This is a genomic window from Mesorhizobium sp. P2_D5, assembly GCF_056404355.1.
In genome coordinates this window covers 389,418-501,578 of sequence record NZ_JBFUEE010000005.1, presented here as the reverse complement: position 1 = coordinate 501,578, position 112,161 = coordinate 389,418, and the positions used below count along the sequence as shown (strand labels likewise).

At 62.8% G+C, this 112,161-nt stretch carries 106 protein-coding genes, 1 tRNA gene and 1 pseudogene (1 of these 108 cut by a window edge); 44 read left to right on the top strand and 64 right to left on the bottom strand.

Features of this window, described 5'->3' with window-relative positions:
• Window positions 1-294: 294 nt before the first annotated feature.
• Window positions 295-462, bottom strand: a complete 168-nt coding sequence (locus AC1DYW_RS23795) for a hypothetical protein (RefSeq protein ID WP_167392245.1) — start codon at window positions 460-462, stop codon at window positions 295-297.
• A gap of 496 nt (window positions 463-958) precedes the next feature.
• Between AC1DYW_RS23795 and AC1DYW_RS23790 the strand changes: the two genes are divergently transcribed.
• Window positions 959-1,162 (top strand): hypothetical protein, encoded by a 204-nt coding sequence (locus AC1DYW_RS23790; protein ID WP_095089588.1) that lies wholly within the window; start codon window positions 959-961, stop codon window positions 1,160-1,162.
• Between the two features lie 611 nt (window positions 1,163-1,773).
• Window positions 1,774-3,333, top strand: a complete 1,560-nt coding sequence (locus AC1DYW_RS23785) for a polysaccharide biosynthesis/export family protein (protein ID WP_477227809.1) — start codon at window positions 1,774-1,776, stop codon at window positions 3,331-3,333.
• Between the two features lie 1,097 nt (window positions 3,334-4,430).
• Here AC1DYW_RS23785 and AC1DYW_RS23780 read toward each other — a convergent pair.
• On the bottom strand, window positions 4,431-4,646 hold the full coding sequence (locus AC1DYW_RS23780) for a cysteine rich repeat-containing protein (protein ID WP_095089594.1): 216 nt from the start codon (window positions 4,644-4,646) through the stop codon (window positions 4,431-4,433).
• 63 nt (window positions 4,647-4,709) lie between these two features.
• Between AC1DYW_RS23780 and AC1DYW_RS23775 the strand changes: the two genes are divergently transcribed.
• Window positions 4,710-5,873 carry an efflux RND transporter periplasmic adaptor subunit gene (locus AC1DYW_RS23775; RefSeq protein ID WP_477227808.1) on the top strand — a complete coding sequence of 388 codons (1,164 nt, stop codon included), beginning with the start codon at window positions 4,710-4,712 and terminating at the stop codon, window positions 5,871-5,873.
• Entirely contained in the window at window positions 5,870-9,019 is a 3,150-nt protein-coding gene (locus tag AC1DYW_RS23770; RefSeq protein WP_477227807.1) for an efflux RND transporter permease subunit, read from the top strand. The genes AC1DYW_RS23775 and AC1DYW_RS23770 overlap by 4 nt, the downstream gene beginning before the upstream one ends.
• 97 nt (window positions 9,020-9,116) lie before the next feature.
• Here AC1DYW_RS23770 and AC1DYW_RS23765 read toward each other — a convergent pair whose 3' ends face one another.
• Window positions 9,117-9,470 carry a cupin domain-containing protein gene (locus AC1DYW_RS23765; protein ID WP_184875962.1) on the bottom strand — a complete coding sequence of 118 codons (354 nt, stop codon included), beginning with the start codon at window positions 9,468-9,470 and terminating at the stop codon, window positions 9,117-9,119.
• A gap of 89 nt (window positions 9,471-9,559) precedes the next feature.
• Window positions 9,560-10,582 carry a sugar-binding transcriptional regulator gene (locus tag AC1DYW_RS23760; protein ID WP_477227806.1) on the bottom strand — a complete coding sequence of 341 codons (1,023 nt, stop codon included), beginning with the start codon at window positions 10,580-10,582 and terminating at the stop codon, window positions 9,560-9,562.
• A 156-nt stretch (window positions 10,583-10,738) separates the two neighbouring features.
• Here AC1DYW_RS23760 and AC1DYW_RS23755 point away from each other — a divergent pair, with 156 nt between their 5' ends.
• A complete protein-coding gene (locus AC1DYW_RS23755; RefSeq protein WP_477227805.1) occupies window positions 10,739-11,536 on the top strand; it encodes a hypothetical protein in 798 nt (265 codons plus the stop codon).
• Between the two features lie 15 nt (window positions 11,537-11,551).
• On the opposite strand, the gene ptsP is transcribed toward AC1DYW_RS23755, so the two are convergent.
• From ptsP to AC1DYW_RS23730, 5 genes are all read right to left on the bottom strand, one after another.
• The gene (ptsP, locus tag AC1DYW_RS23750; RefSeq protein WP_477227804.1) at window positions 11,552-13,531 is read right to left on the bottom strand and encodes a phosphoenolpyruvate--protein phosphotransferase; all 1,980 of its coding nucleotides are present in this window, start codon (window positions 13,529-13,531) and stop codon (window positions 11,552-11,554) included.
• Between the two features lie 49 nt (window positions 13,532-13,580).
• A complete protein-coding gene (locus AC1DYW_RS23745) occupies window positions 13,581-13,961 on the bottom strand; it encodes a PTS glucitol/sorbitol transporter subunit IIA (protein ID WP_477227803.1) in 381 nt (126 codons plus the stop codon).
• Window positions 13,962-14,089: 128 nt separating this feature from the next.
• Window positions 14,090-15,094: a PTS glucitol/sorbitol transporter subunit IIB gene (gene srlE, locus AC1DYW_RS23740; RefSeq protein WP_477227802.1), complete on the bottom strand. Its 1,005-nt coding sequence runs from the start codon at window positions 15,092-15,094 to the stop codon at window positions 14,090-14,092.
• Window positions 15,095-15,110: 16 nt separating this feature from the next.
• Window positions 15,111-15,872 (bottom strand): PTS glucitol/sorbitol transporter subunit IIC, encoded by a 762-nt coding sequence (gene srlA / locus AC1DYW_RS23735; RefSeq protein ID WP_013892733.1) that lies wholly within the window; start codon window positions 15,870-15,872, stop codon window positions 15,111-15,113.
• 56 nt (window positions 15,873-15,928) lie between these two features.
• On the bottom strand, window positions 15,929-16,366 hold the full coding sequence (locus AC1DYW_RS23730) for a transcriptional regulator GutM (protein WP_184875950.1): 438 nt from the start codon (window positions 16,364-16,366) through the stop codon (window positions 15,929-15,931).
• A gap of 193 nt (window positions 16,367-16,559) precedes the next feature.
• Between AC1DYW_RS23730 and AC1DYW_RS23725 the strand changes: the two genes are divergently transcribed.
• Both AC1DYW_RS23725 and AC1DYW_RS23720 read left to right on the top strand, forming a co-directional pair.
• The gene (locus AC1DYW_RS23725; protein WP_477227801.1) at window positions 16,560-17,201 is read left to right on the top strand and encodes a hypothetical protein; all 642 of its coding nucleotides are present in this window, start codon (window positions 16,560-16,562) and stop codon (window positions 17,199-17,201) included.
• 111 nt (window positions 17,202-17,312) lie between these two features.
• Window positions 17,313-17,987: an HAD family hydrolase gene (locus AC1DYW_RS23720; protein ID WP_477227800.1), complete on the top strand. Its 675-nt coding sequence runs from the start codon at window positions 17,313-17,315 to the stop codon at window positions 17,985-17,987.
• Between the two features lie 4 nt (window positions 17,988-17,991).
• Here AC1DYW_RS23720 and AC1DYW_RS23715 read toward each other — a convergent pair whose 3' ends face one another.
• Window positions 17,992-19,155, bottom strand: coding sequence for a DUF930 domain-containing protein (locus AC1DYW_RS23715; RefSeq protein WP_477227799.1), 1,164 nt, complete (start codon window positions 19,153-19,155; stop codon window positions 17,992-17,994).
• A gap of 132 nt (window positions 19,156-19,287) precedes the next feature.
• Between AC1DYW_RS23715 and AC1DYW_RS23710 the strand changes: the two genes are divergently transcribed.
• Entirely contained in the window at window positions 19,288-19,566 is a 279-nt protein-coding gene (locus tag AC1DYW_RS23710) for an HAD-IA family hydrolase (RefSeq protein WP_477227798.1), read from the top strand.
• Here AC1DYW_RS23710 and AC1DYW_RS23705 read toward each other — a convergent pair.
• The 10 genes from AC1DYW_RS23705 to AC1DYW_RS23660 form a co-directional block, all read right to left on the bottom strand.
• On the bottom strand, window positions 19,563-20,765 hold the full coding sequence (locus AC1DYW_RS23705) for a DUF930 domain-containing protein (RefSeq protein WP_477227797.1): 1,203 nt from the start codon (window positions 20,763-20,765) through the stop codon (window positions 19,563-19,565). The genes AC1DYW_RS23710 and AC1DYW_RS23705 overlap by 4 nt on opposite strands.
• Before the next feature lie 162 nt (window positions 20,766-20,927).
• The gene (locus AC1DYW_RS23700) at window positions 20,928-22,004 is read right to left on the bottom strand and encodes an ABC transporter ATP-binding protein (RefSeq protein ID WP_477227796.1); all 1,077 of its coding nucleotides are present in this window, start codon (window positions 22,002-22,004) and stop codon (window positions 20,928-20,930) included.
• Window positions 21,992-23,695: an ABC transporter permease gene (locus AC1DYW_RS23695; RefSeq protein ID WP_477227795.1), complete on the bottom strand. Its 1,704-nt coding sequence runs from the start codon at window positions 23,693-23,695 to the stop codon at window positions 21,992-21,994. The genes AC1DYW_RS23700 and AC1DYW_RS23695 overlap by 13 nt, the downstream gene beginning before the upstream one ends.
• Before the next feature lie 72 nt (window positions 23,696-23,767).
• Window positions 23,768-24,754, bottom strand: a complete 987-nt coding sequence (locus tag AC1DYW_RS23690) for an ABC transporter substrate-binding protein (protein WP_477227794.1) — start codon at window positions 24,752-24,754, stop codon at window positions 23,768-23,770.
• A 250-nt stretch (window positions 24,755-25,004) separates the two neighbouring features.
• Window positions 25,005-26,378, bottom strand: coding sequence for a pyruvate dehydrogenase complex dihydrolipoamide acetyltransferase (locus AC1DYW_RS23685; protein ID WP_477227793.1), 1,374 nt, complete (start codon window positions 26,376-26,378; stop codon window positions 25,005-25,007).
• 3 nt (window positions 26,379-26,381) lie between these two features.
• Window positions 26,382-27,380 (bottom strand): alpha-ketoacid dehydrogenase subunit beta, encoded by a 999-nt coding sequence (locus tag AC1DYW_RS23680; protein ID WP_477227792.1) that lies wholly within the window; start codon window positions 27,378-27,380, stop codon window positions 26,382-26,384.
• On the bottom strand, window positions 27,380-28,408 hold the full coding sequence (locus AC1DYW_RS23675; protein ID WP_477227791.1) for a thiamine pyrophosphate-dependent dehydrogenase E1 component subunit alpha: 1,029 nt from the start codon (window positions 28,406-28,408) through the stop codon (window positions 27,380-27,382). The genes AC1DYW_RS23680 and AC1DYW_RS23675 overlap by 1 nt, the downstream gene beginning before the upstream one ends.
• A 2-nt stretch (window positions 28,409-28,410) precedes the next feature.
• Window positions 28,411-29,739, bottom strand: coding sequence for an NAD(P)H-dependent oxidoreductase (locus AC1DYW_RS23670; protein WP_477227790.1), 1,329 nt, complete (start codon window positions 29,737-29,739; stop codon window positions 28,411-28,413).
• A gap of 272 nt (window positions 29,740-30,011) precedes the next feature.
• A complete protein-coding gene (locus AC1DYW_RS23665) occupies window positions 30,012-30,776 on the bottom strand; it encodes a phosphodiesterase (RefSeq protein WP_477227789.1) in 765 nt (254 codons plus the stop codon).
• Window positions 30,777-30,861: 85 nt separating this feature from the next.
• Window positions 30,862-31,650, bottom strand: a complete 789-nt coding sequence (locus AC1DYW_RS23660; protein WP_477227788.1) for a 3-hydroxybutyrate dehydrogenase — start codon at window positions 31,648-31,650, stop codon at window positions 30,862-30,864.
• A gap of 246 nt (window positions 31,651-31,896) precedes the next feature.
• On the opposite strand from AC1DYW_RS23660, the gene AC1DYW_RS23655 reads away from it, so the two are divergent.
• Complete coding sequence (locus tag AC1DYW_RS23655) at window positions 31,897-32,685, top strand: acetoacetate decarboxylase (RefSeq protein ID WP_477227787.1); 789 nt, start codon at window positions 31,897-31,899, stop codon at window positions 32,683-32,685.
• Window positions 32,678-33,837: pseudogene (locus tag AC1DYW_RS23650) on the top strand (patatin-like phospholipase family protein). Before AC1DYW_RS23655 ends, AC1DYW_RS23650 begins: the two are co-directional and overlap by 8 nt.
• 153 nt (window positions 33,838-33,990) lie before the next feature.
• Here AC1DYW_RS23650 and AC1DYW_RS23645 read toward each other — a convergent pair.
• Together AC1DYW_RS23645 and AC1DYW_RS23640 are read right to left on the bottom strand one after the other, a co-directional pair.
• Window positions 33,991-35,592, bottom strand: a complete 1,602-nt coding sequence (locus tag AC1DYW_RS23645) for an inorganic phosphate transporter (protein WP_477227786.1) — start codon at window positions 35,590-35,592, stop codon at window positions 33,991-33,993.
• A gap of 128 nt (window positions 35,593-35,720) precedes the next feature.
• Window positions 35,721-36,935, bottom strand: coding sequence for an ROK family protein (locus tag AC1DYW_RS23640; RefSeq protein WP_477227785.1), 1,215 nt, complete (start codon window positions 36,933-36,935; stop codon window positions 35,721-35,723).
• Between the two features lie 208 nt (window positions 36,936-37,143).
• On the opposite strand from AC1DYW_RS23640, the gene AC1DYW_RS23635 reads away from it, so the two are divergent.
• From AC1DYW_RS23635 to AC1DYW_RS23610, 6 genes are all read left to right on the top strand, one after another.
• Entirely contained in the window at window positions 37,144-38,382 is a 1,239-nt protein-coding gene (locus AC1DYW_RS23635) for an extracellular solute-binding protein (protein WP_095089244.1), read from the top strand.
• Window positions 38,383-38,464: 82 nt separating this feature from the next.
• Entirely contained in the window at window positions 38,465-39,349 is an 885-nt protein-coding gene (locus AC1DYW_RS23630; protein WP_095089246.1) for a carbohydrate ABC transporter permease, read from the top strand.
• Entirely contained in the window at window positions 39,349-40,194 is an 846-nt protein-coding gene (locus AC1DYW_RS23625) for a carbohydrate ABC transporter permease (protein WP_095089248.1), read from the top strand. Before AC1DYW_RS23630 ends, AC1DYW_RS23625 begins: the two co-directional genes overlap by 1 nt.
• Window positions 40,191-41,213 carry an SIS domain-containing protein gene (locus AC1DYW_RS23620; protein ID WP_457151564.1) on the top strand — a complete coding sequence of 341 codons (1,023 nt, stop codon included), beginning with the start codon at window positions 40,191-40,193 and terminating at the stop codon, window positions 41,211-41,213. The genes AC1DYW_RS23625 and AC1DYW_RS23620 overlap by 4 nt, the downstream gene beginning before the upstream one ends.
• Window positions 41,213-42,151, top strand: a complete 939-nt coding sequence (locus AC1DYW_RS23615) for a PfkB family carbohydrate kinase (RefSeq protein WP_457151565.1) — start codon at window positions 41,213-41,215, stop codon at window positions 42,149-42,151. The genes AC1DYW_RS23620 and AC1DYW_RS23615 overlap by 1 nt, the downstream gene beginning before the upstream one ends.
• Entirely contained in the window at window positions 42,138-43,226 is a 1,089-nt protein-coding gene (locus tag AC1DYW_RS23610; RefSeq protein WP_457151566.1) for an ABC transporter ATP-binding protein, read from the top strand. The genes AC1DYW_RS23615 and AC1DYW_RS23610 overlap by 14 nt, the downstream gene beginning before the upstream one ends.
• Here AC1DYW_RS23610 and AC1DYW_RS23605 read toward each other — a convergent pair.
• The gene (locus tag AC1DYW_RS23605) at window positions 43,217-43,783 is read right to left on the bottom strand and encodes a TetR/AcrR family transcriptional regulator (RefSeq protein ID WP_095089256.1); all 567 of its coding nucleotides are present in this window, start codon (window positions 43,781-43,783) and stop codon (window positions 43,217-43,219) included. The genes AC1DYW_RS23610 and AC1DYW_RS23605 overlap by 10 nt on opposite strands.
• A gap of 145 nt (window positions 43,784-43,928) precedes the next feature.
• On the opposite strand from AC1DYW_RS23605, the gene AC1DYW_RS23600 reads away from it, so the two are divergent.
• Window positions 43,929-45,281, top strand: a complete 1,353-nt coding sequence (locus AC1DYW_RS23600; protein ID WP_477227784.1) for an efflux RND transporter periplasmic adaptor subunit — start codon at window positions 43,929-43,931, stop codon at window positions 45,279-45,281.
• Entirely contained in the window at window positions 45,278-48,361 is a 3,084-nt protein-coding gene (locus AC1DYW_RS23595; protein ID WP_477227783.1) for an efflux RND transporter permease subunit, read from the top strand. Before AC1DYW_RS23600 ends, AC1DYW_RS23595 begins: the two co-directional genes overlap by 4 nt.
• Window positions 48,362-48,649: 288 nt before the next feature.
• Here the strand turns inward: AC1DYW_RS23595 and AC1DYW_RS23590 are convergent, their stop codons facing one another.
• Window positions 48,650-49,111 carry a L,D-transpeptidase gene (locus tag AC1DYW_RS23590; protein WP_095089260.1) on the bottom strand — a complete coding sequence of 154 codons (462 nt, stop codon included), beginning with the start codon at window positions 49,109-49,111 and terminating at the stop codon, window positions 48,650-48,652.
• Window positions 49,112-49,276: 165 nt separating this feature from the next.
• On the opposite strand from AC1DYW_RS23590, the gene AC1DYW_RS23585 reads away from it, so the two are divergent.
• Both AC1DYW_RS23585 and AC1DYW_RS23580 read left to right on the top strand, forming a co-directional pair.
• Complete coding sequence (locus AC1DYW_RS23585) at window positions 49,277-49,798, top strand: hypothetical protein (protein ID WP_457151569.1); 522 nt, start codon at window positions 49,277-49,279, stop codon at window positions 49,796-49,798.
• A gap of 35 nt (window positions 49,799-49,833) precedes the next feature.
• On the top strand, window positions 49,834-50,001 hold the full coding sequence (locus AC1DYW_RS23580; protein ID WP_457151570.1) for a hypothetical protein: 168 nt from the start codon (window positions 49,834-49,836) through the stop codon (window positions 49,999-50,001).
• A gap of 70 nt (window positions 50,002-50,071) precedes the next feature.
• Here AC1DYW_RS23580 and AC1DYW_RS23575 read toward each other — a convergent pair whose 3' ends face one another.
• Complete coding sequence (locus AC1DYW_RS23575; RefSeq protein ID WP_457151571.1) at window positions 50,072-50,758, bottom strand: winged helix-turn-helix domain-containing protein; 687 nt, start codon at window positions 50,756-50,758, stop codon at window positions 50,072-50,074.
• A 45-nt stretch (window positions 50,759-50,803) separates the two neighbouring features.
• Between AC1DYW_RS23575 and AC1DYW_RS23570 the strand changes: the two genes are divergently transcribed.
• Both AC1DYW_RS23570 and AC1DYW_RS23565 read left to right on the top strand, forming a co-directional pair.
• Window positions 50,804-51,577, top strand: coding sequence for a response regulator (locus AC1DYW_RS23570; protein WP_477227782.1), 774 nt, complete (start codon window positions 50,804-50,806; stop codon window positions 51,575-51,577).
• A 74-nt stretch (window positions 51,578-51,651) separates the two neighbouring features.
• A complete protein-coding gene (locus AC1DYW_RS23565) occupies window positions 51,652-53,739 on the top strand; it encodes a PAS domain S-box protein (protein ID WP_477227781.1) in 2,088 nt (695 codons plus the stop codon).
• Window positions 53,740-53,864: 125 nt separating this feature from the next.
• On the opposite strand, the gene AC1DYW_RS23560 is transcribed toward AC1DYW_RS23565, so the two are convergent.
• Window positions 53,865-54,275: a hypothetical protein gene (locus AC1DYW_RS23560; RefSeq protein ID WP_457151574.1), complete on the bottom strand. Its 411-nt coding sequence runs from the start codon at window positions 54,273-54,275 to the stop codon at window positions 53,865-53,867.
• 498 nt (window positions 54,276-54,773) lie between these two features.
• Between AC1DYW_RS23560 and AC1DYW_RS23555 the strand changes: the two genes are divergently transcribed.
• Window positions 54,774-55,976 (top strand): aromatic ring-hydroxylating oxygenase subunit alpha, encoded by a 1,203-nt coding sequence (locus AC1DYW_RS23555; RefSeq protein ID WP_477227780.1) that lies wholly within the window; start codon window positions 54,774-54,776, stop codon window positions 55,974-55,976.
• 53 nt (window positions 55,977-56,029) lie between these two features.
• Here AC1DYW_RS23555 and AC1DYW_RS23550 read toward each other — a convergent pair whose 3' ends face one another.
• Window positions 56,030-57,448 carry an aminotransferase gene (locus tag AC1DYW_RS23550; RefSeq protein ID WP_477227779.1) on the bottom strand — a complete coding sequence of 473 codons (1,419 nt, stop codon included), beginning with the start codon at window positions 57,446-57,448 and terminating at the stop codon, window positions 56,030-56,032.
• A 271-nt stretch (window positions 57,449-57,719) separates the two neighbouring features.
• Here AC1DYW_RS23550 and AC1DYW_RS23545 point away from each other — a divergent pair, with 271 nt between their 5' ends.
• From AC1DYW_RS23545 to AC1DYW_RS23535, 3 genes are read left to right on the top strand one after another with little or no spacing between them, the layout of a single operon-like run.
• Window positions 57,720-58,637, top strand: coding sequence for an ABC transporter permease (locus AC1DYW_RS23545; protein WP_477227778.1), 918 nt, complete (start codon window positions 57,720-57,722; stop codon window positions 58,635-58,637).
• A complete protein-coding gene (locus tag AC1DYW_RS23540) occupies window positions 58,634-59,458 on the top strand; it encodes an ABC transporter permease (protein WP_477227777.1) in 825 nt (274 codons plus the stop codon). The genes AC1DYW_RS23545 and AC1DYW_RS23540 overlap by 4 nt, the downstream gene beginning before the upstream one ends.
• Before the next feature lie 37 nt (window positions 59,459-59,495).
• A complete protein-coding gene (locus tag AC1DYW_RS23535) occupies window positions 59,496-60,569 on the top strand; it encodes an ABC transporter ATP-binding protein (protein ID WP_477227839.1) in 1,074 nt (357 codons plus the stop codon).
• On the opposite strand, the gene AC1DYW_RS23530 is transcribed toward AC1DYW_RS23535, so the two are convergent.
• The 5 genes from AC1DYW_RS23530 to AC1DYW_RS23510 all read right to left on the bottom strand — a co-directional run bounded on the left by AC1DYW_RS23530 (window position 60,533) and on the right by AC1DYW_RS23510 (window position 65,651).
• Window positions 60,533-61,843, bottom strand: coding sequence for a flavin monoamine oxidase family protein (locus AC1DYW_RS23530; protein WP_477227776.1), 1,311 nt, complete (start codon window positions 61,841-61,843; stop codon window positions 60,533-60,535). The two genes, AC1DYW_RS23535 and AC1DYW_RS23530, sit on opposite strands and share 37 nt — an antisense overlap.
• Window positions 61,840-62,916 carry an extracellular solute-binding protein gene (locus AC1DYW_RS23525; protein ID WP_477227775.1) on the bottom strand — a complete coding sequence of 359 codons (1,077 nt, stop codon included), beginning with the start codon at window positions 62,914-62,916 and terminating at the stop codon, window positions 61,840-61,842. Before AC1DYW_RS23525 ends, AC1DYW_RS23530 begins: the two co-directional genes overlap by 4 nt.
• 115 nt (window positions 62,917-63,031) lie before the next feature.
• The gene (locus AC1DYW_RS23520) at window positions 63,032-64,114 is read right to left on the bottom strand and encodes an ABC transporter substrate-binding protein (protein WP_477227774.1); all 1,083 of its coding nucleotides are present in this window, start codon (window positions 64,112-64,114) and stop codon (window positions 63,032-63,034) included.
• 22 nt (window positions 64,115-64,136) lie between these two features.
• Window positions 64,137-64,850 (bottom strand): transcriptional regulator BetI, encoded by a 714-nt coding sequence (betI, locus tag AC1DYW_RS23515; RefSeq protein WP_477227773.1) that lies wholly within the window; start codon window positions 64,848-64,850, stop codon window positions 64,137-64,139.
• A gap of 6 nt (window positions 64,851-64,856) precedes the next feature.
• A complete protein-coding gene (locus AC1DYW_RS23510) occupies window positions 64,857-65,651 on the bottom strand; it encodes a class I SAM-dependent methyltransferase (RefSeq protein WP_477227772.1) in 795 nt (264 codons plus the stop codon).
• A gap of 201 nt (window positions 65,652-65,852) precedes the next feature.
• Between AC1DYW_RS23510 and AC1DYW_RS23505 the strand changes: the two genes are divergently transcribed.
• Genes AC1DYW_RS23505 through AC1DYW_RS23490 form a run of 4 tightly spaced genes read left to right on the top strand, consistent with a single transcriptional unit; the run spans window position 65,853 to window position 70,535 of the window.
• A complete protein-coding gene (locus tag AC1DYW_RS23505; protein WP_477227771.1) occupies window positions 65,853-67,472 on the top strand; it encodes a phytoene desaturase family protein in 1,620 nt (539 codons plus the stop codon).
• Complete coding sequence (locus tag AC1DYW_RS23500) at window positions 67,459-69,024, top strand: phytoene desaturase family protein (protein ID WP_477227770.1); 1,566 nt, start codon at window positions 67,459-67,461, stop codon at window positions 69,022-69,024. The genes AC1DYW_RS23505 and AC1DYW_RS23500 overlap by 14 nt, the downstream gene beginning before the upstream one ends.
• Window positions 69,025-69,027: 3 nt before the next feature.
• Complete coding sequence (locus AC1DYW_RS23495) at window positions 69,028-70,287, top strand: aminomethyl transferase family protein (RefSeq protein ID WP_477227769.1); 1,260 nt, start codon at window positions 69,028-69,030, stop codon at window positions 70,285-70,287.
• Between the two features lie 2 nt (window positions 70,288-70,289).
• Window positions 70,290-70,535 carry a hypothetical protein gene (locus tag AC1DYW_RS23490; RefSeq protein WP_477227768.1) on the top strand — a complete coding sequence of 82 codons (246 nt, stop codon included), beginning with the start codon at window positions 70,290-70,292 and terminating at the stop codon, window positions 70,533-70,535.
• 6 nt (window positions 70,536-70,541) lie between these two features.
• On the opposite strand, the gene AC1DYW_RS23485 is transcribed toward AC1DYW_RS23490, so the two are convergent.
• The 4 genes from AC1DYW_RS23485 to AC1DYW_RS23470 form a co-directional block, all read right to left on the bottom strand.
• Window positions 70,542-71,600, bottom strand: a complete 1,059-nt coding sequence (locus AC1DYW_RS23485; RefSeq protein ID WP_477227767.1) for a dipeptidase — start codon at window positions 71,598-71,600, stop codon at window positions 70,542-70,544.
• A 153-nt stretch (window positions 71,601-71,753) separates the two neighbouring features.
• The gene (locus tag AC1DYW_RS23480; RefSeq protein ID WP_095089283.1) at window positions 71,754-72,053 is read right to left on the bottom strand and encodes a GNAT family N-acetyltransferase; all 300 of its coding nucleotides are present in this window, start codon (window positions 72,051-72,053) and stop codon (window positions 71,754-71,756) included.
• A 2-nt stretch (window positions 72,054-72,055) separates the two neighbouring features.
• The gene (locus tag AC1DYW_RS23475; RefSeq protein WP_477227766.1) at window positions 72,056-72,676 is read right to left on the bottom strand and encodes an alpha/beta hydrolase; all 621 of its coding nucleotides are present in this window, start codon (window positions 72,674-72,676) and stop codon (window positions 72,056-72,058) included.
• A gap of 4 nt (window positions 72,677-72,680) precedes the next feature.
• The gene (locus AC1DYW_RS23470; protein WP_477227765.1) at window positions 72,681-73,613 is read right to left on the bottom strand and encodes a VOC family protein; all 933 of its coding nucleotides are present in this window, start codon (window positions 73,611-73,613) and stop codon (window positions 72,681-72,683) included.
• A gap of 226 nt (window positions 73,614-73,839) precedes the next feature.
• On the opposite strand from AC1DYW_RS23470, the gene AC1DYW_RS23465 reads away from it, so the two are divergent.
• Window positions 73,840-75,399 (top strand): alkaline phosphatase family protein, encoded by a 1,560-nt coding sequence (locus AC1DYW_RS23465; RefSeq protein WP_477227764.1) that lies wholly within the window; start codon window positions 73,840-73,842, stop codon window positions 75,397-75,399.
• 75 nt (window positions 75,400-75,474) lie between these two features.
• Here the strand turns inward: AC1DYW_RS23465 and AC1DYW_RS23460 are convergent, their stop codons facing one another.
• Window positions 75,475-76,812 (bottom strand): PRC-barrel domain-containing protein, encoded by a 1,338-nt coding sequence (locus tag AC1DYW_RS23460; protein WP_477227763.1) that lies wholly within the window; start codon window positions 76,810-76,812, stop codon window positions 75,475-75,477.
• Window positions 76,813-77,067: 255 nt separating this feature from the next.
• On the opposite strand from AC1DYW_RS23460, the gene AC1DYW_RS23455 reads away from it, so the two are divergent.
• Complete coding sequence (locus AC1DYW_RS23455; RefSeq protein ID WP_477227762.1) at window positions 77,068-77,988, top strand: diacylglycerol/lipid kinase family protein; 921 nt, start codon at window positions 77,068-77,070, stop codon at window positions 77,986-77,988.
• A 29-nt stretch (window positions 77,989-78,017) separates the two neighbouring features.
• On the opposite strand, the gene AC1DYW_RS23450 is transcribed toward AC1DYW_RS23455, so the two are convergent.
• Entirely contained in the window at window positions 78,018-78,191 is a 174-nt protein-coding gene (locus AC1DYW_RS23450) for a hypothetical protein (RefSeq protein ID WP_457153024.1), read from the bottom strand.
• A 155-nt stretch (window positions 78,192-78,346) separates the two neighbouring features.
• On the opposite strand from AC1DYW_RS23450, the gene AC1DYW_RS23445 reads away from it, so the two are divergent.
• Entirely contained in the window at window positions 78,347-79,888 is a 1,542-nt protein-coding gene (locus AC1DYW_RS23445; protein ID WP_477227761.1) for a sensor histidine kinase, read from the top strand.
• A gap of 75 nt (window positions 79,889-79,963) precedes the next feature.
• On the opposite strand, the gene AC1DYW_RS23440 is transcribed toward AC1DYW_RS23445, so the two are convergent.
• From AC1DYW_RS23440 to AC1DYW_RS23430, 3 genes are all read right to left on the bottom strand, one after another.
• A complete protein-coding gene (locus tag AC1DYW_RS23440; protein ID WP_477227760.1) occupies window positions 79,964-80,422 on the bottom strand; it encodes a hypothetical protein in 459 nt (152 codons plus the stop codon).
• 11 nt (window positions 80,423-80,433) lie between these two features.
• The gene (locus tag AC1DYW_RS23435; protein ID WP_095089295.1) at window positions 80,434-80,760 is read right to left on the bottom strand and encodes an ElaB/YgaM/YqjD family protein; all 327 of its coding nucleotides are present in this window, start codon (window positions 80,758-80,760) and stop codon (window positions 80,434-80,436) included.
• A gap of 129 nt (window positions 80,761-80,889) precedes the next feature.
• Window positions 80,890-81,651: a Crp/Fnr family transcriptional regulator gene (locus AC1DYW_RS23430; protein WP_095089297.1), complete on the bottom strand. Its 762-nt coding sequence runs from the start codon at window positions 81,649-81,651 to the stop codon at window positions 80,890-80,892.
• Between AC1DYW_RS23430 and AC1DYW_RS23425 the strand changes: the two genes are divergently transcribed.
• Complete coding sequence (locus AC1DYW_RS23425) at window positions 81,621-82,175, top strand: response regulator (protein WP_477227759.1); 555 nt, start codon at window positions 81,621-81,623, stop codon at window positions 82,173-82,175. The genes AC1DYW_RS23430 and AC1DYW_RS23425 overlap by 31 nt on opposite strands.
• 42 nt (window positions 82,176-82,217) lie before the next feature.
• Here AC1DYW_RS23425 and AC1DYW_RS23420 read toward each other — a convergent pair whose 3' ends face one another.
• Together AC1DYW_RS23420 and AC1DYW_RS23415 are read right to left on the bottom strand one after the other, a co-directional pair.
• A complete protein-coding gene (locus AC1DYW_RS23420; RefSeq protein WP_095089299.1) occupies window positions 82,218-82,769 on the bottom strand; it encodes a sigma-70 family RNA polymerase sigma factor in 552 nt (183 codons plus the stop codon).
• A gap of 3 nt (window positions 82,770-82,772) precedes the next feature.
• Window positions 82,773-82,976 carry a NepR family anti-sigma factor gene (locus tag AC1DYW_RS23415; protein ID WP_095089301.1) on the bottom strand — a complete coding sequence of 68 codons (204 nt, stop codon included), beginning with the start codon at window positions 82,974-82,976 and terminating at the stop codon, window positions 82,773-82,775.
• 224 nt (window positions 82,977-83,200) lie between these two features.
• Here AC1DYW_RS23415 and AC1DYW_RS23410 point away from each other — a divergent pair, with 224 nt between their 5' ends.
• The 5 genes from AC1DYW_RS23410 to AC1DYW_RS23390 all read left to right on the top strand — a co-directional run bounded on the left by AC1DYW_RS23410 (window position 83,201) and on the right by AC1DYW_RS23390 (window position 86,501).
• Complete coding sequence (locus AC1DYW_RS23410) at window positions 83,201-83,995, top strand: response regulator (protein WP_457154515.1); 795 nt, start codon at window positions 83,201-83,203, stop codon at window positions 83,993-83,995.
• Between the two features lie 204 nt (window positions 83,996-84,199).
• Window positions 84,200-84,364: a DUF1328 domain-containing protein gene (locus AC1DYW_RS23405; protein WP_027031438.1), complete on the top strand. Its 165-nt coding sequence runs from the start codon at window positions 84,200-84,202 to the stop codon at window positions 84,362-84,364.
• Between the two features lie 186 nt (window positions 84,365-84,550).
• A complete protein-coding gene (locus AC1DYW_RS23400) occupies window positions 84,551-85,582 on the top strand; it encodes a sensor histidine kinase (protein WP_477227758.1) in 1,032 nt (343 codons plus the stop codon).
• Window positions 85,583-85,845: 263 nt separating this feature from the next.
• Window positions 85,846-86,172 (top strand): hypothetical protein, encoded by a 327-nt coding sequence (locus AC1DYW_RS23395; protein WP_477227757.1) that lies wholly within the window; start codon window positions 85,846-85,848, stop codon window positions 86,170-86,172.
• Window positions 86,173-86,255: 83 nt separating this feature from the next.
• A complete protein-coding gene (locus tag AC1DYW_RS23390) occupies window positions 86,256-86,501 on the top strand; it encodes a YMGG-like glycine zipper-containing protein (RefSeq protein ID WP_457151623.1) in 246 nt (81 codons plus the stop codon).
• 162 nt (window positions 86,502-86,663) lie between these two features.
• Here AC1DYW_RS23390 and AC1DYW_RS23385 read toward each other — a convergent pair whose 3' ends face one another.
• The 7 genes from AC1DYW_RS23385 to xylF all read right to left on the bottom strand — a co-directional run bounded on the left by AC1DYW_RS23385 (window position 86,664) and on the right by xylF (window position 93,478).
• A complete protein-coding gene (locus tag AC1DYW_RS23385) occupies window positions 86,664-88,304 on the bottom strand; it encodes a CHASE domain-containing protein (protein ID WP_477227756.1) in 1,641 nt (546 codons plus the stop codon).
• 155 nt (window positions 88,305-88,459) lie between these two features.
• Window positions 88,460-89,317, bottom strand: coding sequence for a sigma-70 family RNA polymerase sigma factor (locus tag AC1DYW_RS23380; RefSeq protein WP_477227755.1), 858 nt, complete (start codon window positions 89,315-89,317; stop codon window positions 88,460-88,462).
• A gap of 69 nt (window positions 89,318-89,386) precedes the next feature.
• A complete protein-coding gene (locus AC1DYW_RS23375) occupies window positions 89,387-89,701 on the bottom strand; it encodes an EthD family reductase (RefSeq protein WP_457151626.1) in 315 nt (104 codons plus the stop codon).
• A gap of 34 nt (window positions 89,702-89,735) precedes the next feature.
• Window positions 89,736-90,044, bottom strand: coding sequence for a putative quinol monooxygenase (locus tag AC1DYW_RS23370; RefSeq protein WP_477227754.1), 309 nt, complete (start codon window positions 90,042-90,044; stop codon window positions 89,736-89,738).
• A gap of 96 nt (window positions 90,045-90,140) precedes the next feature.
• Window positions 90,141-90,941: an ATP-binding cassette domain-containing protein gene (locus AC1DYW_RS23365; RefSeq protein ID WP_457151628.1), complete on the bottom strand. Its 801-nt coding sequence runs from the start codon at window positions 90,939-90,941 to the stop codon at window positions 90,141-90,143.
• 15 nt (window positions 90,942-90,956) lie between these two features.
• Window positions 90,957-92,288 (bottom strand): sugar ABC transporter permease, encoded by a 1,332-nt coding sequence (locus AC1DYW_RS23360; RefSeq protein WP_477227753.1) that lies wholly within the window; start codon window positions 92,286-92,288, stop codon window positions 90,957-90,959.
• Window positions 92,289-92,437: 149 nt separating this feature from the next.
• Window positions 92,438-93,478: a D-xylose ABC transporter substrate-binding protein gene (xylF, locus tag AC1DYW_RS23355; protein WP_477227752.1), complete on the bottom strand. Its 1,041-nt coding sequence runs from the start codon at window positions 93,476-93,478 to the stop codon at window positions 92,438-92,440.
• A 355-nt stretch (window positions 93,479-93,833) separates the two neighbouring features.
• Between xylF and AC1DYW_RS23350 the strand changes: the two genes are divergently transcribed.
• Entirely contained in the window at window positions 93,834-95,081 is a 1,248-nt protein-coding gene (locus AC1DYW_RS23350) for an ROK family protein (RefSeq protein ID WP_477227751.1), read from the top strand.
• A 154-nt stretch (window positions 95,082-95,235) separates the two neighbouring features.
• On the opposite strand, the gene phoB is transcribed toward AC1DYW_RS23350, so the two are convergent.
• From phoB to AC1DYW_RS23315, 7 genes are all read right to left on the bottom strand, one after another.
• Window positions 95,236-95,925 (bottom strand): phosphate regulon transcriptional regulator PhoB, encoded by a 690-nt coding sequence (gene phoB / locus AC1DYW_RS23345; protein WP_010911896.1) that lies wholly within the window; start codon window positions 95,923-95,925, stop codon window positions 95,236-95,238.
• A gap of 19 nt (window positions 95,926-95,944) precedes the next feature.
• Window positions 95,945-96,652, bottom strand: coding sequence for a phosphate signaling complex protein PhoU (gene phoU, locus AC1DYW_RS23340; protein ID WP_095089319.1), 708 nt, complete (start codon window positions 96,650-96,652; stop codon window positions 95,945-95,947).
• 25 nt (window positions 96,653-96,677) lie between these two features.
• The gene (pstB, locus tag AC1DYW_RS23335) at window positions 96,678-97,484 is read right to left on the bottom strand and encodes a phosphate ABC transporter ATP-binding protein PstB (protein WP_095089320.1); all 807 of its coding nucleotides are present in this window, start codon (window positions 97,482-97,484) and stop codon (window positions 96,678-96,680) included.
• The gene (gene pstA / locus AC1DYW_RS23330; protein ID WP_477227750.1) at window positions 97,481-98,332 is read right to left on the bottom strand and encodes a phosphate ABC transporter permease PstA; all 852 of its coding nucleotides are present in this window, start codon (window positions 98,330-98,332) and stop codon (window positions 97,481-97,483) included. Before pstA ends, pstB begins: the two co-directional genes overlap by 4 nt.
• A 3-nt stretch (window positions 98,333-98,335) precedes the next feature.
• Window positions 98,336-99,319 carry a phosphate ABC transporter permease subunit PstC gene (pstC, locus tag AC1DYW_RS23325; RefSeq protein ID WP_477227749.1) on the bottom strand — a complete coding sequence of 328 codons (984 nt, stop codon included), beginning with the start codon at window positions 99,317-99,319 and terminating at the stop codon, window positions 98,336-98,338.
• Between the two features lie 67 nt (window positions 99,320-99,386).
• On the bottom strand, window positions 99,387-100,442 hold the full coding sequence (gene pstS, locus AC1DYW_RS23320) for a phosphate ABC transporter substrate-binding protein PstS (protein ID WP_095089324.1): 1,056 nt from the start codon (window positions 100,440-100,442) through the stop codon (window positions 99,387-99,389).
• Window positions 100,443-100,953: 511 nt separating this feature from the next.
• Entirely contained in the window at window positions 100,954-105,507 is a 4,554-nt protein-coding gene (locus AC1DYW_RS23315) for a PAS domain-containing hybrid sensor histidine kinase/response regulator (protein ID WP_477227748.1), read from the bottom strand.
• Window positions 105,508-105,693: 186 nt separating this feature from the next.
• Here AC1DYW_RS23315 and AC1DYW_RS23310 point away from each other — a divergent pair, with 186 nt between their 5' ends.
• Window positions 105,694-106,044 carry a hypothetical protein gene (locus tag AC1DYW_RS23310; protein ID WP_477227747.1) on the top strand — a complete coding sequence of 117 codons (351 nt, stop codon included), beginning with the start codon at window positions 105,694-105,696 and terminating at the stop codon, window positions 106,042-106,044.
• 37 nt (window positions 106,045-106,081) lie between these two features.
• On the opposite strand, the gene AC1DYW_RS23305 is transcribed toward AC1DYW_RS23310, so the two are convergent.
• A complete protein-coding gene (locus AC1DYW_RS23305; protein ID WP_095089328.1) occupies window positions 106,082-106,318 on the bottom strand; it encodes a hypothetical protein in 237 nt (78 codons plus the stop codon).
• A gap of 151 nt (window positions 106,319-106,469) precedes the next feature.
• On the opposite strand from AC1DYW_RS23305, the gene AC1DYW_RS23300 reads away from it, so the two are divergent.
• A complete protein-coding gene (locus tag AC1DYW_RS23300; RefSeq protein WP_111544419.1) occupies window positions 106,470-106,685 on the top strand; it encodes a hypothetical protein in 216 nt (71 codons plus the stop codon).
• A 64-nt stretch (window positions 106,686-106,749) separates the two neighbouring features.
• Here the strand turns inward: AC1DYW_RS23300 and AC1DYW_RS23295 are convergent, their stop codons facing one another.
• From AC1DYW_RS23295 to AC1DYW_RS23270, 6 genes are all read right to left on the bottom strand, one after another.
• On the bottom strand, window positions 106,750-107,118 hold the full coding sequence (locus AC1DYW_RS23295) for a hypothetical protein (RefSeq protein ID WP_457153492.1): 369 nt from the start codon (window positions 107,116-107,118) through the stop codon (window positions 106,750-106,752).
• A 340-nt stretch (window positions 107,119-107,458) separates the two neighbouring features.
• On the bottom strand, window positions 107,459-108,292 hold the full coding sequence (locus AC1DYW_RS23290; RefSeq protein ID WP_477227746.1) for a glutathione S-transferase family protein: 834 nt from the start codon (window positions 108,290-108,292) through the stop codon (window positions 107,459-107,461).
• A 21-nt stretch (window positions 108,293-108,313) separates the two neighbouring features.
• On the bottom strand, window positions 108,314-108,895 hold the full coding sequence (locus AC1DYW_RS23285) for a VOC family protein (RefSeq protein WP_477227745.1): 582 nt from the start codon (window positions 108,893-108,895) through the stop codon (window positions 108,314-108,316).
• Between the two features lie 170 nt (window positions 108,896-109,065).
• A tRNA-Glu gene (locus tag AC1DYW_RS23280) sits at window positions 109,066-109,140 on the bottom strand.
• Window positions 109,141-109,229: 89 nt separating this feature from the next.
• Entirely contained in the window at window positions 109,230-109,637 is a 408-nt protein-coding gene (locus AC1DYW_RS23275; RefSeq protein WP_477227744.1) for a VOC family protein, read from the bottom strand.
• On the bottom strand, window positions 109,634-110,017 hold the full coding sequence (locus AC1DYW_RS23270) for a fimbrial protein (protein ID WP_477227743.1): 384 nt from the start codon (window positions 110,015-110,017) through the stop codon (window positions 109,634-109,636). Before AC1DYW_RS23270 ends, AC1DYW_RS23275 begins: the two co-directional genes overlap by 4 nt.
• A gap of 26 nt (window positions 110,018-110,043) precedes the next feature.
• On the opposite strand from AC1DYW_RS23270, the gene AC1DYW_RS23265 reads away from it, so the two are divergent.
• Together AC1DYW_RS23265 and rpoH are read left to right on the top strand one after the other, a co-directional pair.
• Window positions 110,044-111,099 carry an RluA family pseudouridine synthase gene (locus AC1DYW_RS23265; protein ID WP_477227742.1) on the top strand — a complete coding sequence of 352 codons (1,056 nt, stop codon included), beginning with the start codon at window positions 110,044-110,046 and terminating at the stop codon, window positions 111,097-111,099.
• Between the two features lie 211 nt (window positions 111,100-111,310).
• A protein-coding gene (gene rpoH / locus AC1DYW_RS23260) for an RNA polymerase sigma factor RpoH (RefSeq protein ID WP_095089340.1) crosses the window boundary here: on the top strand, window positions 111,311-112,161 show its 5' portion. 61 nt of this gene lie beyond the right edge of the window; 851 of the gene's 912 nt are visible here — the first part of the coding sequence; it begins with the start codon at window positions 111,311-111,313; its stop codon lies beyond the right edge, outside the window.

Below are 112,161 nucleotides of genomic sequence, written 5' to 3'. Positions count from 1 at the left end.
GTAGCTTCACGTAGGAGGCACTGTTTTTCCTAGCGGGACGCCAGGCGCGGTCCAGAGCAAGGGTTTCCAACCGCTATCGGCAGATCCGCGCGACATCCGACGCGGCAACGCTTAAGCCCAAGGCTTCCGCGATCACACCATAGGCTAACGCGATCATGCAGTTCACAATACAACTACAAGCGGTCGATTCCTTAGGGATGTAGCCACTCCGAAAGCCCGCCGCGGGTCGCTCCCGTGGCGGGCTTTTCATCGATCGGGTTTCGGGCTTCCATCAGGATGGCCTTGGGTAGACCGTCAGCGCCCCTTCTTGACCTTCGGCGCAATCTCTTCAATTCGCACCTTGTCCCCGATTTCCTTGGCCAAAGCGAAGGCCTTCTCCTTGTCCTTCGTTGACAAGACTGTGCGCCAGTGAGGTTTCTCGAACACGCTCACAACATAGGTCGGCACCGGCTTGTCGGTCATCCTTCCGGCCTTCGGAAATGGCCGGTGCGGTGGATGCTTGGGTGAAGCGCGCCGCACCGGCCACTGCAATAGCGGGAAAATCCCCCGCGCTGATAAGTCTATATTATATTAGATGTCGCGCAATTAAGACTGAAGTCCTTGTTTCGCCGGCCCTAAAGGCCCGCTCTCGCGGTGTGCGGGCTTCGCGCAAAAAAACGACCGGCTTTCCGCCTGATGACGGCGAAAATGCAGCCACGACATCGTCACGGAGCGGGTGTTCGAGCGCAATGATCCCGGTGCTGGCGCACCCTGATCTCGATTGCGCTGGCAAGCCGGGAAGACTGCGAACGGAGCGAAAGCGGGAGTGGCCGGCGGACGGCCACAACGAGATGTTGGCGCGACCGCAAAATGTATCGTTTTACACAATTTCCAATTGCTGGACTCGCGCGATGCATCGGTAGTTTAATTTTTGCATCCAGCCAAGGAGTGGAAGGTCGCGAACTGGGAGGAAGTAGGCATGGGTTTCGAATTCGACATCCGCCATCCATCTGACGATCAGCCGTACGAAATCACCTCTTTCGCCCAAAAGTACGGCCTGACGATCCCAATCGCGGATGCCATGCTTTTCGCCAAAGGGCCGTCGCGGACGGCATGCGACGCTGCCGCATTGGCCTTCCTCTGCGCTATCGCCGCACAAGCCAAGAAACAGAGGGCTCAATAGGCCTGCCAGCACTGCGACACTACCGCCTCGGGCCGAAAGCGGGGTTGGCGTCCACCAGGGCGCGAATTGGCCAGACGTCCCGTCCATCACCAAGGCGACGCCGCGAGTCGCAGCTATCTCTGCGACAAGAACCTACATATCCGCATAAGGCCAACCAACCGGTAGACTGATTGGCGCTCTCAAGGAGCCGAGACAGAGCGTGCGTATTCGGGCGCAACTCACAGGGAGTGGCTCGCGCAGCAGCTGAGTTCATTCGTGGGTTTCGCGCGAGCCATTTCAGTGCCGTCTCGATGATGGCAACATCCTCGGGCCGCGCCTACGCCGACGGTATCGGCCGCCGAAATACCGTGACGAGCAAATAGAGGGGGCTTTCTCTGGTGTCTTTTGCGAATGCAACGGTCGTTTAACGCGATATCGAAGGTCGGAGCGCAGAGCAGCTGGCTGCCGAACCTGGTACAGATGCGCCCCTTACTCAATTGGGCGATGCAGCTTACGCTCTATTTGGTACTCACCACTGCTGATCGACTTTGGTAGGCTCACGCCGTGAGCTTTGTCTGCGCGTCGCGAGCTTTGCGCAGCGCGTGGTCGGTGAGAGTCATGGAGGTCCAGTCATGGATCATGTCCAGACATCCAACGCGGATTGCCACAGCCCTGCACTCTCCGGTGGTATCCGACGATTCTCGGCCGTGGCGGCGTTGTTTCATGACTCCCGGAAGAGGTCACGCGGCGCTGCGATAAGCCTTATCCCGTTCTGCCTGATCCTGCTATTTGGCGCCCCAGCAAAGAGTCAATCGGAGACTGACGACAGGCTCGCCCCTCAAGACACTGTCGAGCTAAAGGTCTCGGGGTGGGATGCCTTGCGTGGCGGCATCACGGAGGGCGTGGAGCTCAACGGTGCTTTTACGATCGGTGCAACCGGGACGCTGGATCTTCCGGGGATTGGGCACGTTCCGGCTGCGGGTCTGCGTGAGAGTGAATTGGCAAGGCTGATTACCGATCGCTTACAGGCCAGAAGTGGTTTCGACACCCGTCCCGTCATGACCGTGCAGCGCACGCAGTCGGCAGCGTCTTCGGGCGGCGCCAAAGCCGAGGGGCACCCGGCTGGGGCGCCGCCAGACGTGAGCGGTTCTCGCCCATTGGTGGAGGCTGCCGCGACCGGGCTAGGAGGGGAACGATCCAAGACGGATGCGTCACTGCATGAACTATCGGCCGTTCGCGAGGAGCTTGAGGCGGCTCGCCAGCAGGCGTCTGCGGATCGTCAGTCTGCAGACAGGGTCGAGCGGGTTCTTCGCAGCGAACTGGAAGCGGCGCGAGACGAACTTGATGAGATGCGGCGCGTCACAGCCGACGCAGGCGTGCGTGCGCGTGCGGTCGCAGAGGCGACAACTCTTCAAGGACAAGCCCTTGAAGACCAGAAGCAAAGAGCCGAACGGCTCGCGCAGGGTCTGGCGATGGCGCAGCGCGAAGTCGAAAGCTTGCGAGTCAAAGCCGCTCTCGCGATCCGCGAAAAGGCCGCAGCACTCGGCGCGCACCAGGCGGCGGAAGCTTCCCTGTCTGGAGCGAGACGCGCGCTTGACGAAGGGCGGCAGACGATTGAACGCCTCGAACGTGATCTTGCCGCGACGCACCAATCTCTCGATGCTCTTGAGGCGAGCGGAAAACTGGCTGCGGCTGCGCAAATGGCAGCTGTTCAGGACCGCCAGATCGCTGAGGCCGCTGCAAAGCGGGCCGGCGAAGCGCTGGCATTGGAACGTGGGAGAGCAGATGCTCTCGAGCGCGATCTCGATGCCACTCGCCAGGATCGCGACGCGGCAAAAGAGGAAGTCGCCCGGCTCTCTGCTGCTTTGGGGCAACAGCGCGAAAGGGCCATTGGCCTGACCCGCGACCTCGTTGCGGCGCGCAACGAAACCGACATCCTGAAAGCTCGCACTACGCCTCGCGATCAGCGCATCGAGCCTGCTCCCAAAGCGCCTGCCGGTGATCGCGCAGGCCCCCGTACCAGTGCACTTACAGGGAAACGGGCTAGATCAGCCCATGAGCCCGAGGGGCGAGAAATCCGCAAAGTGGCGGTCCGCAAGTCGCCGCAACCTGTTCGGCTGACGACGATTGGCCTTCCCGCCGCGTTGCTCCCGACGCGGGCGCCATTGCGCACGGCACAAGGATTATGGTGATGCGCAAGTATCCAGCTGCCGTATTGGCGATCGCAGTTGCGATCGGGCCTGCTTCGGCTCTTGCTGATGGCCTTGGAGGCAAAGTCGGTGGTATCGGGGTCGGCGCCCGTGTGGGCGGCGGCTCGAACGGCGCCTCCGTCGGTGTTGGCGCGAGCGTCGACGGTGTCGGAGGAGCAAACGTTGGAGGGTCGGTCGGCGCGAGCGAGGGATCGGCGGGCCTTGGAGGCAACGTCGGTGGTATTGGGGTCGGCGCCGGTGTAGGCGTCGGTTCGAACGGCGCCTCCGTCGGTGTCGGCGCGAGCGTCGACGGAATCGGGGGAGCCAATGTTGTAGGCTCGGTCGGCACGAGCAACGGATCGCTTGGCGCCAACGTTGGAGGCGGTACCAACGTCGGCGGCGTAGGCGGCCTTTCGGCAAGCCCCAGTGCTGGAGACGAATCCGCCGGTGCTGGCGCCGCTCCGGGCAGTACGGCAAATAGTCGAGCGAGCGCGGCGTCGGGGGCTGCCACAGGGCCAGCGAGTGTCAGCGCCGGCAAGAAGAAGGCCGCCATAGTCGTGACCAAGGGCGTGCGACACGCAGTAGCCCTGCCGCGCAGCCTCCGGCCTTCCAAAGGTGGTCGCGACAGGCAAAGCACCACAGGTTATCCCTTACGGCCTCAGGCGCCGTTAAAGGTGATACCTGGCACCCCGCCCGCCGTGGTTCGCGTCTGCCGTCAGGCGATCATGTCGGCTGCGAAGCCACTTGGTGCCGTGAGTGTGCACGCAGCCAGCGCAGGTACCCTGCGCCGGCACCGTCGCGGTGCCCTCACCGCACCAATCGAGGTGCGCATAGACTATGCAAGACAAGGCGGCATCGAAGTTCGACAGGCGCGGGTTGGATGTCGCCTCGACGCGGCGGGACAGGTCGTCGCGGTGACATAGGTTTGACGAACCTGGCGGGTGTCCGACGTCTCACTACCAGACGATAGGGCCGCGTCCATTCGCCAAAGCGTCCGAACATCCGGCTTGCCTGCTCGTAGCGCTCAGGAGTGGCATTGACACATGCGCGGCTCCGGTCCCAGCCGGCCCTGACGGCTCGGCGGAGCGCACTGCGCGATCCTAACCAGGTGTGTTCGCCTTGACGACCTTTTGGCATTCCGGCGTCAGCTCGCTGAAATGTTCCGTCAGACATTGAATGACGCGGCCGCCGCCTGGCTCCACGCCTTTGCAGAATTTTTCGAAGTTCGCTTGGCAAGCCTCACGTTCGGCCGCTGTCTGCGCCTGAGCCGCAAGCATCTGAACGGCTAGGAAAACCACGCTCAAGGCAATTCGCATGACAAACCCCTCCAAAATGGCTAACATTCAATCAAAATACCGTGAAGTGTTGAGGGGGGTCAAATGCTTTTGGTATCGCGCATTGCGCTGGCCGTAACTTTGCTTGCGGCGACGGCACTGCTTTCAGCATGCAACAAGCAAAATGCCTATGTCCCGCCGCCGCCGCCCAAGGTCGACGTGGCGCTGCCGCTCAAGCAGACGGTAACGCCCTATCTCAACGAGACGGGGAATACGGCCGCCATCAATTCGACGCCATTGATTGCCCGGGTGGCGGGCTTCATCCAGGAAATAGACTACAAGGACGGCGACCGCGTCAAAGCGGGCACCCGACTGTTCCTTATCGAGCCTGAACCTTACCAGTTGGCGCTTGAACAGGCCCAGGCTGGCCAGACGTCGGCCGATGCCTCCGTCAAACAGTCCAGCGCCGACCTGAAGCGGCAACAGGATTTGCTCGCGCAGAAGGTAATTTCGGCGTCCACGTTGGACCAGTCTGCCGCTGCCGCTGCGGTCGACGTGGCCAAGCAGCAGCAGAACGCCGTTGACGTCAAGCAGGCGCAACTCAACCTGAGCTACACCGAAGTCAAGGCGCCATTCGACGGCATCGTCACCGCCCGCCAGGTATCGGTCGGCGAGTTCGTAGGCACTGGCAGCACTTCCGACCTCGCAACGATCGTCCAGATGGATCCGATATACGTCAATTTCAATGTCAGTGAGCAGGATGTGCAGCGGATCCGGGCTGAAATGGCCAAGCGTGGTCTGACAATGCAGAGTCTCAAGAAGATACCGGTAGATGTCGGCCTGCAGACCGAGACTGGATATCCGCACAAAGGAACGCTCGACTATGCAGCGCCGGCGGTATCTTCCTCAACGGGCACGCTTCTGGTTCGCGCCGTCTTGGAAAACAAGGACAATGCGCTGCTGCCCGGCTATTTCGTCCGACTGCGCATCCCGCTCGGCGAGCAGCCGGACATGTTGCTCGTACCGGATCGTGCAATCAGCAGCGACCAGAGCGGCCGCTATGTGCTTGTCGCCGGAAAGGACGACACAGTCGAGCAACGCGGCGTCGAGATTGGCCAACTGGTCGGCGAGTTGCGCGTCATTACCTCCGGCCTGACAGCGGAAGACCGCGTCGTCATATCTGGCTTGCTGACAGCCCTGCCGGGCCAGAAGATCGAACCGACCGTGAAGACCCTCCAGCAAACTCCGGCCAATGGTGCTGGCCAATGATCTCCAAATTCTTCATCGAACGACCCGTTTTGGCGAATGTCATTGCCGTCCTTATCGTCGTCGTTGGCATCGTCTCGCTCTTTGCGTTGCCGGTAGCGCAATATCCCGACGTGGTTCCACCGACCGTTTCGGTAACCACCCGTTATCCGGGCGCCAGCGCGCGCACGGTCATCGACACCGTCGCACTGCCGATCGAGCAGCAAGTCAATGGCGTCGAGAACATGCTCTACATGCAGTCCTTCGCTGCCTCCGACGGCAGCTACAACCTGACCGTCACTTTTGCCATCGGTACAGATCTGGACCTGGCCCAGGTGCTTGTTCAGAACCGGGTCTCTGCCGCCATGGCCGGGCTGCCCCAATCAGTGCAGGTGCAGGGCGTCAACGTGCAGAAGAAGTCGACCTCCATCCTCGAGATCGTGACCTTGACTTCGCCTGACGGAAAGTATGACAGCCTCTATCTCAGCAACTACGCGACTATCAGCCTTAAGGACGAAATCTCGCGGTTGCCTGGCGTCGGCAATGTCAGCGTGTTCGGCGCTGGTCAATATTCCATGCGTGTCTGGCTTGATCCCGAAAAGATGCTGGCGCGCGGCTTGACCACGCAAGATGTCGTTCAAGCACTTCAACAGCAGAGCGAACAGGTCACAGCAGGTCAGATCGGCGCCCCGCCGGCGCCGGACGACCAGTCCTTCCAATATTCGATCGAAGTGTCCAGCCGCCTTGACGATCCCGACCAGTTCGGGGCCGTTGTGGTCAAGACAGGCGCCAATGGCGATATGACGCGTGTTCGCGATGTCGGGCGGGTTGAACTCGGTGCGCAAACCTACGGACAGTTCTTCAACCTCGACGGCCAGCAGGCCGCGGGCATGGCCATCTTCCTGGCACCCGGCGCGAACGCGCTCGATGTGGCCAAGAGGGTCGCGTCCAGGATGGAAGAACTGGCGCGTGCCTTCCCGCAAGGCATAGTTTACGCGATACCGTTCAACACGACGAATTTCGTCAGCCAGGCGATCAACGAGGTCTACAAGACGCTGTTTGAGGCGGCGGTGCTGGTTTTGATCGTCATTCTCGTCTTCCTGCAGGATTGGCGGGCGATGCTCGTTCCGGCGACGACCGTACCGGTTACCATCATTGGCGCGTTCGCGGCGATGGCGGCGCTCGGCTTCTCAGTCAACCTTTCCACCTTGTTCGCCATCGTGCTCGCCATCGGCATCGTCGTCGATGACGCCATAGTCGTGGTCGAGGGGGCCGCCCACAACATGGAACGTGGCATGTCGAGCCACGACGCCGCCATTGCCGCCATGAAGACATTGTTCGCGCCGATCATCGGCATCACGTTGGTGCTGCTGGCGGTGTTCCTGCCGGCGGCCTTCCTTCCCGGCCTTACAGGCCGGATGTACGCGCAATTCGCGCTGGTGATCGCGGCGACCGCGCTGATCAGCGCCGTCAACGCCGCGACATTGAAGCCAACGCAATGCGCGACATGGCTTAGGCGTCCCGTACCACCGGAACAGCGCAACGTCTTCGCGCGCGGCTTCAATGCGGTCTACCAGCGTGCCGAGAATGCCTACGTCCGGTTGATCGGAGGGATGGTGCGTCATAGCGCCGTAACGGGTGTGGTCGCACTCATGATCATCGGCGCGGCCGGCTACGGCATGTCGCGCGTCGCCACCGGTTTCATCCCGATCGAAGACCAGGGTTACCTGCTCGCAGCGGTTCAGCTGCCTGACGGCGCCTCGCTTGGTCGCACCCAGGAAACGCTGCAGCAGGTTTCGAAGATCGCCAAGGCAACACCTGGGGTGGAGACGGTGGTCACCATCGCCGGGCTTTCGGCCCTAGACAACAATTCGACGCTAGCCAACGCTGGCGTCGCCTACATCATTCTCAAGGACTGGGATCTGCGCGGCAAGAGCGAAAACCTGGCTTCGCTCTACGCCACTCTCAACAAGAATCTGTCGGGCATGGCCGACGGCGTTGTTCTGGTGCTTCCTCCGCCACCAATCCAGGGCATCGGCAACGCCGCCGGCTTCACACTGCAAGTCGAGCTCCGCGACGGCAGTTTCGACCTCTCGAAGCTGCAAGGCTCCGTCAGTGCGATCGTCAAAAAGGCCGAGACACAGTCTGGCATCCAGCGCGTCTCGTCATCGTTTCGCGCCAACGTCCCGCAGTACAAGGCCGAGATCGACCGCGACAAGGTGCAGGCCCTCGGCCTGACCACAGACCAGGTATTCCAGACGCTCGCCGGTTATCTCGGCTCCAGCTACGTGAGCCAGTTCAACAAGTTCGGGCGTGTCTTCCAGATCTATGTGCAGGCTGACGCCCAGTTTCGGTTGACGCCGGAGGAGATCGGCCGCCTTACCGTCCGCAACAACAACGGAGACATGATCCCGCTCGGAACCGTGTTGACGATTGAACCCAGCGTCGGTCCATCGCTGATCAGCCTGTACAATCTCTATCCTGCCGCGTCGATCGTAGGCATGCCCGCTGCAGGCTTTTCGTCAGGTGACTCAATCAAGCTGATGGAGGAGATTGCCGCGGATACCCTTCCGCCCGGTACTGGCTCCGATTGGACTGCGCTGTCTTTCCAAGAGAAGCTCGTTACCAATCAGGTTTACCTGGTGTTCGGGATGGCGCTGCTGCTTGTCTACCTGGTCCTTGCCGGCCAATATGAGAGCTGGCTCGCTCCGATCTCAATCCTGCTCGCCGCGCCACTGTCTCTGGTGGGGCCGGTCTTGGTGCTCAATAGCCTTGGCATCGACAACAACCTCTATGTCCAGATCGGCCTTATCCTGCTCATAGCACTGTCAGCCAAGAACGCGATTCTGATCGTCGAGGTCGCACGCGAACTGCGTGCCGCCGGCACGCCTATCGTCGAATCGGCGATCGAAGCCGCTCGTGCCCGCTTCCGGCCCATTCTGATGACATCGTTTGCCTTCATCCTCGGCGTGGCGCCGCTGGTGTTTGCAACCGGCGCCGGTGCGAGCGCGCGAAAGTCGATCGGCATCACGGTCTTTTCCGGCATGCTCGCTTCGACCTGCCTGGCCATTCTTTTTGTGCCATCCTTTTTCGTCATCCTGCAACGATTGGAGGAACGACGCTCCGCACGCACGAAGAAGAGCGAGGCCACCCCAACGCTCGTCAAGTAACGATACAATCAAAGCTGGATGGCGCGCCGGCATGCCTGTCGTTGCTCGCACTGGATGTGCCAGGGACGTCAACCATCACCGGCCTATGCGAACAGGCTCAGCCGACCCTGACGACAAAATGCTTCGTCACCGGTTCGATGATCTTCCAGGTTCCCTTGAAATCGGCTTCCACCACGAAGGCGTCGCCCGGGCCCACCTCGACCGGTGCGCCGCCATCGGGGGTGATGATGATGCGCCCGGCGATCATGTGCACGAACTCGTAGTCGGTGTAGGTCGCGTGATAGGTGCCTGGCGTCGCCCGCCATGTGCCCGAGATCACCTTGCCGTCCTCGGTCGTGTGCTGGACGGCGGTTTGCATGGTCGGCCTGCCTTCGACCACGATCCATCCGGCCAGATCGCCAGCGTCGGCTTTTTCGACAGCGCCGAATTTGAGGATTGTCTCGCGTGTCATGGCTCCGGCTCCGTTTGATTGGCTCAGGCGTCAGTTGCCTGGACGGTCAGATAGCGGATGCTCCTGACGCCGGCAACCGGCCGACACCATCAGGAAGCTCGCGCCGCATGCGCCTCGAGCATGCGGCGGGCGCTTTCTTCGTCGGTGATCAGGATCGTCGGGGCGATCAGGGTCATGGCGCCAAGCAAGGCTTCGATCTTCTCCTCGCCGCCGGAGGTCAGGATGCGGATCGGCGCCTTGCGCAGACGGTCGACATCCACCGACATCACGTGGCTGTTGACGGGGTGGTCGACCAGATCGCCATTGCGGTCGAAAAAATGGAACAGAAGGTCGCCAACGGCGCCACGCGCAAGCAGGGCCTCCCGATCCGCTTCCTTGAGAAAGCCGCCGCGAGAGAAGGTGGTGGCCGAGGCGATGCCGCCGACGCTCAGCAGAACGGCATCGAGCACGTTGGCCATTTCAAAAACCTCCTGCAGGCCGCAGCGCTCGACCAGTGCGATTTTGGTCTCGACGCTGTCGACGACGGCCGGCGTCGGGATCAGATAGCCGTCGCCCTGGAAGATCTGGGCGAAGCGCCAGGCGAACTCGGCCGGGTTGAATCGACGCACGACGCCGACACCGCCGAGCAGCGAAATGACCTTGAAGTCGGTGAGCGACTTGGCGCTGATGAAGGGCAGGCTTGAAAACAGCGTCCTGCCCCAGCCGACGCCGACGCGCATGCCAGACTTCATCGTGTCGGACAGGAAGCTGCCGGTCTTGGCGCTGATCGCCGGGGTCGGGTCGGCATTGGGGGCGGAAAGCGGTGCCACCAGCGCCTGTTGCAGCCCGAAGGTCCTTTCCAGCGCCCGCTCCAGCCGCACGATTTCCGACAATTCGCTTTCGATGCTGATCTTCACCTCGTTGCGCGAGCGGGCGTCCGCCAGCATGCGCACGATGGTGACGCGGCCGACGCCAAGCACGTCGGCGATCTCGTTCTGCGTCATCTGCTCGACGAAATACATCCAGGCGGCGCGAATCCTGAGGCGATCCGTCCGGCTTTCGCTGGCGACCTGCTCGGGCGTCTCGCTTCCACCTCGACGATCGTCGGTTTCGCTCTGTCGTCGCCTGCCCAAATTCGTCCCTCCCCCACGGCGATGGACGAGCGCGCCGTCGCCGATTCTGCATGCTGGTCTAGTATCGCCTATTGATCTACCAATCGATAGGAACAATCTAGAAGTGGCGGCTGCCTTCTGTTGGCGGCCATCCGCAGCAATTCGAGGCAATTGGCAATGCTCCGACAAATCTCCGAAGATGTCCGCGTCAATCTGAAAGACCGGCTGCGGGAAGTCCGTGAAATCATTCGCCAAAGCCGCCATGACGGCAGCGGCGACGCCAGTGTCGTGCGCGAAGCAACCAGCCATCTGCCGCCATTTCCAGGCAAAGGCATCGAAGGCCTGCTCAGCCATGCCGCAAGTGCCTTCGACGAAGCGCTATCGATCGCCGAATCCTTTGTCCCGCATGAGCGCCCGATCAAGGTTGACGGCACCACCGTAAAAGGCCTCGCCACCTATTTCCCGGCCGGGAACGAAGATCGCCAGTTGAGCGCGGAGCGTCTGTTCCGGCGCGACATGTATTATCTGACCAAGGCCGTGCTGGCCGGCCTGAACATCCACAATGCCCGCATTCACGAAGCCGATTTCGCTGCCGTCCATGCCACGATGCGCAAGCGGCATGGCGATCTGCTGGCCGCCTTGGTCGCGCCAGGTGCTGGGCTTCCGGCGATCGCGGCCACCTGTTCGGCGCTGCTGGTCGAGTGTCTCAACCAGCGCCCCGTCCACTTTGCCGAAACGCCGGAAACGCCGGCGATCGGTGACCGGACGCTCGACGTCAGCTGCCTGGCGCCGCTCGTTTTGGCCTGTGGCCTGGCAACCACTGGCAGGGACGGCTTGCCGGAACCGGATATGCTGGAGATTGCGATCCTGGCAGCCGATATCCGCCACGACCGCATTGTGCAGGCCTGCGCCAAGGCGAGCCCGGTCGACGAACTGACACCCGTCTTCGCCACCTTGCTTGCCCATTTGCCGTAACGGTCCAGAACTCGGCTAGGCGGCACCTTCGGCCGCCATGGCCATGATCGCCTTCTTGGCACGCTGGATCGAGGCCGGGCTCATCGAGAGCTCGGTCAGCCCCATTTTGACGAACGTTGCAATGAGATCGGGCCGGCCTGCCGCTTCGCCGCACATGCCGACCATGATGCCGGCGGCGACGCCGGCTTTGGCCGTCATTTCGATCGCCGACATGACGGCTGGATTGGTGACATCGTTGAGCTTGGCCACTGTCGGGTTCAGCCGGTCGGCGGCCATGATGTACTGGGTCAGGTCGTTGGTACCGATCGAGAAGAACGCCACCTCCCTGGCCAGCGCCGGGGCAATCAGCACGGCCGCAGGGGTCTCGATCATCACGCCGAGATCAAACGCCGCATGCGGCACGCCTTCGGCTTTCAGCTCGGTCGCGCATTCCGCGACCAGAACCCGCGTCTGCCTGACCTCGCCGATGTCGGCCACCATCGGCAGCATCACCTTGACGTTGCCGTGCACGGCCGCCCGCAGTAGCGCTCTGAGCTGGCGCTTGAAGATGTCGGGCCGGTCGAGGCACATACGGATGCCGCGCCAGCCGAGAAAGGGGTTTTCCTCGTCGGGAAATTCGATGCCGGCGATCGGCTTGTCGCCGCCGATGTCGAGCGTGCGCACGATGACCGGGTACGGTGCGAAGGCCTTGGCCAGCGCCGCATAGGTCTCGGCCTGCATGTCTTCCGAGGGAAGGTGCATATGGCGCATGAACAGAAGCTCGGTGCGGAACAGGCCGACGCCCATCGCGCCGGCCTCCTGCGCCGCTTCGATTTCCTCCAGCGAGCCGATATTGGCCGCGACCTCGATCACCTTGCCGTCGGCCAGCTTCGGCGTCACCGTCTTGAAGATGGTCAGCCCGGCGCGTTCCTGCGCCGCCGCTTCGACACGGCCGGCGAATTCGGCGCGGGTCGCCGCGTCGGGATCGACGATCACGCGGCCGCTGTTGCCGTCGAGGGCCACTTCGCGCGCGCTGCGCAAGGCATTGATCTGGTCGCCGAGGCCCAGCACCGCTGGAATGCCGTGCGAGCGGGCGATGATGGCGATGTGCGAGGTGGCGCCGCCATGGCCGCACACCACCCCGCCGATGCGCTTCAGCGGCGCGCGCGCCAGGTCCCAGGCGCCAATGTCGTCGGCGATGAGGATGGCGCCTTCGGCGATGTTTTCGAGGCTGATGTCGTCCTGCCCGAGCAGCACGAGGCAGATCTGCCGCCCGACCGCATGGACGTCATCCGCCCGTGCGTTGAGATAGTGATCATCGACCGCGCTGAAATCGGCGGCGATTGTGGAGGCGGCGGTGATGACGGCTGAAACAGCGTCGTTGCCGCCCTTGATCAGGCCCTCCGCCTCGCCGGTCAGGCTGTCGTCGGCAGCGATGTCCCTGAGCGCAGCGATGATGCCACGGTCGCCGGCCGACAGACTGTCCTGTGCCAGTGCCCGGTCCATGCGCACCTGGACCGCAGCCACGGCGACGCGGAACCTATCGATCTCGCCGGCGACCTCCTCGGCCTGCAACCTGCGGCTTTGTCCGGCGATATCAGGCGGGAAATGCGCGAAGGCCGGCCCGATGGCAAAACCTTCGCTTGCGGCCACGCCGCGCAAGCCCGTGGTTGCGGCCGAAACCGCAGGCACAGAGTCCAACGCGGCAGCGGCCTCCTGACCCGTATTGCCGGCCGGCGGCGAGTCCTCGTCATCAAGGCCCGCCTTGGGATTTTCGAGATAGCCGATCAACGCCTCGATGGCCTCGATGGCGTCGGCGCCGTTCGCCCGCACGGTGACTTCCTGGTTTTCCTTGACCGCCAGCAGCATCAGCTTGACGGAGCTCTTGGCGCTGACCGCCTTGCCGTCCTTGACCAGTTCGACGTCGGATTCGAAACCCTTGGCGAGCTTGACGAACCGCGTCGCGGGACGGGCGTGCAAACCTTCATGCACTCTGACGATGGTCGAGCGTTCCATGGCAATACTCTGGTCCTGGGCGCCAACATAGGCCGCGGCACGAATGCTGTCAGGCGGCGATGGTGATGATCGCGCCGGTCGTGAGCGCAGCCACGAGCGCTTCCGCATCGACTTGCGAGGCGCAGATCTCGCCCGGCCGCTCGGCCTCGGCAGCGCCGTTGAACGAGATGACGACATGGCCCATTTCCAGCACCTTGCTCCAGGCGCTGGAACCGACCGCGGTAATAGTCGCGGCAACCGGGCCAAGGGTGATCGACGCGCCCTTTTGCGGCGCGCCGTCGCTGGGTCCGTGCTCCGTCTTGTGGAGCACGGAAACCTCGGCAAGCTCCGGCGGCGAGCCATCCGCAAACAGGATGACCACGCCCCCTTCGGCAAGATCCGCCACTTCGGGTCCGATGGCAGTGACCCGTGTTCTCAACAGAACCGTCATATGGCGAACCTCATTTCCTAACTTCTCTAAGATCGATTCACTGTTTCACGAAAACGGCGAACCGCTCTATCCCTTTGTTTGGCGGAATTCCGAACGGAAAACCGTCTCACACTTTTCCTGGAACTGTTTCAGAACACGATCAGGCTGACGATCCAGGCGATCAGCACCGAGACCGGGCCCATGATCTGGCGGCTGATGAGCACCGCCGGAACACCGATCTCGATCGTCTTCGGTTTGGCCTCACCGAGCGCCAGGCCGACAGGAACGAAGTCGCAGCCCACCTGGGTATTGTAGGCAAACAGCGCCGGCAGTGCCATCGCCGGCGAAATCGTGCCGTTGGCGATCTGCGGACCGATGATGGCAACGCCGATGACCTGTGCGATGACCGCGCCTGGCCCGAGGATGGGCGACAGGAACGGCAGGCCGCAGATCGCCGAGATGATCAGCAGGCCGACGATGTTGTTGGCCAGCGGACCCATCGGCTGCGCCAGCACATCGCCGATGCCGGTGTAGAGGATCAGACCGATGAGCATGGTCACGAAGGCCATGAACGGCAGCACGTTGCGCACGACCTGGTCGATGGTACGGCGCCCGGCATTGAAGAAGATGCCGACGACACGGCCCATGACGCGGCCGATCGAGCTGATCAGGCCGATCACGCCGCCCTCGCTCGGCAGCGGTTGCGGCGCCGCCGCCGCGTTGTTATTGCCTGGATTCATCGATCCTGCTCCCCCTGCAGTGGTGACCGCTTCGGATCCGTCCGCCATCGTGATGTTGGCCGGCTTCACGCCCGAAACGTAGATGTCCTCGGTGATGAACTGGGCGAGTGGCCCAGACTGGCCGACCGGCGTCAGATTGACGGTCGGGATACGCTTGCGCGGATAGACGCCGCACCGTGCGGTGCCACCGCAATCGACGACGACAACCGCCATCTCGCTTTCGATCGGCGGCGCCTTGAAGCCGTCGACGGCTTCGGCGCCGGTCATATCGGCAATGAGCTGCGCCACCGGATGAATGCCGCCACCGGTGACGGAAACAACCTTGCTGCGCTGGTCGGTCGGCTCGATCACCAGCGGACCGCCCCAACCGGTTTTGCCCCGGGAGATTTGTACGGCTTTGTATGTCTTGGCCATGATGTCCTCCCCGCCCTTACAGCTCGACGCCCTGGCGGCGTGCCATGATGGCAGTGATGCGTTCGGTCAGCATGCCCTTGAGCAGGATGACGACGAGGCCGACGATGGCGTACCAGATCGCCACCTTGACGTGATAGCCGGCGACGACGGCGCCCTTCTTCTCCAGTTCCAGCAGCGCGACGAGAATGCCACCCCAGACGAAATACTCGCCGGGATTGATGTGCGGGAACAGGCCGAGCGGCGGGTGCACATAGGACACGGCCGCGTCATAGAAGGCAGGCTTGTGCTTCTCTTCCAGGAACGATCCGAATGTATAGGCCATCGGATTGGTGAGGAAGAACACCGCCAGCAGCGGCAGCAGCGTGTAGCGGGTCAGTGCGATCCTGCCGGCGCCGCGCGCCAGGCCGTGCACGCGCTCTTCGCCGACCAGTTCGGTGACTGCGTAGAAGGCCGTCATCAGCACCACCAGCGTCGGAATGATGCCGGTGACGAAGCCGGCGAAGACCTCGCCGCCCTTCTGGAAGATACCGATGAAGTACTTGCCGATGGCGGTCAGCCAGCCGAGCTGCTCTTCCTGCTGGACTTCCTTCAGCTTTTCCTTGAACTGATCGACGGTGATCGGTCCGCTGTCCGCCTGTGCGAGGACAACGAGATGGTCGGAGGCATGCTCTACCGCGAGCTTGCCATGCAATGCAGCATCCGAGACCATGGCACCTGCGACATGCAGATTGTGCACGGCCATGTCGGCATGCTGCGCCAACAACGAAAATACAGACATTTCTCCTCCTTATGCCGCCCGCCGGTTGATCCCAGTCGGTGCGCGGCGTCCTCTCTCTAAGCCCTTGCTACGTTCAAACCGGACAGGCCCGGCTTCTTCCCGGGCTCCGACCGTGTCTTGTCGATCTGTTCGATCGCCCGCTTCACGGCCTCGGCCACACCGGGTTCCCCCTCCCCCATGATTGCAGGGTTGGACCGGACTCGATCGAGGGGAACGCCCTCGAATTCTTCATGTCTCTTGAACTTGGTGAACACGGAACGGCCGCTCATCACCATCAAGCGGCGCACGACCAGGTCAGGCGTCACCACGACCAGCGCGATGGTGCCCTTGGCCAATCGACCGCGGAAATTGCCGGCTCCGACGAAGCCATCCTTGTACTGGTCGGTGACACCCCTGAAGACATCCGAATAGTGCCGCATCTGCAGCCAGACGCCGAGCGACTGCAGCGCCCAGACAATAACCAGCAGAAGCAGTCCCCACTGCCAAATCGCCATTCGGTTCTCCTCCCGAAGCCTGTGTTGAACCGCACCTTGGACCGACGCGTGACAACAGCAAAGTGAGAACATTTGTTTCCGCGAATGTCAATATGTATGATATTGGACGTGACCTCAGTCATCCACAGGCCGTCAACCGATTTCGGCGGCGACGCCGTTGTGCTAGCCTGGCTGGGAACAGGATACGAGAAACATGGATCTGCCCTTCAGGGACCAATTGGCGCTGATGCCCGACCTTCGCCACCGGTTGCGGCAGTTGCGCTGGTTCCGCGCCACCTTCCGCGGCAGCGCCAAGGTGGTGTCGGACACGTTCGGCGTGCGCTTTGAAATCGATGAAGCGAAGCTCACCCGCGCCTTTCTCGACTGGGTCGAGGTCATGGAGGCGCAGAAAGGCTTCGCCGCGGTCGACCGCGCCGACTTCATCGTCTTTGCCGCCGGCCTCGTTTTGCGCGAACTGATCAGACAGGCGCCGGCAAGGGAAATCTCCGGCCTCAGCCAGTTGATTGAAACGGATTCGAATGCCGGCACGCTGGAAATCATCCGTTTCTGGCCGGAAGGGTTCCTCTACACCAACTACTGCGTCTCGGTGATCTCGGCGATCCACGAGCAGGAATTCGGCAATGCGCCAAGCATCGACAAATGCGCCGACGACCTGCGCACATGGTGGTCCTATCGCGAGAATGTGACCGAGATGCCGGCCTACGCAGTGGCTTTCCTCGACCGCTTTCTCGGCGCTGAACCGAACTGGATCACGCCCGATCGCGCGCAGTCCCGGCAAGCCATGCAACGAGCGCTCGGATCCTCGCGGGCCAGCGATGCCATCCGCCGGCTTTGATTGCCCCTCGGTTTCGCGCCTCCAGGCATGCGGCTGTCAAAGCAAGCGCACTATTGAACATCTGACTTTTTGCCGATAGCGATGTGCGAAATCGACTCGGGAGAAAAGCGCGTGGCGCGATCAAGGCCTATCATTTTCGATTGCGACGGCGTTCTTGTCGACAGCGAGCCTCTGGCCGCCCGCGCCTATGAACGCGTCTATGACAAGCATGGCATGCCTGGGGTTCACGGCGGTATCATCGCCCAATGCATCGGCATGAAACAGTCCGACATCATCGCCAAGATCAGAGACTTGACCGGTCACCAGTTTCCGGCGGCTGCGGACGGCGACATCTGGACCGAGACCAAGATCCTGTTTTCGCAAGAGCTGCAGCCAACCCCCGGCATCACCGCGTTTCTGGAGACGCTTTCGGGCGACCGCTGTGTCGCCTCGTCATCCTCCGTCGAGCGCATAAACCACAGCCTGGCTGTCACCGGACTGGCGCGGTTCTTCGGCGATGCGATTTACAGTTCCTCGATGGTCAAACGCGGCAAGCCCGCGCCTGATATCTTCCTGTTCGCCGCCGACAGGATGGGCGCCAAGCCGGCAGACTGCATCGTCATCGAGGATTCGCCCTTCGGGATAGAGGGCGCGGTCGCCGCCGGCATGACGGCGATCGGCTACACCGGTGGTGGCCATACCTACGCGGAGCACGGCGCGCGACTGACAGCGGCCGGTGCCAATTTCATCTGCAGCGATTGGCAAGAAGTTAGCCGGCAACTGGCCGGGCTCGGGGTGCCGGCCTAATCTATCAGCGAACAGGCAGTCCGAGGCGAACCCATTCGCTGGGCGGGATCGCCGGTCCGACGCGGAAGGTGAAGGACAAGACCCTCGTCGCATCGGTGTCGACCTGGCACCGGAAGCCCAGATGGTACCATTTCGTCGTTGCGCGGAAAGCGACATCCGGGGCGTCGAGGACATTGCCCACCTTCAGCGGAACACTTGGGATCAGGTCGGGGAAATAAGAGGCATCCACCAGTTGCTGCTGCAACGCGCTGGCGCAAAGTTGGGCAATACGCTTCTCGCGAGGCACCCCGCCCATCGCGCTGGTAGCCAGCGCATCGCCGGTAGCGCCCTGCGAGTAGAGCCTGTGAACCCCCGGAAGGCCCGAATAAGCCCGCGAAGCACTAGCAGCAGTATCCGTGGAATTTGGCCTCCCGGCGCTCTCGCTTCGGGACCTGGAGACCTTCGCAGGGCCGGGCTTCGGCGCATTTGCGGGTTTGGGCTTCGGCGCTTCGGTTGACGTGGGAAGCTCGATCTCACCGTCGCCGTCGGCAGCCAAAGGCGGTGGCGCCGCTTCTGTCTGCTTGTCGGGTTCGTTCGCTCCCGCCTCTTCCTTGTCCGCCTGCTGTTTATCCATATCCTGGCTCGAAGCTGCCTGTTTCGCCTGTTCGGGCTCGGCGTCCTTCGCAGCGTCTACCGGCTTCTCGTCGACTTTGGTTGAATCTGGCCGCCCCTCGGCGACCGCCGGGGTGGTGGATTGGCTCTCTGCAGGCTTCGGCACGACAGGCGGCTTCGAATCGTCCTCCTTGGCCGGCGAAGGCGAGGTGTCTTGAGCGCTGGCCCCATCCAGGGATTTCCTGGGACCGGTGTCCTTGTCGCCAAACTGGAAAACCGGCTTCAGCACCTCGACTTTCGAGGGCTTTTCCGGCGCAGGTGGTTTTTCTGCTTTCGGTTCCGGCGGTTTTTCAACCTTCGGTTCCGGTGGCTTCGGAGGCGTCACCGGAGCAGGTTTCGGTTTTGGTTGCTCGGGCGGAGGCACGAGCGCGACATTGACCGCCTGCTCCTCCTGCGGCTGTTGGGGAGGCCTAGGCACGTTGTAGACCAAGAGCGCTGCGACGAGCGCGTGCAGGATCAGCGATGCGGGCAAGGCCCACAACAAATTCCGGCGCCGGTCTCGTGTCTCGTCCTTCATTCCTTCCGATGTGGAATGAAAAAGCGGCGGCTTCAAGCACAGCCACTGTATTGGCGCCGTTTAGACGCTGACAGCTTGTCGATTTGGATCACCACACCCAGGGCAGCCCGGCCAAGGCGCTGGGGCGGCTCAATGAGCGGCTACCCACGATCCGATCCATCGAGACCGGAGATCAGCCAGTTCGCCGCCGCCAGGATGGGTGCCGATCCGGCCGACTGCATCGTCATCGAGGATTCGTCCTTCGGCATCCAGGGCGCGGTTGCCGCCGGCCTGACGGCGATTGGCTACACTGGCGGCGGTCACACCTGTGCCAAGCGTGCCGCCCGGCTGACGGCGGCTGGTGCCGATTTCGTCTGCGCGGACTGGCAAGAAATTAGCGGGCAATTGTCCGGGCTTGGCGTGCCGGCCTAATTTAGCGGATACTTGGTGAATCCACGGCTGGCCCATTCGCCAGGCGGGACTAATGACCCGACACGGAAGTTGAAGGATAGGACCCTCGTCGCATCGGCGTCGACTTCACACCGGAAGTTTAGATCGTACCAAGTGCTTCTGGTGCTGAAGGCCGCTTGAGTAGGGTTGAGAACATTGCCTTTGTCCAGCGTAATGGTTGGCACCCATTTGACCGAATAGTCGGCACTTTGCAGTTCCTGGCTCAGAACATTGCCGCAAAGGGTGGCCACGCGCTGACCGCGCGGCACATTCTCCATGGAGCTTGTGGCGAAGGCATTGCCGGTTGCCCCCTGCGAGTAAAGCTTTCTGACGCCCGGAAGGCCGGAATAGATTGGCGATCCTGCAACAGCGTTGTTGGTGGGATTTGACCTTCCAGCATTCCCGATCGGCGCTTTGAAGGCTCTTGCGGGTTTGAACGTCAACGTCTTGGCAGGTTTGGGCTTTGCCTTTCCAGTTGAGGCTGGAGGCGCTGGCTTACCACCAGTCTCAGCCGCCAATGGCTTTGGCGTCACAACCGCTTGCTTTTCGGCGGGTTGCGGTGCGAGCTCCTGTTTGTCCGGCTGCTGTCTGTCAGCGTCCTCGGTCGCCTGCTTCTCCTCGTTTTGCGCAGGTTTGGCGTCCGGCGCGGCGGCCTCCTGCTTCTCCTCGCCTTGCACGGGCTTTTCGTCCGGCGCAACGGTGGCCGGCTTCTCGTCAGGCTTGCTGGGCTCTGCCTTCTGCTGTGGCGTTGCAGCCGGCGCGGGTGTCGGTGTTATAGGCGGCTTCGCCGCCTCATCCTTGGCCGGTGATGGCGTGTTGGGTTTAGCGCTGCTTCCGTCGAGCGATTTCTCTGGTCCCGTATCTTTCTGGCCGTACTGGAAAACGCGCTTCAGAACATGCTCGTCTGGCGGTTTCGGGGGCTCCGGAGGCGGCTTTTGTTCAGGCGGCTTTTCAGCCTTCTTTTCAGGTGTCGGCTCCGGTGGTTTTGAAGCAGGTTTCTGCTTAGGCTTCTCGGGCGGCGGCACAATCGCGACATTGACGGGCTGTTCCTGCTGATCCGGCTGCTGCTCGGATCTCGGCACGCCAAAGAACAAGAACGCTGCGATCAAGGCATGCAGGATCAGCGATGCGGCCAAGGCCCATCGCCAATTGCGAAACCACTCTCGTATCTTGCCGTTCATTGCGCCCGATGTGGAATGAAATAGCGGCGGCTTCAAGCACAGGTACTGTATTGGCGCAATTTAGCCGCTGACAGGTTGGTGATTTCGATACCCGGCGCAGCTGCTGACGGCGAGACCGGTGCGGCTTTTTCCCCCGGTCGCCGAGCAGGTCGAGCATCATCATCATGCCGCCCTCGTCGCCGGGATGAGCCATCCGGATCGTATCCGCAGACGTGCCTGCGCGCCGCTCACCAGCATCACCGGATCGGGCTGTTCGAAATGCAAGGTCAGGTCAGGGCTGGCGGAAGGCGCAAATTCGATGCGCGCCGAGCCACCTTGGTAGATCACCCGCTTGACGAGGCCATCAAAGCCGGGACCGTCCGGCACCACCTCGAGATCGGCTGCCCGGCAGCAGATCTTTGCGCCGGCGCGCGGCCGCTCGCCGGTCCGGCAGCGAACGACCAGGTCGGTGCCGAGAACCCTGACCTTGCAGTGCCTGGCCTGCTCTGAGCTGAGCACATCGGCGGGAAGCAAAATACCTTGCGAAATGAAGGACGCCACCATTTCATTTGCCGGCTCATGATAGAGCTGGCGCGGCGTCGCCAACTGTACCAGGCGTCCATGATCCATCACCGCGATGCGGTCGGCCAGCGCCATCGCTTCGGCCTGGTCATGGGTGATGTAGACGATGGTGGTGCCCGTGCGCTTGTGAAAGGCGGCGAACTCATCCTCCATCGAGGCTCTCAGATGCACATCCAGATTGGCGAGCGGCTCGTCGAACAGCACCAGCGACGGCGCGGCGACAAGGCAGCGCGCCAGCGCCACGCGCTGCCGCTGGCCACCGGAGAGATTGGCCGGCCTGCGTTCGCCCAGCCCCTGCAGATTGACCAAAGCAAGCGCGTCCTCGACCTTCTGGCGCGCAGCAGCCTTGTTGAGCTTTGCCACCTTGAGCGAATAGCCGATGTTCTCGGCGACCGTCATGTGCGGCCACAGCGCATAGTTCTGGAAGACGATGCCGACGCGCCGCTTTTCCGGCGCGACGCTGCCGCCCTTGCCGGACATGACCTCATTGCCGATGCGGATCTCGCCTGACGTCACCTTCTCGAACCCGGCGACGAGGCGCAGCAATGTCGTCTTGCCGCAGCCGGAGGGGCCGAGCACGGCCAGGAATTCGCCGTCGCCGACATCGATCGATACATCCTTGACCGCGTCGAAGTCGGCAAAACTCTTGGTCACATGGTCCAGGGTCAATCGCGCCATGGCAGCACTCCGCCTGGATGGTGTGGGGCAAGCAGATTGGTCGCCAGCATCAGCACGAAGGTGACCGCCACGGTGATGACGGACATCGCCGCCGCGTAGCTGGAATCGCCGCCCTGCTCGAAGGAAAACATCACCACGCCGATCGTCTCAGAGCCTGACGACCAGAGCAGCGCCGAAACAGTGAGCTCGCTGAGCGCCGTCATGAAGATCAGCAGGCCGCCGGCGATTGCCGCCGGCGCCACCAGCGGAAAAATGATCGTGCACATGCGCAGGAACAGTCCGGCGCCGGCCACCTGGGCCGCTTCTTCCAGCGCCCGGTCGATCTGGTGATAGCCGCTGATGGTCGGCCGCAGCGCCAGCACCAGGAAACGGGCGAGGTAGGCATAGAGGATGATCCAGACGGTGTTGTAGAGCTGGATACCGGTGAGCGGGATCGGCCGCAGGAACAGGAGCAGCGAGGCGATTGCCAGCACCACGCCGGGTAAGGCATAGGGCAGTTCGACCGACAGGTTGAGCAGCCGCACCCAGCGCTGCTTGCTCCAGGCAATGAGGTAGCCGATCGGCACGGCGACGAGAACCGCGAAGAAGGCCGCCGCGATCGACAGCCAGAAGCTGTTGAAGAGGGCGCGGCTGGCCGCGTCATGCTCGAACAGCACGAAGCGATAATTGTCGAGCGTTGCCGTCCTGGCGGTGAGAGCAATGCCGTAGCCCGGCACCAGCGACGTCAGCACCAGCCCGAACAATGGCAGGAACAGCACCACCACGATCAGCAGCCACATGCCGACCTGGACGGCAGGTCGCCAGCGGCCGAGTTCGTAGGGCTCGGCCGGCAGCGACGTCGAGCTGATGCGATAATCGCGGCGGCGGCTCACGACCTCCTGCGCGAGAATGCCGGCCATGGCGATGATGCCGATCAACACTGACAGGAACGCGGTTTCGCCGAGCACCGCAGGGCCGCCGCCAGCCAGCCGCTGATAGATCAGCGTCGGCAGCACGAGATAATTGGCGGGAATGCCGAGAAAGGCAGGGATGCCGAAATTGCCGACACAAGACACGAAGGCAAGTGCCGCGGCCGCCATGATCGACGGCGTCATCAAAGGCAGCACGACGGTGACCAGCACGGTGAACCGGCCGGCGCCGCCGGCTCGCGCCGCCTCGACCAGTTCGCGCGGCAGCTTGCGCAGGCCGGCGCGCACCACCAAGAAGACCAGCGGGCCGTATTGCACGCCGAGCAGCAGGATGATGCCCGAGGTGGAATAGAGCGGATTTCTGGTGCCGAGCGGCGGTGCCGCGCCAAACAGCTTGAGGAACGGACTTGCCGGACCGAACAGTTGCAGCCAGGCGAGCGCGGTCACCTGCGGTGCGATCATCAATGGCATGACGTAGCAGAGCACCAGCGCACTGCGGCCGCGTATGTCGGTCAGCGTGATGAGGAGAGCCACCAGCGTTCCCGACAGCACCGCAAGCAAGGTGCCGCCGATGCCAACGATCAGCGTGTGCCAGGTCGCAATCCAGGTCGCCGGACTTCTCAATCCGGCTTCTATCGCCATGCCGGACAAGGTGCCGCCTGGTGCCACGATCTCCTTGATGAGGCGCAGCATCGGCAGCAAGGAAAGCAGGACGATGACGACGGCCACCATCGCCGTCAGGGCCATTTCCTGGCCCCGGCTTTCCCTGATCCGTGTCGACATGATTGCGTTTCCTGGGATCTGTCAGCCGTCCGGGATGTCGCTTTCAACGGCATCCCACCGCGATTGTCGGGCTCAGCCGCCGAACAGTTCCGAGAACTTCGCCTTGTCGGCGTCGGTGGTAGCGACGATCGCCTTGGTGTCGAACGGCATCACCTTGACCTTGACGCCTTCCGGCATCCATTCGGGGCGGCCGACCGAGGCGCGCGCCGGCAGATAACCCATGGACAGCGCCAGCTTCTGGCCTTCGTCAGAAAGAATGAAGTCGACGAACTTCTTGGCGCCGTCAACATTCTTGGCGGTCTTCATGATCGCGACCGGCTCGGTCACCGCCGGCACGCCTTCGCTAGGGAACACGAATTCGACCGGCGAACCCTTCTTCTTGGCGTTCATCGCCATGAAGTCGACCAGGATGCCATAGGGCTTCTCGCCGCTGGCCACCGACTTCAACACGGCGCCGTTGCCACGCACGCTGACGGTGTTGTTGGTCTTCAGCTTCTGGAAGAAATCACAGCCATAATTGGTGTCACCGACGAAGCCGGAGAGCAGGTAGGCGGCCGCACCCGAATAGAGCGGGCTCGGCATGACCAGGCCGTCGGCATAGGCCGGCTTGGCGAGATCGGCCCAATGCGCAGGCTTTTCAGCCGCCGCGGTGTTGTAGACAATGCCGGTGGTGATCAGCTTGCTGCCGAAATAGGTCTTGCCGGCGTCGTAAGCATCCGCCTCGATGCCATCGAGCTTCGCCTCGGGATAAGGCAGCAGCCGGTCGTCCTTCTTCAACAGCTCCATGCTGACCGCGTCGGCGATCAAAAGCACGTCGGGCTGCGGGCTGCCAGCGGCGAATTCGGCTGCCATCTTGGTCAGGATGTCACTCGTTCCCGAACGATAGATAGTCACGTCGATACCGGGCTGCGCCTTCTTGAAGGCATCCACGGTCTTGGCCGCATCGGCTTCCGGTTGGGATGTGTAGAGCGTCAGCGTTTCAGCGCCGGCCACGCCGGCAAACAAAGTTGCCGCGAGTGCAAGCTGGCTGGCCAGCAGCTTGATGAATAGCGTCTTCATGAGACCTCCTGTCTGTCTGTGCATGAGCGGTCCGGCGCCTTGACCGGTTCCCGTCTCCCCTCCCTGCACGGCGCATATGACTGGTGGATGACAGCGCGCATGCCCGGCCCGATCAGGCAACGGCTTCGCGCGGAATGCTCTCACGGCACAACGACACCGGCCCGCGGAACCGGCGTTCCACGAGCCTCATGGCCGCCCTGTGGCTGCGACCCCTTCGGGGCACCCGAAGACTTTCGTGCGTCGGCCGGCCCTAGACCAGCATGCCCATCGGGTTCTCTATCAGGCGTTTGAAGGCAACCAGCAATTCGGCCCCCAGCGCACCATCAACGGCGCGATGGTCGGTCGACAGCGTCACCGACATCACGGTGGCGATTTTGATCTCGCCATTCTTGACAACCGCCCGCTCCTCGCCGGCGCCGACCGCCAGGATCGTCGCATGCGGTGGGTTGATGACGGCGGCAAAGTCCTTGATGCCGAACATGCCGAGGTTCGATACAGCCGTGGTGCCGCCCTGATACCCTTCCGGCTTCAACTTGCGGCTGCGCGCCCGGCTGGCCAGGTCCTTCATCTCGTTGGAGATGGTGGACAGCGTCTTTTCGTCCGCCTTGCGGATGATCGGCGTGATCAGGCCGCCGGGGATCGACACCGCAACGCCGACATCGGCATGCTTGTGCTTGACCATGGCGCTTTCGGTCCATGACGCATTGGCATCCGGCACCGCCTTCAGCGCCAGCGCCATTGCCTTGATCACCATGTCGTTGACCGACAGCTTGTAGGCCGGCACATCACCCTTTTCAGTCTTCTTGACTGGCGCTGCCGCATTGATCTGCGTGCGCAATGCCAAGAGCGCATCGAGTTCGCAGTCGAGCGTCAGGTAGAAATGCGGGATGGTGGTCTTGGCCTCGACCAGGCGGCGCGCGATGGTCTTGCGCATATTGTCATGCGGGACCAGTTCGTAGGAGCCTTGCTCGAACAGTTTCAGCACCTGCTCGTCCGACATCGCCTTCACCGGCGCGGCGGCAGCAGCCGGAGCCGCCGGTGCCCCTGCGGGCAGTGCCTTGGCGGCAGGCTTGGCGCCGCCACCGGCAATCGCCGCATCGACATCGGCTTTCACCACCCGGCCATGCGGGCCAGTGCCTGCAATGGTCGAGAGTGCAAGACCCGCCTCACGGGCAAGACGACGAGCCAAGGGTGTTGCGCGCGCAACCGAAGGCGATTTGCCGATCTCCTCTCTTGTGGGGGAGATGCCCGGCAGGGCAGAGGGGGGCGCGACGGACTGAGATGCGGGCGGGACAGCGCCCCCCTCTGTCGACTTCGTCGACATCTCCCCCGCGAGGGGGGAGATTGGCGCCTTGTCCTGCTTCGTAGCAGCCCCGTAAATTTCATCGTCGGCATAGATCCACGCGACAGCCGCGCCAACAGGAATGTCGATCCCCTCCTTCCCGGTGACGTCGCGCAGCACGCCGCTGGCCGGCGCATCGATCTCCATCGCCGCCTTATCGGTCTCGATCTCGAACAGCACATCGCCCTTCTTGACGCTGGCGCCTTCCTCGGCGAACCAGCGCGAGATTTGTCCGGTCGCCATGTCCATGTCGACCTTGGGAAGAATGACTTCGGTCGGCATCGATCAGCGCACCCCTCTCACGAGGTCGCGCGCAGCCGCGATGATGTCGGGAACCTGCGGCACGACAGCCTTTTCCAGCTCCGGATTGTAGGGGATCGGCGTCTCGGCGCCGCCCAGCCGCACGATCGGCGCATCGAGGTAATCGAACGCCTCGCTCTCGGCGATCATCGCGCTGACCTCGGCGCCGATGCCCAGCGTCTTGACCGCTTCGTAGACGCACATCAGCCGCGATGTCTTCTTGACGCTGTCGATGACGGTCTGCTTGTCCATCGGCCGGATGGTCCGGAGATCGACGACTTCGATGTCGATGCCTTCGGCTTCCAGCGCCGCCGCGGCGTCGAGCGCCTTGTGCACCATGATCGAGGTGGCGACGATGGTCAGGTCGCGGCCCTCGCGACGGATGTCGGCCTTGCCGATCGGCACCGTGTAGTAGCCTTCGGGCACCGGGCCCTTCATCTTGTAGAGCAGCTTGTGCTCGAAGATCATCACCGGATCGGGATCGGCGACCGCGGCCAGCAGCATGCCCTTGGCATCGTATGGTGTCGCCGGCTGGATGACCTTGAGGCCCGGCACATGGCCGAGCCAGGCCTCGAGGCTCTGGCTGTGCTGGGCCGCGGCACCGGTGCCGGAGCCGGCGGGAAAGCGCATTACCACCGGAACCGAAACCTCGCCGCCGAGCATGAAGCGCATCTTGGCCGCCTGGTTAACGATCTGCTCCATGGCGAGCGTGGCGAAATCGGAAAACTGGAACTCGAAGATCGGCCGCATGCCGGTGAGGGCGGCGCCCACCGCGACGCCCGCGCCACCCAGTTCCGAAATCGGCGTGTCGATCACCCGCTCGCTGCCAAACCGATCGACCAGATCGCCGGTCACCTGGAAGGCGCCCCCATAGACGCCAATATCCTCGCCCATCAGGAAGACGCGTTCGTCCATGTCCATGGCGATCGCCATGGCTTCCTGGATCGCCTGGGCGTAGCTCAGTTCACGCACCATCGCGTCCATCACGCCTGCTCCGTATAGACATAATTGCCGGTGTCGCGCACATCCGGCGACGGGCTGGCCTTGGCAAACTCGATGCCGTCGGCGATCTCCTGTGCCACCGCGCCGCGAATGGCCTCGATGCCCTTGTCGTCGATGAAGCCGAATTCGCGCAGCTCGCTTTCGAACAGGGTGATCGGATCGCGGTTCGACATCCAGTCCTCGATCTCCTCCTTGCTACGATAGCGGTTGCGGTCGCTCTTGGAGTGACCGCGATGGCGATAGGTCTTGGATTCGATCAGCGTCGGCCCCTCGGCGGCGCGTGCACGCTCCACAGCCTTGTACGACGCCTCGGCGACTTCCGAAAAAATATTGCCGTTGACGATGACACCTGGCATCGAATAGGCGGCAGCGCGCTCGGCGATGTTCTTGACGGCGGTCGAGCGCGCCGTCGAAGTCGACATGCCGTAGCCGTTGTTCTCGCAGACGAAAATCACCGGCAGCTTCCAGACCGAGGCCATGTTCAACGCCTCGTGGAAGGCGCCTTCATTGTTGGCGCCATCGCCGAAGAACGACACCACGACCTTTCCGGTCTTCATCATCTTGGCGGAAAGTGCTGCCCCGACGGCGATCGGAATGCCGCCGCCGACGATGCCATTGGCGCCGAGATTGCCCTTGCCGACATCGGCGATGTGCATCGAGCCGCCACGGCCCTTGCAGTAGCCGGTGGTTTTGCCGAAGAACTCGGCGAACATGCGCTTGACCTCGGCGCCCTTGGCGATGCAGTGGCCGTGGCCGCGATGCGTCGAGGTGATCTGGTCATCCTCGGCAAGCGGCATGCAGATGCCCATGGCGCTGGCTTCCTGGCCGATCGACAAATGCATGGTGCCGTGGATGAGGCCGCGCGTGTAGCACTCCTCCGCACCCTCTTCGAAGCGCCGGATGAGGTACATCTTGTAGAGCACATTTCTGAGCTGCTCGGCGCTGTACTGTCGATAGACGAAGGGCAGGTTGGCGCGACTGTCGGCGACGGCTTTGCTGGCTCCGGCCATGGTCAGGCTCCCACGGACCCGTAGACGAGCTTGTCCTGGCGGGCACGCAATTCGGCGATCTTGGAGCCCGGCGCGGGAGCGGCATTCGCATAGGTGATAAGCTCGCCCTTCTTGATCGGCTGGGTCACCGAGCCGCCTTGCAGCAGGCCGCAGGGAATGGCCTTGGCGGCGCGCGCCTCCGGCGCCGTCATGATCCAGGCGCGGTAGCAATATTCGCCGATCGCATCGAGCTTCTCACCCGGCTTCAGATCCTTCTTGGCCACCGCGCAGACTTCGGCCGTTGGTTTGGCCAGCGGGACCATATCCGCCTTGCCGTAGAGCACGACACGGGCGCAGGTCAGCGGCACTTCGAGCGAGGTCAAATGATAGGGACGGTGGAAGGTGAAATACGGGCCCTTGCCCATCTTCAGATCTTCCATGCGCTCCGAAATGCGCGGATGCGACATGTCGGCGACGACGAAGACGCCAGGCGCGACACCCTTGCCGATCGAGTAGTCGACGACGCCGACCTTCGACAGCACGCCGCCGTCCTTCTGCGGCACCAGGACCTTGGACAGCTCGCCAAGCGTCGCCGCCGGGCCATGCATCCCGGGCTTGTCCGGAACCAGCCCGGTGGCATTGGCGATCGCCGCCATCTCGACCATGGTCTTGGAGCCATCGACGAATTCGACCAGCATGCGCACATTCATATGCCGGCGCTCGGCCTCCTCCTCATAGTCGGGGGGCGTGGCGTCGATGTTGAGCGGATTGTTCTTGCCTTTGCCGGCGGCGACGATCGGATGGCCCATCGCCGAGACGAACTCGATCAGCTCCATGCAGGACGACGGCTCGTCGCCGGCACCCAGCGAATAGGTGACGCCAAGCCGGTCGGCCTCGCTTTTCAGATAGGCGCCGATGGTGACGTCGGCCTCGACATTCATCATCACCAGATGCTTGCCATGCTCCATGGCGCGCAGGCCGATTTCGGCGCCGACCGCCGGAACGCCGGTGGCGTCGATGACGACATCGATCAGGTCATTGTCGATGACCAGGCTGGCATCGTTGGTGACCGCGACCTTGCCGGCCTCCATCGCCGCCGTCATCGCCGACGCGTTCGACACTTCGCGCGCATGGCCGGTTTGCTGGAAGGCGATATCCACCGCCTTGCTGGCGGCGGGCAGGTTCAGTTCGGAAATGGCGCCGATCTCGATGCCGGACATATGGGCGACGCGGGTGACGATATCGGTTCCCATCTCGCCGGAGCCGATCAGGCCGATACGGATGGGCTTGCCCGACCTGGCGCGTTCCTCGAGATCGCGGGCAAGGCCCGTCAACGAAACATTGGAAGCCATACCGCTCGTTCCTCCCATAATGCAGGCTATTCAATCGCCTGACCGGTATTGAACATATGTATTTCTGTCAAGACTAATGTGCACATCAGTTGCTTTGTGGCGCACCATTGTGGAGGCTCCGCGTGACCCAAAACAGCCCACCAACGCGAGGGTCGCGCAGCGGTTGCGCAGACCACACACTGGCACGGCTGCGTGCTTCCCGGCACACGGATTCTGGGTAGCTCGTCCACCGGTCGTGGCGATCGCTGCGCCAGGCCTCTCGACGGTTCAGGCTATAGAGCCGGCGGCACCGGGAAATCGTGGAAATGCAGGATCACCCCATCCGCATCGATCAAGATCACGGCATAGGCTGGCGGCTCGTGGCCGAGGCTCCAGCTCTGCGAGAAATCCAGCGCGGTCTGATGATTGGTGCTGCGCAGCGTGCTGACGGGAATGCCGCGCCAGCTGCCGGCGATCAGCCGGTGGACGTGTCCGGCAAAGATGTGGCGGACATTGCCGTGGCCCAGCAGTACCTCATGCAAGGCATCGGCATCGGCGAGCATGACACGGTCGAGCTCGGGGATGTGTATCCGGAACGGCGGATGGTGCATGAACAGGAAGACCGGCCGATCTCGGGCCTCTTGCAGTTGCTCATCGAGCCAGTCGAGACGCGCTGCACACAGTTTGCCTTCGACATGTCCGCTATCCAACGTATCGAGCAGGATCAGGCGGCCTTCGCCGCTGTCGACGACGCTTTGGACAAAACCGCGCTCGGCGGTGGCTTGCGGGAACATCTCGAGAAACAGCGCCCGGTCGTCATGGTTGCCAAGCATCAGGCGGCAGGGCGGACCGAATTTCGTCAGGCTCTCCCTCAGCGCTTCGTATGCGGAACGCTCGCCGTCATTGGTCAGGTCGCCGGAAATCACCACCAGATCGGCGTCGGCATGGTTGGCGCCGATGTCGGCAAGGCAGGCTCGCAACCTGGAGAGCGGATTGGAGCCGTACAGAAGACCGCCCGGCGTCATCAGATGCGGATCGGATATCTGGATGACTTTCATGGACCTGACCGGGATGCTTCCTGCTGGCGGCTTTCCTGTTGAATCCTGGCGGCACCAGCCGGCAAACGAAACGCGATGACCATCCTCACTGTGCGGTCCAGCCGCCGTCCATGGGCAAGGTCGTGCCGGTGATCTGCTTGGCAGAATCCGAGCACAGGAACAGCGTCAATGCCGCAAGTTCGTCGACGGTGACGAACTCCTTTGTCGGCTGTGCCGCTAGCAGCACGTCGTGCTTGACCTGTTCCTCGGTCATGCCGCGCGCTTTCATCGTGTCGGGAATCTGCTTTTCGACCAGCGGCGTCCAGACATAGCCTGGCGCGATCGCATTGACCGTGATGCCGTCAAGCGCTGTCTCGAGAGCCACCGTCTTGGTCAGGCCGGCAATGCCGTGCTTGGCCGACACATAGGCCGACTTGAACGGCGAAGCGACCAGCGCATGCGCGGAGGCCGTGTTGATGATGCGGCCCCATTTGCGCGCCTTCATGCCGGGCACCGCCGCCTTGATCGCGTAGAAGGCGGCGAGCAGGTTGATGCGGATGATGGCTTCCCATTTGTCGTTCGGGAAGTCCTCGATCGGCGCGACATGCTGGATGCCGGCATTGTTGACCAGGATATCGAGACTGCCGAACGCGGCCTCGGCCTCATGCACCATGGCGCTCACCGCCCCACCGTCCATCATGTTGGCATCGGAGTAGCGGCACTTGACGCCGAAATCCTTCTCGATGCCGGCGCGCTCCTGTTCGATTGCCGCGGCATCGCCCAGCCCGTTGATGGTGACGTTTGCGCCTTCGGCGGCAAAGGCGCGGGCTATTGCCAGGCCGATACCGCTGGTCGAGCCGGTGACGAGGGCATTCTTCGAAGACAGGGAACCCATGGTGATCTCGCGCGAGTGGGAGGAACATGTGACATATAATTGTGCATCGCAGCATGACAATGGCAGAGCCATGTGTCGATGCGATTACAACCTGACGACAACGCCGGAGCATGGCTCCTATCCCTTCGAAACCGTTGTCGCCGGGGTGACACGGCACTGTCATGGTGCCGTGCAACATAATTGGTTGCGCATTCGCGCGGTCATTCCTGACGAAATTTTGCCTGTAAAAGACCTTGGGGGTGCAGCTTGGAAATCGCCGATGTCGTGAAGCGCGCCTATGCGATGCCGCTGACCAATCCGTCCTTCCCTCCGGGGCCGTATCGTTTCTTCGATCGCGAATATGTCATCATCACCTACCGCACGACGCGCGAGGCGCTCGAGGCTGTCGTGCCGGCGCCGCTGGAGATCGATGAGCCGCTGGTCAAGTACGAATTCATCCGCATGCCTGATTCAACCGGCTTCGGCGACTATACCGAGACCGGCCAGGTGATCCCGGTGCGCTACAAGGGCCAGCACGGCGGCTACGTTCATTCGATGTATCTCGACGACGACGCGCCGATCGCCGGCGGGCGTGAACTGTGGGGATTTCCCAAGAAGCTGGCCAGCCCCAAGATCGTGCATGAGGGCGAAGTGGTGGTCGGCACGCTGCACTATGGCAGCGTTCTGTGCGCCACCGGCACCATGGGCTACAAGCACCGGGAGGCCGATCACGATTCCGTGCTTGCCTCGCTGGCTGCTCCCAACTTCCTGGTCAAGATCATCCCGCATGTCGACGGCACGCCGCGCATCTGCGAGCTGGTTCGCTACTACCTCACCGACATCACGCTGAAGGAGGCATGGACGGCGCCCGCGGCACTCGATCTGCGGCCCCATGTCATGGCCGACGTTGCGAAGTTGCCAGTGCTCGACATCGTATCGGCTGTTCATTTCACCGCCGATCTGACGCTCAGGCTGGGCGAGGTGGTTTACGACTACCTCGCTGATCGCAACCCTTCCGAGATCAGCGCAACCCAGCCGGAGAAAATTCGTGCTTGAACGCAACCGCAAGAAGGAGGCCACAGCCACCATCGAGGAAATCTCGGCGCAGTATGACCGCATCGCGCTGGTGTTTCAGGGTGGCGGCGCGCTCGGCGCCTATCAGGCCGGGGTCTATCAGGCACTGGCCGACGCCGGCTGCGAGCCGAGCTGGCTTTCCGGCGTGTCGATCGGCGCCATCAATGCGGCGATCATCGCCGGCAATGAATCAAGCCGCCGCCTGCAGCGTCTCGAGCAATTCTGGCAGACGATCTCGGGCCGCAAGATCTGGGCCTATACGCCGGAAGGCGACATCTACCGCGACATCCGCAACCGCACCAGTTCTTGGATGACGATGACCATGGGCCAGCCCGGCTTCTTCAAGCCGCGCAATCCCAATCCCTGGTTCGAACAGCCGGGAGCCGAAGGCGCCACCAGCTTCTATGACACGGCCGAATTGAAGGAGACGCTGGAAAGCCTGATCGACTTCGATTCCTCAACGACGGCAAGAAGCGGCTGAGCGTCGGCGCGGTCAATGTCAGAACCGGCAACTTCGTCTATTTCGACACCGAGAAAGTGCGCATCGAACCGGAGCATATCATGGCCAGCGGCGCGCTGCCGCCGGCCTTCCCGTCGATCCGCATCGAGGGCGAATACTACTGGGACGGCGGCATCGTCTCCAACACGCCGCTGCAATACCTGCTCGACCAGGAGGAAGACCGCTCTTCGCTGGTGTTCCAGGTCGACCTGTTCAGCGCGCGCGGCGCCTTGCCACGCGGCATGGCCGACGTGCTGTCGCGGCACAAGGATATCATGTATTCCAGCCGCACGCGGCAGAACACCGACAATTTCCAACGCATCCATGCGCTGAAGATGAAGCTGCTCGAGGCGCTGAAGCGCGTGCCCGCCGAACTGTTGAAGGATGGCGAAAAAGAGCTGATCGCCGACTATTCGGAGGCCGGCGTCGTCAACATCGTCCACCTGATCTACCAGCACAAAGGCTATGAGGGACACGCCAAGGACTACGAATTCTCCGGCACCTCGATGCGCGAGCACTGGGAGATGGGGCTGGAGGACACGCAGCGCACGCTGCGCCATCGCCAGTGGCTGACCCTGCCGACCAATGTCGAGGGCGTCGCCATCCACGATCTGCACCGCGAGGATCCGACCTGAGGTCTTTGCTGGCGCCTTCGTCTGACGAGGGGGCTGACGAATCCACAGTTTGCCGACCAAAGCCTTTCAGCCGTATTGAAACAAGCCAGACTACCCCAAACGAAAAACGGCGCCGGAACCGGCGCCGTTTTCGTTTCAATAATTGATTGTCCGCTAAAACACCTGGCGGAAGACGATGAACAGCACGAAGGCGAGCGTGATCGAGCACGGCAAGGTCAGCACCCAGGCAAGCAGCAGGTTGCGCACCGTCGACCATTGCAGGCCCGAACCGTTAGCGGCCATCGTTCCGGCGACGCCCGACGACAGCACGTGCGTTGTCGACACTGGCAGTCCGAGCCGGTCGGCCATGCCGATGGTCACCATCGCGACAAGCTCCGCGGCGGCACCCTGGCCATAGGTCAGATGGCTCTTGCCGATCTTCTCGCCGACCGTGACGACGATGCGCTTCCAGCCGACCATGGTGCCGAGGCCGAGCGCCAGGGCAACGGCGACCTTCACCCAGATCGGGATGAACTTCGTCGCGTTGTCGACGGCCTTGTGATAGTCGGTGACCGCTTTCAGATCGGCGGCCTCCATCGGCAGCAACTTCTTCTTGTCGATCAGCTTGAGTGCCTCGCCGATCAGGTAGATGTCATTGCGGGCGTTGCTGACCAGATCGGTCGGCACGTTGTCGACAGTGGCATAGGGCTGCAGGCCCGCTGTCGTGTTGTGGATGTAGGTCTGCAGCGCGACCGTCGTCTGGTCGTTCCAGGTCCGGGTGCGCACGGCATCCTGGACGGCTGCCTTGGCGTCGGTGACGGTGACGCCCGGCTTGACATATTTGCCCAGCGCCTGCTCGACGCTGACGGAAGCCGACTTGTAGGCCTCGAGATAGTTGATGTCGGGCGTCCGGTTCAGCGCAAAGGCCGTCGGCACGACACCGATCAGGATCAGCATGATCAGGCCCATGCCTTTCTGTCCATCGTTGGAGCCGTGCGCGAAGCTGACGCCGGTGCAGGTGAAGATCAGCAGCCCGCGGATCCACCATGGCGGCGGCGTGTTGCCTTTCGGTGCTTCGTAGAGGGCCGGATTGCGCACGAGCAGCTTCACCGCATAGAGCAGGATCGCCGCGGCGAAGAAGCCGATGATCGGCGACACCAGCAAGGTGATGCCGACATTGGTCGCCTGCGACCAGTCGACACCGCTAGTGGCACTGCCGGCAGGTGCCATGAACTGGTTGGCGAGGCCGACGCCGATGATTGAGCCGACCATCGTGTGCGAGCTCGACGCCGGCAGGCCGAGGAACCAGGTGCCGAGGTTCCACAGGATGGCTGCAACGAGCAGTGCGAACACCATGGCAAAGCCGGAGGACGAGCCTACCTGCAGGATCAGCTCGACCGGCAGCAGCGACAGGATGCCGAAAGCGACCGCACCGCTGGAGGTGAGAACCCCGAGGAAATTGAAGGCGCCCGACCACATGACCGCGAATTCGGCCGGCATGGAGCGTGTGTAGATGACCGTCGCCACCGCATTGGCGGTATCATGGAAGCCGTTGACGAACTCGAAGCCCAGCGCGATCAGCAAGGCAATGCCGAGCAGGATCCACGGCACGGTCTTGGCCTCGGCAAGATCCTGGCTGAGCGCGTAGCCGACATAGACGACGCCGACGAGCACCAGCACGCCGAAGGCCGGCAGGAACCATCTCGCGCTACCCGAATTGTGCAGCGGATGATCCGGTCTCGGAATGCCCGCCTCACTAGAAACTATGTCCACCATGTCCCACTCCTATTGCATTGCAGCAAAGAACCGGGACGAACGCTATGTCCGCACAATGAACCCTGTGTGACGATATCGAACACAACTTCCGAGGACATTTCAGGCGAAATGCCTGGTGGTCGACGATGTCAGGCGCCGCCGGACCGCGTCTTCAGGATCGCCGAAAACCGCGGATCGAAAGCCCGACTGATCGGCGCCGCGGCGGCACCGAGCGCGATCGACCAGGGATCGGTGGTGCCGAGCTGCAGGCGCGGCAAATTCCGTTCCGGCCGGTCGGCGATCGACGGCAGCAGCGGATGCATCGCCTCGACCAGCCGGCGGGCCAGCGCTTCCGGCGCTCCGCTGGTCAGGATGACGGTCTGCGGATCGAAGATCGTTTCGATGAGATGCACGCTCCAGCGCAGATCATGCGCCGCACCATCGATCCAGGCAATGATCTTGGGATCCTCGGCCGTGACGAGGCCGTCCATCTGTTGGTAGATGTCGTCGTCGGCCGGGTTGAGGCCGAGATGCTGGTAAAGCGAGGCCAGCGACGCGCGATGTTCGAGCGGCGTCGAGCCGGGGCCGGCCGGCGACAGCAGCGCCATGCCGATCTCGCCGGCATTGCCATGGCCGCCGCTGTAGAGCTCGCCGTTCAGGATCAGTCCGGCGCCGATGCCGTAACCGACGTAGAGGCAGACCGCGTGATCGACGCCGTGCGCCGCGCCGACGATGCGCTCCGCCGTCGCGCAGGCGGCGGCGTCGTTCTGCAAGCTGACATTCAGGCCTGTGCCTTCGGCGAGCGTCTCCAGCAGCGGAAATTTCTGCCAGGCCGGCATCATCCATTTATCGTCCGAATTCTTCAGCCCGAAAGGACCCGGCATGGCGACGCCGAGACCGACAAGCCTCTCTTCGGATTGGGCGGACATCTGGGACAGCTCACGCCGGACGCCGCCGACCAGGCCGAGGATCACCTCGACGCCCTTCGACGGCTCATCGAACGGCAGGTTGGCCTCGGCTCGCGCCAGCACGCTGCCGACCAGATCGACGGCGACCGCCCGCGTCAGGTGGCGATCGATCTGCAGCCCGATGGCAAAGGCGCCCTCGGGAACCAGCCTGTAGGGGGTCGAGGGCTGGCCCCTGCCCTTGCGCACCGCCTCGAGGGCAACGACCAGGCCGTCGCTTTCGAGATCCTCGATGATGTTGGAGACGGCCTGCTTGGTGAGTTGCGTCGCCCGCGCCAGGTCGGCGCGCGACAGGGCGCCATTGAGGCGCAGCGCCTCGATCATGACACGACGGTTGTGCGCGCTCGTGCCTTCCTGGTTGGTGCCGCTCTTGGCGCGGATTGGGCTGAAATCGTCCACCGGCGTTTCCCTCTTGACTCCATTAGGATATTGATCGACTAATTAAGTCAAGCGAATTGACTTAATAGCAAACCGACCGCAGAAAAAGACGGCCAAGGCTTTGTGCCGGGCGCCGCCCACGGTCGGGGACCATTGGGTCACGTGACATCAATCCGGGAAGGCAACGCATATATCGCCCGCCCGCCAACATCGGAAATGGGAGAAGAAGATGCTGAAATCGATCGGTAAGACACTCTTGGGCGCAGTCTTTGTCGGAGGATTGCTCGTTCCCCATGCTTTCGCCGAAACGTCCATCAATGCGCTTTTCATGGCGCAGGCCGCCTACAGCGAGGCTGACGTACGCGCCATGACAGACGCCTTCACGAAGGCCAATCCCGACATCAAGGTCAATCTCGAATTCGTCCCCTATGAGGGCCTGCACGACAAGACCGTGCTCGCGCAGGGCTCGGGCGGTGGCTACGACGTCGTGCTGTTCGACGTCATCTGGCCGGCCGAATACGCCACCAACAAGGTGCTGGTCGATGAGTCATCGAAGATCACAGGCGACATGAAGAAGGGCGTGCTGCCCGGCGCCTGGACCACGGTCCTGTATGAAGGCAAGTACTACGGCATGCCGTGGATCCTCGACACCAAATACCTGTTTTACAACAAGGATATCCTGGAGAAGGCCGGCATCAAGGCGCCGCCGAAGACCTGGGAAGAACTCGGCGAACAGGCCAAGATCATCAAGGACAAGGGCCTGCTGAAGACACCGATCGCCTGGAGCTGGTCGCAGGCCGAGGCCGCGATCTGCGACTACGCCACGCTGGTCAGCGCCTATGGCGGCGACTTCCTCAAGGACGGCAAGCCGGACTTCCAGAATGGCCCCGGCGTCGCGGCGTTGAAATACATGGTCGACAGCTACAAGTCGGGCCTCACCAATCCCAATTCCAAGGAATTCCTGGAAGAGGACGTGCGCAAGGTCTTCGAAAACGGTGACGCCGCCTTCGCGCTGAACTGGACCTACATGTACAACATGGCCAACGATCCGAAGGACAGCAAGGTCGCGGGCAAAGTCGGCGTTGTGCCGGCGCCAGGTGTCAGTGGCACCAGCGAGGTGTCGGCCGTCAACGGCTCGATGGGCCTTGGCGTCACAGCGGTCTCCAAGCATCCGGACGAAGCCTGGAAATACATTGAATTCATGACCTCGCAGGCGACGCAAAACCAGTATGCCAAGCTCTCGCTGCCGATCTGGGCGTCGTCCTATGACGACCCGGCGGTGACCAAGGGCCAGGAAGAGCTGATCGCCGCCGCCAAGCTCGGCCTGGCTGCGATGTATCCGCGCCCGACCACGCCGAAATACCAGGAGCTGTCGACCGCCTTGCAGCAGGCGATCCAGGAATCGCTTCTCGGCCAGTCTTCACCGGAAGACGCCTTGAAGACCGCCGCGCAAAACAGCGGCCTCTGAGCACTGTTGTCGTTCAACATGGGCGGCCTTGTGCCGCCCATGTTATGTCCAGATCAAAGATGAACGAAGAAAGGCTGCTCCGATGTCGGGCACCTGGATGACAACCCGTGCATGGTTGCTGATGCTGCCGCTGCTCGTGGTCATGGTCGCCGTCATCGGCTGGCCGCTGGCCGATACCGTCGGGCTTTCCTTCACCGACGCCAAGCTTGTCGGCACGGGCGGCAATTTCGTCGGCTTCGACAATTATGCGAACATGCTGTCCAGCTCGAATTTTTCGCGCACGCTGGTCACCACGACACTCTTCGCGGTGATTTCGGTCGCCGCCGAAATGGTGATCGGCGTTCTCGCAGCACTGCTGCTCAATCAGCAGTTTCATGGCCGCGCCATCCTGCGCGCCTTGATGATCCTGCCCTGGGCGCTGCCGACCGTGGTCAACGCCACGCTGTGGCGGCTGATCTACAATCCCGAATATGGCGCGCTCAACGCTGCCCTCACACAAATGCACCTCATCGATGCCTACCGTTCCTGGCTCGGCGAGCCGGGCACCGCGCTGGCGGCGCTGATCGTCGCCGACTGCTGGAAGAACTTTCCGCTGGTGGCGCTGATCGCGCTGGCCGCGCTGCAGGCAGTGCCACGCGACATTACCGCGGCCTCGCTCGTCGACGGCGCCGGGGCCTTCAACCGCTTCCGCTTCGTCATCCTGCCCTATCTCGCCGGTCCGCTGATGGTGGCGCTGGTGCTGCGCACCATCGAGGCTTTCAAGGTCTTCGACATCATCTGGGTGATGACCCGCGGCGGCCCGGCCAACAGCACGCGCACGCTGTCGATCCTCGTCTACCAGGAGGCCTTCTCCTTCCAGCGCGCCGGATCCGGCGCGTCGCTGGCGCTGATCGTCACCTTGCTCGTCACCGTGCTGGCCGTCGCCTATGCCGCGCTGGTGCGCAAGACCGCCGGGAGTGCCGCCTGATGGAACGCCAGAGCCCGGCCTTCACCATCTTCATCCACGCCTGCGCTTTGCTGCTCGCAGCCGTCATCCTGGCGCCCCTCGCCTGGCTGTTCATCATGAGCATCTCGCCAGCCGCCGACCTTGCCGCCAAGCCGCTGCGCTGGTGGCCGCAAAGTGCTGACTTCTCGCGCTACGGGCAATTGCTGTCGACCGCCGAAAACAGCGCCGGCGCTGCCTTCACCTCCTCGCTGCGCAACAGCCTCGAGATTGCCGGCATGGCGACCATCGCGGCGCTCGCGCTGGCGATCCCGGCCGGCTGGGCCGTCTCGCGCACGCCGTCGATCGGCTGGTCGCTGTCGATGGTCATCGCCACCTACATGTTGCCGCCTGTGGCGCTTGCCGTGCCGCTTTATATGGGCCTGTCGTATCTCGGCCTGCTCAACAATGTCTTCGGCCTGGCGCTGGTCTACCTGACCATACTGGCGCCGTTCACCACCTGGCTGATGAAGTCGGGTTTCGACTCGATCCCGCGGGAAATCGAGGCGGCGGCAATGATCGACGGCGCTGGACTGTTCCAGACGCTGCGCATCATCACGCTGCCGCTGGCGGCACCGGTGATGGCGACATCGGCGCTGTTTGCCGTGCTGCTCGCCTGGGACGAATTCTTCTATGCGCTGCTGTTCACCTCGGACCAGCGCGCGAAGACCCTGACCGTCGCCATCGCCGATTTGGCCGGCGGCCGGGTTTCCGACTACGGATTGATCGCCACGGCCGGCGTGCTGGCAGCCTTGCCGCCGGTGCTGATCGGCCTGGTCATGCAGCGGGCGCTGATCTCCGGCCTGACCAGCGGCGGTGTGAAAGGATGACGATGACCACTGGCAAGAGCCGCCCCGCCGGGCTCATGGCGATCGACCGCGAGATGGCGCGCCAGCATGCCGATGCGATCGCGTCGTTCGAACACAACGCGGCCATGGCGGCAAAGGTCGCCGCCTCGATCCGGCGCAGCGGGCGCCTGTTGCTGCTCGGCATGGGCGGCTCGCATGCCGTCGGCCGCGCCGTCGAGCCGCTCTACCGCGCGCTTGGCATCGATGCGCTGGCACTGCCGCTTTCCGAGCAACTCGGCCAACCGCTGCGACTGGCCGGCAGGACGGTGCTCGTCACCTCGCAGTCCGGTGAGAGCGCCGAGGTCGTCAGATGGTTCTCAGAGGCTGGCGGCACCGCCGATGTTTTCGGCTTGACGCTTGAAGGCGCTTCGTTCCTGGCTCGCACGGTGCCTTGCCTGGTCGGCGCCGGCGGCACCGAACTGGCGTTTGCCGCAACCCGCAGCCTGACCGTGACCTTCGCTTTGCATCTGGCGATCATCGCCGCACTCGGCGAGGATCCGAGTGCCGCGCTTGGCGCTCTGGATCAGCCGCAAGACAACGACATCACACAAGCGCTCGCAGCACTGGCTGGAGTGACAGCCGTCGTCACCTCGGGCCGGCGGTTGCAAGGTCTTGGCGAAGCGCTGGCACTCGGCCTTAGCGAACTGTCGCGCCTGCCGTGCTTTTCGCTCGAGGGCGGCCAGTTGCGTCACGGGCCGATGGAAATGCTCGGCCCGCACGTCGGCGTCATCCTGTTTCGCGGCAACGACCCGACATCGGATCTGGTGACCGCCATGGCCATATCCGTGGTCGAGGCCGGCGCACCGCTCGTCGTCTTCGATTCGTCCGGGCAAACGCCTGTCGCAGGAGCCGTGACGCTTTCCTTCAAACCGGCTTCCGGTATGGCCGCGATCTTCGCCATGCTGCCTCCAGCGCAACGCCTGATGATCGCTTTCGCCGATGCCCGCGTCGACAATGCCGGCACGCCGGTTCGCTCGACCAAGATCACCAGGAGCGAGTGATGCGTCCGCTTGCGGTGATCGGCAACGTCAATGTCGACCTGATTGTCGGCCCGGTAGCGCCGTGGCCTGCCGCCGGAACGGAGACCGTCGTCGATCACGACGAATTGCGCGTCGGCGGCCAGGCAGGCAACAGCGCGCTGGCCTGGCAGGCGTTGGGCGTCGATTTCGCCGTTGCCGCCAATGTCGGCGACGACCAGTTCGGCCGTTGGCTTCGCGAGGCCTTTGGCCGCCGCGCCGAGAAATGGCCGGTCCGTCCTGAAGGCACGACGCTGTCCGTCGGCATGACCCACCCGGACGGCGAGCGGACCTTCTTCACCACACGCGGACATCTGCCGCGCTTCGGCCTCGGCGATGTGTTTTCCGTGCTCGACGGCAGGGCGCTCTCGGGCGGCTACGCGCTGTTGTGCGGCTCTTTCCTGACCGACGATCTCACACGCCATTACGACGCGTTTTTCGACTGGGCGGACAGCAACGGCATTGCCGTCGCGCTCGACACCGGCTGGCCGATCGATGGCTGGACCGAGGCAAATTGCACGGCCACCCGCGCATGGCTGTCGCGCTGCGAGCTGGCGCTGTTCAACGAGGTCGAGACCGTGACCCTGGCCGGAACGCAGAGCCCTGTGGAGGCCGCCCGCGCGATCCGGTCGAGCATGAAGGAAGGCGCGACCTTCGTCGTCAAGCGCGGCCCGCTGGGCGCCATCGCCATCGGCCCGGACGGCGCACTTGTCGAAGCCGTCGCGCCCGATGTCCGGGTGGTCGACACGATCGGCGCCGGCGATGTCTTCAACGCCGCCTTCCTCGCTGCACTGGCGCAGGAGCAGCCGCTGTCGGCCTGTCTCTCCGCCGCGACGCATGTGGCGTCGCGCGCGATTTCCACCTTGCCCCGCAACTATGGTGGGCCGATGCAGTTCAGGGAATCCACACATGAGCGCGCTTGAAATCCGCGACATCCGCAAGAGCTACGGCAGTGTCGAGACGCTGAAAGGCATCGACATCGCGCTGCAGAGCGGCGAATTCCTGGTGCTGCTCGGCTCCTCGGGCTGCGGAAAATCGACGCTGCTCAACATCATCGCTGGGCTGGCCGAGGCGACCAGCGGCGATGTGCTGATCGGCGGCCGCTCGATCCTTGGCGTTCATCCCAAGAACCGCGATATCGCCATGGTCTTCCAGTCCTATGCGCTCTATCCGAACCTGACTGTTCACCGCAACATCGGCTTCGGACTGGAGATGCGCGGGGTCGCCGCCGACGAGCGCAACAGGGCGGTACACGAAGCGGCGAAGCTGCTGCAGATAGAGACCCTGCTCGACCGCAAGCCGAGCCAGCTTTCTGGCGGTCAGCGCCAGCGCGTCGCCATTGGCCGGGCGCTGGTGCGCAAGCCGCAGGTCTTCCTGTTCGACGAGCCGCTGTCCAATCTCGACGCCAAGCTGCGCCTGGAAATGCGCACCGAACTGAAGCGCCTGCACCAGATGCTGCAGACCACGATCGTCTATGTCACCCATGACCAGATCGAGGCAATGACGCTGGCGACCCGCATCGCGGTGATGCGCGACGGCCGGATCGAACAGCTCGGCACGCCCGAAGATATCTACGACCAGCCGGCGACACTCTATGTCGCGGGCTTTGTCGGCGCACCGTCGATGAACATGCTGCAGGCGGTCGTCATCGACGGAAAGCTGGCCATAGCCGATACCGACGTGCGGATACCCGTGCCTGCACGCAATCGACACTCGGTCCGCGACGGCGCACCGGTCGTCGTCGGCATCAGGCCCGAAGCGCTTCGCGTGGCGACCATTGCTGCGACAGACTTGTCATTGCCCGTGGAGATCGAGGTCGTCGAACTGACCGGACCCGAACTGGTCACCACGGCCCGCATCGGTGCACAGCGGCTGACGGCTTGCCTGCCGCCACGGACCCGGCTTGCCAAGGGCCAAACATGCAGCTTCGCCTTCGATGAGACAGCGCTTCGCTTGTTTGACCCGGCAACCGGCAAGGCCTTCCTGGATCAGCCCTGATCGATGTCCTCGCGGGTATGCGGCGACCCCGCAATCTCAAGCAGGGACGACACCAGCAACTGCCGTTCGTCTTTCGAAAGGACATCCGCATCGAAGAGGCTCATGCTGCGCAGCCCTTCTATGGCCAGGTAGCAGACCAGCAACGACTTCAGATCCGGCGTCTCGCCCTTCAGCCGCTCGAAAAGCTGCTGCTTGAACGTCTTTATCGGCGTCATGAAGTCGGGATCCTCGGCGATCGCCGAAAAGATCCAGGATGCCGATGGCCGCTTCTCCTCGCAATCGCTTGCCGACAGCGTGATGTAGACGGCGAGTGGGTTTTTGCCTTTGTCGGCACTGTTTGCGGTTTCGAGCGCTTGCCCGAAGTCACGCAAATAGCCCTCGACCAATCCCTGCATCAACTTGGCCTTGGTCGGGAAATTGTAGAGCAACCCGCCTTTCGATACGCCGGCGCGGCTGGCGACCGCTTCCAGCGACAGGCTGCCGGGCCCGGATTCTCTTGCGACGTCCGCCGCCGCAGCAAGAATCTTCTCGCGCGAATTCGATCTTGGAGCTTTCATGGCCCCTCCCATCGCAAGCTTAGGCCCAATTGACAAGACCGTCCAGACGGTACAGTAAGACCGCCGTTATTTGAAATCGGGACCCGCAGTCGATATGTGTCCCGATGTCCGCGCTTCGCGCCGGATTTCGGCTGAGGGGACTTCCTTGTTCAAGCGCATCCTTCGTATCGTCATCATCGCCCTGGTTCTGCTCGTCCTCTTCGTCGTGGTCGGTGGCATTGTCGGCTTCAACTTCCTGCGCGACAACGGCATCAAGCAGTATTTCGCTACGATGAAGCCGCCGGCGGCGACAGTGTCGACGACCATCGCCAAGCCGTCGACCTGGACGCCGGGCGTCGAGGCTATCGGTACGGTCAGGGCTGTGCGCGGTGTCGATCTGACGGTTGAAACCACCGGCATCGTCAAGGAGATCCTGTTTCACGCCAACCAGAAGGTTGCGGAAGGCGCGGTCCTGCTGCAACTCGACGGTGCGGTCGAGCGCGCCGATCTGGAAGCAACGAAGGCGCAAGTCGCGGTCGTCCAGATGGCGCTGACGCGCGCCATTGAACTGCAGCGGCGCGGCGTCAATGCGGACGCTACGCTCGACACGGCGCGGGCAACCGCATCGGCAACCGCCGCGCAAGTGAACAAACTGCAGGCGGTGCTCGACCAAAAGCAGCTGACGGCGCCTTTCAGCGGCACGGTGGGCATTCCGAGAATCGACCTCGGCCAGTACCTGGCGCCTGGCACCGTAGTGGTGACGTTGCAGGATCTGGACACGATGCGGGTCGATTTCTCGGTTCCCGAACAACAGCTCCCGCTGCTCAAGATCGGCCAGACGGTGCGACTGGGCATCGGCGGCGGCGAGATGCCCTATGCCGGTACCATTCGCGGCATCGACCCGAAAATCGACCCATCCAGCCGGTTGGTGAATATCAGGGCGGAAGTCGCCAATCCTGAAGGCAAGCTGACCCCGGGCCAGTTCATGCAGGTCCGTGTCGAACTGCCCGAAGAGCAGAATGTGCTGGCGCTGCCGCAGACGGCGCTGACCACCAGTCTCTATGGCGACTATATATTCGTCGTACAGCCGGCGAAGCCCGCCGAAGCGCCCCCAGCGCAGGCAGCCAAGCCGGAAGAAAAGCCCGCCGCGTCGGCAACCGACAAACCGGCGGACGCCCAGCCCACAGACAAAAAGCCGGCAGATACCAAGCCGGCTGAAGCCATGAAGCCGGCGGCAGATGCAACCAAGCCTGCCGCCGATGCGGCAAAGCCAGCGGACAAGGCTGCCGATCCGGCCAAGCCGGCGGCGGAAGCCGACAAGCCCGCTCTGGTGCTGTCGCAGGTCTTCGTCAAGCCCGGTCGTCGCAACGAGGGCATGGTCGAGATCGTCGAGGGGCTGAAGGCTGGAGACGAAGTCGTCACCGCCGGTCAGAACCGGCTCTTCAATGGCATGTCCGTCGCCGTCGACAACACCATCGACCCGACCAAATCGGCGAACAAGCAGGCCGACCCGCAATGAGCTTTTCCGATATCTTCATTCGCCGGCCTGTCCTTTCGACGGTCCTTGCCTGCATGATCCTGCTGCTGGGTTTCCAGGGCATCTTCAACCTGTCGATCCGGCAATATCCGAAGGTCGACGAGACGGCGATCACCATCACGACGGCCTATCCCGGCGCCAGTGCCGACCTGATCCAGGGCTTCATTTCCGCTCCGATCGCCCGCGCCGTGGCCTCGACCGAGAACATCGACTACGTCACCTCGTCGAGCCGTCCGTCTTCCAGCACCGTGACGGTGCAGATGAAGCTTGGCTCCAACCCCGACGTGGCACTGACCGAAGTGCTGTCCAAGGTCCAGGGCGTGCGCGGCACCTTGCCGGACGCCTCCAAGGACCCCGTCATCGTCAAGGGCACCGGCCAGCAGTTCGCGATGATGTACATCTCGATGCAGAATCCGAACATGACGAAGGAGCAGCTGACGGAGTATATCGAGCGCGTCATTCGGCCACGCATGTCGACGGTCGAAGGCGTCGCCGACGTGCAGATCTTCGGCGCCCAGGAATACTCGATGCGCGTCTGGATCGACCCGGTCAAGCTTGCCGCGCGCGGCGTGACTGCCGCCGAAGTTCTGGAGGCGATCGATAATTCCAACTTCCTGTCGGCGCCGGGCAATACGCAGAACGAGTATGTGGTCTCGTCGATCACAGTGCGCTCGACGCTGCAGACGCCCGAAGCATTCGCCGCGCTGCCGTTGCGCTCGACGGACGGCAATGTGGTGCGGCTGCGCGACGTGGCTCGCGTCGAACTCGGCGCCGAGAACACCGACACCAGGGTCAGCTTCAACGGCAAGCCCGGCACCTTCCTCGCCATCTTCCCGACACCCGCGGCCAACCCACTGACCACGGCGGCGGCGCTTACCAAGCTGGTACCGCAGATTCAGGAAACACTACCGAAGGGCATGACGATCGAGGTCGTCTACGATGCGACCGGGCAGATCAGCGCCTCGATCGAAGAGGTGTTCAAGACCATCGCCGAGGCGGTTGCCATCGTCATCGTCGTCATCCTTTTGTTCCTTGGCTCTTTCCGTTCGGTGATGATGCCAATCGTCACCATCCCGCTGTCGCTGATCGGCGTCTGCTTCCTTTTGTTTGCGGTGGGCTATTCGATCAACCTTCTCTCCCTGCTGGCCATGGTGCTGGCTATCGGCCTCGTCGTCGATGACGCCATCGTGGTGGTCGAAAACATCCACCGCCACATGGAAGAAGATCACATGTCGCCGATGCAGGCGGCATTCAGCGGCATGCGCGAAATCGCGTCGGCCATTGTCGCCATGACGATGACGTTGGCCGCCGTGTTCGCGCCGCTGGCCTTCACCGGCGGCCTGACGGGCGCGCTGTTCCGCGAATTCGCGGTCACGCTCGCCGGCTCGGTTGTGCTGTCAGGTGTCATCGCCGTCACCATCACCCCGATGATGTCGGCGCGCCTCTTGAAGTCCGGCACACCGGGCCGTTTCCAGCGTATTGTCGACGGCACCTTCGCGCGGGTCGAGCACGTCTACGAGAGGGCCGTCACCGGTTCGCTGAACTATCGCCCGCTGACGCTGATCATCGTGCTGGCGCTTGTCGGCGTCACCGGTTTCATGTTCACCAAGACCTCGAGCGAACTGGCGCCGGAAGAGGACCAGGGCTTTCTGCTCTCGATTGTGACAGCGCCACGCTATGCTACGTCCGACTACACCGAGACATACGTCAACCAGATGCTCGGCCTTGTGAGGGATATTCCCGAGACGCGGGCGCAGTTCTCCGCCGTCGCCTTCGGCGGTGAGACAAACAGCGCCTTCGTCGGCTTTGCCTTCAAGGACTGGGCTGAACGCAAACGCAATTCCAAGGAATTGCAGGCCGACATTACGGCCCGTCTCGCCAAGGTGGCGGGTGTCCAGGCCTTCGTCTTTGCGCCACCGACGCTGCCGGGCTCCGGCGGCGGCCTGCCCATCGCCTTGGTGGTGCGATCGACCGGCGATTCCTCGGAAGTGTACGATGTGGCGGAGAAGATCAAGAACAAGGCGCAGGCCTCCGGTCGCTTCATCGTCGTGCAGAATTCGATGGCCTATGACGCGCCGCAGGTGACGGTGACTATCGATCGCGACCGCGCCGCGGCCCTCAACCTGCCGATCGCCGATATCGGCCGGACGTTGACGCTGCTGGTCGGCGGTGCCGAAGTGGCGCAATTCGATCGCGACTCCAACAGCTACGACATCATCCCGCAGGTGCCGCAGGAGTTCCGCGACAACCCCGAAAAGCTCGGCCAATACTTCGTGCGCAGCGTCACGGGCGAGATGGTGCCGCTGTCGGCCGTGGTGAAGATCTCCAACAATGCCGCGCCGGCGGCCATCGAGCAGTTCAACCAGCTGAATTCAGCAACGATTTCCGCGCTTCCGCTGCCCGGTGTCACCACCGGCGACGGGCTGAAGGCACTGGAGGACATCGCCAGGGAGAACCTGCCCGATAGCTTCTTCATTGATTACTCCGGCCAGTCCAGGCAAGAGAAGGAACAGGGCAACACCATCCTGATCGCCTTTGCGGCGGCCGTCATCGTCATCTATCTGGTGCTGGCGGCGCAGTTCGAAAGCTTCCGCGATCCGCTGATAATCATGATGGCGGTGCCGCTATCGATCTTCGGCGCCATCGTGCCGCTCAATCTGGGTCTCGGCACGCTCAACATCTATACGCAGGTCGGTCTGATCACGCTGATCGGCCTGATCACCAAGCACGGCATCCTTCTGGTCGAGTTCGCCAACCAGCAGCGTGAAATCCATGGCATGCGGCGGCGCGACGCCATCATCGCCTCGGCCAAGGTCCGCCTGCGCCCGATCCTGATGACGACGGCGGCGATGGCGCTTGGCGTGGTGCCGCTGATCACGTCCAGCGGTGCGGGCGCCGCGGCGCGCTATTCGATGGGCCTGGTCATCTTTACCGGCATCCTGGTCGGCACCATGTTCACGCTCTTCGTCGTGCCCATGTTCTACACCTTCATCGCCAGCAAGGACCTGCCGCATCTGGCCGAGAAGCCGGATCCCAAGCTGATGCCGGCACTGCCGAACTAGAGCAATTCCAGGAAAAGTGTGAAACGGTTTTCCCGGGAAAAGCGCGTAGCGCTTTCCCTTAGGGAATTGCGTCAAAACAAAGAGTTAGAGCAGTTGGCCGTTTCAGAGAAACGGTGAACTGCTCTAAAGCAAAACAGGATGACAACAAAAAAGAGGCCGGAAAATTCCGGCCTCTTTTTTTGGCTGGGCTCGATACCGCCGGTTTGAGCTGTACTCGATACCGCGCAAACCTTCCTGCGGGAGCCTTGAACGAGGACGCGGCAGTTGGCCTGCCCGTTTCACAGCCTGCTACTTGACGATGACGATGCTGGTGTTGGTCGGCCCGAACATTTCGACGAGCTGATAGAAATCGGCGGCGTTGTCGGGATGCAGCCGCACGCAGCCATGCGAAGCCGGCTGGCCGAGGCGCTTGATCGCGTTGGTGGCATGCACCGCATAGCCGCCGCTGAAGAAGACCGAGTGCGGCATCGGCGCGTTGTCGTACTTCTTCGAATACCACATCTCATGCATGCGCGTCGGCTTGAACGAACCGGTCGGCGTCACATGGGCTCCGTCGCCGGTAGAAACCTTCCAGGCGAAGGCCGGCCGACCGTCGACAGAGACTTCCATGACCTGCTGTGAAAGCGAGACGCGCGCCACGATCTTGTTGGCGGCGTGCGCTGCGCCCGAGCCTGCGCCGAACAGCAGTGCCGCACCGGTCAGGGCGGCGGCGGCGACGTTGATCAGCTTGGCGGAAATGGCGGTGTGCATGATGGTATCCCCTCTCTCTGCCGGACTTGGCCGGCTCCAATTCGATGGCTGCTTATCCCAATGGCATGTTTCGGGGAGATTTCGTGAAATGCTCGTTTTTGTTTCGAATCTGTTTCCTCTGGTTAACAAGCAGAGCCCGCTGACCGCCCCGGGAGAGGCGGTCAGATGCTGCTTGCTGACGGGGTCCAGATCACGAACATGGGTATTTGCCCCTCAACGAAGGTGCGAATTTCTGTATATGAAACAATGATCTTCGATCTCGAAACCAAGCGGCAACAAAGCGCGACTCCAAGCGGCATGATCCGGATACGGGCCGCAAGCAAAGTTGACGTAACGAAAACAGCCGGTACGAAAATGGAAACGAAATCGAACGCACTGTCCTGGGTTCTCAGGATCAGCATCGCGGCAGTGGTCATCGGCGGCGTCGGCACGGTTGCCGGCAACTCGTTGACAAATCTCGGCGCGATGACGTCAGGCGAGATTTCGACCCTGCATGCCGCACTGTTTTTTGCCACGGTCTGGATTGTTTCCAGCCTGCGCGTCGTTCGGCTCAAGGCCCTCTGGCGGGTCGGTCTTAAGCTGACGGGAATGCGCGGCCCCTCCGGCAACTTGCTGCCGAGAGGACCGAAGGCCCGCGCCGCAGCGGGGGGCTCCGTGAGCGGCGCGGGCACTTCGGGAGTATCCTGAAGTGACCTGCAACACACAAATGGGGAACTGATACGATGAACACGAAATTTGCCGCTTCGGTGCTTTCTGCACTGCTTTACGCGCAGGGCCTGCTGGGCTTTGCCGCCGTTGCCACCGTGCTGCTCAGGGACCGCGCCCATGCGAGCGAGCTCAGCATGGGCAATGACATCCCATCGGGTCCCTCGCTGCTGGTGGTGCGCTGATCGTCAGGAGCATCGGATCCAGGTGGAAACTCCGATGCTCGAACGAAGAGATGGCGTCAGTGCCCAGCCGTCAGTCGACGAATTGCTGCGGCGGATCAAACCGATAGCCGGCGCCGCGAATGGTGGTGATGGTGTCGGTGTCGAGCTTGCGGCGCAGCCGCACGATGCGCGAATCGATCGAGCGATCGAAGGCGTCGGCGTTTTCGGCAGGTGCCGCGGCAATGATATCGTCACGCGTCAGCACCTTGCGCGGACTGGCCAGGAACAGCCTGAGCAGCGCCACCTGACCGGGCGAAAGCTGCTCTTCCGTGCCGGACCGATGCATGACCATGGCCGATCTCAGATCGACGGTCGCGTTCTCCAGCACGATCAGTTCCTGCGTGCCCCTGCCGCGTCGCGAAAGCAAGCCTCCGACACGGGCGGCGAGTTCCCTGACATTGAGTGGGCTCTCGACGACGTCGGCCGCACCAAGCTCGAGCGCCAGCACCTTGTCGACGAGATCTGCCGGCCGGCAGATCAAGATGAAATCCGGTCCGCCCTCGCCACCATGGCGCTTGAGCAGATCCCGCCCCTCCGCCTGGCTGACGCTGTCGCCGATGACGACGACGTCGATGCCCTTTCCCGACAGCAGCGACTCAGCCTCCCATGGCTGCCGCGCCTGATGCACATCGTGGCCACGCCGCTCGAGATGGTCGGCGAGTTCGGTCGCGACCACTTCGGCGACCGAAACGAGCGCAATGACGGATCGTGCGGCCATATTTTTCAACCGTTCCCTGGCAACTAGATATGAGTGCTGGACATCATGTTTATACCCAATCTACTTTCCACTGAAAGTGGGAGCGAGAGCATCGTGCGGGCAAGAATTGTCATCGTCGAGGATGAGCCCGACCTGAGGGACGCGGTCGCCGAATATCTGGGCGCCGCCGGCTATGACGTGGTCACCGCCGAAAGTGCGGCCGCCGCGCGCAGCCTTGTTGAAACGCAGTCGTTTCATCTCGCCATCCTCGACATCGCCATGCCGGGCGAGGATGGCCTCTCGCTCGGTCGCTGGCTGCGTTCGCGGCTGCCGATCGGTATCATCTACGCGACAGCCGCCGGCACCGCGCTCGACCGCATCGTCGGGCTGGAACTCGGCGCCGACGACTACATCGTCAAGCCCTACGAATTGCGCGAAGTGCTGGCAAGGGTCCGTAGCGTGCTGCGCCGGGTTCCTCAGCCGCAGGAGCTTCAGGGCAAGAAGGCCGCGACGGATCGGCGTTCCGTTGCCTTTGGCCCTTTCCAGGCCGATCTCGACGGCAGGCTGGTCACCGGCGCCAATGGCTCGGTGATCGACATGGCCAAGAGCGAGTTCGACGTGCTGGAGGTTTTCCTGACCCGCGCCAACCGGCTGCTGACCCGCGCCGCGATCTCCGAGGCGATCGGCTTCACCGAAGACCCGGACTCGTCGCGCGCGGTCGACATTCGCATCATGCGGCTGCGCAAGAAGATCGAGACGGATCCGGCCAATCCGAAATTTCTGCGCACGGTGCGCGGCGAAGGCTATATCTTTTCGCTGCCGACCGGCGACGGCAACTGAGCATCGAGCCCAAAGAGGGGTCAGGCTCGCAGCCGTCGCCCGCCGATCGACTGGCCCTGGAATGACGGCAGAAGATGATCGCTGAAACAGCAAACACGGATATGCAAGGGCTCAGGCAGGGCGCGGCGATGGCGGCCGTGCGCGTCGTTCGCCGGCTGCGCGAGGCCGGCGACTGGCAGCGCGAGATGGAGGGCATCCTGGAAACGCTCTGCCGGGCCATAGAATGCCAGCGCGGTATCCTGTTTCGCTTGCGCGAGCTGCCCGGCCAGGGCTTCGCCCAGTCGGTCGCCGCCTATTGGATCGACCCCGACTTCGGCGGAGAACTGGCATCGCCAACCGTCATCATGCAGTCGGTCGTCAACTCGGATCCGCTGCTGGAGCGGGTGGCCGAGGATGAACGGCAAGGCAAGATCTTCGCCGGTCACACGCGCGATCTCGAAGGCTTCCTGAGAACCGACTTCGAAAAGCAGAACATCAAGTCGTTCCTGTCGGTGTCGGTCTTCGCGCATGGCCATCTGTGGGGCACGCTGGCGGTCAATGACTGCGTCGACGAGCGCGACTGGACCGACGAGGAGGAGGCGACGCTGCACATCATCGCGCTCGCCATCGGCGACGCCATCGAGCGATCGCCCTCCGACGCCCATGCCAGCGAAGTCATTCGCCGCACCATGCTGCAGGCCTCGCTCGACGCCATCATCGTCATCGACGAGGCCGGGTCGATCATCGAATTCAACCCTGCCGCCGAAAAGATGTTCGGCTTCCAGCGCAGCGACATCCTCGGCAAGGACCTGCTCGACACCGTCGTGCCCGAATACTACCGCAAGGGCTATTCTTCGGGCGCCGACTATATGTCCGGCCGCGGCGCGCCTATGGTTGGCCAGCGGCTAGAGACCGTGACGCAGAATGCGGCCGGCGAGGTGTTTCCGATCGAGCTGACGGCGACCGAGATGCGGGTCGCCGATCGCCGACTGATCTTCGGTTCGATCCGCGATTTGCGCGACAGGCTACGCGCCGAGGAGGAGATCGGTCGCCAGCGCGAGAAGCTGCACCAGAACGAGAAGATGGCGGCGATGGGTTCGTTGCTGGCCGGCGTCTCTCACGAACTCAACAACCCGCTGGCCGTGGTGGTGGCGCAATCGACGCTGCTGCACGAATTCGCCTCCGATCCGCAGACCAAGGTACGTGCCGAGAAGGTGCGTGCCGCCGCCGAGCGTTGCGGCCGCATCGTCAAGAGCTTCCTGTCGATGGTCCGCCTTCATCCTGCAGCCCAGGCCGAGACCGACCTCAACCAGGTGATCCGCGCTGCCCTCGAGGTGACCGCCTACGGCGCGCGATCAAGCGGCATCATCATCGACACCGATTTCGCCGCCGGCCCGCTGCTGGCCATGGCCGACGCCGACCACGTGACGCAGGTGGCGGCCAACTTCCTCATCAACAGCCAGCATGCATTGGCCGGCATTGCCGGCGACCGGCTGATCAAGGTACGGACGTTCCGCAGTGATCGGGGCAACCCCGGCTTCTCGGTCGAGGACAATGGCCCCGGCGTGCCGGAAGCGATCCGCGGCCGCATCTTCGAATCCTATTTCACCACCAAGCCGGTCGGCGTCGGCACCGGCATCGGCCTGTCGATCTCGAAATCGATCATCGAGCGGCACAATGGCAATGTCTGGTTCGAGGAAGTGATACCGAGGGGAGCACGCTTCGTAGTCCAGCTGCCGGCCATTGCGGCCGGCGCCGCCAGCGCCGGCGAGAACCAGCCGCGCTCGAGCGGCTTGCGTCATGCCTTGATCATCGACGACGAGCCGGATGTCGCCGGCTCGCTCTCCGACATCCTCGAATTGATGGGCATCAAGTCGCGGATTGCACCCGTCTGGGAATCAGGCACCATCACCTTGGGCGGCCACATGCCGCCCGATATCGTCTTTTCGGACCTGCGAATGCCCGGCATCAGCGGCATATCGATCTATCGCGAGCTGCTTGTCGAAAGGCCCGACCTGGCGCAGCGTTTCGTGCTGGTCACCGGCGACCTGATCGGCGCGAAAGCCGAAATCGAGGCCTTGCCGGCGCAGCAGCGGCCGCAGATCCTGGAAAAGCCGTTCAGCACTTTGGATGTACGCAGCGTGCTGTCCGCCATTGCCGAACAGGCGGCATTGAAAGGATAAAAAGAGGCCCCCAGCCGGGCTCGTGGCAGGGGGCCGAAGAAGAGCGCGCTGGAGGGAGCGCTCGGGGGAGGTCAGAGCATGATCCCAAAGAGGGAACCGGTTTCGGGATCAGGCTTTGACAAAAATCAGAAAACGTTCGGCGTGCTGGTCAACGGCGCAGCATTGGCGATCATGCGGATCGCGCGGATCTTGTGCGCTCCTGACTGCTCGGCGATGGCGCGCAGGCAATCCATGCTCTCGGCGCCCCAGGCCTGCCCCTTGCAGGCGAAGTCGATCGTCGGCATCGGCAGGCGCGCGGTCCTGGTCGTCGTCTGCGCGCCGTCGACGAGGTTGGCTGGCGGATTCAACGAAGCGAAGGCCGGCCCGACTGTCGGCGCGAACGCCATGCCGATGAAGGCGCAAGCAGCCAGCAGAATGAACATAGCCATGGGATGGTCGCTGGCCTGCTGGCGCAGCGCCAGTTTCGGACGGCGGTCATCGCGCTCTGGAGCCTGGAGGAGGCGCTCGCCACGGGTCGTGTTGATTTTCGCATACATCGCCGTTCCCTTCGCTAAGTTTCTTTTTGGTGATGAAACGAACTTAGCCGCACTGTGTAACCGGGCTAGGGTGGTGCAAGTCTGACAATGTAACCGGTCTGAAACAGTATTTCGGGCAGAATCGGGCAAAACCGGTCACAGCGTTTCGCACATCCTCTCGAAGAATGAGTCTTCGCCCGATTCCGGCCCTGATTGCTCTGGCCAAGCGCCGCCGCAGCGCGGCCCCAAGCCGACGACCGGCAATCCCGTTCCCGCCCCCGCAAGGCGCTTTGTCCGCCGCTCCGTCCGCCTCGCAAAGTCGTGCCGGGACAGTGTCCCTGAAAACGTGACTAACACGCGGATTCTCCGGGATTTTCCGAGCCGACAGCCGCGCGGATTCTGGCTCCAGACGGCATAGGAATTCCGCCCGGGAAACCTTCCGATTTTCACAAGCCATTGCATTTCAATGAAAAATATGCTTTTATTGAATGAGTATTCAATAAAAAGAAGAGACGTTTTATGAACCCGCACCTCCGTGACGTGGCGATCCCCAACGATTGGGACCGGCGGGGACTGCCGGGTTGGAGTTACCATTCCGATGCCCTTCTCGAACTCGAGAAGGAGCACGTCTTCCGCAACCACTGGCAGATCGTCGGTCATGTCTCGGACATCCCGAATGCCGGCGACTACCTGACCATGGATGTGGTCGGCGAGCGCGCCTTGATCGTGCGCGGCAAGGACGGCGTCGTGCGCGGCTTCAACAACATGTGCCGCCACCGCGGCAGCCGCGTCGTCGCCGACAGCCAGGGCAATTGCAAGAATGCGCTGGTGTGCCCGTTCCATGGCTGGGTCTACAATCTCGACGGCACGCTGCGCGGTGCCGCGCGCCCGCGCTCCTTTCCCGATCTCGACAAGACCGAATTCGGCTTGATGCCGCTCGATCTGGAAATCTGGATGGGTTTCATCTTCATCCGTTTCCGCAATGGTGGGCCGCAGCCTTCGGTCGCCGAGTTGATGAAGCCGATCGAGCCGGAATTCGCGCACTACAACGCCGCCGAGATGGTGCCCTCCTGGGGCATCTGGACCCAGAAGACGCCGGTCAACTGGAAGTCGGTGCGCGATGTCGACAATGAGGGCTATCACGTCGCCATGGCGCATCCCGCGCTGCAGGATCTCTATGGCGCCACCTATTTCGACGAGCCGTTCATCAACGGCGTGTCACGCTCCTTTGCCACCTACAATCCGCATGCCGGCCGCCGCTGGAGCGTCAAGAACTATGTCAAGATCGCGCCCGAGCCGACGCATCTGCCCGACTATCTGAAGAAGGCCTGGGTCTATTACGGCATCTTCCCCAATGCGGTCATTTCGGTGATGCCGGAATCGGTGCAGTTCTATCAGGAGTTTCCGCTGTCGACCGGGCAGACCCTGCTGCGCGGCGCCATCTACCGCTACCGCGACGAGAGCCGCGAGCAGGCCGCCGCCCGCTACCTCTCTTTCCGCATCGATCGCGACACCATGTCGGAGGACGTCCAGCTTTCGGTGTGGTCGAACGAATCCATGCTGTCCGAGGCCTTCGAAGGCTTTTATCTCTCCGACCTCGAATATGGCGTGCGCACCCATCACGATCACCTGCGCAAGATGCTGCCGGTGCTCGGCCTGGAAACCGCGCCCGAGGAGAAGGACATGTGGAATCTGAACGACGCGCTCAGGTCGCGGTCTTAAGGGCAGACGGCGATCAGAGTTCCTCTCCCCGTGCTACGGGGAGAAGGGAGAATTCACCCCCGCCACACGCCTTCTTTCGTCAGATCATCCATCGTGCGCGAAATGCCCTCGCGCAAGATGCCGACCATGTCGTCGATCTGCTCGCGCGTGATGACCAATGGCGGCGACATCACGCACATATTGATCAGCGGACGGACCAGCAGGCCGAGCTCATGGCAGTGCGCGTCGATGCGCTTGCCGACATTCTTGTCGAGCTGCAGCGGGTCCTTGCTTTCGCGGTCGGCCACGCATTCGACACAGCCCATCAGCCCGAGGCCACGCACCTCGCCGACCAGCGGCAGCTCTTCCAGTTTCTTCAACTGCGCCTGGAAATAGGGTGCGACGTCCTGCGTATGGGCAAGCACGCCCTCTTCCAGCAGGTCGAGGTTTTTCAGCGCGACGGCGCAACCGACGGGATGGCTGGTGTAGGTCAGGCCATGGCCGAAGATCGCGTCGGGATGGTTCGACCGGCGCAATTCTTCCAGCAGCCGCTCCGAGATGATGACACCGCCGAGCGGGAAATAGCCCGAGGTGACGCCCTTGGCGAAGGTGATCATGTCGGGATCGATGCCGAACATGTCGCCCGAGGCAAAGACATGGCCAAGCCGGCCGAAGGCTGTCACCACCTCGTCGGAGACATAGAGGATGTCGTTGTCGCGGCAGATCTCGCGGATGCGCTTGAGGTAGCCGTCGGGCGGCACGATGACGCCGCCGGACGCCTGCACCGGCTCGCCGACGAAGGCGCCGATCTTCTCAGCGCCGACTCGGTCGACCGTGTCGCGGAACTGATCGACCAGGAAATCGGTGAAGGCGGCAAGGCTCATACCGTGCGGGCGGCGGAACGGGTCGGGTGAAGACAGCTTGATAACCAGCTCGTCGGCGCCGTCCATCCAGTCGTGGTCGCGCGGTCGGCCATTGAGCGAGGCCGACAGATAGGTCGAGCCATGGTAGGCGCCGCCCCGGCTCAGGATCAGCTTCTTTTCCGGCCGGCCGCGCACATTGTTGTAGAATTGCATGAAGCGCAGCGCCGTCTCGACGGCCGAAGAGCCGCCGGTGGTGTAGAAGACATGGCTGAGATCGCCTGGCGCATGGCCGGCGATGCGCTGGGCAAGTTCCGCCGACGGCGCGTTCATCGTGTACCACGGCGTGTTGTAGGACAGCGCCATCGCCTGGTCGTACATCACCCTGGCGAGTTCCTCGCGGCGGTGGCCGACATTGACGCACCACATGCCGGCGGGCCCGTCGATCAGCCGCTTGCCGGTGCTGTCGGTGATGTAGATGCCGTCGCCTTCGCCGATCAGCGTGCGCGCTTCGGCACCGACCGAACCGGCATAGGGCCAGGGCTGGATCAGATGGCGCATGGCCAGCTCGACGGCATCGTCGTCGCCGACATCAGCCGTTTCGCTCGCCCTCAAATCTCTCACAGCAGCCACAATAGCCTCCACATCATCTCGCCCAATTTTTCTCGGGCATGAAATTCAGCGTCAAATGCCGGAAATGGCGGCTTTCTTCACTTCATTTTGAATGTCCGTTCAATCAATATTACAGAAATAGCGCTTGATTTCAATCCGCCGATGCGCGCATGATCAAAGAAAGCCGGCAAGCCAAAACAAAATTGGGAACAGGCGCCGGCGCCAGCACAATGGGATGCCGTATGGCGGGACAGTCCAGGCCAGCAACCGAGATCACACCCGGAGCCCTGCAATGACGGCGGCGGCGGAAGGGTCGCCCCCGTGGCGCATGACGCGGGCCAGACGAAATGCCCTTCTGCAATCCGAACCCGTACAGGGCCTTGCTCTTATCAGCCCAACCTTTCTCTACGCGCTCATCCTTCTTGTCCTGCCGATCCTGGTGGTCATTGCGCACTCCTTCTGGACGCAGAACTACCTGACCATCGACCGCACTTTCACGCTGGAAAACTACCGCATCGCGCTGACCGAGCCGATCTACCGGGATCTGTTGTGGCGCTCTCTCTACATCTCGCTGACGGTCAGCCTGTTCACCGTCATCCTGGCCTATCCGATCGCCTACTTCATTTCGTTCCACGGCGGTCGCCACAAGAGCCTGTGGCTGTTCCTCATCACCATCCCGTTCTGGACCAGCTATCTCCTGCGCGTCATGTCGTGGAAGGTCATCCTCGGCTACAACGGCGTCCTGAATTCCGGCTTGATGGGTCTCGACATCATCGACGAACCGTCGACCGCCCTGCTCTACAACTCAAGCGCCGTCATCATCACGCTCACCCATGCCTGGGCGGCCTTCGCCATCCTGCCGATCTTCGTCTCGCTGGAAAAGGTCGACCGCACGCTGGTCGAAGCAGCCACCGATCTCGGCGACGGCCCACTGCGCTCATTCTTGCGCGTTACCTTGCCGCTGTCGGCGCCAGGCGTGATTTCTGCGGCCTTGATCGTCATGATCCCGACCGTCGGCGACTATGTCACGCCGAAGCTGGTCGGCGGCAAGGACGGCGTCATGATCGCCAATGCCATCCAGGCGCAGTTCGGCAAGGCCTCCAACTGGCCGCTGGGCGCGGCCCTGTCCGTCACCACCATGCTGATCGTGACGCTGATGGCGGGCGCCACGGTGCTCATCATCCGCGCTCTGCAGAGGCTGGCGCGATGACGGCGGTGCGGCGCTTCCTGTCCGGCGGCTGGCTGCCTGCCTACGCGTTTCTCTACGTTGTGTTTCTCTATCTGCCGGTCATCTTCCTGCCGATCTTCTCGGTCAACACGGCGGCGACACCGAAGTTCCCGCTCTCCGGCTTCACCTTGCATTGGTACGAGGACCTGCCCCGCACCCCGGCTTTGCTCGACGCCGCCTGGAACAGCCTGATCGTCGGCGTGTCGGCCGCGATCCTCTCCACCGTGCTTGGCATCCTCGCCGCGCGTTCGATCACCCGCTACCGCTATCCCGGCCGCCGCACCATCAACGGCCTGATCATGGCGCCGCTGGTGCTGCCCGAAGTGATCGTCGCCATCTCGATGCTGCTGGTGATGCTGCAGCTCGGCTTGAGCCTGTCGCTGTTCACCGTCGTGCTCGGCCATGTCCTAGTCTGCATCCCCTATTCGATGACGGTGCTGACCTCCGGCTTCGAGGGTTTCGACCGTAGCCTGGAGGAAGCCTCCGCCGATCTCGGCGAAAGCGCCTTCGGCACGTTCCGGCGGGTGACGCTGCCGATGGTGGCGCCGGCCATCATCTCCAGCCTGCTGGTCTGCTTCACCATCTCGCTCGACGAGTTCATCATCGCCTTCTTCCTCACCGGGACAGAGGCGACGCTGCCGATATACATCTGGGGCCAGTTGCGTTTCGCGGCGAAATTGCCCGGCGTGCTGGCGCTCGGCACGCTGTTGCTGGTTGCCTCCTTCTTGCTGATGACAATTGCCGAAATCCTGCGTCGCCGCGCCGCCAGACGCACCCAGAATGAGGGAGGCCTCTATGCCTGAGCAGCCGCAAGTCGAGCGCTCCCAGTCCGATAGGCCAATGATCGAGATCCGCAACGTCACCCGCAGCTATGGCGCGTTCAAGGCGCTCGACGACGCCTCATTGACCATCAAAGAGGGCGAATTCTTCTCGCTGCTCGGTCCGTCCGGCTGCGGCAAGACCACGCTGCTGCGCATGATCGCCGGTTTCGACAATCCGACCAGCGGCTCGATCACGGTCGGCGGCCAGCCGATGGAAGGCATCCCGGCCAATCGCCGGCCGACCAATATGGTCTTCCAGAGCTATGCGATCTTCCCGCATCTCAATGTCGAGCAGAACGTTGCCTACGGGCTGAAGCGGCTCAAGCTGCAAGGCGGCGAGGAGAAACGCCGCGTCGAGGAAGCGCTGGCGCAGGTGTCGCTGACCGGCCTCGGCAAGCGCCTGGCCACAGAACTTTCCGGCGGCCAGCGCCAGCGCGTGGCGCTCGCCCGTGCGCTAGTCATGCGGCCCAAGGTGCTGCTGCTCGACGAACCGCTGTCGGCGCTCGACAAGAAACTGCGCGAGCAGATGCAGGTCGAGCTGCGCCGCCTGCAGCAGGCTGTCGGCATCACCTTCGTGCTGGTCACCCACGACCAGTATGAGGCGCTCGCCATGTCCGACCGCATCGCCGTGATGTTCGGTGGAAAAATCGCGCAGGTCGCCTCGCCCAAGGAAATCTACCAGCGGCCGGTCAATCGCCAAGTCGCCGACTTCCTCGGCGGCATGAACTTCGTCAAGGCTGAGATCGTCGAGGAGAATGGCGCCTCATTGGTTGTCGACACGCTGGGCTTCGGCCGCGTCAAGACCGACAAGCCCAAGGCCTTCGTGCGCAATGGTGGCGCAGCCACGCTCGGCATCAGGCCGGAACGCCTGCGCGTGCTGTGGGACAACGCGACGGCCAAGTTCGAGGTCGCAGGCAAAGTCGTTGAACGCCACTATTTCGGCGAGATCACCCATTTGATCGTCGAGATACCGGGCCTGGAAAAGCCGCTGTCAGTGACCGAGACCAACGATTTCGGCGCCGACGACATCCCGGTCGGCACCTCGATCCGCCTTGCCTACGATCCCGAGGCGCTGGTGGCGATGGCCGATTGAAGCTCGGCCATGATCTTGCGCGCGGCGATGCGCCCGGCAACGATGGCGCCTTCGACATAACCCGGAAATGACGGCGACAGTTCTGAACTGGCGAAATACACCGGCGCAGCACCGGTCAGAAGCGTGCGCTCGGCGTCGGTTGCCTTCGCATCGATGATGAGATCGCCGTAGGCGCCGCCGCTCCAGCGGTCATCCGTCCAGTCGCGATAGCTGAGATCGAGGATGCCGGCCGCCTCGGGCCCCAAGGCCTCCACCAGCTTTTTCGCTATTTCGGCGCGCAGTGCCGCATCGCCGAATTCGCGCCAGCGCAAGGCGAGCGGCCCGCCGACGAAGACCACCAGCGCGGCGTCATCGTCGTCCTTGCTGACATCACAGGCAAAAAGCCCCGGCAGGTCGCGCCACATCACCATGCCGCTCAGGCCTCGGTCGCGCCAGAAAGCGGTGGGATAGCGCACCAGCACCTTGATCACCGCGCCGCTTTGCCAGACCGCCAGAGCTCTTTGCAGGCCAGCCGGCAGCGGCGGCGCAAAATCCAGTTTCGCGGCCATCGTCGGCGGTACGGCGATCAACACCGTCCGCGCCTCGATGGTGCCCGCCGCCGATGCGAGACGGACCCTTCCCGGCCCATGTTCGATCCCCGTAACCGCTCTGCTCAACCGCAGCCGGTCGCCGAGATCGAGAGCCAGATCGTCGGCCAGCGCATGCATGGTTTCGCGCACGAAATACTGCAGCTCCGTCACCTCGTTGGTGATGCGCCGGTCATTGTCGATCAGGTGCCACAACGGCAGCTTTTCCAGAGCCTGACACCACAGGCCTTCGATCATCGAGCGGAACACCGCCTTGGCGTCGTCAGGATCGCTCTGGCCAGCGAGCCATGTGGCTACGGTCAGGCCGGCAATTGCCGGATCATCAGGCGAGATCGCATTCATGCGGTCGCGGATCGCCATCGAGCCGGCATAAGTTCGTTCCGCCTCCCTCGCAGACATCGCCGGTTGGGCGACGAAGTCGCCATCCAGATAAGTCTCGACCAGCGTCTTGCCGCGCGCCGCGACGAGGGCCATCAGCTCCGGCATGTCCTCGCACAGGAACTGACCGCCGCTGTCGACGCGCTCGCCAAGCCCATTCTGCCTGGACTCGACGCGCCCGCCGACGCGGTCACGCGCTTCGAGCAGCCGGAAGTCGATGCCGACCGCCTTCAGCTCGAGCGCTGCCGACAGGCCGGTAAAGCCGGCACCGACGATGACGACGTCGGTTCTTTGCGGTTCGCTCGTCAATAGCCGGCCTTGATCTTCTCGAACTCAGCGACCATGCGCTGCTTGAGCTCCGGCGCCACCGGCTGCTGGAACAGCGTCTTGTCGAGGAATTTGTCGAGATTGTCGAAGCCGCGGTCGACCAGCACCTTGTGGTCGATCGCCGCCATGCCGGCGCCATTGCCATGGCCATACCCGAAGGTCTTGACCAAGTAGTCCGACACGGCGGGTGCATTGACGGAGTTCAAGAAATCATAGGCTTCGTCGAGCTTGCGCGGCGCATCCTTCATCAGCACATAGCCGCACACCCAGGTCGAAATGCCTTCCTTGGTGTCGCGGTTCATGGCGATCGGCATGCCTTGCCCCTTCAGCGTCACGAAGGTCTCGTTCCAGCCCCAGACGAGGTCGACCTCGTTGCCGATAAAGGCCTGGTTGAGGTCGGTGTCGTCGGTCCAGTAGAAGCGGATGTTCTTGTGCACGTCGCGCAAGAAAGCGGATGCCTCCTGGAACTGCGCATCGGTCATCTTGGTCCAGTCCTTGAGGCCGATGACGAGGCTCGCCAGCGCATAGGCGTCGTCGACATTGTCACCGATGGTGACGCGGCCTTTGAAATTGGGATCGGCAAAAATCCTGAGCGACTGCGCCTGTTCGGCCGTCACCTTGTCGGTGCGGTAGAGCAGCGAGGTGTTGCCCCAGTCGAACGGCATGAACCAGGCCTTGCCGTCGGCGGTGGTGGCGAGATCCTTCATCGCCATGATCCCGGGATTGAGGTCCTTCCAGCCCATGATCTTCGACGTGTCGAGCGGCTGCAGCATGCCGGCCTCGCGCCACTTGACCACGCTTTGCGAACAGGGGTGGGCAATGTCGGCCTTGAAGCCCGCCCGCATCTTCTCGAAGGCTTCGTCCTCGTCACCAAAGAAAGCGAAGGTCGGTTCGGCGCCGTATTTGGCAGCGTAGGTGGGGTGCAGCAGCGGATCTTCATAGCCCGACCAGTCGAACACCACGAGGTCGCCACCACCCTCCGCCAAGGCATGGACGGAGCCTGCGCCGATCAAACACGCGGCGGCAAGGGCAAGGCGGCGTAGCACTGACTTCATGGCTCGAAAACTCCCCCGTCGCGAAAAAGGTTGCTGCGACGTTAGGAGAATTCGGCTTCTTTGGCGAGCCCGTCCGCCCGCCATGTCGACGGGCGGACGGACCGGCGAGACAGGCTCAATAGCCGGCTTTGATCTTCTCGAATTCGGCGATCATCTTGAGCTTGAGTTCGGAAGGAACCGGCGACTGGAACAGCGTCTTGTCGACGAATTTCTGCACGTCGTCATAACCCTTTTCCTTCAGCACCGCCTGATCGACGCCAGCCATGCCCTTGGCATTGGCCTGGCCATAGCCCCAGTCCTTGACCAGCACCTTGGCGGTCTCCGGATCGTTGACGGCGTTCAGATAGTCATAGGCCTTGTCGATATTGTCGGGCGCGTCCTTGAACAGCACGTAGCCGCAGACCCAGGTCGAAATGCCTTCGTCGGTGTCCTTCTTGGACATGATCGGCACACCGGCCGCCACCGACTGCACCGTCGCGTCATTCCATGCCCAAGCGAGGTCGACCTCGCCACCGCTCAGCAACTGCACGACGTCGGTGGTGTCGGTCCAGTAGGAGCGCACGTTCTTGTGCACCTGGCGCAGGAAATCCGAAGCCTGCTTGAACTGGTCGTCGGTCATCTTGGTCCAGTCCTTGAGGCCGATGGCCAGACTGGCAAGCGCATAGGCGTCGTCGACATTGTCACCGATCGACACCCTGCCTTTGAACTTGGGATCGGCGAAGGCCTTCAGCGACTGCACGTCCTTGGCGTCGATCTTGGAGGTGTTGTAGGTGAGCTGGGTGTTGCCCCAATCCCAAGGCATGAACCACGCCTTGCCGTCCGGCGTGGTGGCAAGATCCTTCATCGCCATGATGCCGGGATTGAGGTCCTTCCAGCCCGTGATCTTCGACGTGTCGAGCGGCTGCAAGAGGCCCGCCTCGCGCCATTTCACCACGCTCTGCGAGCAGGGATGGCCGAGGTCGGCCTTGAAGCCGGAGCGCACCTTCTCGAACGCCTCGTCTTCGTCGCCGAAGAAGGCGAAGGTCGGCGAGTCGCCGTTCTTCTCGACATATTTCGGGTGGAAGCTCGGGTCTTCGTAGCCGGACCAGTCGAACACGATCAAGTCCTTGTCGGCGGCGACCGCAAGTGCGGCGGCCGATGCCGCCAGCGTTCCGGCCAGCGCCAAGGTCAGTGTCAGGCGTCTCGTCAGTGTTTTCATTGTTCCATCCTCTGTGGTTTTCTTATGGTTTCGCCGCGCCGGCCGCCTTCCACGGATAGTGTTTGGGGAATGCCGCCGACAGGAATTCATTGGCCGCCTGCAAGGCGGTTTCACGGGTGGTGTCCTCGGTGCCCATCATCAACCGCAGCCACAACCCTTCGGTCATGGCACTGAGTGCCAGCGCCATGACCTGCGGCTCATAGGCATAGTCGCCGCTCTGCTTCAGCGCCGCGCAAAGGTCGATGAAGATGTTTTGGTAGACGGCATCGCGGGCACTGCTCAGCGCCTGATAGGTCGGCCGCGACTTGGCCTCGCCCCAGAAGGCGCACCAGGCGGCGAGCTTGCGCTTGTTGCAGATCGAGCGATCGAAATCGGCCGCGACCAGCGCCTGGAGTTGCCGAGCGGGATCATCGCCCGCCTTCTGCAGGGCATTGCGCCAATGCGCCGAGTACTCGTCATACATATGCTGCAAGGTCGCGATGAGCAGCTTTTCCTTGCTCTCGAAATGGAAATTGACGATGCCGCGCGACAGGCCCGCGCCATCGGCGACATCGGCCATCGTCGTCTCCGAATAGCCGCGCTTGGCCAGTGAATCGATCGTCGCCTCGATGAGCTGAAGCTGCCTGACCTCCTTCGAGGCCTTGCGTCCGCGCTTCTCGGATTCAGCTTTCCGCATTGGTTCAAGGAGGGTTTCCCTGGCGTCTGCCGTCTTCATGGGTCTGATGGTCTCCAGCATCGCCGGCTATCCAACCGGCTTCCGACCGCGAAGATGAGTGGGACGGTGTTCGCCACTGTCAAGCACCTTCTGCATGGCTTCCCAGGTTCGTATGTTCTTGTCGACATAGGCGGCGCCGACCACCGCGGCCACAGTCGGATAGAGCGGTCCTTTCAGCCTTTCCAACTCACCACGCGCGACGTCGCGATACCAGGGATTGCGGTCCTTGACGGTGACATCGGCAAAGCCGGCCCGGCGCATCGCCTGCGCATAGCGGGAGGGCGATGCCATGGCGAAGGACAGGCCTTCGGCGGCGATGTAGGCCCTCATCTCGGGCGACGGTTCGCCGTCATGCGAGATCATCCAGTTGGAGGCGGCAAAGACACCGCCCGGCTTCAGTACGCGGAAGATTTCGGCGAACAGGCCATCCTTGTCGGGCACATGCAGCAGCGCATCCTTGGAGAAGACGACATCGAAGGAATGGTCGGCGAAAGGCAGCGAGCCCGGTGGCGCCTGGATGAAGCTGACACGATCCGCGAGCCCACGCGCGGCGGCGCGGCGCCGGGCTGTCTCGATCACCGGCTGTTCGACATCGAAGCCGGTGGCGTGGGCAGCGCCATGGCGCTCGACCAGATGAAGCGTGATGCCGCCCGAGCCGCAGCCGATGTCGAGGATTGTCTTGCCCTGGAGCGAGAGCCCTTGGACCACCCGATCGACCTCGTCCGGCCCGCCCGGCGACAGGTAGCCGTCGCCCCACAGCGCTTCGAGGAAGCGGATGGCGGTGTCGTCATACTCAGGCTCGGCAGCTGCCGTTTCGATCATCGCACCTCGGCCCCGTCAGCCGATTTGAGCACTTTCGATTGCCGGCAAAGCGTAGCGCATACAGGGTAAAACGCAACACCATTTGTTGAACATTCATTCAATATGGCTGGACAAAATGACGGTTGCCATGCCAAATTCCGTTCATTCGGGAACAGATCACGCAAAAATGAAGAGCGGGTCGCACGGGAAGACTGGGCCAAAATGAAAGCTTGGGATGCGATCATCATCGGCGGCGGACACAACGGCCTGGTCAACGCCTGCTATCTGCAGCGCGCCGGCCTAGACGTGCTGGTGATCGAGAAGAACGACTGGATCGGCGGTGCCGCCACCAGCCGGGAATTGACGCCGGGCTTCCTCTATTCCAACTGCTCCTATGTCTGCTCGCTTTTTCGCCCCGAGATCATGCGCGACCTCGAATTGCCGCGCTTCGGACTGCAGGTCATCTCCTATGAGGGCGGCGCGGTGTTCACGCGTGACGGTGACTACCTCGCCAACTACCGCGACCACGATGCCCACCGGCGCGAGTTCGCCCGCTTCTCGAAGCGCGATGCCGAAGCCTATGACCGCTACGCCCGCGACGTGACGCGGCAGTGCCGCTTCATCCAGCCGCTCCTGATGCGCACCGCACCCGATCCAACCAGCCTGCGGCCACGCGACGTCGGTGAACTGCTCTATCTCGGCAGGAAATTCGCCGGCCTTTCGGCGCAGGAAATGGCGCTGACGCTGCGCTTCTGGACCATGTCGATCTCGGAGTTCCTCGACGAATATTTCGAGACCGACGTCATCAAGGCGAACTTCGCATTGTCCGGCATCATCGGCACCGCGCTCGGGCCGATGTCGCCCGGCACCGCCTACGTGCTGCTGCACCACTATATGGGCGAGGTCGATGGCTCGGTCGGCGCCTGGGGTTATGCGCGCGGCGGCATGGGCGCGGTCACCAAGGCGCTGGCCGCGTCGTTCAAGGCGTCGGGCGGCACCATCCGCACCGGTGCCGAGGTCGACCATGTGCTGGTTGGCAGGGGCAAGGCCAAGGGCGTGGTGCTGGCCGGCGGCGAGGAGATTCATGGCAAGCTCGTCGTCTCCAATGCCGACGTGAAGCGCACCTTCCTGAAGCTGGTCGAGGAAAAGGAACTGCCCGATATTTTCCTGCGCCGGGTCAGGAACTTCAAGATCCGCGGCTCGTCCGGCAAGGTCAACATCGCTCTCGACTCGCTGCCGGAATTCCCGGCGCTGCCGAAGGATTCGCCGGTCTATCGCGGCGACATGCATTTCACCGATTCGATGGAGCGCATGGAGCGCGCCTATGACGACTGGAAGGCCGGGCGCTGGTCGGCCGATCCGTTCCTCGACATGGTCATTCCAACGACCCTCGACCCGACCATGGCGCCGGCCGGCAAGCACTTCATGAGCTGCTTCGTGCAATACGCGCCCCCCAGGATAGCAGGAGCCGAGTGGACCGATGCCGACCGCGACGGCTTTGCCGAGAGCGTGATTTCGCAGATCGCGGAATACTCGCCGGGCTTTCGCGATCGCATCGTTCATATGGAAGTGCGCACGCCGCGCGAGATCGAAGCCGAGGTCGGCCTCACCGAAGGCAACATCTTCCAGGGTGAACTGACCTTCGACCAGCTTTTGTTCAACAGGCCCGTGCCGGGTTACGCGCAGTACCGCTCGCCGGTCGGCGGCCTCTATATGTGCGGCTCCTCAACCCACCCCGGCGGTGGCGTCATGGGAGCGCCCGGGCGCAACGCCGCGGCGGAAATCCTGCGCGACCTCGCCAAATCCACCTCGCATATGAGCGCTGCCCATGACGTCATCTGAGACAATCGTCATTGGCGGCGGCCACAACGGCCTCGTCGCCGCGGCCGCGCTGGCGAAAGCCGGCCGGAAGGTGCTGGTGCTCGAAGCCGGAAGCGAAGTCGGCGGCGCCGCGCGCACCGATGAATTCGCGCCGGGCTTTCGTGTCTCGTCAATCGCCCATCTGCTGAACCGGCTGCATCCCGATGTGGTCAAGGCGCTGGACCTGGACAAGCACGGGCTGCAATTCGCGCGCGCCGACTTCATGCCGTCGGTTGCGCTGTCGAGGGACGGCCCGCCGCTGGCCTTGCATGGCGCCTATGGCGAGGTGCTGACCGGCGCCAACTCGTCCGAGCAGTCGACCTGGAAGGAGCTGCGCGCGCAGCTGCTGCGCTATGCCGGCATATTGAAGCCGTTCCTCTCCCGCCGCCCGCCCGATCTCGCCGGCATGTCGCTGATCGAGACCGCCTCGCTCGGCCAGACCGCGCTGGCGCTGAAGAAGCTCGGCAAGGAAGACATGCGCGACTTCCTGCGCGTGCTGCTGATGAATGTTGCCGACCTGCTCGACGAGCAGTTGGCTGATATCAGGCTAAAAGGCCTGCTCGCTTTCGATGCGACGCTGGGCAGCCATCTCGGCCCCCGCTCGCCGACCTCATTGCTCGGCCTCTACTACCGGCTGGCCGGCGAGACCGGCGGCAAGGCCGGCGCGCAGATACTTCCGCAAGGCGGCATGGGCGCGGTTGTCGCTGCCATCCAAGCCGCGGCGGAAAAGGCCGGCGTCACCATCCGCACGTCGACGCCGGTAGCGAAGATCATCGTCGAGAAAGGCCGCGCAGTCGGTGTTGCGCTCCACACTGGCGAGGTGCTGCGTGCCAGGACGATCGTCTCGGCCATCAATCCGGCGACCACCTTCCTCGACCTTGTCGGGCCGCGCGAGATCGATACCGGCTTTGTGCGCAAGGTGAAAAACATTCGCATGAAAGGCGATGCGGCCAAGCTCAATCTGGCGCTCGACCGGCCGCCGCTATTCACCGGCGTCGATGCCGCCGGCCACAAGGGCCGCCTGGTGATCGCACCCTCGCCCGACCATGTCGAGCGCGCCTTCAACCCATCCAAATATGGCGAGTTCTCACCCGAGCCGGTGATGGAGATCACGCTGCCCAGCCTCGCCGACCCGTCGCTCGCGCCGAGCGGCGCCTGCGTGCTGTCGGCGGTCGTGCAATACGCGCCCTACGCGCTGAAAGAGGGTTGGGATGCCGGCAAGCCGAAATTCCTCAAGGCGATCATGGCCCAGCTCGAAGCCTATGCGCCTGGCATCGGCAAAAGCGTGGTCCACGCCGAGCTTCTGACGCCGGCCGACATCGAAACGCGCTACCGCATGCCGGGCGGCCACTGGCACCACGGCGAATTGCAGGCCGACCAGATGCTGATCTCGCGACCAGTGTCCGGCTGGTCGGGCTATGACACACCACTCGAAGGGCTGTTCCTGGCCAGCGCCGGCTCACATCCCGGCGGCGGCGTCTCCGGCGCTCCCGGCCTCAACGCCGCGCGACGCATCATTGCGATGAAGGGGTAAGCCATGGCCCAGTCAACCAGGAAGAAGCCCGTCTCGAACACAGTCAGCGCGGCTGTTTCCGCCCGCATCGCCGCGCAGGACCATTTCCGCACGCTGCGGCTTGGCACGCCGTTCCAGCCGCGCATCGACGCGCTGGCCAAGACCCAGGACTGGTACAATTGGGCCGGCTACCGCGCGCCACATTCGCTGTGGGACGAGGAACTCGAATATTTCGCCATCCGCAGCCAGGCCGCCCTGTTCGACATTTCGCCGATGACCAAATACCGGATCGAAGGGCCGGACGCCGAAGCCTTCCTCGACCGCGTCACCTTGCGCGATGTCACCAAGCTGAAACCGGGCCGTGTCCACTACACGGCGTGGTGCGACGACGAGGGCTTCGTCCTCGATGACGGCACGCTGTTCCGGCTGTCGCCGACACGCTTCCGGCTGTGTTCGCAGGAGCGGCATCTGCCGTGGCTGCTCGACAGCGCGATTGGCTTCGATGTCACCGTCGCGGAGGAAACCGAGACCGTCGCCGGGCTCGCGCTGCAAGGGCCGACCTCGTTTGCGGTGCTGCGTGATGCCGGCTTCAGCGGCGTCGAGAAGCTGAAAATATTCGACCTCGCCGATTTCCAGCATGATGGCGGCACCGTCGGCATTTCTCGCACCGGCTTCACCGGCGATCTCGGCTACGAACTGCTCGTCTCGGCCGATAGGGCGCTCAGCCTGTGGGACCGCTTGATGGCGGCCGGCCAACTGCGCGGTATCCGCGCCATCGGCTACACCGCGCTCAATCGCGCCCGGCTCGAAGCCGGGTTGATCGTCGCCAATGCGGATTTCACCACAGCCGAGCACGCCATCCGCGCCGATCGCCTGCGCATGCCGGACGAGATCGGCCTCGGCTTCATGATCGATCCGGAGAAAGGTCATTTCAACGGTCGCCGCGCCATCCTCGAAGCCCGGGCGAAACGCAGGCTGCGCCACGTGCTGGTCGGGCTGGAGATCGAAGGCAACATCCCCGCCGAACACGCCATCGTCTACCACAAGAAAAGCCAGGAGGTCGGCCTGGTCAGCGCCGCCATGTGGTCGCCAATGGCCAAGCGCAACATCGCCATCGCCTCGCTGGCGCGGCCGTATGGTGACACCATGGTCGAGGACCTCTGGGTCGAGATCTACGCCATGCGCGAGCTGCAGTATCAGAAGCTGATGAAGCGGGCCAAGGTGGTGGCGCGGCCCTTCATCAAGCTCGACCGCCGCACTGCCAATCCGCCGGCGGATTTCTGACCATGACCGACGAAGCCGAACTCGAAGCCGCCGAGCAATGGGAGCTGGTCAACACGCCGCTCGGCGAGAAATGGTCGGGCCGCACGCGCTATGCCGCCGCCATGTTCTTCTACAAGGGCGGCGAGATGAGCGCCGAGACGCTCGAAGTCTACCGCATCTGCGCGCGGCTCGATTCGGAAGATCCGCTGCCGATCATCCGCGATCGCGGTGTCGGCAAGGACTGGCTCAAGCGCGTGGGTTTCGAATAGGTCTTTCTACCCGATGGTTCTCTCCAGCATGCTGAGCCAGTTGCGATAGGCGATCTTTTCGATCAGCGCGCGGCCGAAACCGCGCGCCGCCAATGCATCGATCAGCTTCGGTAGGCCGGCGACATCGCCGATGACGGCTGGGATCATGGCGCCGTCGAAATCCGAGCCAAGGCCGACACCGTCCTCGCCCAGCGCCTGCAGCAGCGAATCGACATGGCGCACCATGATGTCGAGGCTGGTGTCGGCATTCATGCGGCCGTCCTCACGCAGGAATCCGGTGGCGAAGTTCAGCCCGACCATGCCGCCGGATTCGCGGATCGCGCCGAGCTGCCAGTCAGTGAGGTTGCGCGAATGGCCGCAGATCGCGTGGACGTTGGAATGAGTGGCGACCAGCGGGGCGTCGCTGAGCCCGGCGACATCGCGAAAGCCCTTCTCGTTGAGATGCGACAGGTCGATCATGATCTTCAGCTGGTTGCAGGCCTTGACCAGCGCCTTGCCAGCATCGGTCAGCCCGGGGCCGGTGTCGGGTGAGGATGGAAAGCGGAACGGCACGCCGTGGCCGAAGGCGTTCGGCCGGCTCCAGACGATGCCGAGCGAGCGCAGGCCGGCAGCATGCAACACGTCGAGCATTGTGAGTTCGGGATCGATCGCCTCGACCCCTTCGATGTGGAACACCGCCGCGATCGAGCCTTGCGCCATGGCGTTGCGGACATCGCCGGCACTGCGGCAGACGGTGAGCCCTCCGGCTCGTTCCAGCCTGAACAGGATCGAGGCCATCGCGATCGTCGAGGTCAACGCATCGGCCCGCGGGACCTCGGGCGGCAGTGGCTCGGCATCGCTCGGCGCCAGCGGCACGGCGCTGCGCCTGGTTTTCTCGACAGGCGGCGGAAAGATGGCGAACATGCCGCCGGCAAAGCCACCGGCTTTCGCGCGCGGCAGGTCGATATGACCGCCCGATTTCCCCTCGATGAACAGCTTTTCGACGTCCGTGTCTTTTGACTGGTAGAGTCTGAGCAACGTGTCGTTGTGGCCGTCGAAGACGGGAACGAGGTCGGTTTCGGTCATTAGGGGATCATTCGGTTCGTTTGTCGGCGCGGTGGCTGCGATAGATCATATCCACTTAGGCAAGATGCGCTACCCGTGCAAATGCCAAAGCCATCGAAGCGGGACGACAGCCTGATGTCGCGCCCGTTCCGATCGACGAAATGCCGGCCGATCCTACTGCTTCAGCACGTCTGCCCACTCATGGTGGCGGCGGAACTGGGCGTTGGCGAACGGGCAAAGCGGGATGATCTTCTTGCCCGCCGCGCGCGCATCCTCGACGGCGCGGGTGACGAGCCGAAGCCCGGCACCCTGACCGCGGAAGACGTCCGGCACTTCTGTATGGTCGATGATGATCTGGTGCTCGCCGATCTTGGTGAAGGTCATCTCGGCCTCGGCGCCGTCTGGCCCGCGCAGGACATAGCGACCCTTGGAACCGCGATCTTCCAGTTCGATTTCAGGCAGTTGGTCCGGCATCGCTATACTCCCTGGGTGGCGCCGGCAAAGTCATGCCGTGCCGCCTCGATTTCGTTTGGCCGCACCTCGTGCCCGCCGTCATGCCACTCCACTGTGACATCGGCGCCGTCGGCACGCAAATAGGCTTCGAGCCGCGTGGTCAGGTTCGGCGGACAGATCGGATCGCGCCTGCCTGCGGTCACGAGAATATGACGCCCGGCGAGACTGCCGTTGATCTCGGGTTCGAACGGGATCAGCGGATGCATCAGCACCGTGGCATCGAACATCGCCGGCGCCGCAAACACCACCGAGGCCAGGATGTTGGCGCCGTTGGAATAGCCAAGGCCGAACGCGGCTGACGGCTTCGCCGCCTCGATATGGGCCTTGATGAAGCCGGCCATCTTGTCCGTCGCCCGCGCCAGATCGCCCATGTCGTAGACGCCTTCGCCGGTGCGGCGGAAGAAGCGCGCCGCACCATGTTCCGCCACATCGCCGCGTGGCGAGATGATGGTTGCCTGGGGCAAGAGATCGCGCCCCAGCGACAGAAGCTGGTTCTCATCGCCCCCCGTGCCGTGGAAGACGAAGAGCAGCGGACCGCCCGGCGAACCGGGCAGCACCTTGTAAGTGTAAGCGTCCTTGCTCATGGTCTCAGCCTTCCAGCTTCTGCAAATGCTGTTCGAGATAGGGCCGCAGATGCTGATGCTGCGTCGGCAGCTTCAGCGCCTCACCGAGATGAGCGGTATCCTCATCGCGATCGAAACCCGGTTCGTTGGTGGCGACTTCGAACAGCACGCCGCCCGGCGTGCGGAAATAGATCGCCCAGAAATAATCGCGGTCGATCACCGGCGTCACCTGATAGCCGGTGTCCATCAACGCCTTGCGTACTTCAAGCTGCTTGGCGCGGTTCTCGACGGCGAAGGCGACATGGTGGACGGAGCCGGCGCCAAGATCGGCGAAGGCGGCGCCGGGCAGCGATTCGATGTCGACGACGTCGGCGCCATTGCCGTTCTTCACTGCCAGCCGCCTGACATTTCCAGACTTGTCGATCTCCTCGTAGCCCATGAACTTGAGCAGCTCCTCGGTGGCGCCGCCATCCTTCAGCCTGAGCGACACGGAGTGAAAGCCGCGGATCGCCTCATCGGTGGGGATGCCGCCTTTCGCCCATGGCTTTCTGGCGTCGGCCTTGTCCTCGACCAGGGCGAAACCATCGCCGTCCGGTCCGGCAAAGGCCAGGCGCTTCTCGCCGAATATCTCGTCGCGCGACAGGCCCGAGACGCCTTCATCGGCAAAACGCTTCTCCCAATAAGCGAGCGTGCCTTCCGGCACGGAGTAGACCGTGGTGCCGACTTCGCCGACGCCATGACGGCCCTTGCCGATGTTGGGAAACGGAAAATAGGTCATCACCGAACCCGGCGTGCCGGCCTCGTCGCCATAGTAGAGATGGTAAACGTCAGGCGCATCGAAATTGACGGTCTTCTTGACCCGGCGCTGGCCGAGTTTCCTGGTGAAGAACTCGTTGTTCTGGCGGGCATCCCTGGCCATCGAGGTGACGTGATGCAGGCCCTTGATCTGATCGAGCATGGTTTTGCTCCTTCCCTTGGTGCTTGTGCGGCCCTTGCCGCTGTCCACGCCTATATGAGGACACCACCGCCTGCGGCAAAGGCGGCAAACACAGAATGGACTGTGCTTTAATAGTGAACAATCCAAACAACTTCGTTCACCAATTGACGAACATGTCAGGCTTGCGCCGTCGCCGGAATTCGGTTCCATGAGCGGCGTTCGACCATACAGGATAAGGGTATCGCGAGTGACCGGAAAAGCCAGGCGCCCGAATGTTCTTCTGATCACATGCGACCAGTGGCGCGGCGATTGCATGTCGGCTGCCGGCCATCCGGTTGTGAAGACGCCGAATGCCGACGCGCTGGCCGCCGAGGGTGTGCTGTTCAAGCGGCACTATGGTGGTGCGGCACCTTGCTCGCCGGCCCGCGCCTGCCTCTACACCGGCCTCTACCAGATGAACAACCGCGTCTGCCGCAACGGCACGCCGCTCGACGCCCGTCATGGCAACATCGCGCTGCATGCCCGCAGCCTCGGCTATGATCCGACGCTGTTCGGCTACACCGACGTATCGCTCGACCCGCGCCTGCTGGCGCCGGGCGACCCACGGCTGCAAAGCTATGAAGGCGTGCTGCCTGGATTTGCGGTGCGCCAGCTGCTGCCCGAGCATCAGAAGCAATGGCTGTCCTGGCTCAAGCAGCGGGGCATCGATACCAGCGTCGGATCGCCGGATATCCATCGCCCGGTGAACGAAGGCGGCAAGGCCGTCAGCAACGCACCGCCCGTTTACTCGAAGGACGAAACCCCAGCCTCCTTTCTGACCGGCGAATTCACGCGCTGGCTCGGCGAGCAGGAGGGCGATACACCATGGTTTGCCCATCTTTCCTTCATCAGCCCGCACCCTCCCTTCATCGCGCCGGAGCCATACAACACGCTGTATGATCCGGCTGACGGTCCCGCCTTCCACCGTGCGGCAAGCTGGCAGGCAGAGGCAGAGAGCCACCCCTATCTCGCCTATGATCTCGGTCGGCAGAAGCAGGCCAAGTTCCGTCCCGAGGCCAGTGGCAAGGTGCATGATTGGAGCGGCGACGATTTTCGTCGCATCCGCGCGATCTACTACGGCATGATCTCGGAGGTCGACGCGCAGCTCGGCCGTATCTGGCAAGCGGTCAACGCCGCGGGCGGGTGGGACAACACCATCATCGTGCTGACCTCGGACCACGCCGAGATGATGGGCGACCATTTCATGCTGGGCAAGGGCGGCTATTTCGACGGCAGCTACCACATTCCGCTGATCATCCGCGACCCGCGTCACGGCAAGGCTGCCGGCGGCAGTGTCGATCGGTTCACCGAAGCGGTGGACATTTTGCCGACGCTTCTCGACCTGCTCGGCGAAGCCCCACAACCGCATCTCGACGGATGCTCGCTGAAGCCGTTCCTGAGCGGTGGGAGCCCTGCAGCCTGGCGCGATGCCGCGCATTGGGAATTCGATTTCCGCTCGATTGCCGAGGGCGAAGCCGAACGGCATTTCGGCGTCGCCTCACGCCAATGCAATCTCGCCGTCATCCGCACGGAAAAATTCAAATATGTGCATTTCGGCGGTAACTTGCCGCCGCTGCTGTTCGACCTGGAAGGCGATCCGGGCGAATTGAACAACCTCGCCGCCGATCCGGCCCACCTGGCCGTGCGGCTGGAGTTCGCCGAAAGGCTGCTTGCCTGGCGAGCCGAACATCTCGACCAGTCGCTGGCACTGGCCGAACTGACCGAGCACGGTGTTGCCGGCCATGTTAGCAGGGGATCAAGGCAGTAGAGCGGTAGGCTTGGACTACGCCGCACCCTACTGCCCTACTGCCCTACTGCCCTACTGCCCTACTGCCCTGCTATCCTACTGCACGATAATGCGCTGCTGGTCACGCTTCTCCGTATAGCTGCCCTTGTCGTAAGCAGTCTGAGCCTCGAGCTGTTCCTTGGTGAAGGTCGTGTACAGGTACTTCCTGCTATCCTTGTCGGTCATGAATTTGAGATTATCCATGCCGACCGCGACTTCCTTCTCGCCAATGCCGAGGAAGCCACCGACATCGACGATCACAGCGTCGGTCTTGTTGTCGGGCGCCAGCACGACGTCACCGATTTCGCCGACCTTGGTGTCATTGGCACCGTAAACGGTCGTGCCCTTCAGGTCCTCGGCGCGAATCTCGCCGACAGGCATCTCGGTTAAGGTCGACTTGTCGATTGCCGCCGTCTGGGTCTGGTCGGGTGCCGAGGCATCGGGTGTCGAAGCAGCAGGAGCCTCAGCCGTCTTGTCAGCCGGTGCGACGGCAGGAGCCGTGGCATCGGACGGTGCAGCAGCCGGTGCGGTTGCAGCCGGCTCATTGGAAGCCGTCGTTGCCGGTGCCGGATCATAGGCCTTGCGGTTGAAATCCGGCTGCGCCTGAAGTTCCTCCTTGGTGGTCTGGGCCACCAGCCAGCGGTCGCCGTTCTTCTCGGCCCACTGGGCCTTGCCGAAATCATAGGTGACATTCTTGGCGCCAAGGCCGAGGAAGCCGCCGACGCCGATGACCAGCGACTCGGCCTTGCCTTCATTTGTCAGAACAATGTCGTTGACGCTGCCGATGTTCTGCGCGTCATCGCCGGTGCCGTTGTAGACGGTTTCGCCAATGATGTTGGTGGCGAGATTGCCGTCGGCGCGCTTCACCGGTTCGGCCGGCGCAGCATTCATGTCGACGGGTGTCTGCGCGGTGTCAGCCGGCGCGGATGCAGCCGGAGCCTTTGCGTCCGTCGATGCGGCCGGTGCCGGAGCCGGTGCATAGGGCTTGCTGTCGAACTCCGGCTGCGCCGTCAGTTCGTCCTTGGTCGCCTGGGCAACCAGCCAGCGGTCGCCGTTCCTTTCGGCCCATTGCAGCTTGTCGTAATCGAAGGCGACATTCTTCGCTCCCACACCCAGAAAACCGCCAACGCCGATGACGACGGACTTGGCCTGGCCATCCTTGTCGAAGACGACATCGCTGACCTTGCCGATGTTCTCGGCATCGTCGCCGGTGCCGTTGTACACGGTTTCACCGATGATGTTGGTGACGATGCTGCCTTCGGTGCGCACCGGAGTGGCGGCTGGCTCCTGAACAGCGGGGGTCTGGGCCGGCGCCGGGGATGTCGCATTCTGCGCATAGGCCCCGGTCGCGACCAGCGCTGCGAGTGCGGTCGTGGCTAAGAGGTTGCGGGTCATGATGATCTCTCCTCGTGGGTGATTTCGTACGCGCCGCGCTCGGTTGAACCGTCGCTGAGGAGGTTCGGACGCGGCATCTTCTTCACAACGTCGTGACCATGCTGTTGTTCCGACAAAACACTTCGCGTCGTGCCGAAGCCAAGAAGCGGCGAAGCGCCGGCGGTTTCTCAAAACGGAACCTTTCCCGCTTGGTCGCGTTTCAGCCCGTGGCTGGGTCTATCCCGGCCCTATCGTGATGGAATGGCGGAGCGGGGCATGAAATTTGCTGCGGTGCTGAACCGGGACGGCGGCACCTTGCGCACGACGGACCTTGCCGTCTTTTCCGACAGAATGCGCCAGACCCTGGAGACGGCAGGCCACTCCCTCAGCATTGATGTCGTTGCCGGCAAGGACGTGGTGGAGACGCTTGATGGCGCTGCATCGCGACGCGCTGTCGATGTCGTGCTGGCCGGCGGCGGTGATGGAACCATTTCCGCCGCCGCCGCCCGGCTGATGGGCACCAGGAAGGCGCTTGCCATATTGCCGGCCGGCACGATGAATCTGTTCGCACGCGGACTGGGTATTCCGCAGTCCCTCGATGCCGCGCTGAAATCCTTCGCCGATGGCGAGATCATCGCGGTCGACGTGGCCACGGCAAACGGCCGGCCCTTCGTTCATCAGTTCTCAATCGGCATGCATGCCAAGATGGTGCAGCTGCGCCAGAAAATGGAATTCGGTTCACGTCTGGGAAAGATCGGCGCCTCGGCCAAGGCGGCCTGGGCGACGATCAACAATCCACCGGCGATGAACGTGACGCTCAGCATCGGCAACGCCGAGATGGCGGCCCGCATCACCGGCATCGGCATCACCAACAATCTGTTCGGCGAAGGCCACCTGCCCTACGCCGACAACCCGGCGGGCGGCGTGCTTGGCGTCTATGTCACGGTGGCGCAGCAGCGTGCCGAACTGGTCAAATTCTTCTTCAACATGGCGCGCGGAAAATGGCGCGACAACGAACACGTGGAAATCCATCAAGCTGACCGAACGGTCCTGAAAATCCATTCGGGCAGCAGAAAGTTCCGTGCCGTCATCGACGGTGAACTGGTCAGGCTTGACCGTGAGACGACGATCGAAATCCGGCCTGGCGCACTCAATGTCCTGGTACCGGCCCGCATCGCAGAGGCGAAGGCTGCCTGATGCGATCTCCAACGATGAAGGCCGAAAATCTAGCCGCTTGGCGCGCTTCCTTGCTCCGTCACCGGCGTCTTGGCCATTTCACCATAGATTTCGGCGATGCCCCAGGCCGCGAAGGCCAAAAGCAGCGCTGCAATCAGGATACGCAAGCCGTGCCAGCCCCACCGCCCCTGACGCGCTTTGTTTTCGGGGATGATCTTGGTCATGATCGGTCCTTGTCTCGTTATTCGCCAACTGGCGCGGTCGGCAAAACACGGTCGGGTAACGGTTCCTCGCTAGGATGGTTCCGGGGACGCCGGCTGGTCATGAGCCGGCAGGTGCGGGAAGCAGCGAAGGCCGGGACGGGCCATTGGGGACTTGGGTGAACAGCAAGGCGGAAACAGTGCCGAATCTGCCGGCCGAAGTTGCGCGCGCGGTCAAGGACGAGGACCGGCTGGCCGTGCTGCACGGTCTGGAGGCGTTGGATACGGCGGCCGATCCGGATTTCGACCGCATAAGCAGCCTTGCCGCGGCGGCTATGCAGGTTCCGATCGCCTTGGTGACGCTCGTCGACCACAAGCGCCAATGGTTCAAATCCTGTATCGGTCTGGACGAGACCGAAACCGCGACCGACATCTCCTTCTGCGCCCATGCGATTGCCGCCGGCGACGAGCCGATGGTGGTGGCGGATGCCACGACGGACCCACGTTTCAAGACCAACCCGCTGGTCACCGGCAAGCATCATCTCCACTTCTACGCCGGCGCGCCGATGATCGTGGCTGGCGCCCGCATCGGCACGCTGTGCGTGCTCGACCGCAAGCCGCATGCCTTTCCGTCTAGCGCCATGCTCAAGCAGTTGAAGGCGCTCGCCGGCCTCGCCGGCAGCCTGTTCACTTTGAAGGATGCGACCCGCAGCGGCGCTATCGCCGAGGCAGCACTTGTGCGTGAGGAAAAGCGGCGCGCCATTGCGCTCGACGCAGCTTCGCTCGCCAGCTGGGCATGGGACATCCGCACCGACATCATCGAATGCGATATCTTGCTGTCGGAGCTGTTCAACCTGCCGCGCTCGAACCGGCTGCGGGCGCGCGACATCCTCACCGTCATCGATCCACGCGACGTCTACCAGACCGAAACCCGCTTTCGCGATGCCTTGACCGGCAGCGACGACTATTTCGGCGAATACCGGGTGAAGGGCTTTCATCCGCCGCGCTGGCTCGCCACGCGCGGCCGCGTCATCGAGCGCGACGGCGACGGCAAGCCGACCCTGATCTTCGGCGTCAACTACGACATCTCCGAGCGCAAGCTTGGCGACGAGCGGCAACGGCTGCTGCTGCGCGAGCTCAACCACCGCGTCAAGAACACGCTGGCGACCGTCCAGGCACTGGCGACGCAGACTGTGCGCCATGCCCGCCAGCCCAGCGAGTTCCTCGAAGCCTTTGGTGCCCGGCTTCAGGCCCTGGGCATCGCCCACAATTTGTTGTCCGACCGCGAGTGGCGCGGCATCGGCATCCGTGAACTCGTCCAGATCGAGGTCAGGCCTTTCGACACCGCCGACCAGCCGCGCATGACGATCTCCGGCGACGATTTGTTGCTGTCGCCAGACCAGGCTGTCGGGCTTGGCCTGATCCTGCATGAACTGGCAAGCAATGCGCTGCAATATGGCTCGCTGTCGGTGGCGTCAGGCAAGGTTGATCTCGGCTGGAGGACGAAAGGCAGAAAGGGGACCCGACGCCTCGTGCTGACCTGGCGCGAAAGCGGCGGCCCGCAAGTCGCCCCGCCGGAGCGACACGGCTTCGGCTCGATCCTCATCCGACGCAGCCTTGCCAAGGTCATTTCAAGCGAAGTGACCCATGAGTTCCGGCCGGAAGGCGTGTTTGCCGAAATATCGATGCCGCTGGAAGATCTGCCTAGTGACAAGCCATGATGCCGAACCAAAAGGCCGCGACGCAAAGTTGAAGCCGGTTTTCGGAAGAGATCATGGTCAAAGAGAGAACCGACCTTACTTCCGCTCGTCTTCTTCCGGATCGTCTGGTTTCACGTTTTCGCGGTAGATGGCGTAGGCAGCCAGCGCCACGGCAGGACCCAGAATGACGCCGAGACCGCCCTTGCCCTTGAGCAGCGCCGGCAGCACGGCAAGCGCCGCGGTGATGCCGATCGCTTTCATGTCGGCATTGCGCTGTTGTGCGCGGCGCCGGGCACGTGAGCCTGCGGATATCTGGAAAATCAGCAGGATCAGCCCGGCAAGCAACATGAAACCGGCGCCAAAGCCCAGCGCGGCGGCAAGCGATCCGTAGCGACTTGCCGTCCAGATATAGGCTGCCCCGACCAGAAAGCCGAGGCCGCAGAGCGCCACGGATATGGCGAGCCCATAGACGATTGCCGCCGTGCGCGCCCGGCGTATGGCGGCGGCGGTTTCGCCCGATGCCAGACCTGCAATCAGGGATGCGAGCATTCCCATCTGGAATGCGACTAGCGACGCGCGAGGAGCGCGAAGAGGAAGCCGACGCCGGCGGCGATCGCCAGTGACGTCACCGGCTTTTCGCGCACGCTCGCCATCAACTGCGCTTCGATATCCTTGGCATTGCCGCGCAGGCTGTCAAAGGCTGCTTCGCCCTGCGCACGCAATTGCTCGACCCCTTCCGTAGCCGCACGGCGCGCGGTGCCGTAGCCATGCTCTCCGGTCTTGGCCAACTGCTTGGTGAGCTTGTCGATATCGGCCTTCAATTGCCTGATATCGGCTTCGAGATCTGAATTCGACGGGCCTTCGGTTGCGGTCTTTCCTGCGGCAGTTGCCATTGCTTAACTCCTTGTGATTGCTTGATTTCAAACGCGCCGCATGTCTCAAGGTTCCGGCATTAGGGACAAAGTAGCCGAAAACGCGTGCGTGTGCACCCGATCCGCTGGCGCTGACAAAAAGGCACTTCGTCAGATCAGCGGCCGGCGCGCCTCGCCCAGCCCTTCCCAGCCGGCGAGTTGCTTGAGCCCTTCATTATCGGTGACCTCGCAACCGCCGTCGCGCCAGACAATCAGCTTGCGGTCCATCAGCTTGCGGATCGTCTTGTTGGTGTGGACCAGCGACAGGCCGAGCGTGTCGGCGATGTGCTGTTGGGTAATCGGTATCTGAACGGATTGCTTGCCATTCAGCCCAACGACCTTTGCCCGGCTGCCGATGAAGGCGATAAGATAGGCTGCGCGCTCGATGGCGCTGCGCCGCCCGAGGCTGAGCAGATTCTCGTCCAGCATGCGCTCTTCGCGCGACGCGATCCAGGTGATGTCGTAGGCGAGCCCAGGATGATTGCGGTAGAGCTCGTGGAGAGACTCGCGTTCGAAAACGCACAGCAGCATCGGCGACAGGGCCTCGACGGAATGCTGCATTTCGCCCATCACGCTGCCCTGCAGGCCGATCAGATCGCCGGGCATCAGATAGTTGAGGATCTGGCGGCGGCCGTCCTGCAACAGCTTGTAGCGGAACGCCCAGCCGGAGAGCACGGTGTAGAGATGGGCGCTGTGGCTTCCCTCCACCAGGACCGTGGCGCCCTTGTCGACGGCGAGTTCGCCCTTCTTGAATTTGCTGATGAAGGCCAGTTCCTGTTTTTCGAAGTCGCGGAAGACCGGTAACGGCCGCAACGGGCAGTTCTCGCAAGGATACTGGCGACTTGAGAAAGCACGACCGCTCTGGCCCGACATTTCGACCCCTCTTCGAAAGCCCGCACAAGGCTGCGTCCCAACGCGTCGCGCGGATCGAGGTTCCGCACGGGCACATGTCTTTTTTAAATGACAGCTTGCCAAATAGCGATCATGACTCCATCCGTTACAAGGAGCCCTTGCCTGTGTCCCCTTTGCTTGATGGATTGCGGATTCTGGTCCTGGAGGATGAGTTTCTCATCGCCATGGATGTCGAGCAGCTTTGCCGCGATCATGGTGCGGGCGAGGTGGTGATCGCCCGCGATCTGGCCGAGATCGACGATCGACAAATCGCCACGCACTTCGACGCCGCCATTGTCGACCTTATGCTGGGTGGCGCCTCGACACTCGATTTCGCGTCGGGCCTACGCGCGGCGGGCGTGCCGTTCGTGTTTGCCTCGGGCTATTCGGATCCCGATGAAATCAAGACATCGTTTCCGGGCGTCAGGCTGGTCGGCAAGCCCTATTCGGGTGAGGACCTCATGCAAGCGGTGGCGGCGGCCTGCGGGCGGGGTTCTCCCGGCTGAGACGCGATCCAACTTCTGCGGATCGCACCTTGCGATCGCAGCTCAGTTGGCCGGCGAGCCCGTGACCTGAGTCGAAATCGCATCCGGACCATACTCGTCTTCGCCGGATATCTTCAGGATCTCCTGCAAGCGCGTGCGGGCCCGGCTGACCCGGCTCTTGATCGTCCCGACCGCGCAACCGCAGATTTCGGCCGCCTCCTCGTAGGAGAAGCCCGACGCACCGATGAGGATGATGGCTTCGCGCTGATCTTCCGGCAATTGCTCGAGGGCGCCGCGAAAATCCTTCAGGTCGAGCTGGCCATGCTGGGCCGGATGAACGGCAAGCCTGGCCGTCATGATACCGTCGCTGTCTTGCACCTCGCGCCCGCGCTTGCGCATCTGCGAATAGAATTCATTGCGCAGGATGGTGAACAGCCACGCCTTGAGATTGGTGCCGGGCTGGAAGCTCTCATGCTTGTCCCAGGCCTTGACCAGTGTTTCCTGGACGAGATCGTCCGCCTTGTCGGCATTTTGCGTCAGCGACACGGCAAAGGCGCGCAAGCTCGGGATTGCCCCAAGCAGATCGGTCTTGAAGCCTTGGGAGACCGCTGCCATGCTTCAGTCCTTCTTCTGTGCGGGTTCGGCCTGCTCCAGTTGACTGAGCAACTGTGCAAAGCGATCCGGCACATCGTCAGAGACCAGCTCATCGTAATATTGTTTGAGTTTGCGTCCGATTTCGGAATTCGGCCCGAGTGCGTCACTGGACCCGTTCCGGCGCCTGCCCGCGACGCCAGCCAGAATATCTTTCGTCATATCCTTCATTTTGCCCTTGTATTCCCAGCGCCCAAGCCGCTCATCACACTACTCAACACAACGCAAGCGGCCCCCTCGTCTGGTTGCCCGTCCGAACTTCAAACGCCGTCCCGGCGCGTTAGTTCCATCAAGGTCGGAACTTTTTCTCAAGACCGGCGTTGTTTGACCGGGGCTTGCAATCAGCTTGACCTGCACTCTATGCAACCACGTCATTCTGAGGGAGACGTCTTACCATGAGCTTATCAGCCACCATCGCACCACATCTGCCGTTCCTGCGCCGCTTCTCCCGGGCCGTTTCCGGATCGCAGGAAAGTGGCGACGCGCTGGTCGCCGCGATGCTGGAAGCCATCATCGCCGATATCGATATCTTTCCCGAGGCCTCGAGCGACCGCATCGCGCTTTACAAGGTGTTCGCCAAGCTGTTTACGTCGGTCGCTATCCGCGTCCCGCAGGAGCAGGCGCAGTCGCCATGGGAACAGCGCGCCGCCGCCAATCTGAACGCGATTGCGCCGCGTCCCCGCCAGGCCTTCCTGCTGGTCGCCGTCGAAGGTTTCAGTGAAGACGAGGCGGCCGAGATCCTCGATGCCGGCGACCAGGAGTTTTCAGAGCTGCTTGCCCAGGCAAGCAACGAAATATCCCGCCAGGTGGCAACGGACGTGCTGATCATCGAGGATGAACCGCTGATCGCTATGGACATAGAGGAAATGGTCGAGAGCCTCGGTCACCGCGTCGTCGGAACGGCGCGCACGCATGCCGAGGCGGTGACGATGTTCGGCAAGACGCGGCCCAAGATGGTGCTTGCCGACATCCAGCTTGCCGACGGCAGCTCGGGCATCGAGGCCGTGAACGAGATCCTGTCGTCGACGTCGGTGCCGGTCATCTTCATCACCGCCTTCCCCGAGCGTCTTTTGACCGGCGAACGCCCCGAGCCGGCATTCCTGGTCACCAAGCCGTTCAACCCCGACATGGTTAAGGCTCTTATCAGCCAGGCGCTGTTCTTCGATCGCCAGGCGAAAGCCGCCGCCTAGGGGCAGCGGCAGGCACGACGCGATATCAAAAGGCCGTCTGATGCGATGCATCAGGCGGCCTTTGACATGCCGGGACCCCGTCATCAGCGAATTCCCGGCGCCACCCTTGTCTGGAACGATTGGCAAGCATCGTCTTTTTCGGCAAATGGTGGAACAAACCGCATCTACCCACGTTTTCATCACACCATTCGAAGGAGATGGATCATGCTTTACTGGGCGCTCGTATTTCTCGTCGTGGCAATCATAGCCGGCGCGCTTGGTTTCGGCGGCATCGCCGGCACGTCTGCCGGCATAGCGCAGATATTGTTTTTCATCTTTCTCGCTTTCCTGGTCATTTCGCTTCTTGCCGGCCTGTTCAAACGGGCGTGAGGACCGAACGATCATCCGAGCGAACACTGGAAGCCGCACCCCTCAAACGGTTTCCAGCCACCGCCGGGCGGCATCCTTCAACGGATACCGCTCGGCGGACCGCTTTTGGAGGCGGGTTTTCGGGAAGCCCTCTGGAACCCATTCCGCGGTGAGCCGTTCAGCCTGAGTTGGGTGGACAGATTGGCGATGCGTTCCAGGGCCGGAGATAGGAAAGACGACGTGCCAAGCGATGAAGTCATCGCCCTGCATCCCGCCGAAAGTGGCATGCAACTTGGCCGGGCTCTTCTCCACGCGCTGCACAATGCCGGCATTTCCGTTCTCTATCAGGATCGCGAGCTGAAAACGGTATGGGCGCGCAATATGCGTGCGCAGTGGGTTTCCGACACCGCGGACGGCAACGGCATCCTGCCCGCGGCGCAGATCGACCGCATCGGCGCGGCAAAGCGTGACGTCATCGCATCCGGCAATCCGCAACGCCTTGAAATCAGCGTCCCCGCCGAGGACGGCTTTCGCTGGTTTCAGGTCTGGGTCGACGCCGACCATGGCGATGGTGGAACGGTGCAAGGTGTCGTCACCACCATGGTCGAAACGACCGATCAGAAGCGCCGCGAGCAGACCCTGACGACGCTGTTGCGCGAAGTCAGTCATCGCTCGAAGAACCTCCTGGCGATCATTCAAAGCATAGCCACCCAGACCGGGCGCTATTCCGATGGCATCGCTGATTTCCTGACGCGCTTTCGCGGCCGGCTGCAGTCGCTGGCCTCGTCCCAGGATCTGGTGACCTCCTCAAATTGGCGCGGCGCCGCACTTCGCGAGCTGGTGTCGGGCCAGGTCAGTCGCAACGGGGTGAATCCGTCGCACGGCCTGCGCTTCCGCGGCGCAAATCCCTATCTCAATCCCAACGCCGCGCTGCACATCGGCCTTGCCATGCATGAACTCGCCGTCAACTCGGTCAGCTATGGCGCTCTCTCACGTCCAGATGGCTTCGTTGACGTTACGGCCGATCTCAATGCTGCTGCCGGCGGCCTGGCGCTGTCGCTGACATGGTCCGAAGCGATACCGGCGAGCGACGTCGAGCACAGTGAGAAGCGCTTCGGCAGTGTCGCGCTCGAGCGGGTCGTGCCCGCCTCCCTGAACGGAACGGCGACGCTGGAGCTGATGCCCGGTCGCCTTGAATACCGCCTTGTCGTTCCGCACGGCAATTTCGAGACCGAGTGAGCGGCCGCGCCTCTCGTCTGATCATCCATCCTTAACCGGCTATTCACCATAAAAGCGGATTCTGTTTTCCCAGGTACCGCTGGAACCTGCTGGACCGTCGAACATTGCCGCGTTGAAGTTGGTCTCCGGACGTCCGCCGACTGCGTCTGCTGTCGCGGTCGGCGCCGGAATTGCCCGTTGCGCCGCGTTATTTCGCTGGTCGCCCTGCGGCCGAGGAACTTTGGCGGCTATGGACCGTTACTGTGGCGAGAGGACATGTCGCCATGGAACACATTGCTGCATTGTTGCTGGTCATCGGTTGCTCGAACACGATGGCCGACTGCCATGAATTGCAGGTACCGGTAAGCGTTTTCGAAACCGCCGACCAATGCGTCGCCGAACGGCCATTCGCGCTGGGCGACGTGCAGGGGCAGGCTCAGCACATCGTCGCCAAGTGCCTTGCCGTCGATCCGGCGCTGGAAGACGACTACGACCAGATCGTCTGGAACGTTCGCCCGGACGGCACGCTCGACGCTTCCCTGGCAATCTCCAACGTCGTCATGGCATCGAGCGCCGCGCGCCCAGAAAAAGACTATCTTCGCCAACAATAGATTGCAGCAGCAAAGGCGGCCATTTCATGCTAAATGGCTGCTGGAGCTTACCAAAGTGTGGACACAAAGCGAGGAGTGACTCTATGCGGAAGATGATTATTGCCATGATTGCGGTGGCTGCCCTCAGCGGCTGCACCAGCACCGAGAAGGACGTGGTCGGCGGCGGCTTGATTGGCGCCGGCGTCGGCGGCTTGGTCGGTGGCGGCAAGGGCGCGCTGATCGGCGCGGCTGTGGGCGCCGGTTCCGGCCTGCTGGTGCGCAACCTGCGCAACGGCTATTGCCAGTATCGCGATCATCGCGGCCGGATCTACACGGCTCGCTGCAACTAGTTCGGCGATAATCGAAACGTCGATCCGGAGACCGGTCCGCCGGCCTCCGGATTTTCGACGTCTGGACGCACCATTTCTGTTCGCTTGATGAAACGGTTTTCCGTCCGGAATTTTGCGTCAAAACAAGAAGATAGAGCGGCTCTACGTTTCAGTGAAACTGATCTAGCCCGTCAGCGGAATCCTGATCTCCACATTCAACCCATCATCGCGATAATCGCGGTTGATCGTGCCACGCAATTCGCGCGTGACGTTGAGATCGATCAGCTTGGTGCCGAATCCTGTCTTGGCCGGCGCTTCGAGTTTCTTCTGTCCGGTTTCGCGCCAGTTGAGAACCAGCACCCTGTCGCGCCCGCGTCCTTCGAGCGACCAGTCGACCTTGAGCGCCCAATCTCCCTTGAGCGAATTGGCTGAATTGCCGGTTTCGCCATATTTCAATGCATTCGTCGCCAGTTCGTGGAACGTCAGGCCGAGCGCCTGCGTCGTGGTTTCGTCGAGCAGCACCTCCGGCCCCGACAGAAGCTCTTCCGGCAGCTCCTTGCCGAACACCTGACCGAGCTCGATGCGCAGGAGATCGCCAAGGTCTGCCTTCTGCCAGCGCGAGCGCGTCAGCATGTCCTGAGACGCCGCCATCGCCTGCAGCCTGGCCGAGAAGGACGAGGAAAATTCGTTGACGTCAGTGGCCCGCGAAGCCGTCTGGCGCGCGATCGCCAGCACTCGGGTGATCGAATTCTTGATGCGATGCTTCATCTCCTGCAGCATCAGGTCTTTTTCGAGCAGGCTCTTTTCCGTCGTCTCATGCAAGCGCGACGCCGCCTCATAGGCCCGCTCCTGATAGCGCGCCACCAGAGCGATGGCGCCCGCCAGCAGCAAGCCGAACAGCCCCAGCATCACCGGAATTGCCCGCGACGACGGCTGCGTGAAGGCGCTTGTCGGTCGAAACAGGACCGTCCATGGTTGGCCGGCCACCATGATCTTGCGGGTGACCAGCAGCCTGTCCCCGAAGGATGACACTGGCGGCGTCTCCGACCGGAACAAGAGATTGTCGCCACTCACAGCGCCGTCATAGATTTCGGTGTTGACCGGCAGCAGCGGCGACCGGCTGAGCGCTATCTGGAACAGGTCCCGTGCCCGAAAAGCCGCGTAGAGGAAGCCGGCCGTGGAGGACCTGGACGCATTGATGACATCGGGAGCGGTTTCGACATTGAGCCGCACGAAGACCAGGAAGCCCGGGAACGTCTGCGCGGCACCCGTGCTCTGGCCGAGCTGCACCAGCGCGCTGGCGTGCTGCTCATCGTCGGACATTGCCTTTTCGATGGCCACGCGTCGCACCGGTTCGCTGAACATGTCGTAGCCGATGGCGGCCTGGTTGGATGGATCCAGCGGCTCGAACATCACGATGGGCGCGCGCCAGGGTTGCGTGGTGTCCGGATAGATCGGATGGCTGACACCAAGGTCGTGCAGCATGTCGCGTTCGACCGCCGCCTCGTCCCCCGTCTTCACCAGCCTGAGAAAGCCGATACCGCGCAAGCCGGCGAAATTGTTGTCGACATCGAGCGCGTTGAAGAACGCCTTGAACTCGTTCTGCGAGATATCGCCGTTGCGGGCATCGAACAGGGCCTGCGTCGACCGCAGCAGCGACAGATGCAAGTCGATGCGGCTCTCGATCCGGTTGAGCGCATCGTCGGCCGTCGCTTCGAATTTGATGCGGGCGGCTTCCTGCGTCGCGAAATAGGCAAAGCCCGCCATCGTCATGCTGATCAGTGCAACGGCGACGAACGCGACGATTGGAAAAAGCTTCTTCAACGGATGATGCGGTCCATGGGCAATGTCGGACCTTTATGGGCAAGTCGATGTGCCAACACAATGGCAAGGCCAAGCCATCATGACGGCTGGCACATCACATGACCGGCAACCAGCGGCCAGGTACGGTTCGTCCGGCCAGGGTGGTACCGTAGACACTAGTCCAACCGCACCCAATCTGTGGCTTCGAGCACATAGGGAGCGAACAAGAAATCGCGGATCTCGATGATCCGGCTTTCCGACCAGTCGATCAGGACAAAATGCGCAGGTCTTTCCATCCGGCCGGTGCTGTCGAAGACCAGCATAGCCGGCTTCCCTTCGACAGCGCCGAGGGCGAACCGCCATTTCGTCTCTTGCGCATAGCGCGTGAAATAGATGCCGATTTTGTCGCGCCCCTCCAGTTGGATCCGGTTCACCAGATCAAGCTTCACGTCGTCGGCAAGCATGACCCGGATTGCGTCGAAATCGCCGCTCCGGAACAGATGGACATAAGCGGCGATCTTGCGCCGGTCCGAATCGGACATCAGCGGCAGCCTTGTGTCTTCGGGCGCCTGTGCGAAAAGCCGCAGCGCAGCGCGCCCGCGCTGAAGCGCCGATTTTGCGGCTGTCGGAGAGCACCCTGCTATGCTTGCGATCTCGTCGACCGAATGACCCAGAACATCCTTGAGGATCACCGCGCAGCGCTGAAGTTCGGGTAGCCGCAGAAACGTCTGAAAGCTGATCGCGACGATGTCCGCCTCAGGTATGGGCGCCGCTTCGACGTCTTCGGTAAGCGGGACGACCGTGTTCCGGGATTTGGCGCGCAGGAAATCGAGGCTCGCATTGTGGGCGATGCGGAACAGCCAGCCCTCGAGGTTATCCACTCCAGCGCCCTGGGCTCGCGCGTGAAGGGCCTTGACGAGGGTGTCCTGCAATACGTCCTCGCCATTGACCGCCGATCCCGTCATGCGCGCGCAGTAGCGGTGAAGGCGTGGCCGCAGCGCTTTCAGACGATCCTCGAATTCATTCCCGTTCATGTATCGAGACCTACCGCGCCTGCGCGCTCTTTCGTCGTCATTTTACCCGAGACGAACAAGGAAGAGGGTTCAAACTTCCCTGTTGTCGAAAAGGAACATTTGAACGCCCGAGTCATCAGGCGCAAAAAGGCGGCGATCCGCCCCGGCCGCCTGCCCCTCCGGGCTTGCAAACGCCTTTTCGATCGCCGCAAGGTCGTCGAAATACAGCGTTCCGATCCGGTGAACATTGGAGGGTCCTACCGGCGTTGCGATAGGGCCATTGCTGACTTCGTATTTCCTGAGGCCCGGAAGCTTCTTGGCGAGAGGCACGTGGATTTCGAAGTAATGCCGGTCAAACGCCTCGACGTTCTCCGGTGTCGGGTAAATCACAACCATCCGAGCCATTGTGGTTCTCCTTTGTTGCTTGTGTGAGGCATTCTTACTTGTGTGTTTCGCTCAACACCGCCGAGCCCATGATCGAGTCCAGGCTCGCCAGCTCCAATATCTTCGGGAAATAGGCTTTCATACGCGGATCGCTGCGCATCGCCTCGACGGCTGCGGGGGTCTCCCACTCGGAGTAGATGACGACGCCGGCGCCGTCTTGCGCCGCGATCAGCCGGGTCGTCTTCCAGCCGCGGAGCGTGCGGACCACCGTATCGGTGTTCTGCTTCAAGAGCGCGATCAGCGCATCCTGCTTCCCGGGTTCGACCTTAAGCAGATTGATCAAGATGACGGACTCGTCGGACATGGCATGTCTCCTTCTGTTTGGACACACCAAGGACGATCCGACGGGCAGAAACGGATCGAGACGTAGCAAGATTTTTTTGGAAGATCCGCTGGAGTTCTAGGCGGCGATCTTCAGGGCGCCTGGTCCGGGAATGGCGCCAGGCGGGCATTTGCCCAGAATGATCATGCCGAGCACCTCGTCCTGGGTCACATCGGTGGTGCGCGCGGTGCCGACGACCTGGCCGTTCTTCATGACACAGACCCGATCGGCTAGCTCGAACACGTCGTGGATGTCGTGGCTGATCAGGAAGATGCCGATGCCGTCGGACTTGAGCTGCTTGACCAGTTCGCCGACCTGCGCCGTTTCCTGCGGACCAAGTGCCGCCGTCGGCTCGTCCATGATCAGGATGCGCGCATTGAACAGGATCGCGCGCGCGATCGCCACCGACTGCCGCTGACCGCCAGACAGCTTGATCACCGGCTCCTTGAACCGCTGGAAGCGCGGATTGAGCCGGCCCATCACCTTGCGCGCCTCGGCCTCCATGGCAACGTCGTCGAGTGTGCCCCAGGCGGTCATCAGTTCCCGGCCGAGGAACAAATTGGCGGCGGCATCGACATTGTCGGCCAAAGCCAGCGTCTGGTAGATCGTCTCGATGCCGTATTTCTTGGCGTCGCGCGGGTTGGAGATCGATGCCTCCTCGCCGTTGACGAAGATATGGCCCGCGTCGCGCTTGTAGGCGCCGGACAGGATCTTGATCAGCGTCGACTTGCCGGCGCCGTTGTGTCCCAGCAGCGCCACGACCTCACCGGGGAAAAGGTCGATCGAGGCGTCGTCGACGGCGCGGATGCCGCCAAAGGCGATCGAGATGTTGCGCATGTCGATCAGCGCAGTGCTGGTAGGAGCGGTCTTGTCTGCCATGATCCTTGTCCTCCCCTAGACGCGCTTGCGATAGACGGTATCGAGCCAGACCGCGACGACCAGCACGGCGCCGACGACGATGCTCTGCAGCGGCGAGTCGATGCCGAGCAGCACCATGCCGGACTGCAGCGACTGCATCAGCAACGCGCCGAGCATGGCGCCGAGCACCGTTCCCGAGCCGCCGGCAAGCGAGGTGCCGCCGATGACGGCGGCGGCGATCACCAGCAGCTCGTCCAACGTGCCCAGCGCATTGGTCGACGCGTTGAGGCGGGCCGACGAGATCGCCGCGCTGATCGCGGCCAGTACACCCATGATCATGAACACCTTCATGGTCACCCAGCGGGTGTTGATGCCGGCGAGATTGGCGGCCTCTGGATTGCCGCCGATGGCAAAGACATAGCGGCCGAAACGGGTGCGCTTGGTGATGAAGGTCATGACGATACCGACCGCGACAGCCATCAGCACCGGTATGGCGATGCCGTGGGCGATGAACAGCCCGCCTTCGGGAATGGTGATGCCGTTCTGCTGTGCATACTGGCGCACGATGCCGATTGGCCACGGATAGGAATTGGCGATCCAGACGGCCCCAAGGATGGCAGCGCAACTGACCACACCGAGAAAGGTTTCCGCCCACACGGGGCGCAGTGGAAAGTTGAACCGTTTGCGCTGCGACCGGCCGTTGAGCAACGCGAAAGCCACAGCCACGCAAGCGACGATGCCGATGATCCAGCTGGCGGTGGCGCCGACCGAGCCTCGCGGTCCGCCGCCCATCAACTGGAATGTAGCGTCGAGTGGCGCGACCGTGCGCCCGTTGGTGATCAGCCATGCCATGCCGCGCCAGACCAACAGACCGCCCAGCGTCACGATGAAGGCAGGAACTTCGAGATAGGCGATGATGAAGCCCTGGAAGGCGCCGATCACAAGACCGAGCACCACGCCGACCGCCAGTGCGATGATCCAGAGCCATGGATTTCCAAGCTGGAAGCCGATGACGCGAATGAGGAATTCGGCTTGCGCCACACCCATGATCATACCGATCACGCCTTCGACGGAACCAACCGAAAGGTCGATGTTGCGCATGACGATGACCAGCACCATGCCGGTCGCCATGATCGCGACCGAGGAAGTCTGCACCGACAGGTTCCAGAGATTGCGCGGCGTCAGGAAAAGTCCGCCCGACAGGATATGAATGCCGACCCAGATGACCAGCAACGCACCGACCATGCCAAGCATGCGCGTATCGAGTTCGGTCGCCTTGAGGAAGCGTCCGACGGCGCTCAATTCGGACGCACGCGCCCGGTCTGCGGGCGTATTCGCGGCAGGCGTGTTAGAGGCCGTGTCGGTCATGATGTCCTCCCACCGGTTTGCCGTCTGGCGCGGATGCCGGAACCACGATGCTATTTGCTTTCCGCGATCATTTGAAGCGGAATGCCCCTTGAGAAACGCCGCGGCCCAGGGGCCGCGGCGCTGAGATCGAACCGGGATCCCGTTCGGTTTTAGTTGCAGGCCGCGACGGTGCCGGCGGCGACGCCTGCACAGACTTCGTCCTTCTTGATCCAGCCGGCGTCGATGACGACGTTGAGATTGTCCTTGGTGATCGCGATCGGGGTCAGGAACAGCGAGTTGGTCTCGTTGCCGCCGGGCGTGGTGAACTTCACGGCGTTCGGGATCCTGTCCAGGGCAGTGCCAGCGGCCAGCTGCGAGGCGATCTCGGCGGCGTTCTTGCCGAGTTCGCGTGCGTCCTTCCACACCGACACGGTCTGTGTGCCGAGTGCGACGCGGTTCAGTGCGGCATGGTCGCCGTCCTGGCCGGACACCGGAACCGATCCTGCCAGCCCTTGCGCCGTCAGTGCGGCGACGACGCCGCCGGCGGTGCCATCATTGGCTGCCACCACGGCATCGACCTTGTTGTCGTTGGCGGTGAGGAACTGTTCCATGTTCTTCTGGGCATTGGCGGGCAGCCAGCCATCCGTATAGGCTTCGCCGACATTCTTGATCTTGCCGCTGTCGATGGCTGCCTTGAGCACTTCCATGGAGCCTGCGAACAGGAAATCGGCATTCGGATCGGCGCCCGAGCCCTTGATGAAGACGTAGTTGCCTTCCGGCTTGACCTTGAATACTTCGCGGGCCTGCATGCGGCCGACTTCCTTGTTGTCGAAGGTCAGGTAGAACACGTTCTTGTTCTCGATCAGCCGGTCATAGCCGACGACCGGAATGCCTTCGTCCAATGCCTTCTGCACCGCCGGGCCGATGGCCGAGGCATCCTGCGCCAGGATGATCAGCGCGTTGGCGCCCTGCGAAATCAGGCTCTCGACGTCGGTGAGCTGCTTGCCCGGATTGGACTGCGCATCAGCGGAAATGTATTTGTCACCAGCCGCCTCGATGGCCTTCTTCATCGCCGCTTCGTCGGTCTTCCAGCGCTCTTCCTGGAAGTTGGACCACGAAACGCCGATGACCTTGTCCTTCGCCTGCGCGACCGACACCAGCGTCAGCGACATGGCGACACCCGCCAGGATGGCGGCTGTGAATTTTTTCATAATATCCTCCCTGCGCCGCGTATGGCGCGACCAAACTGACCCGTAGGCCGGCACAGAGGCTCTATTTTTTCGAGCCTCGAAAAAATAGTGATCCAACGCCCGAACGCTGTCAACATCGATTCTGATGGATTTTGACGTCTCTTCGAGTTTTTTTCGAGCTCCGGAATAAATAATGACATGATGGTGGGGTTCTGCCAGAATTTGGCTTGGCGCATGTCGCCCCAAAAGTGCGCAGCGGTTTTGGGGCAACGACACGCGCAGAAACAAGTGCCTGAAGCGCGTCGCGCTTTCAGGCTTCGCTGATGGCCTTCGGGAGGCACGAAAGGCTACAGCGACCGGGAGGATGTGAAAAAGCATGTCGGTCGGAATCCGCCACGACGATCTGCGCCGCCGCAACCGGGCGATGGTGATTGCGGCCGTGCGCCGCGCCGGACAGCCGTCCCGCACCGAGATCGCCGCGACCACGGGCCTCAGCCATTCGACCATATCGGCGATCTCCTCCGACCTCATCGGCGAAGGCATCCTGACTGAGAGCAAGCCGAGCGAGGCCGGCTCGCTCAAACGCGGCCGGCCGCAGGTCGGCCTCGGCCTCAATCCGGAAGCGGCGGCGGTGATGACCGTGGTGCTGTCACTGAACTTCCTCTCGGTCGCCGTCATCGACTATGCCGGCCAGGTGATCGCCGAGGAACAGCGCCGGCTGGACACGCTGACCATGTCGCGCGACGCGCTGGTCGGTGAATGCGTTGCCATCGTACGGCGTCGTCTCGAAGACCCCGACCTCGACGTCCGCAGTGTCGCCCGCATCGCGCTGGCGATCCAGGGCATCACCGACACACGTGCCCGCGCCATGCTGTGGTCGCCGATCACGCCGCACACCGATATCGCCTTCGCCGACATACTCGAGGACGAGTTCGGCATCCCTGCCACCATGGAGAACGACTGCAATATGATGGCGATAGCGTTGCGCTGGCGCGACCCTGATCGCTACCGCGACGACTTCATCGCCATCCTGTTGTCGCACGGCATCGGCATGGGTCTGGTGCTGAAGGGCGAGCTGTTCACCGGCACTCATTCCTCGGGCGGCGAGTTCGGCCATATGATCCATCGGCCACACGGCGCGCTGTGCCGCTGCGGGCGGCGCGGCTGCGTCGAGGCCTATGCCGGCAACTACGCCATCTGGCGCAACGCAAGGCAGATGAGTGAGGACGCGGAACCGGTCGCCGATGTCAGTGACGCTGACATGCGCGCGCTGGCGACCGCGGCCCGCGAGAGGGATGGACCCGAGCGCGAGGCCTATCGCAAAGCCGGCGAGGCACTCGGCTACGGTCTCGGCAGCCTGTTCGCGCTGATCGACCCGGCGCCCGTCGCCATGGTCGGCGTCAGCGCCGCCGCCTTTGACCTGATCGAGCCGGCATTGCGCGAGGCGATTGCGCAGACCGCCGGCGGGCAGCATTCGCAATCGATTTCTTTCGACACCGAACCGAACGAACTTCCACTGATCCGCGAAGGCTGCGCCACGCGGGCATTGACCTTTGTCGACCAGGAGATTTTCGCGCCCGGCACGCAGGCGAGGTCCGGCCTCGGCGGCAAGAACGTCGCGTGAATGGCGCGCCTGGATGTTTTGAGATTCAGGTTAGGCCGAGTCGAGAATGGCGGGTTCCAAGAACCGGAGCGGAGCGGACATTTGGATCCGTGAGTACCGGAAGCGCAGGAAACTGCCGTTCGCAGGCCGGCATCACCTGAATATCAGCATATCCCTAATCTTCCCGGATTGCGTAGCCCGCCCCGCGGATGGTGCGGATGACATCGGGCATGCGGCCATTGTTGACCGCCTTGCGCAGCCGGCCGACATGCACGTCGACCGTGCGTTCGTCGATGTAGATCGTCTCGCCCCAGACATTGTCGAGCAGTTGGCTGCGCGAGAACACACGGCCGGGATGGCGCATCATGAATTCGAGCAGGCGGAATTCGGTCGGTCCGAGCCGAATCTCGCTCTTCTTGCGATAGACCCTGTGCGATTCACGATCGAGCACGATGTCGCCGACCTTGAGCACGCTGGACAGCACTTCCGGCTTGGCGCGGCGCAGCAGCGCCTTGACCCTGGCCATGAACTCCGGCGTCGAGAACGGCTTGACCAGATAATCGTCGGCGCCGGTCGAGAGGCCGCGCACACGATCGCTTTCCTCGCCACGCGCGGTCAGCATGATGATCGGCAGCCGCTCGGTCTCGGGCCGCATTCTTAGCCGGCGACAGAGTTCGATGCCGGACACTGCTGGCACCATCCAGTCGAGCACCAGCAGGTCAGGCACGTTTTCCTGGAGGCGGATTTCGGCTTCGTCGCCGCGCGTCACCACCTCGACCTGGTATCCCTCGGACTCGAGATTGTAGCGCAGGAGCACGCCAAGCGGCTCCTCGTCCTCCACCACCATGATGCGTGGCGCGATCATCGACTGGTCACCCCTGCCGTCATGCCGCCGGCGCGGACATCGCCGTCTCGTCCTGCTTCGGACGATTGGCGGGCAGCTGCGTACCGGTCAAAACATAATACGCATTTTCCGCAATGTTGGTGACGTGATCGCCGATGCGTTCGAGGTTCTTGGCGCAGAACAAAAGATGCGTGCAGGCGGTGATGTTGCGCGGGTCTTCCATCATATAGGTCAGGAGTTCGCGGAACACCGAGGTGTACTTGACGTCGATGCGCTCGTCGTCGGCGCGCAGCTTCGCCAGCGCCGCGGCGTCGCGCGCCGTATATTCCTCGATGACGCCCTGCACCTGGATCAGCACCAGCTGCGCCATTGCGTCGATGGAGTGCGACAGGTCGCGCGGGGTGACGCTGAGGCCGACGGTGCCGACGCGCTTGGCGATGTTCTTGGCAAGGTCGCCAATGCGCTCGAGGTCGCCGGCCATGCGGATCGAACCGACGACATGACGCAGATCGTCGGCCATCGGCTGACGCTTGGCGATCAGTGTGATGGCGCGGTCGTCGAGCTCGCGCTGGCGCGCGTCCATGATCGCATCGTCGGAGACGACACGCTGCGCCAGGGCGTTGTCGGAATTCAACAGCGCCTTGGTGGCGCCGCCGACCATCGAGCCGGCGAGGTCGCCCATGTCGCGGATCAGCCTGCTGATCTGTCCGAGATCCTCGTCGAAAGAAGCGACTGTGTGTTCGCCCATGATCTTAGTCCTCGTATGCCTGAGCTCAGCCGAAGCGGCCGGTGATGTAGTCCTGCGTGCGCTTCTCGCGGGGCGACGTGAAGATCTTCTCGGTGCGGTCGAACTCGACCAGTTCGCCCAGATACATGAAGGCGGTCTGCTTCGACACGCGCGCCGCCTGCTGCATGTTGTGGGTGACGATGACGATCGTGTAGTCGGCTTGCAACTCGTCGATCAGCTCTTCGATCTTGGCGGTCGACAGCGGGTCAAGCGCCGAGGCCGGCTCGTCGAGCAGGATGACTTCCGGCTTCACCGCCACGGTGCGGGCGATGCAGAGTCGCTGCTGCTGGCCGCCGGAGAGGCTGAGGCCGCTGGCGTTGAGCTTGTCCTTGACCTCAGTCCACAGTGCGGCGCGCTTCAGCGCCTGCTCGACACGGCCGTCCATCTCGGACTTGCTGATCTTCTCGTAGAGCCTGACGCCGAAGGCGATGTTTTCATAGATCGACATCGGGAACGGCGTCGGCTTCTGGAATACCATGCCGATCTTGGTCCGCAGCAGATTGAGGTCCTGCGAGCGGTCGAGAACGTTCTGGCCGTCGAGCAGCACCTGGCCCTCGGCGGTCTGCTTGGGATAGAGCTCGTAGATGCGGTTGAAGACGCGCAGCAGCGTCGACTTCCCGCAGCCCGAAGGTCCGATGAAGGCGGTGACGCTGCGCTCGGGCAGCGACAGCGTGATGTCCTTCAGCGCCTTGCTCTGGCCGTAGTAGAAGTTGAGGTTCTTGACCTCGATCTTGGCCTTGCCGGCAATTGCCTCGGCGGCGATCGTCATGTCTGGAGACAACATCTGGCTCATTTGTCCTCTCTGCGTCCGGTCAGGCTGCGAGCAAAGATGCTGAGCGCGAGAACCGTCAATGTGATGATGAGTGCACCGGTCCAGGCCAGTTGCTGCCATTCCTCGTAAGGGCTGAGAGCAAACTGGAAGATGGTCACAGGCAGGCTGGCCATCGGCGCGTTGAGATTGCTCGACCAGAACTGGTTGTTGAGCGCTGTAAAGAGCAGTGGCGCCGTCTCGCCGGAGATACGGGCGATCGACAGCAATATGCCGGTGACGATGCCGGAAAGGGCGGCGCGGTAAGCGACCGACTTGATGACCACCCAGCGCGGCGCGCCGATCGCAGTGCCGGCTTCGCGCAACGCGTTCGGCACCAGGTTGAGCATGTCCTCGGTGGTGCGCACGACGACCGGGATGACCAGGATGGCAAGCGCGACGGCGCCGGCGATCGCCGAGAAATGCCCCATCGGCCGGACCATCAGTTCGTAGACGAACAGGCCGATGATGATCGACGGCGCCGACAAAAGGATGTCGTTGATGAAGCGCACCACGGTGGTGAGCTTCGAAAAGCGTCCGTACTCGGCCATGTAGGTGCCGGCCAGCACGCCGATTGGTGTACCGACGACGACGCCGATAATGGTCATCACGATGCTGCCGTAGATGGCGTTGAGCAGGCCACCGGCATCGCCGGGCGGCGGCGTCATTTCGGTGAACACCGCAAGATTGACGCCGGACAGGCCCTTGTAGAGCAGGGCGCCGAGGATGAGCGCCAGCCAGGCAAGTCCGATGCCCGCGGCGGCGACGCACAGCGTCATCATCACGGAATTCTTCCTCTTGCGGCTCTGATGAAGCGATGTGGCTGTCGACATCGGTCAGGCTCCCGTGCGGGCGTCAATGCGCATCAGCATGTAGCGTGCGATGGCGAGGATCAGGAAGGTGATGACGAACAGGATCAGGCCGAGCGCCACCAGCGAAGAGGTGTAGAGATCGCCAACGGCTTCGGTGAATTCGTTGGCGATGGTTGCGGAGATCGTCGTTGCCGGCGCGAACAGCGAGGTGCTGATGCGATGCGCGTTGCCGATGACGAAGGTCACTGCCATGGTTTCGCCGAGCGCGCGGCCGAGGCCGAGCATGACGCCGCCCATGATGCCGATCCTTGTGTAGGGAATGACCACGCGGCGGGTCACTTCCCAGGTCGTGCAGCCGATGCCGTAGGCGGACTCTTTCAGCACCGGCGGCACCGTGTCGAAGACGTCCTTGGTGATCGAGGTGATGAAAGGCAGCACCATGATGGCAAGGATCAGCGACGACGTCAAAAGGCCGATGCCGTAGGGCGGACCGGCAAACAGGCTGTTGAGGCCGGGAATGCCGTGGAACACGCTGATGATGAAGGGCTGCACGGTCGTCTGCAGGAAGGGCGCCAGCACGAACAGGCCCCAGATGCCGTAGATGATCGAAGGGATGCCGGCGAGCAGCTCAACCGCCATGCCGATCGGGCGCCGCAGCGGGCGCGGGCAAAGCTCGGTGAGGAAGATGGCGATGCCGATGCCGAGCGGCACGGCAATCAGGATGGCGATGGCGGACGTGATGATGGTGCCATAGATCGGCGCCAGCGCGCCGAATTTCTCGGTCACCGGATTCCAGCTTTCGCTGGTCAGGAAGGAGAAACCGAAGGTCGACAGGGCTTGCCAGGAGCCGGCAAACAGCGAGATCGCAACACCGCCGAGCAAGACCAGCACCAGTATGGCTGCGGCACGGGTCATTCCGTGAAAGATCGCGTCGGTCAGCGCGAAACGTCTGACAGTCGCGTCGCGCGAACCTCGAATGGCTGGCAAGGCTTCCTGGACAGCACTCATGTGAAGCTCGGCTTTTTTGAGTTGAGGGAAAAGGAGCGCCGCGGCGCGGCGCTCCTTCCAAGGGACGTTATTCGCCGACGTAGACGGGCTTGCCGTCAGCCTGGATGTCGGCCTTCCACGAAGCCTTGATCAGGTCGACGACGCTGTCGGGGATCGAGACGTAGTCGAGACCCTTGGCGGTTTCCTTGCCGTCCTTGTAGGCCCAGGCAAAGAACTTCAGCGCTTCGCCGGTCGCGGCAGCATCGTCGGGGGTCTTGTGGATCAGCACCCAGGTCGAAGCAGCGATCGGCCAGGTGGTATCGCCGGGTTCGTTGGTGATGATGACGTTGAAGTTCTTCGCGCCCTTGAAGTCGGCATTCGAAGCAGCCGAGCCGAAGGATTCGAGCGACGGCTCGACGACCTTGCCCGCGGCGTTCAACATCTTGGAGTACGACAGGTTGTTCTGCTTGGCGTAGGCATACTCGACGTAGCCGATGCCGCCGTCGGTCTGCTTGACGGTGTTGGCAACGCCTTCGCTGCCCTTTGCGCCGACGCCGGTCGGCCATTCGACGGCGGTGTCCGAACCAACCTTGTCCTTCCAGTCGGGGGACAGCTTGACCAGATAGTTGGTGAAGTTGAAGGTCGTGCCCGAGCCGTCCGAACGGTGGACGACGGCGATCGCCGTCGACGGCAGGGTCAGGGTCGGGTTCAGCGCCTTGATCGCGGCGTCGTCCCAGGTGGTGATGGCGCCAAGGTAGATCTGCGCGATCGTCTTGCCGTCAAGGATGAGTTCGCCCGGCTTGACGCCCGTCAGGTTGACGATCGGCACGATGCCGCCCATCACCATCGGGAACTGCACGAGGCCGTTCTTTTCCAGATCGGCATCGGACATCGGCTTGTCGGTGGCGCCGAAGGTCACGGTCTTGGCGATGACCTGCTTGATGCCGCCGCCCGAACCGATCGACTGGTAGTTGAGGCCGACGCCGGTGTCTTTCTTGTAGGTGTCGGCCCACTTGGCGAACACCGGATAGATGAAGGTCGAGCCGGCGCCGGAAAGGTCCGCGGCCATGGCTGCAGAAAGGGTGACGGTAGACGCTGTGGCCATTGCAATCGCAACGACCGCTGAGCGGATGAAATGTCTCATGTGGCCTGCTCCTGTTCGGAAGATGGTCTCTCGGCGCCATCCTCTCGGCGCCCGCTGAGGCCAATAGCCTTCGATTATAACAGTCGCATGACAGTTTCATGTCACCCCGGTAACGCGTCATCGGGGCGGGGAAAATGCCGGCCGGCCGGCGCTTGCGGCGGAGCCCGGCTTTGTGCCCGGAATCAGGCACTTGCGCCTTTTCATGCCGAGAGTGACCTGCGGTTTCGCGATCAACGCCTCGGCAAAGAAAATCCGGACGGGAACGCGTTGCTCTCAGCCATTTGTCGTGGCCGGGCCATCGCCGAAAACAGGTCCGTTGGGGTAGGTTGACGCTGTCTCATGCCGGCGGTCGCTGCTCCCGCCCGTAACTGGAAGAGCGGAATTCGAATGTGGCCATTGTCTCGGCTGGGCGTCGCTTTGGATATGGTGCGATCGCGCCATAGTCTTGCCTCAACGGGGGTCGCGAATCTCCGCCGTGTTCCCTCGGGCCGTCAGGGGTGCGACGCCGGCCTTACCCGACGTTGCGCTGAGCCTGGCGGCTGGCACCGACCCAGCGCTCGACCTTCTCGAGCAGGGCCCTTGGGCTGATCGGCTTGGGCAGGTAGTCGTCCATGCCGGCCTCCAGGCAGCGTTCGCGATCGCCCTTCAGCGCATGCGCGGTGACGCCCACGATCGGCACATGCGTGCCGGTTTCTTCCTCCAGCCGGCGAATGGCGGCGGTGGCTTCGAGCCCGTTCATCTCCGGCATCGAGACATCCATCAGGATCATGCACGGATTGAGCCGGCCGAAGGCGTCGAGCGCCTTGCGGCCATTGCCGACGATCTCGAAACCATAGCCGGTCTCGCCGAGAATCTGGGTGAACACCATCTGGTTCACCTCATTGTCCTCGGCCACCAGTATATCCAGCCTTTCGCCGCCGGCCGTCGCGGGTGGCCGGGGGCGGACCAAGGGCGGCTGCAACAGCGCCCGTTGTTCCGACGCCGGCGGCGGTGGCCGCACAACCTTGCCTGGAGGGATGTCGGCTGCCGGCGGATGGGTGTCGGCCGTGTTGTGGCGATGCCGCTGGATCGTCGCAACCAGCGTTTCCAGCAGCACCGATGACCGCGCCGGCTTGATCAGCTGCGCATCGATGCCGAGATCGCGATAGCTGGTGTTGGCGAGCGACTGGTCGACCGAGGTCAGCATGATGATCGGCGTGCCGGCAAGGCCAGCGGTGTTGCGCACGATCCGCGCCATTTCGGCGCCACTCATGCCCGGCATCTGGTAGTCGAGCACGACGCAGTCGACCGGCACGCCATAGGCGGCGGCCGCGATCAGCACCTTGAGACCCTCGGCGCCGCTTTCGGCCGCGCAGGAATCGAACGTCCACGATGTCATCTGCTCGGTCAGGATGGCCCGGTTGACGGCGTTGTCGTCGACGATCAGCACGCGCGCGCCGGTCACGTCGACAGGCGTGATGCGTTGCGCGTTCTGCTGTCCGGCCCGAGGCAGCGTGACGGTGAACCAGAAGGTCGAACCCTTGCCTTCGGCGCTCTCGACACCGATGTCGCCGCCCATCAGTTCGACGAGCCGCGAAGTGATGGCAAGACCAAGGCCGGTTCCCTCGTGCCGCCTCGTCGACGAGGTGTCGACCTGGCTGAATTTCTCGAACACGAGTTTCAGCTTTTCCTCGGGGATACCTATGCCGGTATCGGTGACCGAGATCGTCAGTTTCGTCCCGGTCGGAACCCTTTCGCCGGTGACATCGACCAGCACATGGCCTTCATCGGTGAACTTCACCGCGTTGCCGAGCAGGTTGGTGACGATCTGCCTGATGCGGCCGACATCGCCCACGAACAGGCTCTCGAGACGAGGCTCGATGCGCACGATGAGCTCGAGATCCTTCTCCTTGGCGCGTGTCGACACCAGTGTCGCCACATCCTCGATCGCCTCGGCAAGGTTGAACGGCGCCGGATCGAGCACCAGCTGGCCGGCGTCGATCTTGGAGAAATCCAGGATGTCGTTGATGATGGTGAGCAGCGCGTTGCCCGATTTGACGATGATGTCGGTGAACGTCTTCTGTTTCGAGTTGAGGTCCGATTTGGCCAGCAGTTCCGCCATGCCGAGCACGCCGTTCATCGGCGTGCGGATCTCGTGGCTCATATTGGCGAGGAATTCCGACTTGGCGCGGTCGGCGAGCACGGCGCGCTGCCGTGCCTCGCGCAGTTCGGCCTCGCGCGTCTTCAATTCGGTGATGTCGGTGGTCGATCCGATCAGGTAGAGCGAACCGTCGGAGGCGATCATCGCGCCCTTGCGGGCGAACTGATGCCTGACGGTGCCGTCGCCCAACGTCACAGTCTCTTCGACCTCCTGGGTTTCACCGGTGCGCAGCACCGCAAGGTCGCTGCCGACAAAGGCTTCGCCATCCGGCCCGAAGATCTCGATGTCGGTCTTGCCAATCGCCTCTTCCTTGGCGAAGCCGGTCAGGTCGCACCAGCCCTTGTTGACATAGAACTGCCTCAGATCGGAGCGCTTGGCGTAGATCGACACCGGTACGTTGTCGATCAGGCTGCGGAACACCTCGTTCTCGCGCATGCTTTCTTCCAGCGCGCGCTCGCGCGCCTTGACCTCGGTGATGTCGGTGCTCGAACCGACCAGATGCACCGATCCGTCCAGCGCCACCAGGCGGCTCTTGCGCGTCATCAATTGCCGGACCGTGCCGTCGCGATGGGTGACGGGTTCCTCGACCTCCTTGACGGCGCCCGTCACGGCGACCTCGGTGTCGTCATGGCTGTAGCTATCGCCGTCCTGCCCACCGAACAGCTGGCGGTCGGTGCGGCCGATGACCTCTTCCTTGGCGAGACCTGTTATCGCGCACCAGGCCTTGTTGACGAACTCGATGCTCAGGTCCTGCGCCTTGATGAAGGCAGCCACCGGTAGCTCGTCCAGCACGTGGCGGAACAGATCGATCTGGCGCATCGAGTCGCGCAACGCCTTCTCGCGGCTCTTGATCTCGGAGATGTCGACGCGAACGCCGATGAACGTGCCATCGTCGGTCCGCATGTCGTAGACCTGATACCAGCGGCCGTCGGGGTTGTGACGTTCGAACGAGGAACTGGACAGGCGATAGCGGGCAAGGATCGCGTCCAGCCAGAGATCGGGGTCGCCGTCGTAGAGCGTGTCGACTTGCGGGTCGCCGCTGTTGCGGAAGTAGCCGTTCGAACGGCCGAGAGCCAGCGCCTCGCGGAGTGTGCAGCCGGGCTGCCATACCGGTCTCAAAGCCGGCAGCGTGTCCTGGATCTTGCGGTTGGCGAAAACGAACTTGTCGTCGCGATCGTAGATGATGACGGCCGCCGGCAGGGATTCCAGCACGCTGGCGAGATGCTTGCGCGCATCTTCGGCCTCGGTCTCGCGGCGCTTCATGTCGGAAATGTCGAACAGGAAGCCGGCGACGTAGTTGCGGCCGCTGGCCATGCCGACGCGGCTCTTCCTGACGATCCGCGAGCGGCTGGCGCCATCGGCCTCGAAATTTTCTTCGACTTCGTAGGCACGTCCGCTGGCAAGCACGTCCCGTTCGCTCTGTTCGAAAAGCGCGACATTGCTGCCTGAGACGAAATCGCCGCCGGGCTTGCCAAGCATGGCTTGCGGCGTCTGGCCAAACAAGGCGGCGAACGCCTCGTTGACGAACACAAACCGCAACTGGTCGTCCTTGACGAAGATCGGATCCTTGACGGCGTTGATCACCGCTTCCGCCAGCCGCGCTTTCTCCAGCGCGTCGGCAAGTTCGGCCTCGCGATCCTTCATGTCGGTGACGTCGACATAGGAGATCAGCCGCTTGCCGCCGGCCAGCGGCGCCATCGACGAGATCAGCGTGCGGCCATCATTGCGCGGGAACTGTCGCGATCCGGCCGTGCCGGCCCTGATTTCCGCCTCGCGATCGGCCATATGCCGCTGCCATGTCGCCTCGTCGGCACCATACGGGTCGACGTCGCGGCTGGCGTCCATCAGCTCGCGGAAGCTGCAGCCGATCTCGGCGCGCCGGGCGTCGATCTGCCAGAAATCATAGAAGGCACGGTTGATGACTTCGGCGCGCAAATCGGCGTCGAGGACGAGGACACCGATCGGCATCTGGTCGACCATTGCGCGAAGGTTGGCGAAGGTCTCCGCGGTCCTGGCATTGGCTTTCTCGACTTCGGCGTCGCGAAGCTTCAGATCGGTGATGTCGTAGTAGGTGAGCAGGCGCTTGCCGCCGGACAGGGCGGTGACCGAGAACATCATGGTCCTGCCGTCGGCATGGGGGAACTCGCGTGGCGCAACGGAGCCGGCGCGGATCTCCTCGATGCGGGTGGCGAGGTAACGCTGCCATTGCTGTTCGTCGATATCGCCATAGATGCCGTTGCGGCGGTTGAGTTCCATCAACAGGCTGAACGGGGCGCCGACGGTCACGGCACCGTGCGGGATCCTGGAGAGGTCGCGATAAGCCTTGTTGACGATCAGCGTATCGAGCCTCGCGTCCAGAAGCACGACGCCCATGTGCATGGCGTCCATCGTCCGCTCGAGATCGGCAAGATGCTGGACGGGCTCGCTATCCGCCGCAGGCTTCCGCTCCAAGGCCCCGAAGGCGCCGGCCAGCGCCGTGACGTTGCGGCCAATGCCGCGATAGCCGGCAAATCCTCCCTCGCCATCGAACCTTGGAAAGCCCGACGTCAAGATCCAGCGGCAATCGGCGCGGCCGCCTTTCAGCTCGTGGACGAAGTCGCGAAACGGCCGATGCGCCTGCAGATCCGCCAGATGCGCGGCACCGCTGCGGTCGCCGTTCACCTGGTCGAGGAAGTCGACGCGGAACCGGCCAAGCACGTCAGCCGGATCGATGCCGGTGGCTGCCTGGTAGTTTTGCGAGAGCCAGGAGAAGCGCAGTTCAGCGTCGGTCTCCCAGACCCAGTCCGAACCGGCTTCGACCAGCTGGCGAAGCGTGTCGGTCGAATCCCTGTCCGCAGGGGACGGTAATGCATCGTCGCCATGCGCTGCCGATTTGCGAGGCCCGCGCTTGCCGCGCGCGCCAATTGTGTCGTCCGCTTCCGCCATGCCGTCCCACCCGAAAACCAAGGCCGAACCCTCCCCCGCGGTTCGTCGCCGGAATGTGCCCGACAAGCATTAACGATCCGCTAACCTTAACGGGCGGTTAGATATTTCGGTCGACACGGCCTGCGTTGTTCCGCCGGCTTGCCGGCAGGATCGAAGCCGCTATATAAGCTTCAAGGGATATTGCGGATGGTTGGACGGATCTCGCCTTGCTTCATGGGGCTGATGCTGCTTTTCGGCAGCGGCTGCTCGCGCACCTATGATGGCACCGTGGTCATCCCGAGGCCGCTCGATGTCAGGCGTTTCTGGGATCGGCCGCCACCGCGTGTCGAATACGAGCAGGTTGAAGACGGCGCCTTTCCGGTGGCGCCGCAGCCGCCGCAGCGACTTTCCGAGCGCAGGGTGGTGACCCATGCCCCGCCAAGACGGCACCGGACGAGGGTCTCGACCGCACCGGCCTCCGCGTCTGAACCGGCGAAGCTGCTGACGTGCAGAAACGTCACCGAGCCCGGCAAGAGAGCTCGCATGGTCTGCGAATAGCGATCGATTGGCAAATGCCTGTCATCAAGCTCTGCGTTCAGAGCGAGGCAGCGCCCTTTTTGGGTTCTCTCGCACCGAGCTTGTCGAGTGCGAGACGTACCTGACGCAAATCGTCCTGCCAGCCATCATCGTCGCCCATCGGGCTCTCCGACGCAGCCCGCTGCAGCCCACGAGCCTCGGATTCGATCTCGCGCAGTTCAGCGATTTTCTGTTCGGTGGTCAGGGAGCCGTCTTCGACGATCTCCAGCACCCTCATTTCCCTGAACGTTGCCATGGCGTTTCTCCTGGCTGATGTCGATCACAACGCCGTGAGCGTCCCTCTGTTCCAACTGTCCTTGTGTTCCAGACCATCCTTTATTTGTGTTTGAGCTTGAAACCTTTGCCTGGGCTTCAGCGTTGAATGGCCAGGAGAGAGGAGAACGCAGATGTCGATCCACTTCACGGTTTCGGACCTGACAAGGAACCTGTTTCACTCGCTGGGGCTGGATCACGAGCGTGCACCAAGGCCCCTCAATGCCGAGCAAAGCCTGTTGCTGGAATGTTATCTGGCCGGCCAGATTCCGGAATCGGCCTGGAACGATTATGTCTTCGAGACGCCTGACCTTGCCCGGCATGCCGAGGCGAGGCGCAGTCACCACTGAACCAGCATACCCCAAGAGCTGAGCGCACCGCCGTGGCAAGGCGGTTCCGGCTTCCCTGTCGCCTTTACTTGGGAGACGTGAATTGTAACGTGAACACGTTGCCGGCGACCCCTTGCGCCAGCTTCGACGAGAAGGTCAGGGGCAGGCAATTCTGCAAGGCCGTCGTCGCCGCGTCGACAAATGATTTTTTCGCCTTGGCGTCGCCGTTCACATGGATGGCTGTCGGCCTCGGGGGGCCGATCAGCGTGCCGTCCCGCTTGAAGCTGAAGCTCAAGGTAACGCTGGCAGTTCCGGCATCCGCCGGCGGCGTCCAGCATGCCTGGATCGCAGCCCCGACATCGCTCATGGTGTTGAGTTCAGCGGCATTTGAAGGATGAACGGCGCCTGCCAGCATCATCCCCGCAACCACAGCCTGCCTCGCAACGCTTTTCATCGCCAGCCCTCGTCTCACTCCTGACCGGCAGTCCATGCCGACTGCCGAAATGGATGGTAAGGCCAACGCCGGCAATGACAATATCTCTGGGCAAAAAGTTGACGCCGAAAATGCAACACCGGAGCAATTCCATGAAAGGTGTGAAACGGGTTTTCCGTCTGGAATTGCGTTAAAACAAGAAGATAGGACGTCACATCGACAGTGAGCGAAAGCAAAAAGGCCGGCATTGCGCCGACCTTTCCTTCCCACCTCGGCGCCAGTACATCCGTGGTCGCGGGGTGAATTATCGGTAGTAGACAGGGCTTTGGTTAACGAATCCTTAACCTGGCCCCCTTTAACCTCAGGCCTTGGCTTGCGATCTCACATAGGCGATGTAGCCGCGCACGTCGCCGGCAGGCTCGGCGTACGCCTTGCCGAGCTTCTTCTCGATCGCCGCCATATACTCCTTGGCCCATTTGGGCAGAGGATAATCGACGACCGCCAGGAACTCGAGCGTCGCCGCCAGGCGGATGTCGGCGATCGACGGGTTCTTGCCGCCGATGAATGGCTTGCCGTCCCTGAAGAAACTGTGGAAGACCTCCAGCGGCTCGGCAATCGCGGCCATCGCGGCCTTCTGGGCTTCGGACTTCTTGTCGGGGTGCGCGTCGCTATGGCCGACCTCGCCGGCATATTGCGGGAAGCCAAGGAACGGATAGGTGGCGCGCGCCACATAGGGGTAGAGCGTACCGACCAGATAGAACATGGCACTGTCGATCATCGCCCGCTTGGCCGGCGCCTTGGGATAGAATTTCTCCAGCCCGTGCTTGTTCGCCAGATACTGCATGATGGCGCAGCTTTCCCACAACACGCCCCTGGGAAGGCCCTTGTCCTCGATCATTGGCGTCAAATGCGAGGGGTTTCGCGCCGTGAATTCGGGCGAGCGGGTGTGGCCCCAGGCATCGGTCTCGTCGGCGCCCAGCCCGGCCGCGCGCGCGAACACCCGCACGGTCATGTTGTTAACGCTGGGCTTCAGCATGCTCAGCTTCACTGCAGGTTTCTTAGCCGGCTTCGCCTTGGCCTTCGCGGCGGGCTTGGCAGCAGCCTTCGCCGCTGGTTTTGCCGCCGCTTTCGCCGCCGGTTTTGCGGCCACCTTGGCCGCCGGTTTTTTCGCGCTCTTCGTAGCTGTCTTGGCCATTTGTTCCTCCCTCTGGCTTGTTCAGTATGGGTTCTTCGGTGCCCGGTCGTCCGACAAGGTTGCGCGGGAACGCTCGACGAGCGCCTGGATCGCATCGGCGAGATGCACTTCCGCAATGTTGTAGTCGCCGCGCCCGACACGCAGCCTGTGCGCTTCCATCAGCACGTCGGCATGGGTGAACCCCGCTGGCGGCTCGAAGCGGTAGGAGGCAAGTTCGATCAGCAGGCCGAGCGGATCCTCGAAATAGATCGAATCCATGAAGCCGCGATCCTTGACGCCGCTGTGCTTGATGCCGCGCTCGTCGAGCCGGCCAACCGCCTGCAGGAAGGTGACGCGCGACACCGAAAAGGCGATGTGGTGGACGCAACCCGGATCCGTCGGCGTGCGTCGCTTCTCCGGCGTGCGGCTCTCATCGGTGAAGATGGTGATCAGCCGGCCGTCGCCCGGATCGAAATAGAGGTGGCTCTCTTTTGCCTTGTCGAGGTTGGGCTGCTCGAAAATGAACGGCATGCCGAGCACGCCTTCCCAAAAATCGATCGAGGTCTGGCGCCCGGCGCCGACCAGCGTGATGTGATGCACGCCCTGCGATTGCAGTTTCTGCATTGGCCTTCCTCCCCGCGTGGCATCAACTGCCAGTCTGGACCTGCCCTGCACCCAGCGTTCTGCGCGCCGCTTGAGCCGTGCCTTAGGATCCACGCCGCAATGCTAATGCAATCGGCCCCGCCGCGCCAGAAGCGACGAGAGCAGAGAGATCGGATGATTGATGGAGAGAATGGTACGCCCAAGGGGAATCGAACCCCTGTTCCCGCCGTGAGAGGGCGGTGTCCTGACCGCTAGACGATGGGCGCGTTCAAGAACCGGCGATATAGGCTCACGGCTGGGAAAAAGCAACTGGGCTTCGCCGCTTTACCGCATCGCGGAAAAACCGGCCACAGGCCTACCGTTTCGGCTCGATCAGATCCCAGAGATTGCCATGCAGATCGGCGAAAACCGCCACCGTGCCATAGGGCTCGAAGCGCGGTGTCTCGCGAAATTCGACGCCCTTCTCCAGCATCGCCGCATGGTCGCGGGCAAAGTCGTCGGTTTCGAGGAACAGGAAGACACGGCCACCGGCCTGGTTACCGATGCTTTTCTTTTGTGCCTCGTCGGAAGCCTCGGCCAGCAACAGCTTCGCGCCGTGCCCGTCGGCCGGCGCCACCGTGACCCAGCGCTTGCCGCCGCCGAGATCGACATCCTCGACGAGGAGGAAGCCCAGCCGCTCGACATACCAGGCAATCGCCTCGTCATAGTTGGCGACGACCAGGGCGACGGTCGCGATGCGACGATATTCGGCGAACCCGGTCATTTGTTGCGGATTGCAAAGCGGCCGATCACACGGCGCTCTGTCATGTCGTAGACGAAGATCGTGCGGCTGCCGTCGGCAAGCTCGGTGTCTATGGACACGCGGTTGCCGGACAGCGACTGGCTGACCACCTTGGCCCCGACCGGCAGCACGATGTCGCCGCTGACTGGCTCGCCGGCCGGCATCTGGATGTCGCCGGCCAGCGGCGGGTTCGCCGGCGGCGCGTTGCGCGCTTTGTAGACAAGGGCGCCGATCACCACCATAAGGGCAAGGAACAGCAGGCCGAGATTGATCCCGACGAAGCGGACGAGTTTCCTGCGCACCTTTTCGACCTCGGGGTCGAGCGGTTTCTCCTGATCTTCCTCGGCAATTGGGCTGGCCATGGCAAATAGTCCGGAACGGTTTTTCAATGAGCGCTCATAGCGAAGAGGCCCCTGAATTGATAGAGGACCAATTCATAGCGGCGGCGCCCACCGTGCTGGTGGCGCGCGCGGATGCGGCCGGTCAGCGCCTCGACCAATGGCTGGCTGCGAGCCTCGGCCCGGACATGTCGCGCAGCCGCGTGCAGATGCTGATCAGGCAGGGCGCGGTTTCGATTGACGGCAAGCCGGTCGACGAGACCAAACGCAAGATGACGCCGGGCGAAAGCGTCTCGGTCGCCATGCCGGAGCCGGAACCAGCGGAGCCACAGGGCGAGAACATCGCGCTCGATGTGCTCTATGAGGACGACGAATTGATCGTCATCAACAAGCCGGCTGGCCTTGTCGTGCATCCCGGCGCCGGCAATTGGACCGGCACGCTGGTCAACGCGCTGATCCATCATTGCGGCGACAGCCTTTCCGGCATCGGCGGCGTGCGCCGTCCGGGCATCGTCCACCGCCTCGACAAGGAGACCAGCGGCGTCATGGTGGTCGCCAAGACCGATCGCGCCCACAAGTCGCTGTCCGAAGCCTTCGCCGATCACGGCCTGACCGGCGATCTCGAACGCGCCTATCTGGCTTTGGTCTGGGGCATACCGCAGCGGCCGACGGGCACGGTCGACGCGCCGCTCGGCCGCGCCGCCGACCGCGTGCGCCGCGCCGTGGTGCCGGAAGGACGCGACGACGCTCGCCATGCCGTCACCCACTTTACCGTGCGAGAGCGCTTCGGCGTCGATCAGCAGGAATTCGCCACGGCCAGCCTGGTCGAATGCCGGCTCGAGACCGGCCGCACCCACCAGATCCGCGTCCACATGGCGCATATCGGCCATCCGGTGATTGGCGACCCCGACTATGGCCAGGCCTTCCGCACCAAGGCCAACCGGCTGCCTGAACCGCTGAAAAGCCAGGTCAAGGCATTTTCCCGGCAGGCTTTGCATGCCTGGCTGCTTGCATTTCGCCACCCGACTACCCATTTAACGATGAGTTTCGAGGCGCCGATACCGAGGGACATGGAGGAACTCGTCGGCGGTTTCCGCAAGCTCTGAACCGGTCACCAACAAGCTTCAAGCTAGCCATCAAAAAACCTGACTGGCATTGTTCACTTCAGCGTGACACACTGTTTCGTGTTGAACAAACGCCTGTCTTTTCTGGTTTTGTTCCTGTATATATCTGATGTCGCGGGCGAGCCTTTTGGTGCTCGCGTCACATGCCCGCCGCGTTTCGGGGGCATCACTCCAATAGAGAGGGGGCGCTATCATGGCCCAGTCACTACCCAGTATTGTTTCCGGCGAAGGCGGCCTCAGCCGCTACCTGGAAGAAATCCGCCGCTTTCCCATGCTGCAGCCGCAGGAAGAGTACATGCTCGCAAAGCGTTATGCCGAGCATGAGGACACCACGGCCGCGCACAAGCTCGTCACCAGCCACCTCCGGCTCGTCGCCAAGATCGCCATGGGCTATCGCGGCTACGGCCTGCCGATCGGCGAGGTGATCTCGGAAGGCAATGTCGGCCTGATGCAGGCCGTCAAGAAATTCGAACCGGAGCGCGGCTTCCGCCTCGCGACTTATGCCATGTGGTGGATCAAGGCCTCGATCCAGGAGTACATCCTGCGCTCGTGGAGCCTGGTCAAGATGGGCACGACCGCCAACCAGAAGCGCCTGTTCTTCAACCTGCGCAAGGTGAAGGGCAAGATCCAGGCGCTGGATGACGGCGACCTCAAGCCCGACCAGATCGCCGAGATCGCCACAAGGCTGAACGTTTCCGAAGCCGAAGTGGTGTCGATGAACCGCCGCCTGTCGGGCGACGCCTCGCTCAACGCCCCGATCCGGGCGAGCGAAGGCGAATCCGGCGAATGGCAGGACTGGCTGGTCGACGACCATGAAAGCCAGGAAGAGATGCTGATCGAGCAGGACGAGCTGGAAAACCGGCGCGGCATGCTGTCGGGCGCTCTTGCCGTGCTCAACGAGCGCGAGCGGCGCATCTTCGAGGCTCGTCGCCTCGCCGAGGAGCCGCTGACCCTGGAAGAGCTGTCGGCCGAGTTCGACATCAGCCGCGAGCGCGTGCGCCAGATCGAGGTGCGCGCCTTCGAGAAGGTGCAGGACGCGGTCAA

Excerpts from the sequence above, each read along its gene's own strand:
- AC1DYW_RS23795 (WP_167392245.1), bottom strand. The coding sequence starts at position 462 with ATGACCGACAAGCCGGTGCCGACCTATGTTGTGAGCGTGTTCGAGAAA.
- AC1DYW_RS23790 (WP_095089588.1), top strand. The coding sequence starts at position 959 with ATGGGTTTCGAATTCGACATCCGCCATCCATCTGACGATCAGCCGTAC.
- AC1DYW_RS23785 (WP_477227809.1), top strand. The coding sequence starts at position 1,774 with ATGGATCATGTCCAGACATCCAACGCGGATTGCCACAGCCCTGCACTC.
- AC1DYW_RS23780 (WP_095089594.1), bottom strand. The coding sequence starts at position 4,646 with ATGCGAATTGCCTTGAGCGTGGTTTTCCTAGCCGTTCAGATGCTTGCG.
- AC1DYW_RS23775 (WP_477227808.1), top strand. The coding sequence starts at position 4,710 with ATGCTTTTGGTATCGCGCATTGCGCTGGCCGTAACTTTGCTTGCGGCG.
- AC1DYW_RS23770 (WP_477227807.1), top strand. The coding sequence starts at position 5,870 with ATGATCTCCAAATTCTTCATCGAACGACCCGTTTTGGCGAATGTCATT.
- AC1DYW_RS23765 (WP_184875962.1), bottom strand. The coding sequence starts at position 9,470 with ATGACACGCGAGACAATCCTCAAATTCGGCGCTGTCGAAAAAGCCGAC.
- AC1DYW_RS23755 (WP_477227805.1), top strand. The coding sequence starts at position 10,739 with ATGCTCCGACAAATCTCCGAAGATGTCCGCGTCAATCTGAAAGACCGG.
- ptsP (WP_477227804.1), bottom strand. The coding sequence starts at position 13,531 with ATGGAACGCTCGACCATCGTCAGAGTGCATGAAGGTTTGCACGCCCGT.
- AC1DYW_RS23745 (WP_477227803.1), bottom strand. The coding sequence starts at position 13,961 with ATGACGGTTCTGTTGAGAACACGGGTCACTGCCATCGGACCCGAAGTG.
- srlE (WP_477227802.1), bottom strand. The coding sequence starts at position 15,094 with ATGGCCAAGACATACAAAGCCGTACAAATCTCCCGGGGCAAAACCGGT.
- srlA (WP_013892733.1), bottom strand. The coding sequence starts at position 15,872 with ATGTCTGTATTTTCGTTGTTGGCGCAGCATGCCGACATGGCCGTGCAC.
- AC1DYW_RS23730 (WP_184875950.1), bottom strand. The coding sequence starts at position 16,366 with ATGGCGATTTGGCAGTGGGGACTGCTTCTGCTGGTTATTGTCTGGGCG.
- AC1DYW_RS23725 (WP_477227801.1), top strand. The coding sequence starts at position 16,560 with ATGGATCTGCCCTTCAGGGACCAATTGGCGCTGATGCCCGACCTTCGC.
- AC1DYW_RS23715 (WP_477227799.1), bottom strand. The coding sequence starts at position 19,155 with ATGAAGGACGAGACACGAGACCGGCGCCGGAATTTGTTGTGGGCCTTG.
- AC1DYW_RS23710 (WP_477227798.1), top strand. The coding sequence starts at position 19,288 with ATGAGCGGCTACCCACGATCCGATCCATCGAGACCGGAGATCAGCCAG.
- AC1DYW_RS23705 (WP_477227797.1), bottom strand. The coding sequence starts at position 20,765 with ATGAACGGCAAGATACGAGAGTGGTTTCGCAATTGGCGATGGGCCTTG.
- AC1DYW_RS23700 (WP_477227796.1), bottom strand. The coding sequence starts at position 22,004 with ATGGCGCGATTGACCCTGGACCATGTGACCAAGAGTTTTGCCGACTTC.
- AC1DYW_RS23695 (WP_477227795.1), bottom strand. The coding sequence starts at position 23,695 with ATGTCGACACGGATCAGGGAAAGCCGGGGCCAGGAAATGGCCCTGACG.
- AC1DYW_RS23690 (WP_477227794.1), bottom strand. The coding sequence starts at position 24,754 with ATGAAGACGCTATTCATCAAGCTGCTGGCCAGCCAGCTTGCACTCGCG.
- AC1DYW_RS23685 (WP_477227793.1), bottom strand. The coding sequence starts at position 26,378 with ATGCCGACCGAAGTCATTCTTCCCAAGGTCGACATGGACATGGCGACC.
- AC1DYW_RS23680 (WP_477227792.1), bottom strand. The coding sequence starts at position 27,380 with ATGGACGCGATGGTGCGTGAACTGAGCTACGCCCAGGCGATCCAGGAA.
- AC1DYW_RS23675 (WP_477227791.1), bottom strand. The coding sequence starts at position 28,408 with ATGGCCGGAGCCAGCAAAGCCGTCGCCGACAGTCGCGCCAACCTGCCC.
- AC1DYW_RS23670 (WP_477227790.1), bottom strand. The coding sequence starts at position 29,739 with ATGGCTTCCAATGTTTCGTTGACGGGCCTTGCCCGCGATCTCGAGGAA.
- AC1DYW_RS23665 (WP_477227789.1), bottom strand. The coding sequence starts at position 30,776 with ATGAAAGTCATCCAGATATCCGATCCGCATCTGATGACGCCGGGCGGT.
- AC1DYW_RS23660 (WP_477227788.1), bottom strand. The coding sequence starts at position 31,650 with ATGGGTTCCCTGTCTTCGAAGAATGCCCTCGTCACCGGCTCGACCAGC.
- AC1DYW_RS23645 (WP_477227786.1), bottom strand. The coding sequence starts at position 35,592 with ATGGTGGACATAGTTTCTAGTGAGGCGGGCATTCCGAGACCGGATCAT.
- AC1DYW_RS23635 (WP_095089244.1), top strand. The coding sequence starts at position 37,144 with ATGCTGAAATCGATCGGTAAGACACTCTTGGGCGCAGTCTTTGTCGGA.
- AC1DYW_RS23630 (WP_095089246.1), top strand. The coding sequence starts at position 38,465 with ATGTCGGGCACCTGGATGACAACCCGTGCATGGTTGCTGATGCTGCCG.
- AC1DYW_RS23625 (WP_095089248.1), top strand. The coding sequence starts at position 39,349 with ATGGAACGCCAGAGCCCGGCCTTCACCATCTTCATCCACGCCTGCGCT.
- AC1DYW_RS23620 (WP_457151564.1), top strand. The coding sequence starts at position 40,191 with ATGACGATGACCACTGGCAAGAGCCGCCCCGCCGGGCTCATGGCGATC.
- AC1DYW_RS23615 (WP_457151565.1), top strand. The coding sequence starts at position 41,213 with ATGCGTCCGCTTGCGGTGATCGGCAACGTCAATGTCGACCTGATTGTC.
- AC1DYW_RS23610 (WP_457151566.1), top strand. The coding sequence starts at position 42,138 with ATGAGCGCGCTTGAAATCCGCGACATCCGCAAGAGCTACGGCAGTGTC.
- AC1DYW_RS23605 (WP_095089256.1), bottom strand. The coding sequence starts at position 43,783 with ATGAAAGCTCCAAGATCGAATTCGCGCGAGAAGATTCTTGCTGCGGCG.
- AC1DYW_RS23595 (WP_477227783.1), top strand. The coding sequence starts at position 45,278 with ATGAGCTTTTCCGATATCTTCATTCGCCGGCCTGTCCTTTCGACGGTC.
- AC1DYW_RS23590 (WP_095089260.1), bottom strand. The coding sequence starts at position 49,111 with ATGCACACCGCCATTTCCGCCAAGCTGATCAACGTCGCCGCCGCCGCC.
- AC1DYW_RS23585 (WP_457151569.1), top strand. The coding sequence starts at position 49,277 with ATGCTGCTTGCTGACGGGGTCCAGATCACGAACATGGGTATTTGCCCC.
- AC1DYW_RS23580 (WP_457151570.1), top strand. The coding sequence starts at position 49,834 with ATGAACACGAAATTTGCCGCTTCGGTGCTTTCTGCACTGCTTTACGCG.
- AC1DYW_RS23575 (WP_457151571.1), bottom strand. The coding sequence starts at position 50,758 with ATGGCCGCACGATCCGTCATTGCGCTCGTTTCGGTCGCCGAAGTGGTC.
- AC1DYW_RS23570 (WP_477227782.1), top strand. The coding sequence starts at position 50,804 with ATGTTTATACCCAATCTACTTTCCACTGAAAGTGGGAGCGAGAGCATC.
- AC1DYW_RS23565 (WP_477227781.1), top strand. The coding sequence starts at position 51,652 with ATGATCGCTGAAACAGCAAACACGGATATGCAAGGGCTCAGGCAGGGC.
- AC1DYW_RS23560 (WP_457151574.1), bottom strand. The coding sequence starts at position 54,275 with ATGTATGCGAAAATCAACACGACCCGTGGCGAGCGCCTCCTCCAGGCT.
- AC1DYW_RS23555 (WP_477227780.1), top strand. The coding sequence starts at position 54,774 with ATGAACCCGCACCTCCGTGACGTGGCGATCCCCAACGATTGGGACCGG.
- AC1DYW_RS23545 (WP_477227778.1), top strand. The coding sequence starts at position 57,720 with ATGACGGCGGCGGCGGAAGGGTCGCCCCCGTGGCGCATGACGCGGGCC.
- AC1DYW_RS23540 (WP_477227777.1), top strand. The coding sequence starts at position 58,634 with ATGACGGCGGTGCGGCGCTTCCTGTCCGGCGGCTGGCTGCCTGCCTAC.
- AC1DYW_RS23535 (WP_477227839.1), top strand. The coding sequence starts at position 59,496 with ATGATCGAGATCCGCAACGTCACCCGCAGCTATGGCGCGTTCAAGGCG.
- AC1DYW_RS23525 (WP_477227775.1), bottom strand. The coding sequence starts at position 62,916 with ATGAAGTCAGTGCTACGCCGCCTTGCCCTTGCCGCCGCGTGTTTGATC.
- AC1DYW_RS23520 (WP_477227774.1), bottom strand. The coding sequence starts at position 64,114 with ATGAAAACACTGACGAGACGCCTGACACTGACCTTGGCGCTGGCCGGA.
- betI (WP_477227773.1), bottom strand. The coding sequence starts at position 64,850 with ATGCTGGAGACCATCAGACCCATGAAGACGGCAGACGCCAGGGAAACC.
- AC1DYW_RS23510 (WP_477227772.1), bottom strand. The coding sequence starts at position 65,651 with ATGATCGAAACGGCAGCTGCCGAGCCTGAGTATGACGACACCGCCATC.
- AC1DYW_RS23505 (WP_477227771.1), top strand. The coding sequence starts at position 65,853 with ATGAAAGCTTGGGATGCGATCATCATCGGCGGCGGACACAACGGCCTG.
- AC1DYW_RS23500 (WP_477227770.1), top strand. The coding sequence starts at position 67,459 with ATGACGTCATCTGAGACAATCGTCATTGGCGGCGGCCACAACGGCCTC.
- AC1DYW_RS23495 (WP_477227769.1), top strand. The coding sequence starts at position 69,028 with ATGGCCCAGTCAACCAGGAAGAAGCCCGTCTCGAACACAGTCAGCGCG.
- AC1DYW_RS23490 (WP_477227768.1), top strand. The coding sequence starts at position 70,290 with ATGACCGACGAAGCCGAACTCGAAGCCGCCGAGCAATGGGAGCTGGTC.
- AC1DYW_RS23485 (WP_477227767.1), bottom strand. The coding sequence starts at position 71,600 with ATGACCGAAACCGACCTCGTTCCCGTCTTCGACGGCCACAACGACACG.
- AC1DYW_RS23480 (WP_095089283.1), bottom strand. The coding sequence starts at position 72,053 with ATGCCGGACCAACTGCCTGAAATCGAACTGGAAGATCGCGGTTCCAAG.
- AC1DYW_RS23475 (WP_477227766.1), bottom strand. The coding sequence starts at position 72,676 with ATGAGCAAGGACGCTTACACTTACAAGGTGCTGCCCGGTTCGCCGGGC.
- AC1DYW_RS23470 (WP_477227765.1), bottom strand. The coding sequence starts at position 73,613 with ATGCTCGATCAGATCAAGGGCCTGCATCACGTCACCTCGATGGCCAGG.
- AC1DYW_RS23460 (WP_477227763.1), bottom strand. The coding sequence starts at position 76,812 with ATGACCCGCAACCTCTTAGCCACGACCGCACTCGCAGCGCTGGTCGCG.
- AC1DYW_RS23455 (WP_477227762.1), top strand. The coding sequence starts at position 77,068 with ATGAAATTTGCTGCGGTGCTGAACCGGGACGGCGGCACCTTGCGCACG.
- AC1DYW_RS23450 (WP_457153024.1), bottom strand. The coding sequence starts at position 78,191 with ATGACCAAGATCATCCCCGAAAACAAAGCGCGTCAGGGGCGGTGGGGC.
- AC1DYW_RS23440 (WP_477227760.1), bottom strand. The coding sequence starts at position 80,422 with ATGGGAATGCTCGCATCCCTGATTGCAGGTCTGGCATCGGGCGAAACC.
- AC1DYW_RS23435 (WP_095089295.1), bottom strand. The coding sequence starts at position 80,760 with ATGGCAACTGCCGCAGGAAAGACCGCAACCGAAGGCCCGTCGAATTCA.
- AC1DYW_RS23430 (WP_095089297.1), bottom strand. The coding sequence starts at position 81,651 with ATGTCGGGCCAGAGCGGTCGTGCTTTCTCAAGTCGCCAGTATCCTTGC.
- AC1DYW_RS23420 (WP_095089299.1), bottom strand. The coding sequence starts at position 82,769 with ATGGCAGCGGTCTCCCAAGGCTTCAAGACCGATCTGCTTGGGGCAATC.
- AC1DYW_RS23415 (WP_095089301.1), bottom strand. The coding sequence starts at position 82,976 with ATGAAGGATATGACGAAAGATATTCTGGCTGGCGTCGCGGGCAGGCGC.
- AC1DYW_RS23410 (WP_457154515.1), top strand. The coding sequence starts at position 83,201 with ATGAGCTTATCAGCCACCATCGCACCACATCTGCCGTTCCTGCGCCGC.
- AC1DYW_RS23405 (WP_027031438.1), top strand. The coding sequence starts at position 84,200 with ATGCTTTACTGGGCGCTCGTATTTCTCGTCGTGGCAATCATAGCCGGC.
- AC1DYW_RS23400 (WP_477227758.1), top strand. The coding sequence starts at position 84,551 with ATGCGTTCCAGGGCCGGAGATAGGAAAGACGACGTGCCAAGCGATGAA.
- AC1DYW_RS23395 (WP_477227757.1), top strand. The coding sequence starts at position 85,846 with ATGGAACACATTGCTGCATTGTTGCTGGTCATCGGTTGCTCGAACACG.
- AC1DYW_RS23390 (WP_457151623.1), top strand. The coding sequence starts at position 86,256 with ATGCGGAAGATGATTATTGCCATGATTGCGGTGGCTGCCCTCAGCGGC.
- AC1DYW_RS23380 (WP_477227755.1), bottom strand. The coding sequence starts at position 89,317 with ATGAACGGGAATGAATTCGAGGATCGTCTGAAAGCGCTGCGGCCACGC.
- AC1DYW_RS23375 (WP_457151626.1), bottom strand. The coding sequence starts at position 89,701 with ATGGCTCGGATGGTTGTGATTTACCCGACACCGGAGAACGTCGAGGCG.
- AC1DYW_RS23370 (WP_477227754.1), bottom strand. The coding sequence starts at position 90,044 with ATGTCCGACGAGTCCGTCATCTTGATCAATCTGCTTAAGGTCGAACCC.
- AC1DYW_RS23365 (WP_457151628.1), bottom strand. The coding sequence starts at position 90,941 with ATGGCAGACAAGACCGCTCCTACCAGCACTGCGCTGATCGACATGCGC.
- AC1DYW_RS23360 (WP_477227753.1), bottom strand. The coding sequence starts at position 92,288 with ATGACCGACACGGCCTCTAACACGCCTGCCGCGAATACGCCCGCAGAC.
- xylF (WP_477227752.1), bottom strand. The coding sequence starts at position 93,478 with ATGAAAAAATTCACAGCCGCCATCCTGGCGGGTGTCGCCATGTCGCTG.
- AC1DYW_RS23350 (WP_477227751.1), top strand. The coding sequence starts at position 93,834 with ATGTCGGTCGGAATCCGCCACGACGATCTGCGCCGCCGCAACCGGGCG.
- phoB (WP_010911896.1), bottom strand. The coding sequence starts at position 95,925 with ATGATCGCGCCACGCATCATGGTGGTGGAGGACGAGGAGCCGCTTGGC.
- phoU (WP_095089319.1), bottom strand. The coding sequence starts at position 96,652 with ATGGGCGAACACACAGTCGCTTCTTTCGACGAGGATCTCGGACAGATC.
- pstB (WP_095089320.1), bottom strand. The coding sequence starts at position 97,484 with ATGAGCCAGATGTTGTCTCCAGACATGACGATCGCCGCCGAGGCAATT.
- pstA (WP_477227750.1), bottom strand. The coding sequence starts at position 98,332 with ATGTCGACAGCCACATCGCTTCATCAGAGCCGCAAGAGGAAGAATTCC.
- pstC (WP_477227749.1), bottom strand. The coding sequence starts at position 99,319 with ATGAGTGCTGTCCAGGAAGCCTTGCCAGCCATTCGAGGTTCGCGCGAC.
- pstS (WP_095089324.1), bottom strand. The coding sequence starts at position 100,442 with ATGAGACATTTCATCCGCTCAGCGGTCGTTGCGATTGCAATGGCCACA.
- AC1DYW_RS23315 (WP_477227748.1), bottom strand. The coding sequence starts at position 105,507 with ATGGCGGAAGCGGACGACACAATTGGCGCGCGCGGCAAGCGCGGGCCT.
- AC1DYW_RS23310 (WP_477227747.1), top strand. The coding sequence starts at position 105,694 with ATGGTTGGACGGATCTCGCCTTGCTTCATGGGGCTGATGCTGCTTTTC.
- AC1DYW_RS23305 (WP_095089328.1), bottom strand. The coding sequence starts at position 106,318 with ATGGCAACGTTCAGGGAAATGAGGGTGCTGGAGATCGTCGAAGACGGC.
- AC1DYW_RS23300 (WP_111544419.1), top strand. The coding sequence starts at position 106,470 with ATGTCGATCCACTTCACGGTTTCGGACCTGACAAGGAACCTGTTTCAC.
- AC1DYW_RS23295 (WP_457153492.1), bottom strand. The coding sequence starts at position 107,118 with ATGAAAAGCGTTGCGAGGCAGGCTGTGGTTGCGGGGATGATGCTGGCA.
- AC1DYW_RS23290 (WP_477227746.1), bottom strand. The coding sequence starts at position 108,292 with ATGGCCAAGACAGCTACGAAGAGCGCGAAAAAACCGGCGGCCAAGGTG.
- AC1DYW_RS23285 (WP_477227745.1), bottom strand. The coding sequence starts at position 108,895 with ATGCAGAAACTGCAATCGCAGGGCGTGCATCACATCACGCTGGTCGGC.
- AC1DYW_RS23275 (WP_477227744.1), bottom strand. The coding sequence starts at position 109,637 with ATGACCGGGTTCGCCGAATATCGTCGCATCGCGACCGTCGCCCTGGTC.
- AC1DYW_RS23270 (WP_477227743.1), bottom strand. The coding sequence starts at position 110,017 with ATGGCCAGCCCAATTGCCGAGGAAGATCAGGAGAAACCGCTCGACCCC.
- AC1DYW_RS23265 (WP_477227742.1), top strand. The coding sequence starts at position 110,044 with ATGAGCGCTCATAGCGAAGAGGCCCCTGAATTGATAGAGGACCAATTC.